This window comes from uncultured Modestobacter sp. (assembly GCF_947486615.1).
Classification (GTDB): Bacteria; Actinomycetota; Actinomycetes; order Mycobacteriales; family Geodermatophilaceae; genus Modestobacter.
Genome location: NZ_CANKUD010000004.1, coordinates 281,605 through 394,321 on the forward strand (window position 1 = coordinate 281,605; position 112,717 = coordinate 394,321).

General features: G+C 74.1%; 108 protein-coding genes, 1 tRNA gene, 1 other RNA gene and 1 pseudogene (2 of these 111 running past the window's edge). 58 read left to right on the plus strand and 53 right to left on the minus strand.

The features are described from left to right. Window positions 1-174 carry the 3' end of an amidohydrolase family protein gene (locus Q1A09_RS10050; protein WP_299954216.1) on the plus strand. It extends 717 nt beyond the left edge of the window, so 174 of the gene's 891 nt are visible here — the last part of the coding sequence; its start codon lies off the left edge, out of view; it ends in the stop codon at window positions 172-174. Between the two features lie 10 nt (window positions 175-184). Further along, window positions 185-1,180 carry a GNAT family N-acetyltransferase gene (locus tag Q1A09_RS10055; RefSeq protein WP_299954219.1) on the plus strand — a complete coding sequence of 332 codons (996 nt, stop codon included), beginning with the start codon at window positions 185-187 and terminating at the stop codon, window positions 1,178-1,180. A gap of 72 nt (window positions 1,181-1,252) precedes the next feature. Here the strand turns inward: Q1A09_RS10055 and Q1A09_RS10060 are convergent, their stop codons facing one another. Both Q1A09_RS10060 and Q1A09_RS10065 read right to left on the minus strand, forming a co-directional pair. Beyond that, window positions 1,253-2,806, minus strand: coding sequence for an MFS transporter (locus tag Q1A09_RS10060; RefSeq protein WP_299954222.1), 1,554 nt, complete (start codon window positions 2,804-2,806; stop codon window positions 1,253-1,255). A 201-nt stretch (window positions 2,807-3,007) separates the two neighbouring features. Beyond that, on the minus strand, window positions 3,008-3,646 hold the full coding sequence (locus tag Q1A09_RS10065) for a TetR family transcriptional regulator (RefSeq protein WP_299954225.1): 639 nt from the start codon (window positions 3,644-3,646) through the stop codon (window positions 3,008-3,010). Between the two features lie 174 nt (window positions 3,647-3,820). Between Q1A09_RS10065 and Q1A09_RS10070 the strand changes: the two genes are divergently transcribed. The 4 genes from Q1A09_RS10070 to corA all read left to right on the plus strand — a co-directional run bounded on the left by Q1A09_RS10070 (window position 3,821) and on the right by corA (window position 7,608). Further along, window positions 3,821-4,702 carry a hypothetical protein gene (locus tag Q1A09_RS10070; protein WP_299954228.1) on the plus strand — a complete coding sequence of 294 codons (882 nt, stop codon included), beginning with the start codon at window positions 3,821-3,823 and terminating at the stop codon, window positions 4,700-4,702. A 67-nt stretch (window positions 4,703-4,769) separates the two neighbouring features. Beyond that, the gene (locus Q1A09_RS10075; protein WP_299954231.1) at window positions 4,770-5,648 is read left to right on the plus strand and encodes an SCO6745 family protein; all 879 of its coding nucleotides are present in this window, start codon (window positions 4,770-4,772) and stop codon (window positions 5,646-5,648) included. Continuing rightward, a complete protein-coding gene (locus Q1A09_RS10080) occupies window positions 5,645-6,214 on the plus strand; it encodes a carboxymuconolactone decarboxylase family protein (RefSeq protein ID WP_299954234.1) in 570 nt (189 codons plus the stop codon). Before Q1A09_RS10075 ends, Q1A09_RS10080 begins: the two co-directional genes overlap by 4 nt. Window positions 6,215-6,477: 263 nt before the next feature. Then, window positions 6,478-7,608, plus strand: coding sequence for a magnesium/cobalt transporter CorA (gene corA, locus Q1A09_RS10085; RefSeq protein WP_299954245.1), 1,131 nt, complete (start codon window positions 6,478-6,480; stop codon window positions 7,606-7,608). 36 nt (window positions 7,609-7,644) lie between these two features. Here the strand turns inward: corA and Q1A09_RS10090 are convergent, their stop codons facing one another. The 5 genes from Q1A09_RS10090 to Q1A09_RS10110 are packed head-to-tail and all read right to left on the minus strand — an operon-like array spanning window position 7,645 to window position 14,075. Further along, window positions 7,645-8,133, minus strand: coding sequence for a (2Fe-2S)-binding protein (locus Q1A09_RS10090; protein WP_299954248.1), 489 nt, complete (start codon window positions 8,131-8,133; stop codon window positions 7,645-7,647). Then, window positions 8,130-9,005: a xanthine dehydrogenase family protein subunit M gene (locus Q1A09_RS10095; protein ID WP_299954251.1), complete on the minus strand. Its 876-nt coding sequence runs from the start codon at window positions 9,003-9,005 to the stop codon at window positions 8,130-8,132. The genes Q1A09_RS10090 and Q1A09_RS10095 overlap by 4 nt, the downstream gene beginning before the upstream one ends. After that, window positions 9,002-11,380, minus strand: a complete 2,379-nt coding sequence (locus tag Q1A09_RS10100) for a xanthine dehydrogenase family protein molybdopterin-binding subunit (protein ID WP_299954253.1) — start codon at window positions 11,378-11,380, stop codon at window positions 9,002-9,004. The genes Q1A09_RS10095 and Q1A09_RS10100 overlap by 4 nt, the downstream gene beginning before the upstream one ends. Continuing rightward, a complete protein-coding gene (locus Q1A09_RS10105; RefSeq protein ID WP_299954255.1) occupies window positions 11,377-12,264 on the minus strand; it encodes a dioxygenase in 888 nt (295 codons plus the stop codon). The genes Q1A09_RS10100 and Q1A09_RS10105 overlap by 4 nt, the downstream gene beginning before the upstream one ends. Beyond that, window positions 12,261-14,075: a CocE/NonD family hydrolase gene (locus tag Q1A09_RS10110; RefSeq protein ID WP_299954257.1), complete on the minus strand. Its 1,815-nt coding sequence runs from the start codon at window positions 14,073-14,075 to the stop codon at window positions 12,261-12,263. The genes Q1A09_RS10105 and Q1A09_RS10110 overlap by 4 nt, the downstream gene beginning before the upstream one ends. 242 nt (window positions 14,076-14,317) lie before the next feature. On the opposite strand from Q1A09_RS10110, the gene Q1A09_RS10115 reads away from it, so the two are divergent. Next, window positions 14,318-14,869, plus strand: coding sequence for a cupin domain-containing protein (locus tag Q1A09_RS10115; protein ID WP_299954258.1), 552 nt, complete (start codon window positions 14,318-14,320; stop codon window positions 14,867-14,869). A gap of 12 nt (window positions 14,870-14,881) precedes the next feature. Here Q1A09_RS10115 and Q1A09_RS10120 read toward each other — a convergent pair whose 3' ends face one another. Next, entirely contained in the window at window positions 14,882-15,898 is a 1,017-nt protein-coding gene (locus Q1A09_RS10120; protein WP_299954261.1) for an AraC family transcriptional regulator, read from the minus strand. A gap of 216 nt (window positions 15,899-16,114) precedes the next feature. Between Q1A09_RS10120 and Q1A09_RS10125 the strand changes: the two genes are divergently transcribed. The 11 genes from Q1A09_RS10125 to Q1A09_RS10175 all read left to right on the plus strand — a co-directional run bounded on the left by Q1A09_RS10125 (window position 16,115) and on the right by Q1A09_RS10175 (window position 26,962). Beyond that, the gene (locus Q1A09_RS10125) at window positions 16,115-17,182 is read left to right on the plus strand and encodes a maleylacetate reductase (RefSeq protein ID WP_299954264.1); all 1,068 of its coding nucleotides are present in this window, start codon (window positions 16,115-16,117) and stop codon (window positions 17,180-17,182) included. 148 nt (window positions 17,183-17,330) lie between these two features. Further along, entirely contained in the window at window positions 17,331-18,404 is a 1,074-nt protein-coding gene (locus tag Q1A09_RS10130; RefSeq protein WP_299954266.1) for an ABC transporter permease, read from the plus strand. 63 nt (window positions 18,405-18,467) lie between these two features. Further along, window positions 18,468-19,574, plus strand: a complete 1,107-nt coding sequence (locus tag Q1A09_RS10135) for a substrate-binding domain-containing protein (RefSeq protein WP_299954269.1) — start codon at window positions 18,468-18,470, stop codon at window positions 19,572-19,574. 4 nt (window positions 19,575-19,578) lie between these two features. Next, window positions 19,579-21,132 (plus strand): sugar ABC transporter ATP-binding protein, encoded by a 1,554-nt coding sequence (locus tag Q1A09_RS10140; RefSeq protein ID WP_299954271.1) that lies wholly within the window; start codon window positions 19,579-19,581, stop codon window positions 21,130-21,132. A 21-nt stretch (window positions 21,133-21,153) separates the two neighbouring features. After that, window positions 21,154-21,528, plus strand: a transfer-messenger RNA (tmRNA) gene (ssrA, locus tag Q1A09_RS10145). Between the two features lie 226 nt (window positions 21,529-21,754). After that, a complete protein-coding gene (locus Q1A09_RS10150) occupies window positions 21,755-23,356 on the plus strand; it encodes a sodium-dependent transporter (RefSeq protein WP_299954273.1) in 1,602 nt (533 codons plus the stop codon). Then, a complete protein-coding gene (locus Q1A09_RS10155) occupies window positions 23,353-23,487 on the plus strand; it encodes a methionine/alanine import family NSS transporter small subunit (RefSeq protein ID WP_299954275.1) in 135 nt (44 codons plus the stop codon). Before Q1A09_RS10150 ends, Q1A09_RS10155 begins: the two co-directional genes overlap by 4 nt. Window positions 23,488-23,558: 71 nt before the next feature. Continuing rightward, window positions 23,559-24,497 (plus strand): Rieske 2Fe-2S domain-containing protein, encoded by a 939-nt coding sequence (locus Q1A09_RS10160; RefSeq protein ID WP_299954277.1) that lies wholly within the window; start codon window positions 23,559-23,561, stop codon window positions 24,495-24,497. Continuing rightward, on the plus strand, window positions 24,494-24,976 hold the full coding sequence (locus Q1A09_RS10165; RefSeq protein ID WP_299954279.1) for a hemerythrin domain-containing protein: 483 nt from the start codon (window positions 24,494-24,496) through the stop codon (window positions 24,974-24,976). Before Q1A09_RS10160 ends, Q1A09_RS10165 begins: the two co-directional genes overlap by 4 nt. Before the next feature lie 124 nt (window positions 24,977-25,100). After that, window positions 25,101-26,315 (plus strand): sensor histidine kinase, encoded by a 1,215-nt coding sequence (locus Q1A09_RS10170; RefSeq protein ID WP_299954282.1) that lies wholly within the window; start codon window positions 25,101-25,103, stop codon window positions 26,313-26,315. Further along, window positions 26,303-26,962, plus strand: coding sequence for a response regulator transcription factor (locus tag Q1A09_RS10175; RefSeq protein ID WP_299954284.1), 660 nt, complete (start codon window positions 26,303-26,305; stop codon window positions 26,960-26,962). Before Q1A09_RS10170 ends, Q1A09_RS10175 begins: the two co-directional genes overlap by 13 nt. A gap of 48 nt (window positions 26,963-27,010) precedes the next feature. On the opposite strand, the gene Q1A09_RS10180 is transcribed toward Q1A09_RS10175, so the two are convergent. Then, window positions 27,011-28,225, minus strand: coding sequence for a serine hydrolase (locus tag Q1A09_RS10180; protein ID WP_299954286.1), 1,215 nt, complete (start codon window positions 28,223-28,225; stop codon window positions 27,011-27,013). Between the two features lie 221 nt (window positions 28,226-28,446). Between Q1A09_RS10180 and Q1A09_RS10185 the strand changes: the two genes are divergently transcribed. Together Q1A09_RS10185 and Q1A09_RS10190 are read left to right on the plus strand one after the other, a co-directional pair. Next, complete coding sequence (locus Q1A09_RS10185; RefSeq protein ID WP_299954287.1) at window positions 28,447-29,322, plus strand: alpha/beta fold hydrolase; 876 nt, start codon at window positions 28,447-28,449, stop codon at window positions 29,320-29,322. 71 nt (window positions 29,323-29,393) lie between these two features. Continuing rightward, the gene (locus Q1A09_RS10190; RefSeq protein ID WP_299954288.1) at window positions 29,394-30,395 is read left to right on the plus strand and encodes an aldo/keto reductase family protein; all 1,002 of its coding nucleotides are present in this window, start codon (window positions 29,394-29,396) and stop codon (window positions 30,393-30,395) included. Between the two features lie 51 nt (window positions 30,396-30,446). Here Q1A09_RS10190 and Q1A09_RS10195 read toward each other — a convergent pair whose 3' ends face one another. The 3 genes from Q1A09_RS10195 to Q1A09_RS10205 all read right to left on the minus strand — a co-directional run bounded on the left by Q1A09_RS10195 (window position 30,447) and on the right by Q1A09_RS10205 (window position 34,096). Beyond that, the gene (locus Q1A09_RS10195) at window positions 30,447-31,001 is read right to left on the minus strand and encodes a superoxide dismutase family protein (RefSeq protein WP_299954290.1); all 555 of its coding nucleotides are present in this window, start codon (window positions 30,999-31,001) and stop codon (window positions 30,447-30,449) included. Window positions 31,002-31,120: 119 nt separating this feature from the next. Then, window positions 31,121-32,620: an MGH1-like glycoside hydrolase domain-containing protein gene (locus Q1A09_RS10200; RefSeq protein WP_299954292.1), complete on the minus strand. Its 1,500-nt coding sequence runs from the start codon at window positions 32,618-32,620 to the stop codon at window positions 31,121-31,123. Window positions 32,621-32,731: 111 nt separating this feature from the next. After that, window positions 32,732-34,096, minus strand: a complete 1,365-nt coding sequence (locus Q1A09_RS10205; RefSeq protein ID WP_299954294.1) for an APC family permease — start codon at window positions 34,094-34,096, stop codon at window positions 32,732-32,734. 176 nt (window positions 34,097-34,272) lie between these two features. On the opposite strand from Q1A09_RS10205, the gene Q1A09_RS10210 reads away from it, so the two are divergent. Genes Q1A09_RS10210 through Q1A09_RS10220 form a run of 3 tightly spaced genes read left to right on the plus strand, consistent with a single transcriptional unit; the run spans window position 34,273 to window position 35,929 of the window. Beyond that, the gene (locus tag Q1A09_RS10210) at window positions 34,273-35,562 is read left to right on the plus strand and encodes an EAL domain-containing protein (RefSeq protein WP_299954296.1); all 1,290 of its coding nucleotides are present in this window, start codon (window positions 34,273-34,275) and stop codon (window positions 35,560-35,562) included. Further along, window positions 35,559-35,756, plus strand: coding sequence for a DUF1059 domain-containing protein (locus Q1A09_RS10215; RefSeq protein ID WP_299954299.1), 198 nt, complete (start codon window positions 35,559-35,561; stop codon window positions 35,754-35,756). Before Q1A09_RS10210 ends, Q1A09_RS10215 begins: the two co-directional genes overlap by 4 nt. After that, window positions 35,753-35,929 carry a DUF1059 domain-containing protein gene (locus Q1A09_RS10220; protein WP_299954301.1) on the plus strand — a complete coding sequence of 59 codons (177 nt, stop codon included), beginning with the start codon at window positions 35,753-35,755 and terminating at the stop codon, window positions 35,927-35,929. Before Q1A09_RS10215 ends, Q1A09_RS10220 begins: the two co-directional genes overlap by 4 nt. 29 nt (window positions 35,930-35,958) lie before the next feature. Here the strand turns inward: Q1A09_RS10220 and Q1A09_RS10225 are convergent, their stop codons facing one another. Together Q1A09_RS10225 and Q1A09_RS10230 are read right to left on the minus strand one after the other, a co-directional pair. After that, window positions 35,959-36,987, minus strand: a complete 1,029-nt coding sequence (locus Q1A09_RS10225; protein ID WP_299954304.1) for a TrkA family potassium uptake protein — start codon at window positions 36,985-36,987, stop codon at window positions 35,959-35,961. Window positions 36,988-37,060: 73 nt separating this feature from the next. Further along, window positions 37,061-37,555, minus strand: a complete 495-nt coding sequence (locus tag Q1A09_RS10230) for a MarR family winged helix-turn-helix transcriptional regulator (RefSeq protein WP_299954307.1) — start codon at window positions 37,553-37,555, stop codon at window positions 37,061-37,063. A gap of 66 nt (window positions 37,556-37,621) precedes the next feature. Here Q1A09_RS10230 and Q1A09_RS10235 point away from each other — a divergent pair, with 66 nt between their 5' ends. After that, window positions 37,622-39,703 (plus strand): MMPL family transporter, encoded by a 2,082-nt coding sequence (locus Q1A09_RS10235; protein ID WP_299954310.1) that lies wholly within the window; start codon window positions 37,622-37,624, stop codon window positions 39,701-39,703. On the opposite strand, the gene Q1A09_RS10240 is transcribed toward Q1A09_RS10235, so the two are convergent. Next, window positions 39,651-41,402: a class I adenylate-forming enzyme family protein gene (locus Q1A09_RS10240; protein ID WP_299954312.1), complete on the minus strand. Its 1,752-nt coding sequence runs from the start codon at window positions 41,400-41,402 to the stop codon at window positions 39,651-39,653. The genes Q1A09_RS10235 and Q1A09_RS10240 overlap by 53 nt on opposite strands. A gap of 93 nt (window positions 41,403-41,495) precedes the next feature. Between Q1A09_RS10240 and Q1A09_RS10245 the strand changes: the two genes are divergently transcribed. From Q1A09_RS10245 to Q1A09_RS10255, 3 genes are all read left to right on the plus strand, one after another. After that, on the plus strand, window positions 41,496-42,347 hold the full coding sequence (locus Q1A09_RS10245; RefSeq protein ID WP_299954314.1) for a patatin-like phospholipase family protein: 852 nt from the start codon (window positions 41,496-41,498) through the stop codon (window positions 42,345-42,347). Window positions 42,348-42,413: 66 nt separating this feature from the next. Beyond that, entirely contained in the window at window positions 42,414-43,178 is a 765-nt protein-coding gene (locus tag Q1A09_RS10250; RefSeq protein ID WP_299954317.1) for a crotonase/enoyl-CoA hydratase family protein, read from the plus strand. Between the two features lie 203 nt (window positions 43,179-43,381). After that, complete coding sequence (locus tag Q1A09_RS10255; RefSeq protein WP_299954319.1) at window positions 43,382-44,539, plus strand: glycerophosphodiester phosphodiesterase; 1,158 nt, start codon at window positions 43,382-43,384, stop codon at window positions 44,537-44,539. A gap of 93 nt (window positions 44,540-44,632) precedes the next feature. On the opposite strand, the gene Q1A09_RS10260 is transcribed toward Q1A09_RS10255, so the two are convergent. Together Q1A09_RS10260 and Q1A09_RS10265 are read right to left on the minus strand one after the other, a co-directional pair. Continuing rightward, window positions 44,633-45,505, minus strand: coding sequence for an endonuclease domain-containing protein (locus Q1A09_RS10260; protein ID WP_299954321.1), 873 nt, complete (start codon window positions 45,503-45,505; stop codon window positions 44,633-44,635). Window positions 45,506-45,615: 110 nt separating this feature from the next. Beyond that, window positions 45,616-46,128 (minus strand): MarR family winged helix-turn-helix transcriptional regulator, encoded by a 513-nt coding sequence (locus tag Q1A09_RS10265; protein WP_299954323.1) that lies wholly within the window; start codon window positions 46,126-46,128, stop codon window positions 45,616-45,618. 90 nt (window positions 46,129-46,218) lie between these two features. On the opposite strand from Q1A09_RS10265, the gene Q1A09_RS10270 reads away from it, so the two are divergent. From Q1A09_RS10270 to Q1A09_RS10300, 7 genes are all read left to right on the plus strand, one after another. Beyond that, window positions 46,219-46,776: a YceI family protein gene (locus tag Q1A09_RS10270; protein ID WP_299954326.1), complete on the plus strand. Its 558-nt coding sequence runs from the start codon at window positions 46,219-46,221 to the stop codon at window positions 46,774-46,776. A 155-nt stretch (window positions 46,777-46,931) separates the two neighbouring features. Next, window positions 46,932-47,408, plus strand: coding sequence for a MauE/DoxX family redox-associated membrane protein (locus Q1A09_RS10275; protein ID WP_299954328.1), 477 nt, complete (start codon window positions 46,932-46,934; stop codon window positions 47,406-47,408). After that, the gene (locus Q1A09_RS10280; protein WP_299954331.1) at window positions 47,398-48,168 is read left to right on the plus strand and encodes a thioredoxin domain-containing protein; all 771 of its coding nucleotides are present in this window, start codon (window positions 47,398-47,400) and stop codon (window positions 48,166-48,168) included. The genes Q1A09_RS10275 and Q1A09_RS10280 overlap by 11 nt, the downstream gene beginning before the upstream one ends. A 42-nt stretch (window positions 48,169-48,210) precedes the next feature. After that, on the plus strand, window positions 48,211-49,527 hold the full coding sequence (locus Q1A09_RS10285; RefSeq protein ID WP_299954333.1) for a DUF4232 domain-containing protein: 1,317 nt from the start codon (window positions 48,211-48,213) through the stop codon (window positions 49,525-49,527). A gap of 94 nt (window positions 49,528-49,621) precedes the next feature. Then, window positions 49,622-49,936 carry a hypothetical protein gene (locus Q1A09_RS10290; protein ID WP_299954335.1) on the plus strand — a complete coding sequence of 105 codons (315 nt, stop codon included), beginning with the start codon at window positions 49,622-49,624 and terminating at the stop codon, window positions 49,934-49,936. A 199-nt stretch (window positions 49,937-50,135) separates the two neighbouring features. Continuing rightward, window positions 50,136-52,025, plus strand: a complete 1,890-nt coding sequence (gene typA, locus Q1A09_RS10295; protein WP_299954336.1) for a translational GTPase TypA — start codon at window positions 50,136-50,138, stop codon at window positions 52,023-52,025. Window positions 52,026-52,398: 373 nt separating this feature from the next. Then, window positions 52,399-52,875: a DUF5994 family protein gene (locus Q1A09_RS10300; protein WP_299954338.1), complete on the plus strand. Its 477-nt coding sequence runs from the start codon at window positions 52,399-52,401 to the stop codon at window positions 52,873-52,875. Window positions 52,876-52,890: 15 nt separating this feature from the next. On the opposite strand, the gene Q1A09_RS10305 is transcribed toward Q1A09_RS10300, so the two are convergent. Then, window positions 52,891-53,457, minus strand: a complete 567-nt coding sequence (locus Q1A09_RS10305; RefSeq protein WP_299954339.1) for a hypothetical protein — start codon at window positions 53,455-53,457, stop codon at window positions 52,891-52,893. Window positions 53,458-53,565: 108 nt separating this feature from the next. Here Q1A09_RS10305 and Q1A09_RS10310 point away from each other — a divergent pair, with 108 nt between their 5' ends. Further along, the gene (locus tag Q1A09_RS10310; RefSeq protein ID WP_299954341.1) at window positions 53,566-54,540 is read left to right on the plus strand and encodes an NAD-dependent epimerase/dehydratase family protein; all 975 of its coding nucleotides are present in this window, start codon (window positions 53,566-53,568) and stop codon (window positions 54,538-54,540) included. Between the two features lie 58 nt (window positions 54,541-54,598). On the opposite strand, the gene Q1A09_RS10315 is transcribed toward Q1A09_RS10310, so the two are convergent. The 5 genes from Q1A09_RS10315 to Q1A09_RS10330 all read right to left on the minus strand — a co-directional run bounded on the left by Q1A09_RS10315 (window position 54,599) and on the right by Q1A09_RS10330 (window position 59,223). Next, the gene (locus tag Q1A09_RS10315) at window positions 54,599-55,231 is read right to left on the minus strand and encodes a bifunctional 2-polyprenyl-6-hydroxyphenol methylase/3-demethylubiquinol 3-O-methyltransferase UbiG (protein ID WP_299954343.1); all 633 of its coding nucleotides are present in this window, start codon (window positions 55,229-55,231) and stop codon (window positions 54,599-54,601) included. A gap of 9 nt (window positions 55,232-55,240) precedes the next feature. Then, the gene (locus Q1A09_RS10320) at window positions 55,241-56,272 is read right to left on the minus strand and encodes an NAD(P)/FAD-dependent oxidoreductase (RefSeq protein WP_299954345.1); all 1,032 of its coding nucleotides are present in this window, start codon (window positions 56,270-56,272) and stop codon (window positions 55,241-55,243) included. Between the two features lie 229 nt (window positions 56,273-56,501). Further along, entirely contained in the window at window positions 56,502-57,539 is a 1,038-nt protein-coding gene (locus tag Q1A09_RS10325) for a sulfite exporter TauE/SafE family protein (RefSeq protein ID WP_299954346.1), read from the minus strand. 84 nt (window positions 57,540-57,623) lie between these two features. Next, complete coding sequence (locus tag Q1A09_RS22595) at window positions 57,624-57,731, minus strand: putative leader peptide (RefSeq protein WP_366139770.1); 108 nt, start codon at window positions 57,729-57,731, stop codon at window positions 57,624-57,626. A 58-nt stretch (window positions 57,732-57,789) separates the two neighbouring features. After that, on the minus strand, window positions 57,790-59,223 hold the full coding sequence (locus Q1A09_RS10330; protein ID WP_299954348.1) for an MFS transporter: 1,434 nt from the start codon (window positions 59,221-59,223) through the stop codon (window positions 57,790-57,792). A gap of 306 nt (window positions 59,224-59,529) precedes the next feature. Here Q1A09_RS10330 and Q1A09_RS10335 point away from each other — a divergent pair, with 306 nt between their 5' ends. The 5 genes from Q1A09_RS10335 to Q1A09_RS10355 all read left to right on the plus strand — a co-directional run bounded on the left by Q1A09_RS10335 (window position 59,530) and on the right by Q1A09_RS10355 (window position 65,218). Then, window positions 59,530-61,320, plus strand: a complete 1,791-nt coding sequence (locus Q1A09_RS10335) for a copper resistance protein CopC (RefSeq protein ID WP_299954350.1) — start codon at window positions 59,530-59,532, stop codon at window positions 61,318-61,320. 30 nt (window positions 61,321-61,350) lie between these two features. Continuing rightward, complete coding sequence (locus tag Q1A09_RS10340) at window positions 61,351-62,112, plus strand: YcnI family protein (protein WP_299954352.1); 762 nt, start codon at window positions 61,351-61,353, stop codon at window positions 62,110-62,112. Then, window positions 62,109-62,780 (plus strand): SCO family protein, encoded by a 672-nt coding sequence (locus Q1A09_RS10345; protein WP_299954353.1) that lies wholly within the window; start codon window positions 62,109-62,111, stop codon window positions 62,778-62,780. The genes Q1A09_RS10340 and Q1A09_RS10345 overlap by 4 nt, the downstream gene beginning before the upstream one ends. Beyond that, on the plus strand, window positions 62,777-63,850 hold the full coding sequence (locus Q1A09_RS10350) for a hypothetical protein (RefSeq protein WP_299954355.1): 1,074 nt from the start codon (window positions 62,777-62,779) through the stop codon (window positions 63,848-63,850). Before Q1A09_RS10345 ends, Q1A09_RS10350 begins: the two co-directional genes overlap by 4 nt. Before the next feature lie 642 nt (window positions 63,851-64,492). Next, the gene (locus tag Q1A09_RS10355) at window positions 64,493-65,218 is read left to right on the plus strand and encodes a M23 family metallopeptidase (protein ID WP_299954357.1); all 726 of its coding nucleotides are present in this window, start codon (window positions 64,493-64,495) and stop codon (window positions 65,216-65,218) included. 60 nt (window positions 65,219-65,278) lie between these two features. Here the strand turns inward: Q1A09_RS10355 and Q1A09_RS10360 are convergent, their stop codons facing one another. The 6 genes from Q1A09_RS10360 to Q1A09_RS10385 form a co-directional block, all read right to left on the minus strand. After that, the gene (locus Q1A09_RS10360) at window positions 65,279-65,878 is read right to left on the minus strand and encodes a hypothetical protein (RefSeq protein ID WP_299954359.1); all 600 of its coding nucleotides are present in this window, start codon (window positions 65,876-65,878) and stop codon (window positions 65,279-65,281) included. A 141-nt stretch (window positions 65,879-66,019) separates the two neighbouring features. After that, complete coding sequence (locus tag Q1A09_RS10365; protein WP_299954361.1) at window positions 66,020-66,502, minus strand: hypothetical protein; 483 nt, start codon at window positions 66,500-66,502, stop codon at window positions 66,020-66,022. Further along, window positions 66,499-66,771 (minus strand): helix-turn-helix transcriptional regulator, encoded by a 273-nt coding sequence (locus Q1A09_RS10370; protein ID WP_299954363.1) that lies wholly within the window; start codon window positions 66,769-66,771, stop codon window positions 66,499-66,501. Before Q1A09_RS10370 ends, Q1A09_RS10365 begins: the two co-directional genes overlap by 4 nt. A gap of 274 nt (window positions 66,772-67,045) precedes the next feature. Then, complete coding sequence (locus tag Q1A09_RS10375; RefSeq protein WP_299954365.1) at window positions 67,046-67,711, minus strand: response regulator; 666 nt, start codon at window positions 67,709-67,711, stop codon at window positions 67,046-67,048. 5 nt (window positions 67,712-67,716) lie between these two features. Continuing rightward, a complete protein-coding gene (locus tag Q1A09_RS10380) occupies window positions 67,717-70,239 on the minus strand; it encodes an ATP-binding protein (protein WP_299954368.1) in 2,523 nt (840 codons plus the stop codon). 97 nt (window positions 70,240-70,336) lie between these two features. Beyond that, window positions 70,337-70,957 (minus strand): hypothetical protein, encoded by a 621-nt coding sequence (locus tag Q1A09_RS10385; protein ID WP_299954370.1) that lies wholly within the window; start codon window positions 70,955-70,957, stop codon window positions 70,337-70,339. Between the two features lie 233 nt (window positions 70,958-71,190). Between Q1A09_RS10385 and Q1A09_RS10390 the strand changes: the two genes are divergently transcribed. From Q1A09_RS10390 to kdpC, 6 genes are all read left to right on the plus strand, one after another. Continuing rightward, complete coding sequence (locus Q1A09_RS10390; RefSeq protein WP_299954372.1) at window positions 71,191-71,625, plus strand: helix-turn-helix domain-containing protein; 435 nt, start codon at window positions 71,191-71,193, stop codon at window positions 71,623-71,625. A 10-nt stretch (window positions 71,626-71,635) separates the two neighbouring features. After that, a complete protein-coding gene (locus Q1A09_RS10395) occupies window positions 71,636-72,055 on the plus strand; it encodes a VOC family protein (protein WP_299954375.1) in 420 nt (139 codons plus the stop codon). A 335-nt stretch (window positions 72,056-72,390) separates the two neighbouring features. Continuing rightward, on the plus strand, window positions 72,391-72,471 hold the full coding sequence (gene kdpF / locus Q1A09_RS22600; RefSeq protein WP_366139772.1) for a K(+)-transporting ATPase subunit F: 81 nt from the start codon (window positions 72,391-72,393) through the stop codon (window positions 72,469-72,471). Further along, window positions 72,471-74,183 carry a potassium-transporting ATPase subunit KdpA gene (gene kdpA, locus Q1A09_RS10400; RefSeq protein WP_299954378.1) on the plus strand — a complete coding sequence of 571 codons (1,713 nt, stop codon included), beginning with the start codon at window positions 72,471-72,473 and terminating at the stop codon, window positions 74,181-74,183. The genes kdpF and kdpA overlap by 1 nt, the downstream gene beginning before the upstream one ends. 34 nt (window positions 74,184-74,217) lie before the next feature. Next, entirely contained in the window at window positions 74,218-76,269 is a 2,052-nt protein-coding gene (gene kdpB, locus Q1A09_RS10405; RefSeq protein WP_299954380.1) for a potassium-transporting ATPase subunit KdpB, read from the plus strand. Next, window positions 76,269-76,868 carry a potassium-transporting ATPase subunit KdpC gene (gene kdpC, locus Q1A09_RS10410; protein ID WP_299954382.1) on the plus strand — a complete coding sequence of 200 codons (600 nt, stop codon included), beginning with the start codon at window positions 76,269-76,271 and terminating at the stop codon, window positions 76,866-76,868. The genes kdpB and kdpC overlap by 1 nt, the downstream gene beginning before the upstream one ends. A 46-nt stretch (window positions 76,869-76,914) precedes the next feature. On the opposite strand, the gene Q1A09_RS10415 is transcribed toward kdpC, so the two are convergent. After that, window positions 76,915-77,985 carry a glycerophosphodiester phosphodiesterase family protein gene (locus tag Q1A09_RS10415; RefSeq protein ID WP_299954384.1) on the minus strand — a complete coding sequence of 357 codons (1,071 nt, stop codon included), beginning with the start codon at window positions 77,983-77,985 and terminating at the stop codon, window positions 76,915-76,917. Between the two features lie 218 nt (window positions 77,986-78,203). On the opposite strand from Q1A09_RS10415, the gene Q1A09_RS10420 reads away from it, so the two are divergent. Further along, window positions 78,204-78,276, plus strand: a tRNA-Ala gene (locus Q1A09_RS10420). Here the strand turns inward: Q1A09_RS10420 and Q1A09_RS10425 are convergent. Next, window positions 78,268-78,654 (minus strand): hypothetical protein, encoded by a 387-nt coding sequence (locus Q1A09_RS10425; protein WP_299954386.1) that lies wholly within the window; start codon window positions 78,652-78,654, stop codon window positions 78,268-78,270. The genes Q1A09_RS10420 and Q1A09_RS10425 overlap by 9 nt on opposite strands. Window positions 78,655-78,743: 89 nt before the next feature. Here Q1A09_RS10425 and Q1A09_RS10430 point away from each other — a divergent pair, with 89 nt between their 5' ends. Both Q1A09_RS10430 and Q1A09_RS10435 read left to right on the plus strand, forming a co-directional pair. Beyond that, window positions 78,744-79,037 carry a hypothetical protein gene (locus Q1A09_RS10430; RefSeq protein WP_299954388.1) on the plus strand — a complete coding sequence of 98 codons (294 nt, stop codon included), beginning with the start codon at window positions 78,744-78,746 and terminating at the stop codon, window positions 79,035-79,037. A 607-nt stretch (window positions 79,038-79,644) separates the two neighbouring features. After that, window positions 79,645-79,887 carry a hypothetical protein gene (locus Q1A09_RS10435; protein ID WP_299954389.1) on the plus strand — a complete coding sequence of 81 codons (243 nt, stop codon included), beginning with the start codon at window positions 79,645-79,647 and terminating at the stop codon, window positions 79,885-79,887. Here the strand turns inward: Q1A09_RS10435 and Q1A09_RS10440 are convergent. From Q1A09_RS10440 to Q1A09_RS10465, 6 genes are all read right to left on the minus strand, one after another. Next, a complete protein-coding gene (locus Q1A09_RS10440; RefSeq protein WP_299954391.1) occupies window positions 79,882-80,889 on the minus strand; it encodes a hypothetical protein in 1,008 nt (335 codons plus the stop codon). The genes Q1A09_RS10435 and Q1A09_RS10440 overlap by 6 nt on opposite strands. Before the next feature lie 45 nt (window positions 80,890-80,934). Further along, a complete protein-coding gene (locus Q1A09_RS10445; protein ID WP_299954393.1) occupies window positions 80,935-81,495 on the minus strand; it encodes a hypothetical protein in 561 nt (186 codons plus the stop codon). Then, window positions 81,467-81,832: a hypothetical protein gene (locus Q1A09_RS10450; protein WP_299954395.1), complete on the minus strand. Its 366-nt coding sequence runs from the start codon at window positions 81,830-81,832 to the stop codon at window positions 81,467-81,469. The genes Q1A09_RS10445 and Q1A09_RS10450 overlap by 29 nt, the downstream gene beginning before the upstream one ends. A 261-nt stretch (window positions 81,833-82,093) precedes the next feature. Beyond that, window positions 82,094-82,423, minus strand: a complete 330-nt coding sequence (locus Q1A09_RS10455) for a hypothetical protein (protein WP_299954397.1) — start codon at window positions 82,421-82,423, stop codon at window positions 82,094-82,096. A gap of 114 nt (window positions 82,424-82,537) precedes the next feature. After that, complete coding sequence (locus tag Q1A09_RS10460; RefSeq protein ID WP_299954399.1) at window positions 82,538-82,744, minus strand: hypothetical protein; 207 nt, start codon at window positions 82,742-82,744, stop codon at window positions 82,538-82,540. Window positions 82,745-83,377: 633 nt separating this feature from the next. After that, window positions 83,378-84,136, minus strand: a complete 759-nt coding sequence (locus tag Q1A09_RS10465) for a hypothetical protein (RefSeq protein ID WP_299954401.1) — start codon at window positions 84,134-84,136, stop codon at window positions 83,378-83,380. 345 nt (window positions 84,137-84,481) lie between these two features. Here Q1A09_RS10465 and Q1A09_RS10470 point away from each other — a divergent pair, with 345 nt between their 5' ends. Genes Q1A09_RS10470 through Q1A09_RS10480 form a run of 3 tightly spaced genes read left to right on the plus strand, consistent with a single transcriptional unit; the run spans window position 84,482 to window position 88,487 of the window. After that, a complete protein-coding gene (locus tag Q1A09_RS10470) occupies window positions 84,482-86,665 on the plus strand; it encodes an MMPL family transporter (RefSeq protein ID WP_299954403.1) in 2,184 nt (727 codons plus the stop codon). Further along, a complete protein-coding gene (locus tag Q1A09_RS10475) occupies window positions 86,665-87,828 on the plus strand; it encodes a sensor histidine kinase (protein WP_299954406.1) in 1,164 nt (387 codons plus the stop codon). Before Q1A09_RS10470 ends, Q1A09_RS10475 begins: the two co-directional genes overlap by 1 nt. Further along, a complete protein-coding gene (locus Q1A09_RS10480) occupies window positions 87,825-88,487 on the plus strand; it encodes a response regulator transcription factor (RefSeq protein ID WP_299954409.1) in 663 nt (220 codons plus the stop codon). Before Q1A09_RS10475 ends, Q1A09_RS10480 begins: the two co-directional genes overlap by 4 nt. A 33-nt stretch (window positions 88,488-88,520) precedes the next feature. Here Q1A09_RS10480 and Q1A09_RS10485 read toward each other — a convergent pair whose 3' ends face one another. Continuing rightward, window positions 88,521-89,912, minus strand: a complete 1,392-nt coding sequence (locus Q1A09_RS10485; protein ID WP_299954411.1) for an RNB domain-containing ribonuclease — start codon at window positions 89,910-89,912, stop codon at window positions 88,521-88,523. Between the two features lie 396 nt (window positions 89,913-90,308). Between Q1A09_RS10485 and Q1A09_RS10490 the strand changes: the two genes are divergently transcribed. Together Q1A09_RS10490 and Q1A09_RS10495 are read left to right on the plus strand one after the other, a co-directional pair. Then, on the plus strand, window positions 90,309-91,511 hold the full coding sequence (locus Q1A09_RS10490; RefSeq protein ID WP_299954413.1) for an HNH endonuclease signature motif containing protein: 1,203 nt from the start codon (window positions 90,309-90,311) through the stop codon (window positions 91,509-91,511). 297 nt (window positions 91,512-91,808) lie between these two features. Further along, a complete protein-coding gene (locus Q1A09_RS10495; RefSeq protein ID WP_299954415.1) occupies window positions 91,809-93,467 on the plus strand; it encodes a M48 family metalloprotease in 1,659 nt (552 codons plus the stop codon). Window positions 93,468-93,564: 97 nt separating this feature from the next. Here the strand turns inward: Q1A09_RS10495 and Q1A09_RS10500 are convergent, their stop codons facing one another. The 4 genes from Q1A09_RS10500 to Q1A09_RS10515 all read right to left on the minus strand — a co-directional run bounded on the left by Q1A09_RS10500 (window position 93,565) and on the right by Q1A09_RS10515 (window position 98,152). Further along, on the minus strand, window positions 93,565-94,269 hold the full coding sequence (locus tag Q1A09_RS10500; protein ID WP_299954417.1) for an NRDE family protein: 705 nt from the start codon (window positions 94,267-94,269) through the stop codon (window positions 93,565-93,567). Window positions 94,270-94,518: 249 nt separating this feature from the next. Further along, window positions 94,519-96,780, minus strand: a complete 2,262-nt coding sequence (katG, locus tag Q1A09_RS10505) for a catalase/peroxidase HPI (protein WP_299954420.1) — start codon at window positions 96,778-96,780, stop codon at window positions 94,519-94,521. Next, on the minus strand, window positions 96,777-97,253 hold the full coding sequence (locus tag Q1A09_RS10510; protein WP_299954422.1) for a Fur family transcriptional regulator: 477 nt from the start codon (window positions 97,251-97,253) through the stop codon (window positions 96,777-96,779). Before Q1A09_RS10510 ends, katG begins: the two co-directional genes overlap by 4 nt. Before the next feature lie 32 nt (window positions 97,254-97,285). Further along, entirely contained in the window at window positions 97,286-98,152 is an 867-nt protein-coding gene (locus Q1A09_RS10515) for a helix-turn-helix domain-containing protein (protein ID WP_299954425.1), read from the minus strand. A 101-nt stretch (window positions 98,153-98,253) separates the two neighbouring features. Between Q1A09_RS10515 and Q1A09_RS10520 the strand changes: the two genes are divergently transcribed. After that, a complete protein-coding gene (locus tag Q1A09_RS10520) occupies window positions 98,254-99,678 on the plus strand; it encodes an MFS transporter (RefSeq protein ID WP_299954429.1) in 1,425 nt (474 codons plus the stop codon). Between the two features lie 240 nt (window positions 99,679-99,918). Here the strand turns inward: Q1A09_RS10520 and Q1A09_RS22605 are convergent, their stop codons facing one another. Further along, the gene (locus Q1A09_RS22605; protein WP_366139773.1) at window positions 99,919-100,263 is read right to left on the minus strand and encodes a DUF6596 domain-containing protein; all 345 of its coding nucleotides are present in this window, start codon (window positions 100,261-100,263) and stop codon (window positions 99,919-99,921) included. Between Q1A09_RS22605 and Q1A09_RS22610 the strand changes: the two genes are divergently transcribed. Next, window positions 100,168-100,464 (plus strand): hypothetical protein, encoded by a 297-nt coding sequence (locus Q1A09_RS22610; protein ID WP_366139774.1) that lies wholly within the window; start codon window positions 100,168-100,170, stop codon window positions 100,462-100,464. The genes Q1A09_RS22605 and Q1A09_RS22610 overlap by 96 nt on opposite strands. A gap of 145 nt (window positions 100,465-100,609) precedes the next feature. Here the strand turns inward: Q1A09_RS22610 and Q1A09_RS22615 are convergent. Further along, a pseudogene (locus Q1A09_RS22615) lies at window positions 100,610-100,864 on the minus strand (sigma factor); the annotation flags it as partial. Continuing rightward, window positions 100,813-101,220, minus strand: coding sequence for a YciI family protein (locus tag Q1A09_RS10530; RefSeq protein WP_299954431.1), 408 nt, complete (start codon window positions 101,218-101,220; stop codon window positions 100,813-100,815). The gene Q1A09_RS10530 and the pseudogene Q1A09_RS22615, both read right to left, overlap by 52 nt. Before the next feature lie 462 nt (window positions 101,221-101,682). Between Q1A09_RS10530 and Q1A09_RS10535 the strand changes: the two genes are divergently transcribed. Both Q1A09_RS10535 and Q1A09_RS10540 read left to right on the plus strand, forming a co-directional pair. Next, the gene (locus tag Q1A09_RS10535; protein WP_299954433.1) at window positions 101,683-102,660 is read left to right on the plus strand and encodes a universal stress protein; all 978 of its coding nucleotides are present in this window, start codon (window positions 101,683-101,685) and stop codon (window positions 102,658-102,660) included. 77 nt (window positions 102,661-102,737) lie between these two features. Further along, entirely contained in the window at window positions 102,738-103,409 is a 672-nt protein-coding gene (locus Q1A09_RS10540; RefSeq protein WP_299954435.1) for a response regulator transcription factor, read from the plus strand. A gap of 21 nt (window positions 103,410-103,430) precedes the next feature. Here Q1A09_RS10540 and Q1A09_RS10545 read toward each other — a convergent pair whose 3' ends face one another. The 8 genes from Q1A09_RS10545 to Q1A09_RS10580 form a co-directional block, all read right to left on the minus strand. Then, window positions 103,431-105,179 carry a GAF domain-containing sensor histidine kinase gene (locus Q1A09_RS10545; protein ID WP_299954437.1) on the minus strand — a complete coding sequence of 583 codons (1,749 nt, stop codon included), beginning with the start codon at window positions 105,177-105,179 and terminating at the stop codon, window positions 103,431-103,433. Window positions 105,180-105,233: 54 nt separating this feature from the next. Continuing rightward, window positions 105,234-105,707 (minus strand): pyridoxamine 5'-phosphate oxidase family protein, encoded by a 474-nt coding sequence (locus Q1A09_RS10550; RefSeq protein ID WP_299954438.1) that lies wholly within the window; start codon window positions 105,705-105,707, stop codon window positions 105,234-105,236. Window positions 105,708-105,804: 97 nt separating this feature from the next. After that, on the minus strand, window positions 105,805-107,058 hold the full coding sequence (locus Q1A09_RS10555; RefSeq protein WP_299954440.1) for a globin domain-containing protein: 1,254 nt from the start codon (window positions 107,056-107,058) through the stop codon (window positions 105,805-105,807). Window positions 107,059-107,097: 39 nt separating this feature from the next. Next, a complete protein-coding gene (locus Q1A09_RS10560; RefSeq protein WP_299954442.1) occupies window positions 107,098-108,378 on the minus strand; it encodes a nitrate/nitrite transporter in 1,281 nt (426 codons plus the stop codon). A 169-nt stretch (window positions 108,379-108,547) separates the two neighbouring features. After that, complete coding sequence (gene narI / locus Q1A09_RS10565; RefSeq protein WP_299954443.1) at window positions 108,548-109,288, minus strand: respiratory nitrate reductase subunit gamma; 741 nt, start codon at window positions 109,286-109,288, stop codon at window positions 108,548-108,550. Beyond that, window positions 109,285-110,001 carry a nitrate reductase molybdenum cofactor assembly chaperone gene (gene narJ, locus Q1A09_RS10570; RefSeq protein WP_299954445.1) on the minus strand — a complete coding sequence of 239 codons (717 nt, stop codon included), beginning with the start codon at window positions 109,999-110,001 and terminating at the stop codon, window positions 109,285-109,287. The genes narI and narJ overlap by 4 nt, the downstream gene beginning before the upstream one ends. After that, window positions 109,998-111,725, minus strand: a complete 1,728-nt coding sequence (gene narH / locus Q1A09_RS10575; protein ID WP_299954447.1) for a nitrate reductase subunit beta — start codon at window positions 111,723-111,725, stop codon at window positions 109,998-110,000. The genes narJ and narH overlap by 4 nt, the downstream gene beginning before the upstream one ends. Further along, on the minus strand, window positions 111,725-112,717 hold the 3' portion of the coding sequence (locus Q1A09_RS10580) for a nitrate reductase subunit alpha (RefSeq protein WP_299954449.1). The gene runs 2,721 nt beyond the window's last position; only the last 993 of its 3,714 coding nucleotides appear in the window; its start codon lies off the right edge, out of view; the stop codon is at window positions 111,725-111,727. Before Q1A09_RS10580 ends, narH begins: the two co-directional genes overlap by 1 nt.

Consider the following 112,717-nt stretch of genomic DNA (forward strand, 5'->3'; position numbering starts at 1 on the left):
TTGCCGCGGCTGGGCGCGCTGCGGGACAAGGTGCTGCTGGGCAGCGACTTCCCTGCCATCCCGTACCCCTACGCCCACCAGCTGGCCGCGCTGCACCGGCTGGAGCTGGGGGAGGAATGGCTGCGGGCGGTGCTGTGGGGCAACGGTGCCCGGCTGTTCGGGGTCACCCCCTAGCCTGGATCTTGTGAACTCCGCTCCGCTCGCCCTGCCCGAGGGGCTCACCGCCCGCCCGATCCGCCCGGACGACGTCGTCGCCGTGGCCGAGCTGCTCACCGCCGCCGAGGCGGTCGACGACACCGGCGCGCACGAGTCACCGGAGGACCTGACCGGCTTCTGGGTCAACGAGCTGGTCGACCTGGAGCGGGACAGCCGGCTGGTCACCACCGCGGACGGCGCGGTGGTGGGCTGGGCCACGGCGATCGCGCCGCCCACCTTCCGGGACGCCTACGGGGTGCACCTGGAGGGCCGGGTGCACCCGGAGTGGCGCGGCCGTGGCATCGGCCGGGCGCTGCTGGCCTGGCAGCTGGCGCGGGGCGAGGAGCTGCACGCCGAGCGCCACCCGGAGGCGCCGGCCCGGCTGACGGTCACCGCCTACACCTCGATGGCCGACCTGACCGCGCTGCTCCGCCGGGCCGGCCTGGTGGAGGCGCGGTTCTTCTCGCACATGGAGCGCCCGCTCACCGACCTGCCCGAGCCGCGCACCGTGCCGGGGGTGGAGCTGGTGCCGTTCACCTGGGAGCGGGACGACGAGGTGCGCCGCGCGCACAACGCCGCGTTCACCGAGCACTACGGCTCCAGCGAGCGGGACACGACGTCCTGGCAGGTGATGTTCACCGGGCAGCGCGGCTTCCGCCCCGACCTGTCGGTGCTCGCCGTCGAGGACGACGCGGTGATCGCCTACGTGCTGGCCTACGTGTACGAGGCGAACACCGCCGCGACCGGGCACCGGGAGAGCTACTTCGGCCAGATCGGGGTGCTGCCGACCGCCCGCGGCCGCGGGTTGTCGAAGGCGGCGATCGTGCAGGCGCTCCGGGTGGCTGCCGAGCACGACTGCGCGACCGCCGGTCTGCAGGTGGACAGCGAGAACGTCACCGGTGCGCTGGGGCTCTACGAGAGCCTGGGGTTCACCACCAGCCGGACCGAGGTCTCCTGGTCCCGGCACCTCGCGCCGCTGCGCTGACGTCCCCGGACGCACGACGGCGCCGGTGGCCCGAGGAGGGCCACCGGCGCCGTCGCGCACGGAGCGTTGCGGTCAGACCGCCATCGCGGCCTCGGCGGGCAGGTCGTCCTTCTTCGCCCGGATCAGCACGACGGCGATCGCCAGGGCGACGGCCAGGAACACCGCGGCCCAGATGAAGGCCACGTGGTACCCGTGCACGAACGCCGCGCCCGGGGCCGAGCCCGGGTTGTCGGCGAGGTAGCCGGTGACGGCCGAGGCGTAGAAGGTGTTCAGCAGGGCCAGGCCCAGTGAGCCACCGACCTGCTGGCTGGTGTTCAGCACCGCCGAGGCGATGCCGGCGTCGTGGCTCTCCACGCCGACCAGCGCGGTGCTGGACGCCGGGACGAAGACCGCCGCCATGCCGAGGCTGATCGCCAGCTCGGCGGGCAGCACCTCGGTGACGTAGGAGCTGGACTCACCGATCCCGGTCAGCCAGAGCATGCCGACCGCGGCCAGCAGCAGACCGCCGATGATCAGCGGCCGCGGCCCGACCCGGGGGAGCACCTGGGAGACGATGCCGGCGCCCAGGATGATCCCGCCGCTGAAGGGCAGGAAGGCGAACCCGGACTCCAGCGGGCTGTAGCCCAGGGTCTGCTGGAAGTAGAAGGTCAGGAACAGGAAGATCGCGAAGATCCCGGCGCCGACCAGCAGGAAGACCAGGTACGACCCGCCGCGGTTGCGGTCGAGCACCACGCGCAGCGGCAGCAGCGGGTGGCTGGCGCGCCGCTCGTAGAGCACGAACGACACCAGCAGGACGGCGGCGGCGGCGAGCAGGGTCAGGGTGACCGGATCGGTCCAGCCCACGCCCTCCTCGGCGGCCTTGCTGAAGCCGTAGACCAGGCTGACCAGCCCGGCGGTGGACAGCAGGACGCCGGGGACGTCGTAGCGGCGGTCGCCCTCGGCCCGGCTCTCCTTCACCAGGCCGATCGCGAAGACGGCGGTGACCAGGGCGATCGGCACGTTGACGCCCAGCGTCCAGCGCCACGAGGCGTACTCGGTGAGCACGCCGCCGAGGATCAGGCCGATGGCGGCGCCACCGCCGGAGATGGCCCCGAAGACACCGAAGGCGCGGGCCCGCTCCTTGGGGTCGGTGAAGGTGACGGCCAGCAGCGACAGCGCGGCCGGGGCGAGCAGCGCGGCGAACCCGCCCTGCAGGGCGCGGGCGGCGAACAGCAGCTCCTGGTTGGGGGCAAGGCCACCCAGTGCGGATGCCCCGGCGAAACCGGCCAGGCCGATCAGGAAGGCGCGCTTGCGGCCGATGAAGTCGGCGATCCGCCCGCCCAGCAGCAGCAGGCCGCCGAAGGCCAGCGTGTAGGCGGTGACGACCCACTGGATGTTCGCCGCGGTGATGCCGAGGTCGATCCCGGCGTCGGGGAGCGCGATGTTCACGATCGAGGCGTCCAGCACGACCATCAGCTGGGCGACGGCGATCACGGCGAGGGCGAGCCAGCGCCGGGGGTCGGGGCCGACGTCCGGCGGGGTCGACGGCACGACGGAGGTGATGGGAGCGGCGGGGGCCGCGGCCGCCGGTGGGGGCAGGTCGGGGACGCCGGCCCCCGGCGGGGTCAGGGTGCTGTCTGCGGGCATGGCGGAGCCGTCCTTCCTGCGCAGTGCGCAGTGGGAGAGGAGTGGAGAGCGCAGAGGGGGAGGGGAGAGGGGAGGAACGGCGCGACCGGCAGCGGTGCGCGGTCGTGTCGACGTCATGACGAGTCGGTCCGCACGGCCGTGCGGTCACGGTCGTGTCGGGGCGGTCGGGTGGCCGGCGTCAGTGCCGGCCGGGAGAGCGGGTCAGCTCACGGGGTGGGCGAGTCCTGCGCCGGCCCAGCGCAGGCAGGTCCGCACCAGCTCCAGGAGCTCGTCGAGGGAGTCATCGGGGTCCCAGACCTCGACCGCGGTCATGAACGCGGCCAGGGCGGTGTTGAAGACCAGGGCGGTCCGGAGCTCGTCGTCGTCGGTCAGGCGGCGGCCGATCCAGGCGCGGAGGTCGGGCGCGAAGCTGTCACAGCTGCCGCGCGCGGAGTTCGCCAGGCCCGGACAGTCCGCGACCACCCGCTTCTGCACGGGCAGCCACTCGGACAGCAGTCGGGCCACGTCGACGAACAGGTCGGTCAGCGCCTCCCACAGGGGGCGGTCGTCGTCGTCGACGTCGTCCTCGAGGAGCGTGCGCCACCGCTGCAGGTCCAGCGGGTCGAACTCGAAGGCGACGGCTTCCTTGCTGGGGAAGTAGCTGAAGAAGGTGGTGCGTGAGACGCCGGCTTCGGCGGCGATGTCCTCCACGCTGACGGCGTCGAACCCGCGCTCGCTGATCAGGCGCAGCGCGGTGGAACGGATGGTGCGCCAGGCGGCGAGCTTCTTGCGCTCCCGCAGCCCCATGACGACGTCGACGGGGCAGTGAGGTGCGCTCGCTGCCTTGCTCGACCTGGCCATGGGGAGAACCTAGACCGAAAGCTGAACTGAGTACAAGTTCTTACTGCGTACGGTTTTGTCCGGTCGCCCGAGTGGGTGAACGGAGGGCCAGCGACCGGTGTCATCGGCTCCTCGTCGGACGACACACCGCGCCGTCCGGCCGCCGGAGGGCGCCGCACGCGTACCGTGGCGGTGATGCTGAGCACACGGCGGGCGGCTATGACGGTGGCGGCCACGGTGGCCGTGCTCGCCGTCGCGCCGCCGGCCAGCGCCGCCGAGGAGACCGGACCCTCCACCGTGGGCTACGACGTCTCCTACCCGCAGTGCGGCACCGAGCTGCCCGACGACGCCGCCTACGCCGTCATCGGGGTCAACGGCGGCATCGCCACCACCGAGAACCCCTGCCTGGCCGATCAGTGGGAGTGGGCGCACGGCTCCTCCGGTGCGGTCTCGGCCCAGCCGGTCGCACAGCTGTACGTGAACACCGCCAACCCGGGCGAGGTGCGCGCGCAGGTGAGCACCTGGCCGCGCACCGGGGTCAACCGGTACGGCGTGTGCGACGGGGGCAACACCGCTGCCTGCTCCTACGAGTACGGCGTCGACCGGGCGGAGGACGACGTTCGGATGGTGCTGGACATCCTCGGCGACCTCCCTGGCGACGCGGCGGTCACCGAGGCCGACCTCGAGGGCCTGCGCTGGTGGCTCGACGTCGAGACGATGAACACCTGGCAGACCGACGGCGTGCAGGCCCGGCGCAACAACCGGGCCACCCTCGAGGGCATGGCCGACCACCTCACTTCGGTCGGCGGCTGGGTCGGGCTCTACTCGACCGGATACCAGTGGGGCGAGATCGTCGGCGACGTGCCGCGGTGGAGCAGCCTGTACGAGCTCGACAGCTGGCTGGCCGGCGCGCAGAGCTGGGCCGGCGCGGTGCACAACTGCCGGGACGAGCCACTGGTCGAGGGCGGCCAGGTGGTGCTCAGCCAGTACGTCGTCGACGACCTGGACCACGACCACTCGTGCGCGCTGCCCCAGGACGACGGCGCAGCGCCGTGGACCCCGGGGGCGCCGCGCTGAGTGGCCGGGGTGGCCGGCCTGGCGAGGGTGGCCGGCCTGGCCAGGGTGCCTGGCTAGGGTGCGCGGCATGGTCAGCGCCGATCACCCCGCCCCGTCCGCTCCCGACCTCCGGCTGGTCAGCCGCGCGCACCGGCGGCTGGAGCCGCTGCACTCGCACGTCTACTTTGCCCCGGAGACCGACGAGCAGCTCACCGCGATCGGCATCCGGCCCGGCCGGATGGTCTACTTCGCCGGCCGCGCGGCGGCGATGGGCGCGGTGGGCCCCGGCGTGGTGACCGCCACCTTCGCCAACTTCGCCCCCTCGATCGTGGCCCGGCACCTGCCGCGCGCCTGGACGCTGGCCTCGCCCGAGCAGGTGCTCACCGCCCGCACCGTGGCGGCCCGCGCCTCCCTCACCCGGCTGCTGGGCGGGGTCGAGGGGCCGGAGCTCACCGAGCTCGCCGAGCTGCTGCGGGAGGCGTGCACCGCGCTCACCCCCGAGGGCCGCCCGCTCTACGCCGCGCACGCCGACCTGCCCTGGCCCGACGAGCCGGTGCTGCAGGTCTGGCACGCGGTCACCCTGCTGCGCGAGCACCGCGGCGACGGCCACGTGCTCAGCGTGGTGCGGCACGGGCTGACCGGGCTGGAGGCGCTGGTCACCCACACGCTCACCGGCCGGGGCTTCACCGCGCAGTCGGCCCAGCTGACCCGCGGCTGGTCGGACGAGGAGTGGGCGGCGGCGCTGGCCGGGCTCACCGACCGCGGGCTGGTCGCCGACGGTGCGCTCACCGCGGCCGGCGGGCAGCTGCGCACCGCACTGGAGCAGGAGACCGACGCGCTCTCCGCGGCACCCTTCGTGCACCTGGGCACGGTGCGCACCGAGCGGGTCGCCGAGCTCGGCGGTGCGCTGACCGGGCGGCTGCTGGCCGCCGGCGCGTTCCCGGCCGGCGTCCTCGCCCGGGCGTGACCGGCGCCGGCGCGGGTCACGAGGCCGTGCCGTCGCCGGCCCGGCTGCCGGACGCCGACGGGAGCGGGCCGGCCGCTGACGTGCTGCGTGCCCGGCGCGGGGGAGAGCTCTCGGCGCTGGACCGGCTGCTGCTGCACAGCCCGGCGGTCGCGCAGGGGTGGAGCGCGCTGCTGGGTGCGCTGCGCAACGCCACCACCCTGGCCCCGGACCTCACCGAGCTGGTGGTGCTGCGGGTCGCGGTGCTCAACGACGCGCCATTCGAGTGGGCCGCGCACGAGCCGGCCGCCCGCCGGGCCGGGGTGACGGACGAGCAGCTGGCCGCGCTCCGGATGCCCGACGGCGTGCCGGACGCCGCCTTCTCGCCGGTCCAGTCGGCCGTGCTGCGGTTCACCGACGCGTCCAGCCGGCAGGTCGCCGTCCCCGACGAGGTGTTCGCGCAGGTGCGCGCGCACCTGGACGACCGCCAGGTGGTGGAGCTGGCCGTCACCGTCGGCGGCTACGCGATGGTCTCCCGGTTCCTGGTCGCGCTGGAGGTGCCACCGCCGGCCGGTGAGGTCGCCGGCTGACCGGCACCAGCTGTTCACCACCCGGTCGGGGCGGCTGGTGTGCCGACCCCCGCTCGGGCGTGTCACGATGTTCGACGGCCTGCGGAGTGCCGCGGGCCGTCGACGGACGGCGGGAGGTGACCGGGCAGATGCGCAGCGAGCCCCCCAGTCACAGTCCCGAGGTCCCCTCCCGCTGACGCCCCCGGTCCGCCCCTGACCCGGGCGGGCGCGGCGTGCGGGGACCTCTCCGGTGTCCCCAGCCCTGCTGTCCCCGGGAGTCCGTCGTGTCCGACCGTCGCCGTACCGCCCTGTCCACCCTCACCCGCCGTCCGCGTCCGGTGGTGGCCCGCGCGCCCGAGCAGGCGCCGGCAGAGGTCGTGCCGGTCCGCCAGTCGCGGATGGTGGACAACGCCGTCTACGCCGCCGGGCGGCGGATCGCCACCCCGGCGTCGGCCGCGGAGAGCCACGAGTGGCTGACCGAGGGCTTCGACGACCGGATGGTGTGGCTGGGGCTGTACCGCCCCGAGCCCGCCGAGCTCGGTGAGCTGGCCGAGCAGTACGGCCTGCCCGAGCTGGCGGTCGAGGACGCCATCCACGCCCACCAGCGGCCGAAGTTCGAGCGCTACGGCGACACGCTGTTCGTCGTCCTCAAGGCCGCCCGCTACCTGGACGCGGCCGAGGAGGTGGAGTTCGGCGAGCTGCACCTGTTCCTGGGCGAGGACTTCGCCATCACCGTGCGGCACAGCGAGTCCCCGGACCTGTCCCGGGTGCGCCGCCGGCTGGAGAGCTCCCCGGAGCTGCTGGCCCGCGGCAGCGAGGCGGTGCTCTACGCGATCCTGGACGCCGTCGTCGACGGGTACGCACCCGTCGTCGCCGGGCTGGACAAGGACATCGACGAGATCGAGGTCGAGGTCTTCCGCGGCGACCCACAGGTGTCCCGGCGCATCTACGAGCTGTCCCAGGAGGTCGTGGACTTCCAGCGGGCGGTGCAGCCGCTCAGCGGGATCCTGGCCGCGATCACCGCCGGGTTCGAGAAGTACGGCGTGGACGAGGAGCTGCGCAGCCACCTGCGCGACGTCGCCGACCACGTCACCTCGGTCACCGAGCGGGTGGAGGGCTTCCGGCTGCAGCTGCGCGACATCCTCACCGTGAACGCCACGCTGGTCGCCCAGCGGCAGAACGAGGAGATCCGCGAGCTCACCGTGACCAGCCTGGCGCAGGGCGAGGAGGTCAAGAAGATCTCCGCCTGGGCCGCCATCCTGTTCGCGCCGTCGCTGGTGGGCGGCGTGTACGGGATGAACTTCGACTCCATGCCCGAGACCGAGTGGCAGTACGGCTACCCGATGGCGCTGGTGCTGATGTTCTGCGTCAGCGCGGTGCTCTACGTCGTCTTCAAGCGCCGCGACTGGATCTGAGGGAGGGTCCCGTCCCTCGCGGGCTCGGGACGAGCCTCAGGACGGGGCCGCCGGCCGGGCGCAGCTGCGGATGGCGGCGACGATGCTGTCGTAGCCGGTGCACCGGCACAGGTTGCCGCTGATCGCCTCGCGGATCTGGGCGTCCGTCGGGGAGGGGATCCGGTCCAGCAGGTCCTCCCCGGCCAGCAGCATGCCGGACAGGCAGAAGCCGCACTGGAAGGCGTTGAGGTCCCAGAAGGCCTGCTGCAGCGGGGTCAGCCGGTCGCCGTCGGCCATCGAGGCGATGGTGCGCACGTCGCTGCCGTCCTCGGCGACGGCCAGCCGGAGGCAGGACTTGGCGATCGCGCCCTCGACCCGCACGGTGCACGCCCCGCAGTCGCCGGTGCGGCAGCCCGCCTTGGGGGCCGTCGCGCCGAAGTCCTCGCGCAGCGCGTCCAGCAGCAGCGAGCGGGGGTCGACGGCGGCGACCCGCTCCTGCCCGTCGACGGTGAGCCGGAGCTCCACCCGTCCTCCGTCCCCGGTCATCGGCTCTCCTCCCGTGCGTCGGACAGTGCGCTGGACAGGGCGGCGCTCAGGGCGCGGCGGGCCACCGGCCCGGCGACGGCCGCCCGGTAGGACGGCGGCGCCAGCACGTCGCCCCACGGCTGGACGACGGCGGCGGCCGCGGTGTCGGCGGCGGCCCGGACGGCGTCGGTGTCGAGCACCTGCCCGGTCAGCGCGGAGAGGTCCACCGGGACGGGGACGGCGGACACCGCGCCGAGCACCAGGGTCGCCGCCGTGCACGCCCCCGCCGCGTCCAGTCGCACCAGCGCGGCCGCGGTCGCGATCGGCCAGGAGCTCCACCCCCGCTTGAGCTTCACGTAGCCGTGCCCGGTACCGGCCGCCGACGGCACGTCGAAGCCGGCCAGCACCTCGCCCGGGCCCAGTGCGGAGCGCATGGCGCCGGCGAAGAGCTCGGCCACCGGCAGCTCCCGCTCGCCGGCCGGGCCGGCGATCCGGGCCACGGCGGCGCTGGCCACCAGTGCTGCCGGCACGTCGGACTGCGGGCGCGCGGCCACGGCCGACCCGCCGACGGTCGCCTGGTTGCGCAGCGCCCAGCCGCCGGTGATCTGGTCGGCCATCGTGCGCAGCAGCGGGGCGTGCGCCGCCACCGCGTCGCTGTCGAGCAGCTCGGCGTAGGTGCACATCGCGCCGATCCGCAGGCCGCCGCCGGTCGCGGTGACCCCGCCCAGCCCGGCGCGCCGCAGGTCGACCAGCTGGGCCGGTGCCGACTCGCCCCGGCCCATCTCCGGCAGCACCCAGGTGCCGCCGGCCAGCACCCGGCCGCCCTCGGCCAGCGCGGCCACGCAGCCGGCGAGGTCGGTCGGCGCCACGTAGCCGAACCGCTCGGGGATCACGGCTGCTCCAGCAGGGCGGCCAGGATGCGCGGCGGGCTCACCGGCGTCGACTCCAGCGCCACGCCACGCGGGGCGAGGGCGTCGTTGACCGCGTTGACCACCGCGGCCTGCGCTCCGGAGAAGCCGGACTCCCCGACGCCCTTCGCGCCCAGCGGGGTGCCCGGTGCCGGGGTGCACAGGTGCTCGAGCTCGACCGGCGGGAGGTCGATCGCCCGGGGCAGCAGGTAGGTCTTGAAGGCGGTCGTCAGCGGGGTGCCGTCGGCGTCGAAGACCAGCTCCTCGCCCAGTGCCGCGCCGATGCCCATCGCCACGCCCCCGGTGACCTGGCCGTCGACGAACAGCGGGTTGACCACCGTGCCGCAGTCGTGGGTGACCACGTGGCGCAGCAGCGACACCCCGCCGGTCTCAGGGTCGACCTCGAGCACGCTGGCATGCACCGCGTAGGGGTAGGTCGTGTAGGTCTGCATCCGGCCCAGCTCGTCGGGCTGCTGCCGCACGTTGCCCGGGCGGTAGGTGCGGGTCGACTCCAGGCGCGGCTCGACGTCGAGCGCGAGCCGGTAGCTCAGGGTGTGCACGGCGCCGGCGACCGCCTCGACCGGCACGGCACGTTCGGGGTCGGTGGCGGGCGCGATGAGGCCCCCGGCCAGCACCAGCTCATCCTCCGGCTGCAGCTGGAGCATCGCCCGCGCCGTGGCGCGCAGCGTGGCCGCGACGTCACGGGCGGCGAGCACGGCCGCGTTGCCGCCGGTGATGATCGACCGGCTGGAGATGTTGCCGAAGCCGTACGGGCACAGGTCGGTGTCGCCCTGGACGACGGTGATCGAGGCCATCGGCACGCCGAGCTCGTCCGCGACCAGCTGGGCGATCGAGGTGTCGTTGCCGGTGCCCGGGGAGGTGACCCCGGTCAGCACCGTGACCCGCCCGGTGGGCGACATCCGCACCGTCGAGGTGTCGTAGGCGGCCACCATCGCCCCCGGGATGTCCGCGCTCTCCGGCATCAGCTCGAACGCCAGCCCGACGCCCAGCAGCCGGCCGGCCCCGCGGGCGGCCTCCTGCTCGGCCCGGACGGCGGGGAGGTCCAGTCGCCTCAGCGTCAGGTCCAAGGCGGTGGCGTAGTCCCCGCTGTCCAGTTCCAGACCGCTGGTGTGCAGCCAGGGGAAGGCGTCCGGCGGGACGAAGTTGCGCCGGCGCACCGTGGCCGGGTCCAGGCCCAGCACCCCGGCGATGCGGTCCATGACCCGCTCCAGCAGCAGCGTCGCGCCGTCCTTGCCGAACGGCTTGGTGCCCACCCACGGCGCCTTGTTGGTGGCCACCACGGTGTAGCGCACGTGGCAGGAGGGCAGCACGTAGCCCAGCCCGGTGGACAGCGCGCCCACGTGCGCCATGCCCCAGCCGTGCGTGGGGGCGGCGGCCCCGTGGTCGGAGATGGCGTGTACGTCCAGGGCGCGCAGCCGGCCGTCGGCGTCGAAGGCGACCCGGTAGCGGAGCACCTGCTCCCGGGTGCCGGCCAGCATCGTGGCCGCCCGCTCCTCCACCCACCGGACCGGCCGACCCAGCAGCCGGGCCAGCAGCGGGACGATGAAGTCCTCCCGGTTGCCGTACATCTTCAGCCCGAAGGAGCCGCCCAGCTTGGGGGCGATCACCCGCACCTGCTCCTCCGGCATGCGCAGCGTGGTGGCCAGCAGGGTGCGCAGCACGTGCGGGTTCTGCGTGGTGGCGTGCACGGTGAGCCGCTCGGTGCCCGGGTCCCAGTCCGCCAGGTAGCTGCGGGTCTCCATCGGCGCCGCGGTGCCCCGGTGGGTGCGCAGCTCCCCGTCGAGCAGGTGGGCCGCGCCGGCCGACGCCGCGCCGAAGTCGTCCGGGCCGACCTCCCGCTCGATGATCACGTTGTCACCCCACTCGGGGTAGAGCAGCGGGGAGCCCGGCAGCAGCGCCGACCCGGCGTCCAGCACGACCGGCAGCCGTTCCCAGCTGATCTCCACCCGGGCGGCCGCGGCGGCGGCGTCGGCCGGGGTGGTCGCGACGACCGCGGCGACCGGCTCGCCGGCGTACCGGACCGTGCCGGTGGCCAGCGGCCGGACGGCGGCGTGGTGCCCACCGAGGTGGCCGGCGTCCAGGCCGTGCGGGATCTCGGTGCAGTGCGCGACCAGGTCATCCCCGGTGACGACGGCCAGCACGCCGGGCATCGCCCGTGCCGCGGCGGTGTCGATCGCGCCGATCCGGGCGTGCGCGTGCGGAGAGCGGACCAGGGCGGCGTGCGCCGCGCCGGGCCGCGGTACGTCGGCGGTGTAGCCGGCCCGGCCGGTGACGAAGGTGTCGCCGTCGTGCCGGCGCACCGGGGTGCCGGTGAGCCGGCCGGGCGCGAGGGCGGTCACGGTCCGGTCCGCTGCGGCTCGACCACCAGGTCGATGACCGCGTGCCGGAACGGGTTCGCGACGCCGAACCGGTGCGCCGCCGTCTCGTCGTCCACCGGGGCGAAGTCGCGCACCAGGCTGCGCTTCACCGCGAACACGGCGTCGGCGTCCAGGTACGGGCTGCCGGCCACGAAGATGTGCGTGGTCACCGGCACGTACCCGGGGGCGTCGGCGATGAAGTGGATGTGCGCCGGCCGGAAGGGCAGCCGCCGGGTGGCGGTCAGCAGCGCACCGACCGGGCCGTCGGTGGGGATCGGGTAGTGCGCCGGGACGACGGTGCGGAACCAGAACCGGCCGTCGGCGTCGGTGGTGAACAGCCCCCGGCCGTTGCCGGCCGGCTGCACACCGGGCTGCTGGACGTCGTAGAAGCCGTCCTCGTCGGCCTGCCACACGTCGACGCTCGCCCCGGCGACGGGAGCGCCGGAGACCGACAGCACCCGGCCGGTGACCACGCACGGCTCGGCGCCGCCCACCTCGTCGATCGAGTCGCCGTTGCTGCGCGCGGGCGAGGTGGTCATGTGGAAGGGCCCGAGGACGGTCGCCTCGGTGGCGCCGCCGGCCTTGCGGTGGTTGAGGTTCTCCACCAGCGAGGAGATGCCCAGCACGTCGGAGAGCAGCACGAACTCCTGGCGCACGTCGTCGCACATCTGGCCGGTGCGGGTCAGGAAGTCCACCGCACGCTCCCACTCGGCGATCGTCGGCTCCACCTCGCGCACCGCCCCGTGCAGGCCGCGGACGACGGCGCACAGCAGTTCCCGCAGCCGGGGGTCCGGCGTGCCGTCGAAGCTGGTGACGACCGCGGCGGTGACGGTCTCCTCGGTGATGTCCTCCGGCACGGTGGTCACCGGGCCTCCTCCCGGGCGGGTGCGGCGTCCAGCGGGACCACCGGCAGCAGCACCGCGGAGGGGTGCGCCGTGTCGTGGAAGACGGTGTGCAGCGTCGTCCTGGAGCTGGTCACGTGGTAGGGCACGTACTCGGCGTTGGTGGCCCCGGCCACCCCGGTCGGGGTGTCCATGCTGCTGATCTCCACGCAGATCCGGTGGCCCTTCTCGAACAGGTTCGCCGTGGCCAGCACCTCGATCTCGTACTCGACCACCTCGCCGGGCGTCACCGGCTCGGCGGCGGCGCGGGTGAGGCGGTGGAACGGCTTCCACTCGGTGCTGCGCTCGGGGTCCAGCGCCCGGTTGCTGGCCCGCAGCCACCCGCGGGTGAGCTCGCGCTCGGGCAGGTCGGGGTGCAGCTCGCGCTCGCCCTCGCGCACGGTCATCACGTGCGGGTCGGGACCGATGTCCTTGAGGGACACCATCCACACCGTGTCGGCCTGGTCGATGGCGGCGAACAGCCGCACCTTCGCCGGGCCGGCGATCAGCATCGGCTCGGCCAGCGGCTCGCTGACGTAGCGCAGCGACTGCACCCTCCGGGTGTGCGTCAGCGGCATCTGCACGAAGGAGTCCGGCGGTACGACGTCGTCGACCGAGCCGGGCACCCACGGCTCGGGCCGCAGCCGCTCCCAGCTGTTGAGGTGGAACGGCGTCCACACCGTCTCCGGCAGCGGCCAGTCGGTGCCGGTGCGCCAGGTGTTCGCCCCGGCCACCCAGTAGCGCACCGGCGGCTCGTCGAGGACGCCGGTGTCCAGGCCCTTCAGCCAGTGGTCGTACCAGCGCAGGATCTCCGAGTGCAGCCCGTGGAAGGGGCGCTCCAGGTGCGCCGGGCCCAGGAACAGCAGCTTCTTGTCCTGGCTGGCGATGTGCCGCCAGTAGCTCTGCGCCCCCTGCAGGTGCGTCTTGTAGGTGTAGGCGTACCAACCGGAGCCGGTGTAGACCGGGATGTCGATGTCGGCGAGGGAGGCCTCGCTGCGCTCCAGCACGCCCTCGGCCTCGAACGGGTCGATCAGGGTGCTGAAGTAGGCCGGCATGTGCTGGCCCTTCATCGACAGCACGTTGAACAGGTGCGGGTGGATCCGGTAGTCGGGGTTGGCCATCGCCTCCCGCCAGAACGCCTCGCGCTCCGGGGTCAGCTCGCCCGGGGCGCCACGGTCCTGGTGGAACGTGCCGAAGTGGCCGACCAGGTAGCGGAACAGGTGGACGACGCCGCCGGGGTACTCCTCGCGGAAACCGCCCAGCTCGCCGTAGGCGCCGCGCGGGTCGAACGGGAAGACCGCCTTCAGGTGCGGCGGCTTCTGCCGGGCCACGTGCACCTGCTCGGCGCCGAAGCCGGAGATGCCGACCATCCCGACGTTGCCGTCGCACCACGGCTGCTCGGCGATCCACTCGATGAGGTCGTAGGAGTCGAACTCCCGCGAGCCACCGCTGCCGGACTTGCCCACGCCGCGGGGCATGCCGATCACGTGCACGTAGCCCCGCGAGGTGAGCAAGCGCGTGTCGCCGGCCTCCATCGGCCCGCTCCACAGCGGCGACCAGGCCGGCTGCGGGGGGATCGCCTCGGCCATCTCCGGCCCCTGGATGTCCTTGTTGTAGATCGCGAAGGCCAGCAGCACGGGCAGCGGTTCGTCGGTCTCCGGGCGGTAGACGTCCACGCAGAGCTCGACGCCGTCCCGCATGGGCACCCGGACGTCGCGGTCGGCCACCAGGCCGGAGTGGCTCGGCGCCCGGTCGTAGCCCGGGGGCACGTGCTCGGGTGAGGAGAGTGCGGGCATGCGGAGGCACGGCCTTTCTCGAGGCGGAGCCCGGCGTGTTCCGGTGCCAGGACGGAGCCGGGCCAAGGTAGCTCCGGGGCAGCGCCACGGCTGTCCCGCGAGCGCGGCCAGTAGCCGCTATCCGCGACGGATCGGTCGCGCTCGGGCCGGCGGGTGGTCGGCGCTGCCCGAGACGCCTCGCTCGCACCTACTGTCCGGCAGCAGCGCCCGGCGCCTGCCGGGCCGAGACCCGAGGAGGCGGCATGGCCGACTACGACCCCTTCGTCAGCGACGTGGCGCCCGCCGCGTCGACCCGCAAGGTCCGCCGGCTCGTCACCGGCCTGGACGCCGAGGGCCGCTCGACCATCGTGCTGGACGACACCGGCCGGCACGCTGCTGCCGGGCACGGGGTGCCGACCTACGTGGCCACCCAGCTGTGGCGCACCGAGTCGACCCCGGCGGACAACACCGGCGCCGTCCGCGACCCCTACGACACCGACGAGCGGCTGAGCGTCGGGCCGCCCGCGGCGGGCAGCATCTTCCGCACCCTGGAGCTGCCGCCGGACCGGGACTGGCGGTTCGACGAGCAGGGGGAGGAGGTCCGCCCGCTCGCCTTCCACACCACCCGGTCGATCGACTACGCGATCGTGCTCAGCGGTGAGGTGTGGGCGGTGCTGGACGCGACCGAGGTGCGGATGACCGCCGGCGACGTGCTCGTCCAGCGGGGCACGTCGCACGCCTGGTCCAACCGGTCGGACGAGCCGTGCCTGCTGGCCTTCGTGCTCATCGGCGGCAACCTGCCCGAGGGGGGCTGACCACCGCGACGGTCAGCCGCGCGTCGGGGACTCCGCGGCGGTCGCCGACGGGAGCTCGCCGAAGCGGGCCCGGTAGGCGGCGGAGAAGCGGCCGAGGTGGGTGAGGCCGCAGGCCTGGGCGGCCTCGGTGACGCTGAGGCCGTCCTCGGTCAGCCGGGCCCGCGCCGCATCGAGCCGGACGTCGCGCAGGTAGCCCATCGGCGACACGTCGAGGTGGGCGGAGAAGGCCTCCTGCAGCCGGCGCACGCTCGAGCCGGTGGCCCGGGCGATGTCGGTGACGGTCAGCGGTTCCGCGAAGTGCTCGTGGACGAACTCCTGGGCGCGGCGCACGGTGCGCGGCCGCAGCGGTGCGCCCCGGGCCGACAGCGCCTCGGTCCAGCTGTGCTGGTGCCCGGTCAGCAGACCGGCGACCAGGCTGCGCACGTGGCTGTGCCGGACGGCCGGTGAGTCGAAGAGGCCGGGGCGGTCGAGCTCGGCGAGCAGGAAGTGCACCATGGCCAGCCACGACCTCCCGGCCTCGCTGTGCAGGTCGAGCACCGGTGCGAACCGGACCGGGCCGGTCACCGGCCGGCCGAGGAGGGCGCTGAGCTCGCGCTCGACCAGCCCGGTGCTCAGCTTCAGGCCGATCAGCCCGCTGTCGGCCCGGGCGCGCAGCTCGTGCCGCTGCCCGGCCGTGTGCACCGCGGCGGTGTCGGGACCGACGTGCACCTCCGTGTTGCCGGCCACCGCGACGACGGAGCCGGAGAGGGCGAGGTTCACGTGGTAGCCGGTCGACTCACGGTCGGGCACCACCCGGACGTCACCACCGGGGTGGATGTAGCCGAGCGTGAAGTCCTCGGTGTGCACGGCGCGCAGCACCGAGGGGCCGCCGAACACCCGGCCCACCCGCGGCGCCACCTCGGCCGGGTAGTAGACGTCGTTGAGGCGGGTCGTGAACTCGGCGACGTCGGAGGACCGGCACAGCGCGAAGCGGTGCAGCGGTGGTGGCACGGACGTCGCGGGACGTCCGGCGAGGTGGGGGGCGAGCACGGCCCGAGCGTAGAGGTCCGGCGTGGCCCACGTCACTGAGGTGACGTGCGCTGCACCGGTGCCCCGGTGCCGTGTCCGCGATGCGCGGCTGGTGTCCCGCAGGCGCGGCTAAGTGGCGCGGAGGCGTGCTCCGGCGGTCCAGCACCTTCTCCGGCCGGGCCACGGGGGTGACCCTGTGCCGGACGACGACGTGGTCCGACCGGCGGGAGGTGCGCAGTGCAGGGAGACCGGTTCGAGCTCGACGGCCTGCCCACCCGGGTGGTCTTCGGCGCGGGACGCCGGGCCGACGTGCCCGCCGAGGTGACCCGGCTGGACGGTCGCCGGGTGCTGCTGGTGACCGGCCGGTCCCAGGCGGCCGTGGTCGCCGAGCTCCGCGGCGCGCTCGGCGACCGGTGCGCCGGCGTCCTGGACGGCGCGGTGGAGCACGTGCCCGTGGCGCTGGCCGAGCAGGCCCGGCGCGCAGCGGACGACCTCGCGGCCGACGTGCTGGTCGCCGTGGGGGGCGGGTCGGCCATCGGGCTGGCGAAGGCAGTCGCGCTGACCAGCGGCCGGCCGCTGCTGGTCGTCCCCACCACCTACGCCGGTTCGGAGATGACGGCGATCTGGGGGACGACGGACGGCGGCCGGAAGACCACCGGGCGGGACGACCGGGTGCGCCCCCGGGTCGTGGTCTACGACCCGGAGCTGACCCTGGACCTGCCCGCGGCGACCTCGGCCGCCAGCGGGATGAACGCCGCGGCCCACTGCGTCGAGGCGCTGTGGCTGCCCGCCACCAACGCCCTGGTCGACGCGGTGGCCGAGGAGGGCCTGCGCCAGCTGGGCGAGGCACTGCCCGCGCTGGCCCGCGACCGGCACGACCGGGGCGCCCGGGGGACGGCGCTGCGCGGCGCCTGGCTCGGCGGGACGGCGCTGGCGCTGGCCGGCACCGGCCTGCACCACAAGATCTGCCACGAGCTGGGCGGGCTGGGCCTCCCGCACGCCCCCGTCCACGCCGCCGTGCTGCCGGCGGTCGCCGCGCTGCTGGCCGATGCGGCGCCCGCGGCGGTCGACCGGGTCGCCCGCGCGCTGGGCGGTGGCGACGGGCCTGCCGCGCTGCGCCGGCTCGCCCGGCAGGCCGGCGCGCCGACCTCGCTGGCCGCGCTCGGGCTGCGCGAGTCCGAGGTGGACGAGGTCGCCGAACGGGTGGCCGCGGCCGGACCGGCCGCACCGCGGCCGGTCAGCGCGGTCGACGTCCGCCGGGTGCTGCTGGACGCCCTCGCCGGGGACGAGGCGGTCCCGGCGTGACCCAGCTCCCGAGCCGGCGCTCCCGACCGCACCGCCGACCCCGGTGCGGCTCCCGACCAGAGACGAGGACCAGCATGACCGGAGCCGAGCCCCGCACGTCCACGCCCGACCGGGGACGCGCGGTGCCAGCCGCCGGGGTGGTGCGGGCATGAGCAGCACCCCCACGGCCCCCACCACCTCACCGGAGGGACCGCCGCGGCCGGCTCCCGACGGGCCGCCCCGGTCGGCAGGAGGAACGGTGCAGCGCGCCGGGCGCCTGGTGCTGGGGCAGGACTTCCTCGGGGTCCTGGTCGCGACCGTCGCACTCGTGCTGCTGATCGGTGCCAACTACCCGCGCTTCCTGCAGCCCGACCAGCTGGCGTCGATCCTGAACAACGCGGCCTACATCGGCATCCTGGCCTGTGGCCTGGCCTTCCTGCTGGCGATGCGGGAGCTGGACCTCTCGGTCGGCTCGGTCTACGCGCTCACCGCACTGGCCTGCGCCATGCTGGTCCAGGAGGGCCTGGACCCGTGGCTGGCCGCGCTGCTCGCCATCGTCGTCGGTGGCGTCCTCGGCCTGGTGAACGCGCTGCTGATCCAGTACGTCGGGTTGCCCTCGATCGTCGCCACGCTGGCCACGCTGGCCATGTACCGGGGCCTGACCCTCGCGCTCAGCGAGGGCACCCAGGTGGTCGGGCCGCCGATCGACTCGTCGTTCTCCCAGGTGATCAGCGCCGACGTGCTCGGCATCCCGGTGCCCGGGCTGACGCTGATCGTGGTCGCCGCGGTGCTGACCGTCGTGCTGCGTGCCACGCCGTTCGGCTACCGGGTGCGCTCGATCGGGTCCAACCCGGAGGCGGCCGCGTTCAGCGGCATCCCGGTGGGCCGGGTGCGCACCCAGGCGTTCGTGCTGACCGGTGCGCTCGGCGGCCTCGCCGGCGTGCTCACCATCGGCTACCTCGGCGCCGCGGACCCGAACACCGGCACCGGCTACGAGCTGCAGGCCATCGCCGCCGCGGTGATCGGCGGCACCTCGCTGGCGGGGGGCCGCGCCACCATCGTCGGCGCCGCGCTCGGCGCCGTCCTGCTCGGGGTGGTGGCCAGCGGGCTCGCCTACTTCAGCGTGCCGATCAACTGGAACCAGTTCGCCCTCGGCGCGGTGATCCTCGGCGCGGTCTCGCTGGACAGCTTCGTGCGCCGCCGGCGGCGGCGGGCCCGTGCGGCCGCCGGCCCCCGCCTCTGACGCCCGGCACCACCCATCCCTGTTCGTCCCGCTGTACCCGTGCCACCCACCTGGAGGAAGACCGTGCGAACACGATCAACGTCGACCGTGCCCACCGGCCGGGCAGCCCGCGGCCTCGCTGCCGCCGGACTGCTGCTGCTCGTCACCGCCTGCGGCAGCGACAGCGGCGGGGGAGGCGGACAGGCAGCCGGCGAGGGCCGGGACGCCGAGGACATCAACATCGCCTTCATCGGCGCCGACGGGAGCCAGAACTTCGTCCGCGAGATGATGGCCGGCGCCGAGGCCGCGGGGGAGGAGTTCGGCGTCGACGTGCAGGTCGTCGCGCCGACCAGCCTCGACGGGCCGGCCCAGGTGCGGCTGTTCGAGGACGCCGTGCGCACCGCCACCGACGGCATCGCGATCGAGTCGCTGACCCCCGACCTGCTCGTCCGTGCCCAGTCGCGGGCGACCGACCAGGGCATCCCGGTCGTCTCCGTCGACACGCCCCCGCTGGAGGGCTCCGGCGTCACCGCCTACATCGGCAACGACAACACCGAGGCCGGCAGCCTGCTCGCCGACGAGGCCATCCGGCTGCTCCAGGAGGCGGGCACGACCGAGGGGACGGCGGTCGTCGCCAGCACGATCCCCGGCATCCCGACCCTGGACGACCGGGCCGAGGGCATGGCGGCCGCCTTCGCCGAGGACCTGCCCGGCTTCGAGGTCGTCGGCCCGGTGGCCAGTGCCCCCGACCCGACGGGCAACTTCAGCGCCTGGAGCAACCTGATCGCGGCCAACCGGGACGCCACGGTGTTCCTGGACTCCGGTGACGCGGCGCTGGCCTCGCTGGCGCAGCTGAACCGCGAGGCCGGCGGCACGTACCTCACCGGGGCCTTCGACCTCAACCAGGTCGGCCTGCAGGCGGTCGCCGACGGCACCAACTTCGCCACCGTCGACCCGCAGCACTTCCTCAAGGGCTACCTGTCCACCCGCCTGCTGATCGAGGCGGCGATGGGGGAGCGGGAGCTGTTCGAGGGCTGGTGGGTCAGCGAGGCCGCGCTCGTCACCCAGGACACCGTGGCCGACACCCAGGCCCGTCAGGAGTCCGAGGAGGCCAAGCTCGACTACTACCGCGACGTCGCCGAGGAGGAGCTGGCCGACCCGCCGCTGCGCGACTTCCCCGGCGAGGGCTGAGCCGGTGCTCGAGGCGCAGGGCATCCGCAAGTCCTACGGCGGCATCACCGCGCTGGCCGGGGTCGACTTCGCCGTCCGGACCGGCACCGTGCACGCGCTGCTGGGAGAGAACGGCGCCGGCAAGTCGACCCTGGTGAAGGTGCTGGTCGGCGCCCTGGCGCCGGACGCGGGTGCGCTGCGCCTCGACGGCCGGGAACTACGGGCGCACACCACGGCCGAGGCGGTGGACCGCGGGATCGCCGTGGTGTCCCAGGAGCTCAACCTCTTCCCCGACCTGGACGTGCTGGCCAACCTGTTCCCGATGCGGGAGCCCCGCCGGGCCGGTCTGGTCGCCCGGCGCGCGATGGCCGGGCGGGCCCGTCCGGTGCTCGACGAGCTCGGCCTCGACCTCGATCTCGACCAGCCGGTCGAGCAGCTGCCGCTGGACCAGCGGCAGCTGCTCGAGATCGCCCGCGCGCTCTGCACCGACCCGCGGGTGCTCGTGCTGGACGAGCCGACCTCGGCCCTGCACGCGGAGGCGGTCGACCGGCTGCACGAGGTGGTGCGCCGGCTCAGCCGTCGCGACGTCGGCATCGTCTACGTCTCCCACCACCTGGAGGACGTGCTCGCGGTCTGCGACACGGTGACGGTGCTGCGGGACGGCGAGGTGGCCGTCTCCGCCGTCCCGGCGGCGACGCTCACCGTGGACCGGATCGTGGCGCACATGCTCGGGGACAAGGTGGCCGCGGTGATGGCGGCGCGCAGCAACGAGGTCGCCACCACCGTCGAGCCGGGCACCCCGGCGCTGCGCTTCGAGCAGGTCACGGTGGGCACCGAGCTGCAGGAGGTCGACCTCGCGATCCCCGCCGGACGGGTGCTGGGCGTGGCCGGGGTCGACGGGGCGGGTCACCGGACGCTGCTCAGCGTCGCGGCCGGCGTGCTGCGACCGGACGCCGGCCGGGTCGTGCTGCCCGACGGGGCGCCGCTGGGTCGCGGTCTGCGCGCCGCCATCCAGCAGGGTGTGGCCGTCGTCTCCGGTGACCGCAAACGGTTCGGGGTCATGCTGGACAAGCCGATCTGGGACAACATCGGCCAGGTCAGCGCCGTGGGGCTGCGGCGGGACGGGATGGTGGTGCGGGCCGGGCGGCTGCGCGAGCGGGCCCGCGCGCACGTGGGCAGCCTCGGCATCAAGACCCCGTCGGTCGACCAGGAGGTCGGCATGCTGTCCGGGGGCAACCAGCAGAAGGTCGTCTTCGCGAAGTGGTTCGAGTCCTCGCCGGCGGTGCTGCTGCTGGACGACCCGACGCGGGGCATCGACGTCGGCGCCAAGGCGGAGATCTACAACCTGCTGCAGGAGCAGTCCCGCCGGGGCGTGGTGCAGGTCGTGGCGTCCTCGGACCCGCGTGAGCTGGCCGCGATCTGCGACGAGGTGGCGGTGTTCTACGACGGCCGGGTCTGCGCGCGGCTCTCCGGTGAGCGCCTGGACGCGCACACCATCCTCGAGGTGATGAACACCGGACGGGCGCCCGAACACGCGGTCGGTGTCGCCGGGGAACATCCCGGTGGCGCGCCCCGTTAGACTGCACGCACAACTACACAGGGGGGCGATTGGTCTCGACTGCGGTCGTCTGACCAGGGGAAGCGAGCCGAGGAAGGCAACGATGATCTCGTTAACCATGCGTTGCAAAAACACAAGCGCCGATTCCAATCAGCGCGACTTCGCTCTCGCTGCCTGACGGCAGCTAGGCGAGTCTGTCAGCCCGGGTTCGTCATCGGCCCGGATCCTGGCATCAGCTAGATGACTCACCGCACGCATCGGTCGCGGTTGCGTGTGGGACACCAAACAGCGACTGGGCCCGTCATCCTGACTCGTTCGTGAGATCAGGAGGGCCGAGCAGAGGCAGAGCGAACTGCGCTCGGAGAAGCCCTGGTGATGCGTCGCAGGACGCGGGTTCGATTCCCGCCGCCTCCACCGCGGGGTGCGCCACGAGCGGTTGGGTCCGGTGGACCAGCTGGTCGGCACACCCGAAGGTGAAGCCCCCGTTCCACCACGAAGGGCCCGGTCAGCTGACCGGGCCCTTCGTGCGTTCCCGCGGCGGCACGGTCGGCCGGGTCAGGGGGTGCGAGTGCTGGCATCCTCTCCTCGACGGCAGGACGCCGACCGGTGCGCCGGTCCGGTGGTCCACGACGCGGGAGGTCGCATGAGCAGGACGGCGGACGGCGCCACGGCGCAGCCCGACCAGGAGCGACGGCGGGGCGGGTTCAGCTCCCGGCGGGTGTTCATCCTGGCGGCGATCGGGTCGGCGGTGGGGCTGGGCAACATCTGGCGCTTCCCCTACGTGGCCTACGAGAACGGCGGAGGCGCCTTCGTGCTGCCCTACCTCATCGCGCTGCTGACCGCCGGCATCCCGTTCCTGCTGCTGGACTACGCGATCGGCCACCGCAACCGCGGGTCGGCGCCGCTGTCCTTCGCCCGGCTGCGCCGCGGCGCCGAGGGGCTCGGCTGGTGGCAGGTCGGCATCTGCTTCGTCATCGCGATCTACTACGCCGCGGTCATCGCCTGGGCGCTGCGCTACACGTTCTTCTCCCTCGACGAGGCCTGGGGCGCCGACCCCGAGGGCTTCTTCTTCGGTGAGTTCCTGCAGGCCGGCGACGTGCAGGTCACCGCGGACGTCGTCCCGGGCGTGCTCGTGCCGCTCGCGCTGGTGTGGCTGGCCGTGCTGGCGATCATGGCCCTGGGTGTGCAGCGCGGGATCGGGGCGACCTCGCTGGTCTTCATCCCGGTGCTGGTGCTGGCCTTCGCCGCCCTCGTGGTGCAGGCGCTGCTGCTGCCCGGCGCCGGGGCCGGCCTCGACGCGCTGTTCACCCCCGACTGGTCGGCGCTCACCTCGGCGTCGGTCTGGGCCGCCGCGTTCGGCCAGATCTTCTTCTCGCTGTCGATCGGCTTCGGCATCATGATCACCTACGCCTCCTACGTGGGCCGGCGGGAGGACATGGTCGGCTCCGGCCTGGTCGTCGGCTTCGCGAACTCCGGCTTCGAGCTGCTCGCCGGCATCGGGGTCTTCGCCGCGCTGGGCTTCATGGCCCAGGCCAACGGGGTGGCCGTCGACGAGGTGGCCGGCGACGGGATCGGGCTGGCCTTCGTCGCCTTCCCGGCGATCATCAGCGAGGCCCCGGCCGGCGCCCTGCTCGGCGTGCTGTTCTTCGGCTGCCTGGTGCTCGCGGGCATCACCTCGCTGGTCAGCGTGATCGAGGTGGTCATCTCCGCGGTCCGCGACAAGCTCGACACCGGCCGGCTCACCGCGACCCTGCTGGTCGGCGTCCCCGCCGCGGTGCTCAGCCTGGTGCTGTTCAGCACGACCAGCGGCATCTACGTGCTCGACGTCGTCGACCACTTCGTGAACCAGTACGGCATCCTCGTCGTCGCGCTGGTGAGCATGCTGGCCGTCGCGTGGGCGCTGCGGGCCCTGACCGGCCTCGGCGACCACCTCAACGTGCACGGCCGCCCGAGGGTCGGCACCGGCTGGCGGCTGCTGACCAGCGTGGTGGCCCCGGCGGCGCTGGCCGTCGTCCTCGTGCTGGCGCTGCGGGAGGACATCGCCGCGGCCTACGAGGACTACCCGACCTGGCTGCTGCTCGTCTTCGGGTGGGCCCTGGTCGTGGCGCTGCCGCTGGTCGGCTTCCTGGTCGCCCGGCTGCCGTGGCGCGCCGGCACGCACCTGGACGGGCCACCGCCCGGCGCCGACCCGGCGATGCCGGCGGACGCGGCCGGCGCCGGCCACCACGAGGGAGGACCCCGGTGAACACGTCCGCGATCGTGATGATGGTGGTGGCGATGGTGGTGATCTGGGGCGGTCTCGCCCTGGCCATCGCCAGCCTGGTGCGGCACGGCGCCGTCGAGGACCGCACCGAGAACGTCCACCGGGACCTCTGAACCCGCCGGTCGGGGACGCCGTTTCGACCTCGAGCCCCGGGGCACCGGGAGTCCATGACCGGACCCGCCCGATGAGCGTGCGCAGCCGGCTGGAACGCACCCTGGGGGCCGTCGAGCGGCTCCAGGTGCTCGACGGCCCCGGCTACCAGCTCGAGCACGGCGTCGCCCTGACCTACCTGCTCACCGGCCGGTTCGCCCGGCCGCTGCAGGACCTGCTGCACGGGGTGTGGCTGGGCCACCCGCTGCACCCCGCGCTGGTCACCGTCCCGGTGGGGTCGTGGACGGCGGCGCTGGTGCTCGACGGCCTGGACGTGACCGGTCGCGGTGGCCCGGGCACCGGCGCGGCGGCCCGGACGGCGGTCGGCGTCGGCGTGGCCGGGGCGGTGGCGTCCGCGGCGAGCGGCCTGACCGACTGGCAGCACGCGCACGACGGGGCCCGCCGGGTCGGGCTGGTGCACGCCGGGCTGAACAGCACCGCGCTCGCGCTCTACGCCTGGTCCTTCGCCGACCGGGGACGGCGCCGGCCGGGGCGGGCCCGGGTCACCGCGGCGGCCGGGTTCGCGCTGACGCTGGCCAGCAGCTGGCTGGGTGGGGCGCTGTCCTACCGGCACGGGCTGGGCACCGACCACGCCGACCGCAGCCCGGAGCCGCGCCGGTTCACCCCCGTGCTGGCCGAGTCCGAGCTCGTCGACGGCGAGGCGGTCGGGGCGACCGTGGACGGCGTCCCGGTGGTGCTGGTCGCGCAGGACGGCGAGGTGCACGCCGTGGGCGGCACCTGCCCGCACCAGGGGGCGCCGCTGGGGGAGGGGTGGCTGCACCGCGGCGAGCTGGTCTGCCCGTGGCACGGGTCGCGGTTCGACCTGGCCACCGGGGAGCCGACGCAGGGCCCGTCCACGGCGCCCTTGCCGTGCTTCGACGTGCGGCGGCAGGACGGCCGGGTCGAGGTGCGCCGGCGGGGGAACTGGCGGGGACCCACCGCCACCACGACGGTCGAGGAGGCGTCCCGATGAAGGCCGACCAGGTGCTGATCGCCCACCACGACGTGTTGCGGGGGCTGCTGCGGCAGCTCACCGAGACGACCGACGACCAGACCGCGGAGCGCAGCCGGCTGCGCGACGAGCTGCTGCGCGAGCTGGAGGTGCACACCCAGATCGAGGACGAGCTGTTCTACCCCGCCGTCCGGGACGTGTCGCCGCTGCTCTCCCTGGCGCACGCCGAGCACCGGCAGATCGACGACCAGCTGGCCACCGTGATGCGGACGGCCGTGGACGACCCGGAGTTCGGCACGGAGGTGCGGATGCTGTCCGCGACGCTGCACCACCACACCTTCGAGGAGGAGGAGCGGATGTTCCCCCAGTCGCACGCGCTGGGCGACGAGCGGCTCGAGCAGCTCGGCCGGCAGCTGCAGGAGCGGCAGGAGGAGCTGTACCGCTCCGGTGCGATGCGGCTGATCGTGCGGCTCAAGCGGATGACGTTGCGGCTCGTCTGACCCCCTGGGGGTACAGCAGGCTGTACTCCTGGGCCGGTTCGCTGTCCCCGGCCGGTCGCGGGCCCTACCGTCGGCAGCCGTGAGGACGACGGGGCAGCGGGGGAGGGCCGGTGAGCGGGGGGCCGTGGCCCGCACCGCGGCCGGGGTCCTCGCCGCGCTCGAGCAGCTGCCGGGTGCGCTGGGCACCGGCCTGCTCGCCCTCGGCGCCCTGCTGTTCCTGCTCGTCGCCGCGGCCACCAGCCTGCTCGGCGTCGGGCTGCTCGTGCTGCCGACCGCGCTGCGCGGCGTGCGCGCGGTGGCCGAGCGGGAACGCGGCCGGCTGGGCCGCTGGGGGCCGGAGCTGGTGGGCCCCGGTCCGCTCCCCGAGCCGCTGCGCGAGGCCCTGGCCGACCCGGCGCTGCGCCGGGAGGCGCGCTGGCTGGCCGGGCACGCGACCGTCGGACTGCTGCTCTCCGCCCTCGGCGTGCTGCTGCCGTTGTACGCCTTCCGCGACCTCAGCTTCCCGCTGTGGTGGTGGGCCGTCCCCCGCGAGGCCGCCACCGACTCGCTGGCCTTCTGGTACGTCGACGACTGGGGCGGGGTCGGGCTCGTCGTCCTGCTCGGGCTGCTCTGGACGGCGCTCGGCGCGCTGCTCATCCGGCCGATCGCCCGGTACCTGGCCGCCCGCGGCCGGCGGCTGCTGGACACCGCCCCCTCGGACCTGTCGCTGCGGGTCACCCAGCTCACCGCCACCCGCGCCGCGGCGCTGGACGCGCACGCCACCGAGCTGCGCCGGATCGAGCGTTCGCTGCACGACGGCACGCAGAACCGGCTGGTCGCGGTGACCGTGCTGCTCGGCGCGGCCCGCCGGGCGGTGCCCCGCGACCCGGCCGCGGCCGAGGAGATCCTGGAGAAGGCCCAGCTCGCCGCGGAGGAGGCGCTGGCCGAGCTGCGCTCGGTGGCCCGCGGCATCCTGCCCCCGGTGCTCGCCGACCGCGGCCTGGCCGGGGCGCTCAGCGGGCTGGCCGCCACCTCGGCGGTGCCCTGCCGGGTGGACGTCGACGTCCCGGTGCGCTGCGCGGCCTCGGTGGAGGCCACCGCCTACTTCCTGGTCGCCGAGGCGCTCACCAACACCGCCCGGCACAGCGGCGCTGGCCGGGCCGACGTGACCGTGCAGGCCCGCGACGGGCGGCTGTGCGTCACCGTGACCGACGACGGCACCGGGGGTGCGGTCGAGGGCCGCGGCTCCGGGCTGGTCGGCATCCGCCGCCGGGTCGAGGCGCACGACGGCACGCTCACCCTGACCAGCCCACCCGGTGGCCCGACCACCCTGACCGCGGAGCTGCCGTGCGGATCATGATCGCCGAGGACGACGCCCTGCTGCGGGAGGGCCTGGCGCTGCTGCTGCGGGCCGAGCAGCTCGACGTCGTCGCCACCGCCGGCGACCCGGCGGAGTTCCTGACCGCGCTGGACGAGCACGAGCCCGACGTGGCGATCGTCGACGTCCGGATGCCGCCTACGCACACCGACGAGGGCATCGTCGCCGCGGTCGAGGCCCGGCGGCGGCAGCCGGAGCTGGCGGTGCTCGTGCTGTCGGCCTACGTCGAGCAGTCCTTCGCCACCGAGCTGCTCGCCGGGGGCGCCGCGGGGCTGGGCTACCTGCTCAAGGAGCGGGTCGGCCGGGTCACGGAGTTCCTCGGCGCGCTGCACCGGGTGGCCGACGGCGGGACGGCGATCGACCCGGAGGTGGTCGCCCAGCTGTTCGCCCGCACCCGCACCGACACCCGGCTGGAGCGGCTCAGCCCGCGGGAGCGGGAGGTGCTGGCGCTGATGGCCGAGGGCCTGGGCAACACCGCGATCGGCGAGCGACTGGTGGTCACCGACGGGGCGGTGCACAAGCACATCCGCAGCATCTTCGCCAAGCTCGACCTCGCCCCCGACGACAGCGCCGACCGCCGGGTCACCGCCGTCCTCCGCTACCTGGACGACGTCCGCCGCCGGACGTGACGCTGCCCCGACCCCGCGTCAGCAGGGCCGGGGCAGCGGGGTCCTTCCTCAGTCGCAGATGGCGGCGTCGACGGTGGCCTCGACGTTCGCAGCGGCCTCGTCCTCGGTGGGCAGGGCGGTGACCGCGACCATCGCGCCGCGCCCGTCCTCGGTCACCGCGCCGCGGGTCTCGTAGCCGGGGATGTCACCGCCGTGGGTCCAGGCGGTGCCGCCGCAGGTGAGCGTGAAGGTCTGCAGCCCCAGGCCGTAGGACTCGATGCCGTTCAGCGAGGACGTGGGTGCGGGGACGGTGGTCTGCATCTCGGCGAGCATCTCCGGGCTCAGCAGCTCCCCGTCGACCAGCGCGGTGAAGAACTCCAGCAGGTCCGACGGGGTGGCGACCAGCTGACCGGCGGCCCAGCCGAACGCCGGGTCCTGCACGTCGACGTCCACGTACTCGGCGCCCGGGGCGGACGCGTAGTAGCCGTGCGGGTGGTCGCCGCGCAGCTCCTGCTCGCCCTCGTGCGGCCAGTAGGTGTCCTCCAGGCCCAGCGGCTCGATCACCCGGGTGGTGATCTCCTCACCGACCGGTCGGCCGGTGACCTCCTGGACCAGCAGCCCGGCCAGCACGTAGTTGGTGTTGCTGTACGCCCAGTCGGTGCCGGGGGCGAAGTTCGCCGGCCGGGCCAGGGCGATGTCCAGCAGCTGGTGCGGCTCGACGTAGCGGTGCTGCACCGCCAGGTAGTCGGCCACCACGACGTCGGCGTACTCCGGCAGCCCGCTGGTGTGCTGCAGCAGGTGGCGCACGGTGATCGCGTTCGGGTCGATCCCCTCGCCGCGCACCAGGCCGGGCAGGTAGCTCTCGATGGGGGCGTCCAGGTCGACCAGGCCCTCCTCGACCAGCTGCAGGACGACGGTCGCCACGAAGGTCTTGGTGTTGCTGGCGATCCGCACCTCGCCGTCGACCGGCACCGGCTCGCCGGTCGCCAGGTCGCCGACCCCGGCGGTGAGGTCGTGCACCCGCCCGTCGGCGCCACGGACGGCGGCCAGCGCGGCGGGGAAGCCGTCCTCGGCGACCAGCGCGTCGAGCTCGTCCTGCACCGCATGCGCCGGACGGGGACCGCCGCCGGCCTCGGCGGCGTCGGGGCTGAGCAGGCCGGTGGTGCCGACGGTGGTCACCGCGGCGGCGGCGACCAGCAGCGTCGCCCAGGTGCGGCGGGGGATCGAGGCGGTCGAACGGGCGGGCGCGGTCTCGGGGTGCACTGTCTCGGGGGGAACGGACACGGGGAGCTCCTCAGGCCAGGCGGTCGTTCGGACCACCCCAGCCTCATCCGGCCCGGCTGCCGGACCGATCCTGCAGGCAGGCCGATCGGTGGTGGCGCAGGCTGTACTCACCGGATCGGAAAGCGCTCGCGTCCGCGGCCCGGGGCGGGCACTGTCGGCGCATGCCGACCGAACGCATGCCGACCGAACGCATGCCGACCGAACGCATGCCGACCGAACGCATGCCGACCGAACGCATGCTGACCGTCGTGCCCGGTGTCGAGCTGTGGGTCGAGGAGCGCGGCGCACCCGGCGCCACCGCCGTCCTGCTGGTGATGGGGGCGGCCTCCAGCGGTCTGGTCTGGCCCGAACCGCTGGTGGACCGGTTGGCGCGCGACCACCGGGTCGTCCGCTACGACCACCGCGACACCGGCCGGTCGACCGCGGCCTTCGAGGACGCCCCGTACGCCCTCCGGGACCTGGCCACCGACGCGGTCGCCGTCCTCGACGCGCTGGACGTCGACCGGGCCCACGTGGTCGGGATGTCGATGGGTGGCCTGCTGGTGCAGCTGCTGCTGCTCGACCACCCGGACCGGCTGCGCAGCGCCACCCTCTTCTGCACCGGCGCGCTCGCCGGCGCCGGCGGGGAGCCGCCGCCCGGACCGTCGGAGGCACTGCTGGCCTGGTGGGCGACCATGGCCGAGCCCCGGGACGAGGCGGCCGAGCTCGACTGGCGGGTGGCGCACTGGCAGCTGCTGCACGGCAGTGGGCTGCCGGTCGACCCGGCGGAGTGGCGGGAGACCGAGGAGCGGGTGCGCGCGCACTCCGGGGGCTTCCGGTCAGCGCTCGCCCACGCGTCGGCCGACCCGGGCGGGCTCGACCGTGGTGCCGAGCTGTCCGGGGTCGCCGTCCCCACCCTCGTGGTCGAGGCACCGGCGGACCCGGCCTACCCGCCGCCGAGCGCGCAGCACCTCGCCGCGGCCATCGGGACGGGCTCCGGGGGTGCGCCGGCGCGGCTGGTGACGGTGCCGGGGATGGGGCACGCGCTGCCGGCGGGCGTCCTGGGCCCGTTCGGGGACGTGGTCGCCGGGCACCTGGCGGCGGTCGACGCCGGCTGACCGGGGCGGCGCCGGGCAGGCGGTACCTCCCCGCAGGCGTGGGAGCGCTCACCGGACGGTAGGAACACCCCATGGAGTTCCGACACCTCGGCCGCAGCGGCCTCAAGATCAGCGAGATCACCTACGGCAACTGGATCACCCACGGCGGGCAGGTGGAGGCCGAGGCCGCCACCGCGTGCGTGCGTGCCGCGCTGGACGCCGGCATCACCACCTTCGACACCGCCGACGTCTACGCCGAGGGGCGGGCCGAGACGGTGCTGGGCAAGGCGCTGGCCGGCGAGCGGCGCAGCGGCATCGAGATCTTCAGCAAGGTCTACTGGCCGACCGGTCCGGGCGCGAACGACCGAGGCCTGTCCCGCAAGCACGTGCTGGAGTCGATCGACGGCTCGCTGACGCGGCTGGGCACCGACTACCTCGACCTCTACCAGGCGCACCGGTTCGACTACGAGACGCCGCTGGAGGAGACGATGCAGGCCTTCGCCGACGTCGTCCGCAGCGGGAAGGCGCTCTACATCGGCGTCTCGGAGTGGCGGGCGGAGGAGATCCGCGCCGGCAAGGCGCTGGCCGACGAGCTGAAGGTCCCGCTGGTGTCCAACCAGCCGCAGTACTCCGCGCTGCACCGGGTGCCCGAGGCCGAGGTCATCCCGACCTCCCGTGAGCTGGGCATCAGCCAGATCGTGTTCTCGCCCATCGCCCAGGGCGTGCTCACCGGCAAGTACCAGCCCGGTGCCGAGCCGCCGGCCGGCTCGCGGGCCACCGATCAGAAGGGCGGCGGGGCGGGCATGATCGCCCGCTGGATGGACGACGACGTCCTCGCCCGGGTGCAGGAGCTCAAGCCGATCGCCGATGACCTGGGGCTGTCCATGGCGACCCTGGCGGTGGCCTGGGTGCTGCAGGAGGAGAACGTCGCCGCGGCGATCATCGGCGCCAGCCGGCCCGAGCAGGTGACCGACAACGTCAAGGCCTCCGGCGTCCGGCTCGACGCCGACGTCAAGCGCCGGATCGACGAGGTGCTCGCCCCGGTGGCCAACACCGACCCGGCCCTGACCAAGAGCCCGAACCCGCGCCCCTGAACGGCCGGGCCGGGGTGGGTGGCCCACCGGCCGCCCACCCCGGCCGTGCGGTCAGCCGGTGACGGCGGCGCAGGCGATGCCGGTGACCTCGTCGGCGCCGGCCTCGGCGGTCGCCGACGGGTCGGCCGAGAGGGCGCTGACGATGAGGGTCGTGCCGTCCTCGTCGAGCAGCTCGGCCAGCTCGATGTCCACGGCCGAGCTGAGCTCACCGACCCCGTCCTCGGTGACCACGAGTTCGGGCAGGTCCGTGTCGGGCAGCGGGTCGCCGAGCCCGGTCCAGGTGCCGATGTCGGTCGGGTCGGCGGAGGTGGCAGGCGCCTCGCAGGAGGCCGTGCCGTACAGCTCGAGCGGGTGGTCGCCCGGCGGCAGGCCGTTGGCCCGCACGGCGACCTCGGCCCCGGTCCCGGTGTCGGTGAAGGTCACGTTGCCCACCCGGGTGCCCTCCGGGTCGAGCAGGTCGGCGGTCTCCTCGACCGGCACCTCCGGCTGCTCGGTGATCTCGGGCTCGTCCGCGGTGAAGTTGCCGCCCGCGCCGGTCGGGTTGTCCCCGCAGGCGGCGAGCGCGAGCAGGAGGGCGGCGGCGGGCAGGACGGCGGAACGCTTCACGTGGGTGCTCCTCGGCGGGTGATGTCCGGTCCGCCGTGGGGTGCCCGGGTGGCCGCCCGGCGACACGTCGACCGCCGGGTGTCACCAACACGTCATCCCCGCAGGCCGCGAGGGCGCGGTCAGGGGATGCGGTTCTCCGGCAGGGTGGCCGGCCCGCGGCTGGGCGGAGGGCGGCGCCCGGACGCGGAGTGCCGCTGCACCTGCGCCGGGGTGATCCGCGGCAGCTCGCTGGTGAGCCAGCGCACCGGCCGCCGCTGCGCGGGCCGCCGGGCGGCGAGGAAGTCCAGCGCGATCGCCGCCGTCCAGGACTGGTCCCGGCTGCCGAGGGTCTCCCCGGTCACCGGCTGGTAGTACTCGGCGAAGTCGCAGTCGATCAGCTGCGAGAGCCCGGCCAGCCGCAGCTGGTTGGCCGCCTCCGGCTCGCCCGACCGGTTCAGCGCCCAGGCCATCAGCCAGTTCAGCACCGGCCACTGCGGACCGCGCCAGTAGGTCTGCTCCCGGAACCCCGGCGAGGCGGGGGAGACCGAGGGGACGACGGGCCAGCGCAGCCGCGAGTGCCCGCACCACCGCGGGCCGAGCAGCAGGTCGCGCTGCCGGCGGGTGAGGGCCTCGTCGCCGCCGCACAGCAGCGGGGCGAACCCGGCGGCGCTCTCCACGTCCAGCCACCGGCCGGTGCGCAGGTCCAGGTCGCGGGCCAGGCCGGTCTCGGGGTTCACCGAGCGCAGCACGCCGGTGCGGAACCGGCGCGCGATGGCCCGGGACTGCTCGACGCCCCCGGCGGTGCCCCCGCCGATGCCCAGCTCCTCGCCCATGTCGGCGAGCAGGTCGCTGGCCGCGGCCAGCAGCGCGGAGACCAGCACGTCGCCCACCACGAAGTCGCCGCTGGCCCGGTAGGCGGCGTCGTCGTAGCGAGCCCGGACCTTCTGCTCCAGCAGCCACAGGTAGCGGGCGTACTCGGCGTCGGTGGGCCGTTGCGAGGGGTCGGCGACGTGGGCCAGGTCGGCGCGGACGAACGGGGGCATGTCCGGTTGCGGGTGCACGTTGGCGTAGGGCTCGTCCCAGCGCGGAGAGTCGTCCATCCCCGACTCCCAGCCGTGGTGGATCTCCACCAGGCCGTAGGAGTACGGGTCGCGGGCGGTCGCCAGGTAGGAGTGCCAGGCCAGCCACTGGTCGAAGGTCTCCCGCACGAACTCCTCGGCCAGCTCCTGGTCGGCGCCGCCCTTGCGGCGGGCGTCGTGCAGGATCCGGGACAGCGCGATGACGTGGATCGGCGGCTGGCAGATGCCCGACGTGGCCACCCCGGCCGGGCGGGCCGCGGCCACCTGGGTGCGCCACCGCTCCGGGCCGGGGAAGTAGTCGCTGGGGGAGTGGAACAGGATGTGCGGGATCATCCCGGTCGCCCACTGCCCGGACAGCAGGCTGCGCAGCTCGGCCAGTGCGCGGGGCACCGACACGGTCGCGATGCCGAGCGCGACGAAGCCGGCGTCCCAGCTCCACATGTGCGGGTAGAGCGTGGGCGAGGCGACGGTGAACGCGCCCCGGTCGTTGGCCCGCAGGACGTAGCCGGCACGGCCGGACATCAGCCCGATCTCCACCGCACTCGGTTGGGACACGGTCATCTGCAGGTCCGTTCCTCTCGCCGGTCGTCGGCATCCTCACCCGGGACCCGGGGGTGACGGGTGCGAGTTCACCAGAACGTCACGCACCGGGGGTCGACCCGCTCCCGAGTGTCACCCCCGTACGGCCGGCTCGCTCTCCCGGGTGCGCGCCCCACCCCACCACGGGGCCTGGGCGAGCAGGTACAGCACCACCCCGACGGCCAGCATCAGCCCGGCCCGCAGCCAGGTGGTGGCCTCCTGCTGCCACAGCAGCAGCAGGCAGGAGCCGATGGCGAGCACCGGCAGCACCACGGGCGCGGTGAAGTGCTCCTCGGCCACCCGGTCGCGGCGCAGCACGAGCACCGCGACGTTGGTGCTGAGGAAAACCAGCAGGAGCAGCAGGACGACGATGTTGGCCAGCGCGCCGAGGTCGCCGATCAGGGTGAGCGCCATGGCCACCGCGGTGGTCACCGCGATCGCCACCCACGGCGTCCGCCGGCCCGGCAGCACCCGGCCCAGCACCGGCGGCAGCAGCCGCTGCTCGGCCAGGCCGAACACCATCCGGCTGGCCATGATCATCGTCAGCAGCGCGCCGTTGGCCACGGCGACCAGCGCGATGGCGCTGAAGAGCTGGTCGGGGACGCCGATCCCGGTCGCCTGCACCACCGCCAGCAGCGGGCCGGAGGAGGCGGCCAGCTCGTCGGCGGGCAGCACGATCGAGGCCGCCAGCCCGACGAGCACGTAGACCACGCCGGCGGTCAGCAGCGCACCGAACAGCGCCCGCGGGTAGACCCGGCGCACGTCGCGCACCTCCTCGGCGACGTTGGCCGAGGTCTCGAAGCCGACGAAGGAGTAGTAGGCCAGGATCGCCGCGGCCAGCACCGCCGAGCCCGCCGAGACGCCCTCCGGGAACTCGACCACCCGGCCGGGGTCGCCGTCGCCGCGGCCGAACACGATCGCCCCGAGCACGACGACCAGCACCAGACCGGACACCTCGACCACGGTCATCGCCACGTTGGCCCGCACCGACTCCTGGATGCCCCGGGCGTTCAGCAGCGCGACCAGCAGGAGGAAGACGAGGGCAGCGGGCACGGCCGGGACGTCGAGGAACACGCCGAGGTAGTCGCCGGCGAAGGCCAGCGACAGGCCCGCGGCGCTGGTGACGCCCGCGGCGAGCATGCAGTAGCCGACCAGGAACGACACCACCGGACGGCGGAAGGCACGCTCGGCGAAGACCGCCGAGCCACCGGCCCGCGGGTACTTGGTGACCAGCTCGGCGTAGGAGGCCGCGGTGAGCATCGCCAGCCCGAGGGCGACCAGCAGCGGCACCCACAGCGCCCCGCCGACCTCACCGGCGATCTCCCCGACCAGCGCGTAGATGCCCGCGCCCAGCACGTCGCCCAGGATGAACAGGTAGAGCAGCTTGCCGCTCACCGCCCGGCGCAGTGCGGTGTCCTCGCCCGCGGGGGCGCTGGTCTGCTGTTCGTGCTGGTCCACCGGCCGAGTCTCAGGTGGGGTCCCCGGGGCGGCAACCGCAGCGGCGTACGTGCCCCTCCCGGGTGACCCGCTCAACCGATCACCTCCCGCTGCCGATCATCGCTGGGCAGGGTGAGCACGACGGCCACGCGTCCACGGACGGGCGTGGTGGCCGCCGAGGACAGGGAGGGGCGGACGTGGTGGCAGGAGCCGGCGACGTCGTCGGGGGAGGATCGGCGCAGGTGCCGGACGGCGGGTGGGCCGCCGCGCTCGACGCCGTCCTCGCCGACCCTGCCCAGCCGCGGCTGGTGTTCCAGCCGATCGTCGACCTGCGCCGCGGGGTGGTGGCCGGGTACGAGGCGCTGTCGCGGTTCGACGGGCCCCCCGGGTGCGGCCCGGACCGGTGGTTCGCCATGGCCGACACGCTGGGCCTGGGCGCCCGGCTGGAGGCCCGCGTGGTCGCCGCCGCGCTGGTCGCCCGCGCCGAGCTGCCCCAGCACCGCTTCCTCAGCGTCAACGTCAGCCCGCACCTGCTCACCGAGCCCGAGCTGGCCGGCGTCCTGCTGGCCGCCGACGACCTCACCGGTCTCGTGCTCGAGCTCACCGAACACGTGGCCGTGGAGGACGCCGGGCCGCTGATCGCCCTGCTCGACCGGCTGCGCAGCGTCGGGGCGGCCGTCGCCCTGGACGACGCGGGCTCGGGCTACTCCGGGCTGCAGCAGCTGGCCCGGCTGCGCCCGGACTTCGTGAAGCTGGACCGCGCGCTGGTCGACCACGCCGACCGGGACGAGGCGAAGCTGGCCCTGGCCGAGCTGCTGGGCACCTACGCCGGCCGGCTGGACGCCTGGCTGCTGGTGGAGGGCATCGAGCGGGTGGAGGAGCTGGAGGCCTTCGTCCGGCTCGGCGTCCCGCTGGCCCAGGGGTACCTGCTGGCCGAGCCCGGGCCGGGCTGGCCCGCCCTGCGCCCCGGGGTCTCCGCGCAGCTGCAGGCGATGGCCGCCCGCAGCGCCGCCGCCGACCAGGTGGCCGCCCTGGTCGAGGTCGCACCCACGGTGCGCTCCGGCGACCCGGCCGGCGACCCCGCGGCGCTGACCGCGGCCGCCCGCCTGCTCGCCGCCGACCCGGGCCTGGACCTGGTGGTCGCGGTGGACGACCTGGGCTGCCCGGTGTACCTGGTGCGCCCCGGCCAGCGCGACACCGAGGCCGGCACCGACGTGCAGCTGGTGCCGGTGAGCCTGCGGGTGCGGCCCGCCGCGCAGCTGGTCGAGGTGATCACCCGGGCGATGACCCGGGTCGCGGCCCGCCGGTTCGACCCGGTGCTGTGCGTCGACGAGACCGGCCGGCTGCTCGGTCTCGTCCGTCCCGAGCGGATGACCCTCCGCCTGGCCGAGCTCTACAGCGGCGCGGGCACCGAGCTCGTGACCTCCCACGCCACCCCCGGTCCGGCTCCCGCCGAGCCGGCACTCACCCCAGGAGCGCCCCGATGAAGCAGTTCGACTGTGCCGACCTCGTCCCTGGCTGCGTCGGCAGTTTCCGCGCCGCCACCGCCGACGAGATCATCGCCCTCGGCCGGGTGCACGCCGCGATCCACCACGACCTGCACGGCGAGGACTACACCCCCGAGATCGAGGCGGCCGTCCGGTCGCTGATCCGGGACGTCACCCCGGTGGCCGCGGCGTGAAGCAGTTCGACTGCGCCGACGTCGTCCCCGGGTGCGGAGCGGGCTTCCGCGCCCCGACCGTCGCCGAGCTGCTCGCGCACGGCCGGCTGCACGCCGCGCACGCGCACGGCAAGGCCGAGCCGGACATGCCCGCGGTGGACGTCGCGGTGTCCGCGGCCATCCGGGACGCCTGAGCGCGCTCCCGCCCGGTCGACCGGCCGGCTCAGCCGTGGTCGACGGAGGAGCGGTGCGCCTTGACGACGACGAGCACGTCCTCGCTCTGCAGCGTGCCGATGAGCGGGTCGTCGAAGCGCAGCGTGCGCCCGCCGCGGGCCACGGAGAGCACCACGTCGCGCAGCTGACGCGGCCCCAGCCCCACCTCCGACGGGGTGACCGTGCGCTGCTGCAGGTCCAGGCCCCGCCCGCTGGTCAGCAGGTCCTCCACGACGGCCACGACGCCGGGCTGGTCGGTGGACAGGCCCAGCAGCCGCCCGGACGTCGCCGAGGAGGTGATCACCGAGTCGGCGCCGGACTGGCGGAGCAGGCTGGCGTTCTCCTCCTCGCGCACGCTGGCGGTGATCGGCACCGTCGGGTTGAGCTGGCGCACGGTGAGGGTGATCAGCACCGAGGCGTCGTCCCGGTCGGCGGCGACGATCACGGCCCGGGCCTTCTCCACCGAGGTGCGGCGGAGGACGTCGGTGCGCCCTGCGTCGCCGAGCACGCCGGTGAAGCCGGCCGAGGTGGCCTCCTCGATGGCCCGCGGGTCGGGGTCGACGACGAGGATGTGCTCGGCGTCGGTACCGGTGCTGAGCAGGGCGCGGATCGCGCTGCGGCCCTTGGTGCCGTAGCCGCACACGACGACGTGCTGGCGCACGCGAGACCTCCAGCGTCGGATCCGGAACTCCTCCCGGGAGCGCGCGGTCAGCGCCTCCAGGGTCGTCCCGATGAGGATGAGCAGGAAGGTGACCCGCAGGGGCGTGATCACCAGGATGTTGACCAGTCGCGCCCCCGGTTCCACCGGCACGATGTCGCCGTAGCCGGTGGTGGAGAGGGTGACGGTGGCGTAGTACGTGGCGTCCAGCAGGCTGATCTCACCGCCACCGTTGGCGTCCCGGTAGCCGTCCCGGTCGAGGTAGACGATCAGCACGGTGGCGATGAGCACCACGGCGGCGATCACGACCCGCCGCCAGACCTGGCGGGCGGGGGACTCCTCGGTGTGCGGCAGGTGGACGCCGCTGTGGTCGTCGTTCATCGGCCCGGCCGGTCTCCCGTCACCGGCGGGACGATAGCCGCCCGACCGCGGCGGGGCGGGGCCGACCGGCCGCTCATCCGCCCTCGGGGGGTGTGGCCAGGGTGCGCAGCACCCGGTCGAGCAGCGCGTGCAGGGTGGCGCCCTCCTCGGCGGTCAGCCCGATCGCCTCCGGCCGGCCGAGCTCGGCCAGCACCGGGCCGGCCGCCTCCAGGGCCTGCCGGCCGGCGGCGGTGAGCCGGACGTCGACGCGCTGGCCGCGGCGGGCGCCGGCCGGCCGGTCGACCCAGCCGGCGTCGGCGAGGCCGTGCAGCAGGGCGGACATGCTCTGCGGGGTCATCGCCAGCCGGCGGGCCAGCTCGGCGGAGGTGAGGGCCGGCTCCCGGGCCAGGTGCACCAGGACGAAGAAGGTGTGCGGGCGCAGCCCCACGGTGGCCAGCCGGCGGGCGAAGGCGGCGTTCATCTCCGCGCCGGCCCGGGCCAGGGCGTAGGCGGTGATCCCGGTCGGGCCCGCGGCCAGCCAGCCGGGCAGCGGCGGTTCCTGCCCGCCTCCGTCCGTTGGGTGCTCCACGGAGGGACACCGTAGGGTGCCGGAGAAGCATCAGTCTCCTGATGCCCGCGCTGGAGGGGGACGGACGTGGGGCGGCTGACCGACTGGGTGCTCGCGCACCGCCGGCTGGTGGTGCTGGGCTGGCTGGCGGTCGCCGTCGTGGGTGGCGTGCTGGCGCCTACCACCATCGACCGGCTGGGCTTCGACTTCTCCACCCCCGGCCAGCCCGCCTACGAGGCGAACCAGGCGATCGTCGAGGCAGTCGGTACGGGCGGGGGCGTCGACCCGCTGGTGGTCACCGTCGCGCTGCCCGAGGGTGCCACCGTCGCGGAGGCCCGGCCCGAGCTCACCGCCGCCTTCGAGCGGCTGCGCCAGCCGGGCTGGCGGGTTGCCACACCGTTCGACGACACCCCCGGCGCCGACGTGCTGGCCGCCGACGGCACCGCGGTCGCGCTGGTCTGGCCACCGGCCGTCGAGGGCCCCGCGCCCTACGCCGCCGCGTTGCCCCAGCTGGAGGGGGCGCTGCAGGGGGTGACCGTGGCCGGGGCCGAGCCGGTGGTGACCGGCACCCCGGTGCTCGCCGAGGGTGGCGGCGACGAGCGGCCGATCATCGTGGAGATCGCCCTCGGGGCCGGCGGGGCGATCGTCGTCCTGGCGCTGGTGTTCGGCTCGCTGCTCGCGCTGGTGCCGCTGCTGGTCGCCGCCGTCGCGATCACCACCACGTTCCTGCTCGTGCTCGCGCTGACCACGGTCACCGACGTCAGCTTCATCGTGCAGTACCTGGTCGGGCTGATCGGGCTGGGCGTGGCCATCGACTACTCGCTGCTGGTGGTGATGCGCTGGCGCGAGGAGCGCGCCGCCGGCGCCGATGACCTGACCGCGGTGCGCACCGCGATGACCACCGCCGGCCGTGCCGTGGTGTTCAGCGGGGTCACCGTGGCGATCTCGCTGCTGTCGCTGGTGGTGCTGCCGCTGCCGTTCCTGCGCACGGTCGGGTTCGGCGGGCTGTTCATCCCGCTGGTCAGCGTGCTCGTCGCCCTCACCCTGCTGCCGGTGCTGCTGGCCTCGGCCGGGCGACGCCTCGAGTGGCCCCGCCGCCGTCCGCGCGGTGCGGAGAGCCGCACCTGGCACCGGATCGGGACGACGGTGGTGCGGCACCGCTGGATCTCCGCACTGCTGGCGACCGGGGTGCTCCTGCTGCTCGCCTCGCCGGTGCTGGGCATCCGGCTGGGCAGTCCCGAGGTGTCGGCGACCGCCACCGGCTCGTCCCCGGCGGCGACCGCGTTCCAGCGGCTCACCGCGGACGGCCTGCCCGCTGGGCTGGCCCGCCCGGTCGAGGTGCTCACCGACGACCGGGCCGCCGCCGTCGAGCAGCTCGCGGCGGTCGAGGGGGTGGCCGGGGTGCTGGCGCCCGCGGGTGAGGCGTGGCAGGGCGGCGGCGCCGGGGTGGTGGACGTCGTCCTGGCCGAGGACCCGTCGTCCACCGCCGGGCGGGAGGCGCTCACCGCGGTGCGCGAGGCCGCCGACGGGCTGGACGGCGCCCGGGTCGGCGGCACGGCTGCCGGCGACGCGGACTCGGTGCAGGCGATCTACGGCAACGCGTGGTGGGTGCTGCCGCTGGTCGTCGTCATCACCTTCGCGCTGCTCGCCCCGGCCCTGCGGTCGATCTGGCTGCCGGTGAAGGCGCTGCTGCTCAACGTGGTCTCCATCGCTGCCGCCTACGGGATGACCGTGTGGATCTGGCAGGAGGGGCACCTGACCGACCTGCTGTTCGGCGCCACCGCCACCGGCACGCTCACCTTCTGGGTGCCGGTGGCCGCCTTCTCGTTCCTGTTCGGGCTGTCGATGGACTACGAGGTGTTCATCCTGTCCCGCATCCGGGAGGGCAGGGACGCCGGCATGACCACCGACGAGGCGACCGTGCACGGCGTCGGGTACACCGGCCGGCTGGTCACCTCCGCGGCGCTGATCCTCTTCCTCGCCTTCGTGGCGCTCTCCACCGTGCCGGTGGTCGACGTGAAGATCTTCGCCACCACGCTGGCGCTGGGCATCCTGCTGGACGCCACCGTCGTGCGCGGGGTGCTCACCCCGGCGCTGGTCGCGCTGTTCGGTGACGTCAACTGGTGGTGGCCGCGCCGGCTCGTTCGCGGGCGCTCAACTCCCGCTTGAGCACCTTGCCGGCCGGCGACACCGGCAGGGCGTCGACGAAGACGACGTCCCGCAGCCGCTGGTACGGGGCGACCTGCTGGTTGACCCCGGCCATGACGGTCTCGGCGGTCAGCGCGGCGCCGGCGTCGTCGGCCCGGCGCACCACGTAGGCCACCGGCAGCTCGCCGGCCTCCGGGTCGGGCCGGCCGACCACCGCCGCAGCCGCCACCCCGGCGGTGCCGAACAGCAGCTCCTCCAGCTCGCGGGGGAACACGTTGTAGCCCTTGTAGAGCAGCATGTCCTTGGTGCGGTCGACGATCGCCAGGTAGCCGTCGGCGTCGAGCACCCCGATGTCCCCGGTGGAGAACCAGCCGTCGGGGTCGATGGCCTCCGCGGTGGCGTCCGGCCGTCCGGCGTAGCCGCGCATCACCTGCGGCCCGCGGATGCAGACCTCGCCGCGCTCGCCGGCCGGCAGCGGGTCACCCCCGCCGAGTGGCCGGATGGACACCTCCGTGTCCGGCAGCGGGACGCCCACCGTGCCCGGCTTGCGCAGCCCGGAGGTGTGCGGCGGGTTGCCGGTGGCCTGCATGGTCACCTCGGTCAGCCCGTAGCCCTCGGCGATCACCGCGCCGGGCGCCAGCGCCCGCATCCGCTCGATCAGCGGCACCGGCAGCGGGGCGGCACCGCTGGCGAAGCCGCGCACGCTGGACAGGTCGGCCTCGGCGATGCCGGGCACCTGCAGCAGCGCGACGAAGACCGGCGGGGCGCCGCCGATGCTGGTCACCCGGTACCGGACGGCGTCGGCCAGGTAGTGCGCCGGGTCGAACCGGTCGTGCACGACCACGGTCGCGCCGGCCATCACCTGGCCGTTGAGGTAGCCGATCACGCCCATGGCGTGGAACCACGGGGTCAGGTTGATCAGCGTGGCGGTGCCCAGCCGGGTGGGGTGCTCGGCGGCGCTGCCCACCTGGTCGAGGGTGACATCGCCGTCGTCGTCGAGCACCGGCACCGAGCCGGAGCTGAAGCACGCCGCCTGCAGCACGTTGGTGACCACCGCCCGGTGCGGCAGCTCGACGCCCTTGCTCACCCCGGTGGTGCCGCCGGTGTAGGCGAGGTGGGCCAGGTCCTGCGCCGGGTCCACGTCGGCGTCCCGGTGTGCGTCGGCGGGGTCGGCGGCCAGCAGGTCGGCGAGCGAGACGGCGCCGGGCAGGTCGGTCAGGTCGACCGGGGCGGCCGGGTCGGAGACCTGCTGCGGACCGGTGACCACCACGGTCTGCACACCCGTGGCCGGCAGCGCCACCCGGACGGCGGGCAGCACCGGCTCCCAGGTGACCAGCGCGCGGGCGCCGGCGTCGGCGAGCTGGTGCGCCAGCGCGGCCGGGGGCAGCAGCGGGTTGGTGGGGGAGAAGGTCGCCCCGGTCAGCAGCACGCCGTAGTAGACGGCCGGGTACTGCAGGCAGTTGGGCAGGTGCACGGCGACCACGTCGCCCCGGCCGATGCCACGCGCGGCGAGCCCGCCGGCGACCGCGTGCGCCCGGCGGCCCAGCTCGGTGAAGGAGAGCTCCACGTCGTGGTGCACGAAGGCGGTGCGGTCCCCCCAGCGGCGCACCGCCGCGCGCAGCACCGACCCGACCCGCACGTCCGGGTAGCTCAGCGAGCGCGGCAGCGCCGGCGGCCAGCTCGACGGCCGGGTGGTGCTGGGGGTCTGCGTCGCGGTCATCGTCGTCCTCCCCGTCGGCGTCGTTGCCGAGCCCCCAGCGTGGCCTACGTCACCCCCTGCGTCGAGTGACCGGGCGTGCGTCAGGATGGCCGGATGAGCCCCCAGCGCACGGCCCTGGTCCTCGGCGGCGGCGGCATCACCGGCATCGCCTGGGAGATCGGGCTCATCGCCGGTCTGGCCGAGGCCGGCATCGACCTGACCAGCGCCGACCTCGTCGTCGGCACCTCGGCCGGGTCGGTGGTCGGCGCCCAGCTGCGCAGCGGCACGGACGTCGAGCAGCTCTACGCCCGGCAGCTCGAGCCCGCCGGGGCCGAGCGCGTCGCCCGGCTGGGCCGCAGCACGCTGGCCCGCTACGGGCTGGCGATGCTGCTCGCCCGCCGGGACGACGCCGCCTTCCGCCGCCGCATCGGCGAGCTGGCCCGCCGCGCGGCCGACAGCGGCAAGACCCCTCCCGAGGACGAGCGCCGGGCCGCCATCGCCTCCCGGCTGCCCGACGCGCAGTGGTCTCCCCGGCCGCTGAAGATCACCGCCGTGGACGCCGAGAGCGGGGAGTTCACCACCTTCACCCGGTCCTCCGGCGTCGACCTGGTGGCCGCGGTGGGCGCCAGCTGCGCCGTCCCCGGGGTCTACCCGCCGGTGACCATCGACGGGCACCGGTACATGGACGGCGGCATGCGCTCCCCGGCCAACGCAGACCTGGCCGCCGACGCCGACCGGATCGTGGTCATCGCCCCGCTGCCCCGCGGGATGGGGCCGATGACCAGCGTCGACGCCCAGGTCACCGGGCTGGTCAGCCGGGTCGCCGTCGTCTCACCGGACCAGGCGAGCCAGCGCGCGATCGGCAAGAACGTGCTCGACCCGGCCGCCCGCGAGCCCTCCGCCCGGGCCGGGCGGGCACAGGCGGCGAGCGTGGCCGCCCGGGTCGCCGAGGTCTGGCAGGGCTGAGCCGCTGGGCTCTGCGCCGTCCGGGCGCGCAGGGCACCGCACCACTCGACGGAGAGGGGACCTGCGATGACCGCACCCGTGCTGACCGAGGTGGCCGACGGGGTGGGGGTGCTCACCCTCAACCGCCCCGAGGCGAAGAACGCCGTCGACCTGGCGACGACGCAGGCGCTGGCCGCCGCCGTGGACTCCCTCGATGCCCGGGACGACGTGGCCGTGCTGGTGCTCACCGGCGCCGGGGGCACCTTCTGCGCCGGGATGGACCTCAAGGCCTTCTCCCGCGGTGAGCGCCCGCGGATCGAGGGCCGCGGGTTCGCCGGCCTCACCGAGGCGCCGCCGGTCAAGCCGCTGATCGCCGCGGTGGAGGGCTGGGCGCTGGCCGGGGGCTGCGAGCTCGCGCTGACCGCCGACCTGGTGGTGGCCGCCCGCGACGCCCGGTTCGGCCTCCCCGAGGTCAAGCGCGGGCTGTTCGCCGCCGGCGGCGGGGTGCTGCGGCTGGCCAAGGCGCTGCCCTACCAGCGGGCGATGGAGATGGCGCTGACCGGCGACCCGCTCACCGCCGAGGAGGCGCACCGGTTCGGCCTGGTCAACACCCTCACCGAGCCCGGCGGCGCGCTGGCCGGGGCGCGCGAGCTGGCCGCCCGGATCGCGGTCAACGGACCGCTCGGGGTGCGGGCCAGCAAGCAGCTGATCGCCGGCTCCGTCGGCTGGACCGACCGGGCCGCACTGGCCGCCCAGCAGGAACTGGCCGACCGGGTCTTCGGCTCGGCCGACGCCCAGGAGGGCGCCCGCGCCTTCGCCGAGAAGCGCCCCCCGGTCTGGCGCGGCGAGTGACAGCTCAGCGGGCTCTCTCCGCGTCGGGAGCCCGCTGAGCTGTCACTCGGTGGCCGTCCCGCGCGGCCGGCGCGACGCGCCGGGGACCGCCGTCGGCTTCACCCGTTGTTCGCCGGGCCTTGCCTGTGCGCCGGCTGAGGCCGCAGTGTGCTGGGTGGGCGGGCCGTCGGCGAGGGTCGCCGTCCGAGCCCGGAGGGGAACCGATGAGCCGTACGTCCCGGCTGTCCGCTGCTGCGCTGACCGCCCTGCTCGCCGTCCTGCTGTCGCTGGTCCTCGCCCCGACGTCCTCGGCGACGCCGCCGCGCGGCGGCGGGGGGCACGACGGCGCCGACGCCGAGGACCTGCTGGTCATCGGCCACCGCGGGGCCTCCGGCTACCGCCCGGAGCACACCCTGGCCTCCTACGAGCTGGCGGCCCGGATGGGCGCCGACTACGTCGAGTGCGACGTGGTCAGCACCGCCGACCACGTGCTGGTCTGCCGGCACGAGAACGAGATCTCCGGTACCACCGACGTCGCCGACCACCCCGAGTTCGCCGACCGGCGCACGACGAAGACCGTGGACGGCGTCGAGCTGACCGGCTGGTTCACCGAGGACTTCACCCTCGCCGAGCTGAAGACGCTGCGGGCGGTCGAGCGGCTGCCGGAGCTGCGCGAGGAGAACACCCTCTACGACGGGCTGTTCGCCGTCCCGACCCTGGACGAGTTCCTGGAGCTGCGCACCGACCTCAGCCGGGAGCTGCGCCGCGACGTGGGGGCCTACATCGAGACCAAGCACCCCACCTACTTCGACGGTGTCGGGCTCTCGCTGGAGGAGCCGCTGCTGGCCGACCTGCGCGAGGCGCGGCTGGACCGGCGCAACTCGCCGGTGTTCCTGCAGTCCTTCGAGACGGCGAACCTGCGCGAGCTGGACGCCGCCCGGGTGCGGGTGCCGCTGGTTCAGCTGCTGTCGGCCAGCGGTGCCCCGGCCGACCTGGTCGCCGCCGGTGACCCGCGCACCTACGCCGACCTCTCCACCGCGGCCGGCCTGGCCGGGATCGCCGAGTACGCCGACGGGGTGGGCCCGGAGAAGGCGCAGGTCATCCCGCTCGCGGCCGACGGCACGCTGGGCGAGCCGACGTCCTTCGTGGCCGACGCCCACGCGGTCGACCTGCTGGTGCACCCGTACACGTTCCGCAACGAGAACGCCTTCCTGCCCGCCGACCTAGACGAGGGCACCGACCCGGCGGCCTACGGGCGGGCGATCGAGGAGCAGCTGGCCTTCTGGGCGGCCGGCGTGGACGGCATCTTCACCGACAACCCCGACACCGGCGTCCTCACCCGCGACCTCTTCCTGGACCCGGCCCTGGCCCCCGCCGCCTGACACCGGACGGGGGTGGGACGCCGTCCCGCCCCCGTCCCGTACCGCGAGTGGCAGCTCAGCGGGGTCTCGCGCTCCGGTGAGCCCGCTGAGCTGTCACTCGCTGAGGGCGGCAGCGATGCGCGCCAGCAGGTCAGCGGGGGAGTGGAGGTCGGCGGCGGTCACGAAGAGCACCCGCCAGCCCGCCGCCTGCAGTGCCTCGATGCGCCGCCGGTCCGCAGCGATCCGGGTGGTGTGCCACGCGCCCTCGTACTCCAGCGCAATGCGCCGCTCGGGCCAGGCGAAGTCGACGCGCGCCAGGAACACCCCGTCGCGCCGGACCGCGTGCTGGGCCACCGCCGGTGGCAGTGACGAGCGGGAGAGCAGCAACCGGAGCCGGGTCTCCGGGGGCGAGGCGGCCAGCCCATCGGCGAGAGCGCACGCCGCCCGGGCCCGGCGGCTGCCGCGGCCGGTCAGCTCGGCGGCCGTGAGCTGCAGCGTGGTCAGCGTGGTGAGCCGGGCGGCCACGAACCGGTCCAGCAGGACGACGCCATCGTCCGGGGGGAGCCGCCCGGCGAGCTCCAGCGCCGTCGTCTCCGGGGCGGTCGCGCGGACTCCCTCGACGGGGCGCACCTGATCAACAGGGAGTGCGCGCCGGCGCACCACCACGCCGGCAGCCGCGCCGCGGGGTGTCCCCGGTGCGACCGTGACCTCCACGTCGTCCTCCGGGCGGGTGAGGTCGGTCAGCCCCCACAGTGCGGCGGCGCTGGCGCCGGAGACGACACCGTGCGGGAGCAGCAGCCGCCCGACGGCCCGGGCGCGCACCGTGTGGGTCACATCGAGGGCGGCGTCGGCGTAGACGTCGGGGAAGAGCCGGACCCACGCGGGCCCGCGCAGGCAGTCGGGGGTCAGCAGGCCGCCGCGGACGGCGGACGTGCCGCGGAAGACGCGACCGCGCAGCTGCGCCGGGCGGTGGACGGGGCGGGGCACCGCCGCACCCTGCCGCAGCGGGGCAGGTCGCCGCTGGCGCCGTCCACAGCCGGTGAGTGACAGCTCAGCGGGCTCTCCGGCTGTGGTGAGCCCGCTGAGCTGTCACTCGATCACTGGTCGTTGAGGTGGCGGAGGAGGGTCTCGCCGATGTCCTGCATGGCGGCGACCTGCGCCGGGCTGAGCTGGTCGAACAGGTGGGTGCGCACGCTCGCCACGTGCACCGGTGCGGCGCCCTCCAAGGCGGCGAACCCCTCGTCGGTGAGGACGGCGAGCTGGCCGCGGCCGTCCTCGGCGCAGACCTGCCGGCGTACCCAGCCGCGCTCCTCGAGCCGGGAGACGGCGTGCGAGAGCCGGCTGCGGGAGGACAGGCACCGCTCGGCGAGCTCGCTCATCCGCAGCTGCCGGCCCTCGGTCTCCGACAGCTGCACGAGGATCTCGTAGTACGCGTGCGAGATGCCGGTCTGCCGGGTCAGCTCGCGGTCCAGCCGGTCGTCCAGCAGCATCCAGCTGTAGAGCCAGGCACGCCAGGCATGCTGTTCGGCAGCGTCCAGCCAGCGCGGCTCGGCAGCCGCCGGGGTGTCGCCGCCCGCCGTCGGTGCGGCGGACGACACGTCACTCGTCATGTGGACGAGGGTACTGGCGGAATACTCAAGTCTTCAACTACGCTACGGTCCGACGCAGGCAGTCAAACGCTCAACCACTTGGAGTCCGCCATGGCCAGCACCACCCAGATCCCCGGTTACGTCGTCGGCACGTGGGACATCGACGCGTCGCACTCGACCGTCGGCTTCTCCGTCCGCCACATGATGGTCAGCAAGGTGCGCGGCTACTTCCGTGAGTTCTCCGGAGAGATCGTCACCGCCGCCGACCCGTCGCTGTCCACCGTGCACGCCAAGATCGACATGGACTCGATCGACACGCGCCAGGAGCAGCGGGACGCGCACATCAAGTCGGCCGACTTCTTCGACGTCGGCAACCACACCGTGATGGAGTTCCGCTCCACCGGTGTGCGCAACAAGGGCGAGGACTGGGTCGTCGAGGGCGACCTGACGATCAAGGGCATCACCAAGCCGGTCACCCTGGCCCTGGAGCTCAACGGCTTCGGCCCGGACGCCTACGGCGGCACGCGCGCCGGCTTCTCCGGCAAGACCTCCATCTCCCGCAAGGAGTACGGCGTCGACATCGACATGCCGATGGACGGCGGCGGCGTCGTCGTCGGCGACAAGATCGACGTCGAGCTCGAGATCGAGGCCGTGCTCCGCGCCTCCTGATGACGCAGCCCGCCCTCCTCGGGGCGGGCACGTCTCGCGACTGACTCGAGGGCCCCGGCGCACCGCGCCGGGGCCCTCGGTGCGTCCGGGAACTGCCAGCGAACTCACAGCCGGCGTGCGGGAACCACAGCGCCGCCGCGCAGGACAGTGACGGCGTGCAGACCATCCGCCCGTGGGCCGCGACCGCCGCCCGGCTGCTGCTCGGCGTCGTGTTCATCGTCGCCGGCGCGCTCAAGCTCCCCGACCCGGCGGCCGCCGAGCGGGCGGTGCGCGCCTACCGGCTGCTGCCCGAGGCGCTGGTCAGCCCGGTCGCCTTCGGCCTCCCGGTGCTGGAGATCGCCGTCGGCCTCGCCCTGCTCGCCGGGGTGTTCGTCCGGACGGCGGCGATCGCCTCGGCGGTGCTGATGGTGGTGTTCCTCGTCGGCGTGGGCTCGGCCTGGGCCCGCGGGCTGCAGATCGACTGCGGCTGCTTCGGCGGCGGCGGGGAGGTCGCCGCCGAGGACACCGGATACCCCGGCGAGATCGCCCGGGACACCGCACTGCTGCTGGTCGCCCTGGCCCTGGCCTGGTGGCCCTCCTCCCGGCTGGCGCTGGGTTCCCCCGAACGAACGGAGCACGTCGATGTCCGGTGAGTCCAAGCGCGCGGCCGCCCGCCAGCGGATCGCGGAGAAGCGCGCCGCCGAGACGGCCGCCCGGGCGGCCGCCGAGCGCCGCCGCCGGACCGTGCTCGGCGGGGTCGTCGCCGCCGCGGTGCTGGTCATCGCCCTGGTGGTCGTCTTCGTCGTCCAGTCCTCCCGGACGTCGACCGACGCCGACGCCGCCGCCCCGGCCGGCACCGTCGCGGACGGGACGGCGTTCCCGGTCGGCCAGGCCGACGCCCCGGTCACGGTGAGCGTGTACGCGGACTTCCAGTGCCCGGTCTGCCAGCGCTTCGAGGAGATCAACGGGGACACCCTGGAGCAGCTGGTCGCCGACGGGCAGATCACCCTCGAGTACCGCCCGATCGCGATCCTGGACCGCTTCTCCACCACCGACTACTCCACCCGCGCGCTCAACGCGGCCGCCGTCGTGGCCGACAAGGCCGGGATCGACGCGTTCGTGCAGTTCTCCGACCTGCTGTTCGCGAACCAGCCGGAGGAGGGCGGCGAGGGTCTGTCCGACGACCAGCTGATCGAGTACGCCGCCCAGGCCGGCGCCACCGGGGAGGCTGTGGAGCAGGGGATCACCGACCTGCGGTTCGAGGACTGGGTCGCGGACGTCACCGAGGCGTCGAGCCAGGCCGACGTGAACGCCACCCCGACCGTCCTGGTCGACGGCGAGCCGCTGGACAACACCACCCAGCTGACCCCGGAGGGCATCACCGCCGCCGTCGAGGCCGCCGCCCAGGGCTGACGTCCCCCCGCGGGCGCGGCCGGTCGGGCAGGCTCACCGGCCGTGACCGACGAGCCGCCCCGCTGGGCCCGCCACCTGGGCGTCGCACTGCTGGTCGTCGGCCTCCTGCTGGCGACGTCCGCCGGTCTGTCGGCCGGGCAGTACACCCCGAGCTGGTTCGACCCGGACGACCCGCTGGGGTGCGCGACCGGCGCGGGTGGGTGCGGTCCGGACGGTCCCGAGGCGGCGCTGCAGGGACTGTGGTGGTGGGCCGGCGCAGGTGTGTTCCTCGCCGTGGTGGGCGTCGCGCTGGTGGTCCGGACGCTGGACGGCACGCCGCGCGGCGCCCCGGACCGCCGGCTGCCCGCGGTGGTGCACGCACTCGGCGCAGCAGCGCTGGTCCCGCTGCTGCTGGTCGCGCTCGTCCTGCCCGCCTTCCTCCTGCTCCTCGCCGCCGGCTCGGCACACGTGCTGGTGGGGATGCTGCTGGCCGGCTGGCTGCTGGAGTCGACCGTCCTCCACCTGCTCGACGGGGCGATCGGGGAGGTCGGCACGTCCTCCCGTGGGAGGGCGGCGGCCGCGCTGGCGGCCAGCGGCCTCGCCGTCGGCGTCACCGCCGCAGAGCTGGTGCGCGACCCGGTCCGGTTCGACCGGTCGCTGCTGCTCGGGCACATGGCGGCCGTCGCGCTGGCGGTGCTGCTCGTCCGCTTCCTCGCCGCGCCGGGAGCTGCCGGCGCACGGGCCCGGGGCGTGGGTGCCGGTGCAGCCGCGGCTCTGGCGGTGGTCGCGCTCGTCCTCGTCCCGATCTCCGACGACCGGGCGGTGGAGCGCGGGCAGCCGGTCGCGATCGCCCCGACGCCCGCGCCGACGCCCGCGCCGGAGCCGAGCCCGGCACCGGTCCCGCCCGCCCCGACGCCGGAACCGACACCGGAGCCGGTGGTGGCCGACCAGCCCTGCGCGCAGTCCGACCTCACCTTCCGGGTCGGCGGGTTCGACGCGGCGATGGGCGCGCGGGCGGCCGCGCTGGAGGCGACCAACACCGGGCCGACGTCCTGCTGGCTGGAGGGGGTGCCGGTCGTCGTGCTGCTGCAGGACGGCCGGCCGCTCGCCCTGCAGGTGGGGCCGGGGGAGACCCCGGAGGGGACGCCCGCCGAGGCGCAGCGGGTCGGCGTCGCTCCCGGCGGTTCCGCCGTCGCGCTGCTCACCTGGCGCAGCTACGGCGGCTGGGCCGACCTGGCGACCCCGCAGGCGGTGACCGTCGCGCTGGACGCCTCGACCACGCTGGTCGCCGCCGAGCTGGAGGGTGGGGGAGCGGCCCCGTTCGACATCGCCGACGGCGGCGCGTGGGGGATCGCCCCGTGGGCCCCGCCCTGGAGCTGACCGCCCTGGAGCTGACCGGCTGGAGCTGACCGTCCCGACGCCGGCCCGGCGCGCTGGGACACTGGGTGCCATGTCGTCCTCCACCCTCGCCCGCGTGCAGACCCGTCTCCCGTCGGCCGTCCCGGTGGCCGTGGGGCTGGCCGCCGGCTTCGGCATCGCCCAGGGCACCGGTGTGCGCGCCCTCGGTGGGATCGTGTTCGCCGCCGGCGGCCTGGCGGCGGGCTGGCTCTGGTACCGCCGGCGCGGCCTGGCCGTGGCCGCCGGGCTCGCGGTCGCCTACGTCGCCGCGTTCGTGCTCGCCCACGTGCTGGCCATCGGCGTCGGCTGGCCGGCCTGGCTGGCCGTCGGGCTGGTGACGGTGCTGGCCGCGGCGCTGTCCTGGGTGGTGGCCGACCGCGGGTCGGTCTGAGTCCTCGGTCCAGTGTCTCGTCCCGAGCCTGCGGGGGATGAGGGGCCCGAGGTCCCCCCAGAGTGGGGGACCGGTCACAGCCGGCCGGTCGGGGGCCCGCCGTCCCCTACCATGGGAAGGTCTCGGCCGCCTGGGCCGTTACGACTGTCGCGCGCCGTAGCGCGCAGACCCCCCACGCGATCCCGAGGTGCCTCTCCGCATGCCCACCCGCAACGACCTGCGCAACGTGGCGATCATCGCCCACGTCGACCACGGCAAGACGACCCTGGTCGACGCCCTGCTCCGGCAGGCCGGTGCCCTGGGCCGCGCCAAGGGCGAGGGAACCGACAACGACTCCACGCAGGACCGGGTCATGGACTCGATGGACCTGGAGCGCGAGCGCGGGATCACCATCCTCGCCAAGAACACCGCGATCCACCTGCACGACGACGACGGCAACCCCGTGGTCGTCAACATCGTCGACACCCCCGGCCACGCCGACTTCGGTGGCGAGGTGGAGCGCGCGCTGTCGATGGTGGACGGCGTGGTGCTGCTCGTCGACGCCTCCGAGGGCCCGCTGCCGCAGACCCGCTTCGTGCTGCGCAAGGCACTGGGCAAGGGGATGCCGGTCATCCTCGCGGTCAACAAGACCGACCGCGGTGACGCCCGCATCGAGGAGGTCGTCGACGAGACCTACGAGCTGTTCATGGAGCTGCTCGAGGACGCCGGCCTGCCCGCGGAGACGCTCGAGTTCCCGATCGTCTACTGCAACGGCCGCACCGGCCAGGCCTCGCTGAACAAGCCGGAGAACGGCACCGTCCCGGACAGCCCCGACCTCGGTCCGCTGGTCAAGACGCTGCTGGACACCGTCCCGGCGCCGGAGTACGACGCCGAGGAGCCGCTGCGCGCGCAGGTCACCAACCTCGACGCCTCGCCGTTCCTCGGCCGGCTCGCCCTGCTGCGCATCCACTCCGGTGAGATGAAGCGCGGTCAGCAGGTGGCCTGGTGCAAGGCCGACGGCACGATCACCCGCACCAAGATCACCGAGCTGCTGGTCACCGAGGGCCTCACCCGCACCCCGGCCGAGAGCGCCGGCCCCGGCGACCTGATCGCCATCGCCGGCATCGAGGACATCATGATCGGCGACACCCTCGCCGACCCGAACGACCCGCGCCCGCTGCCGGCGATCACCGTCGACGAGCCGTCGATCTCGATCACCATCGGCATCAACACCTCGCCGATCTCGGGCAAGAGCGGCAAGAAGCTCACCGCCCGGCTGATCAAGAACCGCCTCGACCAGGAGCTGGTCGGCAACGTCTCGGTGCGGATGCTGCCCACCGAGCGTCCGGACACCTGGGAGATGCAGGGTCGCGGCGAGCTGGCCCTGGCCATCCTCGTCGAGCAGCTGCGCCGCGAGGAGTTCGAGCTCACCGTCGGCCGCCCGCAGGTGGTCACCAAGGAGATCGACGGCAAGCTGCACGAGCCGGTCGAGCGGGTCACCATCGACACCCCGGGTGAGTACGTCGGCACCCTGACCCAGGCGCTCGCCGTCCGGCGCGGTCGGCTGGAGAACCTGGTGCACCACGACACCGGCTGGGCGCGGATGGAGTACATCGTCCCCTCGCGTGGCCTGATCGGGTTCCGCACCGAGTTCCTCACCGAGACCCGGGGCACCGGCGTGCTGAACCACAACCTCGAGGGCTACGAGCCGTGGCTGGGCGACATGCGCGCCCGTCCGACCGGCTCGCTGGTCGCCGACCGCAGCGGTGTGGCGACGACCTACTCGATGTTCTCCCTGCAGGAGCGCGGCCAGATGATGGTCGAGCCCGGCACCGAGGTGTACGAGGGCATGATCGTCGGGGAGAACTCCCGTCCCGACGACATGGACGTCAACATCACCAAGGAGAAGAAGCTCACCAACATGCGCAAGTCCACCTCCGAGGAGCTGGAGCGGCTCATCCCGCCGCGCCTGCTCAACCTGGAGCAGGCACTGGAGTTCTGTGCCGAGGACGAGTGCGTGGAGGTCACCCCGGGCGCCGTGCGCGTGCGCAAGGTGGAGCTGGACCAGACGGTCCGCGGTCGGTCCAAGAACCGGAAGCCCAAGCCGTGAGCAAGGACCCCGCTGCCCCCCACGCCTCGCAGGCTCGGCGCGGGCCCCTGCAGCGGGGCCGGGATCTGACCGCAGGTTCCTGAGCAACGTCAGCCGAATGCCGTCGTCCCTTCCGGGGGGCGGCGGCGTTCGTCGTCTCGGGACGACACGCGCACCAGGACTGCTGAGACGGGTGGGGTGCGTGTGTCATGAGTTGCCGTCCGATCACGGATCGTGATGACCGGCCGGTCGTGTCGATGAGTGGTGCGAGGCTTCCTCGTGGCGCGCCGGGGTGTCGCACCCGCGGTCGTACGTTCCGGTCCGGAGAGGTGTGCTCGGCTGGGGAAGGCCGAGGACACCTGGGGGACGGGCGCGAGAGGTGGTCGGGGAACCGATGACGGTCCAGCGAGCAGCAGGTTTCCGGAACGGGATCGACGTGCGGGTGCGGTTGCGCCCGGCGACGGCCGCGACCGACGGCACGTTCGACGGGGCGTGGTGGCCGCGCAGCCGGCTGCTGTCGGTCGAGCTGCCCGAGCTGGTCGCGGCGCTGGACAGCCTCGGCGTTCGGATCGACCGCTTCACCTACGCCGTGGGTGCCTGGGACGAGGCGCCGGCCCGCAAGGTGCTGATCGGCGGCCGGACCGTGCGCACCGGCGGGTTCGCCAGCATGGACCAGCAGCTGGTCTCGCTCACCGTCGACGACGAGCGCCGGGTGGACCTGCTGGTCGTGCCCCCGGAGGCCGACGCGCTGACCGGCGTCCGTGCGCTGCGGCTGGCCGGGCTGCGCGAGGACACCACCTCGCAGCGCGGGCTGGCCACTGCCGGCTCCCGGTCGCAGGTCGTCCCGCTCGCCGGCGTCCGCGCCGGCTGAGCGAGGGGGCCGGCGCTACGCCACCCCGCACAGGGTCTGGCCGGCCCACCGGTCCACCTGCCGCCTGCTGGTGAGCCGGACGACCACCAGGTCCGGGCGCTGCCGTCGCAGGTCGCGCACCCGTTGGGCGGACTGGTGATGGGTCTGCCAGGCCCAGCGCACGATGTGCTCCGGGTCCGTCAGCACGGTGTGCAGTGGCGGCTCGACGTTGCCGTTCCACAGCTCCGTCCGGCGCAGGCGCCGGTCCAGCGTCCGGTGCACGACCTGGCCCATCACCAGGGCGCGGCGGAGGTCCAGCCAGACCAGCAGGTCGGTGCGACCGGCCAGCAGCGGGCGCACCGGCCGGTACTGCCACTCGGTGACCCAGGCCGGCCCGGCGGCGAACTCCCGCACGTCGTCCTCGAACTCGGGGCGGGGCGCCCAGCCGGGTCCGTGGAACAGCGCGTCCAGCTCCACCCGCGGTAGCCCCAGCACCACGCCGATCCGGGTGGCCAGCGTCGTCTTGCCTGCCCCGGAAGCGCCCGCGACCAGCACCCGGGCCGGACGCCGGGGGAGGGGGTCGTCCGGTCCCAGCAGCGGCACCGCGCCACGGTAGCGGCCGGGTCGCGCCGGTCGCCGGGCTGCGCGCGCCGGTTGCGCTGGCAGCGGATCGGCTGGACGGCGGCCCGGTCGCTGCGCTGAGGTCGGGGCATGCGACTCCTGGTCCTCGGCGGTACCCGCTTCCTCGGCCGGCACGTCGTCACCGCGGCGCTGGCGCGTGGGCACGAGGTGGCGACCCTCACCCGCGGGGTGTCCGGCCCGCCGCCGGTGGGCGCGCGGGTGCTGATCGGCGACCGCGACGACCCCGCCGCGCTGCCGGCGGCGCTGGACGGCTGGTCGCCGCAGCTGGTGGTGGACACGTCGTGCCAGACCCGGTCCGCGGCGGAGCACGCGGCGGCGGCCCTCGCCGACGTCGCCGGGTACGCCTTCGTCAGCAGCCTGAACGCCTACCGGAACTGGCCGCCCGGGCCGATCGCCGGGGAGGGCGAGCCGACCTGGGACACCGACGAGGAGGCCTACGGACCGGACAAGGCGCACGCTGAGCGGGTGCTCTCCGCGGCCCTCGGCGACCGGTTCCTCACCGCGCGGGCCGGGCTGATCGTCGGCCCGCACGACCCGCTGTACCGGCTGGGCTGGTGGCTGGACCGGATCGCCGCCGGCGGTCGGGTCGTCGTCCCGGCCGACTCGCTGGACCAGCCGATCGCGCTGGTCGACGCCCGCGACCTGGCCGGCTGGCTGGTGCAGATGGCCGAGCGTGGCCAGGGCGGGCCGGTGAACGCCACCGGGCCGGCCGGCATGACGACGCTGGGCGGGCTGCTGGAGACCTGCCGCGAGGTGACCGGGAGCGACGCCGAGTGGGTGCCGCTGTCCGACGCCGAGCTGCTCGCCGCCGGCGTCCAGGAGTGGACCCACCTGCCGCTGTGGCTGGCCGCCGGGACGGCGCGCACCGCCTGGAACGTCGACACCACCCGCGCTCGGGAGCTGGGCCTGCCCTCCCGGCCGGTGCGCGACTCGGTCGCCGACACCTGGGCCTGGATGCGGACCCCCGACCGCCCGCAGCCCCCACCGGGCCGCGAGCTGCCGGGCCTCCCGCCCGAGCTGGAACGGGCGCTGCTCGCGGGTTGACCCGGTCCGGGAAGGGTGGAGCCGCCTGCGCGGGCGGCTCCACCCCTCCCCGGGTGGCTCAACCCCGGCGGCGGGCCCGCAGGATCTCGTCGGCGTGGTGGTGGCCGTCCTGGGCGCCGGCCCGCGGCCGGGACTCGGCGGTCAGCACCTCCCACTGCGCCGGGTCCAGGTCGGCGGCGACCTGGGCGGCGGTGGAGAACCGGTCCCCGCCCCACAGCGCGGCCCGTTCCTCGTCGTAGGGGTGACCGACCCAGAGCAGCGTGCCGCCGGGGGCCACGCCGGCCGCCAGTCGTGGGACGAGCTCGTGCCGCAGGGTCTCCTGAGGGTGCAGGAAGTGGGCGGTGACCAGGTCGAAGGCCTGCTCCGGCGGCGCCCACGTGCCGACGTCGCCGCGGACCCACTCCGTGCGGTCGGTCAGCCCGGCCCCGGCCGCGTGCTCGGCTGCCCGGGCGAGGGCCACCTCCGACCAGTCCAGCCCGGTCACCTGCCAGCCCCGGCCGGCGAGCCACAGGGCGTCTCCGCCCTCGCCGCAGCCGACGTCCAGGGCACGCCCCGGCGGCAGGTCGGCGGCCTCGGCCACCAGGACGGCGTTGGCCCGCCCGCTCCAGAGCGCGGCGGAGTCGCGGTAGCGCTGTTCCCAGGACGCCAGGTCGTGCCCGTCGGGCTGCGCGGTGTGCTCGTGGTCGGACACCGTTCCTCCTCAGATCCCGTGCCGGCGGTCGCCGAGCACCTGGTCGCAGAGCTCGCGCTCGCTGGCGGGGGAGAAGACCTGCCGGGCGGGAGCCGCCCGGCGGGCCGCCACGGCCAGCCGGGTGTCCTCGGCGATCAGGTCGCCGTTGATCCCGGCACCGGCCTTGAGCCCCGCGGCGGCCGCGCCGATCACCTGCGCCGTCAGGTCGGTGACGTTGCCGGCCACCCAGACCCCGGGGACGTCGGTCGAGCCGACCGGCGTCGCGGGGACGGCGCTGCCCACGACCTGACCCATGACCTCCAGCGGCTCGACCGGCAGGCCGAGTGACTCCAGGAGGGCCGACCGGGCGGTGAACCTGGGGGCGACGACCAGGGCATCGCGGGGCACCACCTGACCGGAGACCAGTCGGACGCCGGTCAGCCGGTCCCCGTCGGACTCGACGGCCGCGACCGGGCCGTCGACGACGGAGACGCCGCGGGCCGCCAGCTGCTCCCACTCCTCGTCGGTGGGCTCCACCCGGCCGTGCAGGAAGAGCGTCACGTCCTCGCTCCACTGCCGCCACATCAGCGCCTGGTGCACCGACATCGGGCCGGTCGCCAGGACGCCGATGGCCTGGTCCCGCACCTCCCAGCCGTGGCAGTACGGGCAGTGCAGGACGTGGGTGCCCCACAGCTCGCGCACGCCGGGGACGTCGGGCAGCTCGTCGACCAGCCCGGTGGTGACCAGCAGCCGCCGGCCGTGCACCGACCGCCCGTCGGCCAGCTGCACCCGGAAGCCGCCGTCGACGGCAGCAGCGGAGGCCGCCTCGCCGTCGACGAACTGCCCGCCGTAGCCGGCCACCTCGCCGCGGCCGATCGCCAGCAGCTCCCGTGGCGGGACGCCCTCCCGCCCGAGGTAGTTGTGCGCGGCGGCGGCCGGGGCGTTGCGTGGGGCGCCGCCGTCCACCACCAGGACCGACCGGCGGGCCCGGGACAGAGCCAGCGCCCCGCTCAGCCCGGCCGCCCCGCCGCCGATGACCACCACGTCGTACCGCTCGTCCACGGCTGCACTCCTCGCCATCGCCCTCGCGGCCACCGGTGGGTGCCCGCTGAGCTCGAGAGTGCGCCGGGACGTGCACGGGTGACAAGAAGAGTTGCCGATCCAGCAAAGGCCGCCGCGCGTCCGTCGTCGAGCAGGCGACCTCGGTCGCCCGAGGTGCTGTGACCGCTCCGACCAGCAGCCCTGATCCGACCCCTGGGTCCGGCGGCAGGTGGGCCGGAGGCGGTACGGGTCAGGCCCGGCGGTGGCCGGCGGCGACGCTGTCGTCGCGGGGCGGCAGCGGGGCGACGGCGTTCGGCGAAGCCACCCGCTCCTCAGCGAGCGCGTCGGCTTCGGCGGCCAGCGCCCGGGCCTCGGCGGCCAGCGCCCGGGCCTCGGCGGCCAGTGCCTCGGCCCGCTCCGCTGCCCGCTCGCGGCGGTGCTCGCGGAAGGACCAGACGACCGCGGCGGCCCAGACCAGGTAGACCACGGCCAGGACGGCGCGGCGGACCGGGTCGCTGGCGCCGACCCAGTCGCTGCCGAGCAGGCTGGTGGTGTTGGTCGCCACGATCATGCCCCCGACCCCGGCACCGAGCAGGCGCGGCGGGACGAAGCGCACCAGCCACGCGGCCAGCGGTGCGGCGACCAGGCCACCGGCGAGCAGGCCGAGCACCCAGACCAGCTCGATCCCCTGGCTGCCGAGCGCGAACAGGAAGCCCAGGCTGGCGGCGAGGGACACCAGGAACTCGGAGGTGTCGATGGAGCCGATCGTCTTGCGCGGCTCCATCCGGCCGCTGGCCAGGATCGCCGGGGTGCTGACCGGCCCCCAGCCGCCGCCACCGGTCGCGTCGATGAAGCCGGCGGTCAGGCCGAGCGGGGCCAGGAACCGGGCGCGCATCGGCTTGCCGAGCTGGCGCTTGTCGAGGCCGCGCAGGGTGAACCGGACCAGCAGGTAGAGGCCCAGGCCCAGCAGGATCAGCGACATCGCCGGGCCGGCGATCGCGGTGGAGACGTTCGACAGCACGGTGGCCCCGACGAAGGCGCCGACCGCCCCGGGGACGCCGATCTTCGCGACGACCTTCCAGTCGACGTTGCCGAACTTCCAGTGCGACAGGCCCGAGGCAAGGTTCGTGCCGATCTCGGCGAGGTGCACGGTGGCCGAGGCGGCGGCCGGGTTGGTGCCGATGGCCAGCAGCAGGGTCGTCGAGGTGACGCCGTAGCCCATGCCGAGGCTGCCGTCGACGAGCTGGGCGCCCAGGCCGGCGAGGGCGAGCAGGATCAGGGTCTTCACGAGGGAGGTGCTCCGGGGTCGTGGCGCCGCGCGCGAGGGCGCGTCAGGCGGGCTGGACGAGGGGCGCCGCGAACGGCGCGCGGGTCAGCGGCCCGGACAGGTTGCGGTGGCGACCCGGAGCAGGTCGACGTGCAGACGGCTCACCAGCAGCTCGCCCGGAGAGGCGGGCGCGAGGAGGGCCGTCGTCGTCACGACGGCATGTCTACCACTTTGGTAGGGATTGTGTGGAATGGCCTCCCACGCAGTGGGATCAGTCGTGCAGCACGTCGTTCCGGATCGTCGCCCAGGCGGTTCCGGCGCCGGCGACCATCAGCCCGGCGCAGATCAGCAGGGCGCGCTGGTAGCCGGCGCTGAAGTCGGTCGCGCCGAGCTCCCCACCGGCCGACAGCCCCACCGCCACCGGGAGCGCGGCGACCGCCAGCAGGCCCGCGGCGCGGGCCACCGCGTTGTTCACCCCGCTCGCCACGCCGGCCAGGTGGTCGGGGGCGGCGGCCAGCACGGTGGCGGTCAGCGGGGCCACCAGCAGCGCCATCCCCAGCCCGAAGAGCACCGAGCCCGGGAACACCGCCGACCAGTAGCCGCTGCCGGCGTCCACGGCCGACAGCCAGGCCAGCCCGGTGGCGGCCACCAGCGGGCCCACGGTCATCGGCAGCCGAGGGCCGATCCGCTGGGCCAGCGCGCCGGCCCGGGCGGAGAGGAGGGTGAGCAGGATGCTCGGCGGCAGGCTGGCCGCGCCGGCGAGGGTGGCGCCGTAGCCGAGCACCGTCTGCAGCTGCAGCACCAGGAAGAAGGAGAAACCGCCCAGCGCGCCGTAGACGGCCAGGGTGCTCAGGTTGGCGCCGGTGAACTGGCGGTCGGCGAAGACGCCCAGCGGCAGCATCGGGGCGGCGGCCCGCCGCTCCCGGACGACGAACGCCGCCGCCGCGGCCACGCCGATCGCCGCCGACGTCCACACCGCCGCGGTGCCCGGGTCGTCCCCGGCCGCGATCAGTGCGTACGTCACCCCACCCAGCGCGACGGCGCCGGTGATCGAGCCCAGCACGTCGAACCGACCGTGCGCGTCCGGGTCCCGGCTCTCCGGCACGTGCCGGACGGCGACGACGGCCACCGCGGCGGCCAGCGGCACGTTCACCCCGAACACCCAGCGCCAGCTCACCGCGTCCACCAGGAAGCCGCCGACGAAGGGCCCGACCAGGCCGGCGATGCCGCCGAGGGCGGACCACAGCCCGATGGCCCGGGCGCGGTCCTGCGGGCGGAAGGAGGCCTGCAGGATGGCCAGGCTGCCCGGGGTGAGCAACGCGCCACCCACGCCCTGCAGCGCCCGGGCGGCCACCAGCTGCGCGGTGTCCTGCGCCAGGCCGCACAGCAGGGACGCCAGGGCGAACCAGACCACACCGATGACGAACACCCGGCGGCGTCCGTAGCGGTCACCGAGCGCACCGCCCAGCAGGATCAGCGCGGCCAGGGTGAGCGTGTAGCCGTTGACGGTCCACTGCAGCGCGGCGAGCGAGGCCCCCAGCTCGGCCCCGATCGTCGGCAGGGCCACGTTGACCGCGGTCGCGTCGAGGAATGCGACGCCGGAGGCCAGCACCGTGGCCAGCACCACCCATCGTCCGCGCGCGGTGCCCAGTTCGACGGCGTCGTCGGCGGGCACGGCCGCCGCGGGCGGTGGGGGTGACGACACGCCCTCTTCCTAGCCCACCGGTGCATGCGTGACCACGGCCCCCTCGCCGGCACCGGTCCGGCGGCGGGCCGGACGACCACTCTGGTGGCCGCGATCCCGCAGCGCGCCGGCGCTCGTGGTCGGGGTGGTGGTGAGCATCACGCCCGCGGGCCAGCGTCCGCGCGGCGGCGCCCGGGCCGGGCGGCGGAACCTGGGGCGCCCTCGCCGCTCGTCCCGGCCCGTCGCGCACGCCGGGAACTGGACGGCGTCGGCGGACGACTGTTCCTGCGTGCACGTCAGACGATGCGAGCGGGGACCGGTGACCGGGTGAGGCGGCTGTTCCCCGCCGTCCTGCTGCTGTGCGCGCTGCTCGGCGCGGGCCTGGTGGTCGACGTGCTCACCGCCCGCCCGGCGTCGGCGCACGCGACGGTCACGACGACCACCCCGGCGGACGGCGCCCGGCTGGACGAGGTGCCGGCCGAGGTGACCATCTCGTTCAACGAGTCGGTGTCGCTGGGCGCCGGCTACGCCCGGGTGCTGGACGGCGCGGGCGAGCGGGTCGACACCGGCGCCGCGGAGGTGCGCGACGGAACGGTCACCGTGCCGTTGCGCGACGACCTGCCCGCCGCCGGCTACGTGGTCACCTACCGGGTCGTGTCCGCCGACTCCCACCCGGTCTCCGGGGCCTTCTCCTTCGTGATCGGGGACGCCGATGCGGTCGACGCCGGGTCGGTGGACGTCGCCGACGACGTCGACCCGGTGATCGGCACGGCCCTGCCCGCGGCCCGCTGGCTGGGCTACCTCGGGCTGGCGCTGGGGCTCGGGGTGCCGCTGACGCTGGCCACCTGCTGGCCCGGGGGCTGGCGGCTGCCGCTGCTGCGCCGGGCCACGCTGGGCGGGCTGGCCGCGGTCGTGGTCGGCGCCGCGCTGTCGGTGCTGCTGCAGGGGCCCTACGCGGCCGCGGCCGGGATCGGCGCGCTGCTGGACGGCCAGCTGCTCGGCTCCACCCTGGGCAGCACGTACGGCCGCACGCTGCTGCTGCGCGCGGCACTGGCGGCGGTGCTCGGCGTCGTCCTGGCGCTCGGCTGGCGCCGGTCGCGCGCCCCGGGCGTCCCCGTGCTGGCCACCGCCGGCGTGCTCGGGGCCGGTCTGGTGGTCGCCGTCGCGGCCGTCGGGCACCCGGTGGCCGGCGCGACGCCGGTGCTCGCCGTCGCCGTCGCTGCCGTGCACGTGGCGGCGATGAGCGGCTGGCTGGGCGGGCTGGCCGCGCTCTTCGGCGGCGCGCTGCGCGGCGGCACCCCGGCCGCGGAGCTGGTCGCCGCGCTGCCGCGCTGGTCGAAGCTGGCGGCCGGGCTGATCGGCGCCCTGGTGGTCACCGGGGTGCTGCAGTCGGTGCGCGAGGTGGGCTCGTTCGCCGGCCTGGTGCAGACCGGCTACGGCTGGGTGCTGCTGGCCAAGCTCGCCGTGGTGCTCGTCGTGTTCGTCGCCGCGCTGGTCAGCCGCGACTGGGTGCAGCAGCGGCTGGGCGCCCGCAGCCGCCCCGGCCGGCGGGTGGTCGCCCAGGCCTTCGCCGCCGGCGCGGACGCCCCGGTCGATGAGCCCGCGAGGGCGGAGGCTCCGGTCGAGCAGCCCGTGGGGGCGGACGCCCCGGTCGAGGAGCCCGCGCACCTGGGGGTGCTGCGCCGCTCGGTGCTGGTCGAGCTGGCCGGGGCGGTGGTGGTGCTGGCGCTGTCGGCGGTGCTGGTGAGCCAGCCCCCGGCGACGGCCGCGCTGGCCGTCCCGGTCGAGGCGACCCTGCCGCTGCAGTCCGCGTCCGGGACGGCGGGCAACGGCACCGTGCAGGTCTCCCTGGATCCGGCGCGCCCGGGCCCCACCTCGATGCACGTCTACCTCTACGACGCCGACGGGCAGCTGACCCAGCCCCAGCAGATCTCGGTGACCCTCACCGAGCTGGCGCAGGAGATCGGCCCGCTCGACGTCGAGCTCGCCGCCGCCGGTCCCGGCCACTACGTCGCCGACCCCGTGCTGCCCACCGCGGGCAGCTGGACCCTCGCGGTCACCGTCCGGCTGGACGAGTTCACCGCCGTCACCGCCAGCACCGTCTTCCCGGTGCGCTGAACCCCTGAGAAACCCGAACGAGGAGATCCGTTGTCCCTGCACCTGTCCCGTCCCGTCCGTCGTCCGGCCGTCGTCCTGCTGTCCGGGGCGGTCGCGCTGACCGGACTGCTCGCCGTCGGCGGCGGGGTCGCCTCGGCCCACGTCACCGTCTCCTCGGCCGATGCGGCGCCGGGTGGCTACGGGAAGCTCACCTTCCGGGTGCCCAACGAGAGCGACGTGGCCAGCACGGTCGCCCTGCGGATCCAGGTGCCCACCGACACCCCGCTGACGTCGCTGCGCGCGCAGCCGGTGCCCGGCTGGACGGTGTCGCTCACCCAGGCCCAGCTCGACCCGCCGGCCGAGGTGCACGGCGAGACCGTCGACCAGGCCGTCTCGGTGGTGGAGTACCGCGCCGAGGACGGCGGCGGCATCGCCCCCGGGGAGTTCCAGGAGTTCGCGTTGTCCGGCGGGCCGTTCCCGGACACCGAGAGCCTGACGTTCAACGCCGTGCAGAGCTACAGCGACGGCTCGGAGGCGGCCTGGATCGAGCCGACCGTCGACGGGCAGGCGGAGCCCGCGTACCCGGCGCCGGTGCTCACGCTGTCCGGGGAGGGCGCCGGGACGAATGCGCACGGCAGCACGGACACCGCCGCGGGCGACACCGCGACCGACACCGCGTCGGCCGAGAGCGCGGACGACGGCACCGACGGGACCGCGGTCACCGCGCTGGTGCTCGCCGTCCTCGGCCTGCTGGCCGGGCTGGGCGGTCTGTTCCTCGGTCTGACCGCGCGCCGACGTACCGTGTCCTCGTGAGCTCTGCGACTGCTACGGCCCGGCGCGGGGTCCCCGCGCTCCTGCTCGCCGCCGGCCTGCTGCTGGCTGGTTGTGGTGGTGACGCCGAAGCGGATGCCGGCGCCGGGGGGCACGACCACTCCGGCGACGCGCCCGCCACCCTCGCCGAGGACGACGGCGGCTACGAGGGCCTGCACCTGGCCGACCCGTACCAGAAGCCGGAGTTCACCCTCACCGACAGCACCGGTGCGCCCTTCGACTTCGCCGCGCAGACCGCGGACGGGCCCACCCTGCTGTTCTTCGGCTACACCAACTGCCCGGACATCTGCCCGACCACGATGGCCGACGTGGCGCTCGCGCTGCGCAGCGTCGACCCGGCGCTCGCCGAGCAGACCAACGTGGTGTTCGTGACGACCGACCCGGCGCGGGACACCAGCGAGGTGCTGGGGGAGTACCTGGGCCGCTTCGACGCCGACCTGCCCACCTCCTTCGTCGGGCTGACCGGTGACCAGGCCCAGATCGACCAGGCGCAGCTGGCCGCCGGCGTACCGCAGGCGGAGGCGGACGGGCAGCAGCACTCGGCGATGCTCCTGCTCTACGGCACCGACGGTGAGGCCGACGTGGCCTTCAACGCGGGGAACAACGCCAAGGACATCGCCCACGACCTGGCCCTCGTCGCCGCGGAGTGACCGGCGCCCGGCTCCGGACGGCGGCCGGCCGGGCAGCGGTGGTGCTGCTCGGCCTGCTCGCCACGCTGGCCGTCGCTGCGCCGGCCTCGGCGCACGTGGGGGGCGGCGCGGCGGGCAGCGACTTCGACGCCGCGCTGCGCTCGGTCACCCCGGAGCTCCCTGGGGTCACCGTGCGGGTGCTGCAGTTCGGTGACCAGCTCGAGGTGGTCAACGACACCGGCACCGAGCTCACCGTGCCGGGCTACTCCGGGGAGCCGTACCTGCGGATCGGCCCGGACGGCGTCTGGCGCAACGCGCTGAGCCCGGCGACCTACCTGAACCTCGACCGGTACGGCCGCACCCCGATCCCGGACGACGTCGACATCGTCGCCGCCCCCGAGTGGGAGCAGGTGTCGACCGAGCCGGCGTACGCCTGGCACGACCACCGCACGCACTGGATGACCGAGGGGCAGCTGCCGCCGCTGGTGGCCGCCGCGCCGGACCGTGCGCACACGGTCAGCGAGTGGACGGTGCCGATGGCCCACGGCGGCACCGAGGTGGAGGTGGCCGGCGTGCTCACCTGGAGCCCGCCGCCCCCGGGGTGGCTGATCTGGCCGGTCTACCTCCTGCTGCTGGCCGGGACGGTGGCCGTCGGGTGGCTGGCCCGCAGCCCGCGGCCGCTGGGGGCGGTGCTGGGCCTGGCCGTGGTCGCCTCGCTGTACCACGCGCTGGCCACACCGGTGCCGCCGTCGACCGTCTCCTCGCACGCCGGGGCGATCGTCTCGGCGCTGCTGCCGGCGCTGATGGTGCTGCTGGCCGCCGGCATCGGGGGGCGCGCGGCGCTGCGGGGTCGCGGGGTGCTGGCCGGGCTGATGGCTGTCGTGGTGGGCTGGCTGCTGCTGGTGCAGGGACTGCCCGACGTCGACGTGCTCTGGACCGCGAACGCCCTGACCACCGGCCCGCAGCTGCTGGCCCGTGCGGCGGTGGCGGTGCTGGTGGCCGTCGGCCTGGGCCTGGTGATCGGCGGTCTCGGCGCGGCCCGGCGGTTCCGGGACGACGCCCGGGCGGTTCCCGCGCCGGCCGTCGGCTGACGCGCTCCCGACCGACCGACCGACTCGCTCCCGACCGTCCCGTGACCGACCGACCGAGTCGCCCCGATCGACGCGCGAGCGACCGACTCGCGACCGACCGACGGACTCGCTCCCGACCGTCCGACCGGCCGCCGGTTCGCTGTCCCCATGTCGACATGTCGACACGAGCACCGGATGAGCGGTCGGGCGGTCGGGTCGACATGTCGACACGGGACCGAACGGACTGCCGATCAAGCCCGGTTCCGCCCGTTCTCGCCCGCCTGACGAACGACTTCACGGCGTGTCTGTGCGAACACGCCGAGCAGCGAATTACAACCATGTCACTAGGTGTTTCGATGGCTGCCGAACCGATCCGGGCCGTGGGGGACGCCGGAGGTGACGAGAGGCAGGCACATGGGCTCGAGGCACGCCGGCACCACCGTCCGCACCCGCGGACGTGCGGTCGCTCCGTCCTCGAGCTCCCGGTCCACCGGGTCGCCGTCGCCGCGTCCGGTCTCCACCGGGACGCCGTCCTTCGGGTCGCTGCCGGCTAGCTCGTCCGCCGCCGGCCCGTCGTCCTCGGGGTGGCCCTCCGCCGGCTCGGCCAGTGCGTCGTCGGGGTCGCCGTCCTCGTTCTCGACGTCCTCCGGGTCGTGGCCGATCGTGCTGCCGCCCGCCCCGCGGGCCGTCGCCCGCCGTCGCCCGGCGGCGCTGCTGGCGGCGGTGGTCGTGGGCGCCGCGGTGGCGCTGATCGGGTCGCAGACCCTGCCGACCGCGGACGCCCGGGAGTCGGTCGTCGCCTCCGAGCTGCTGGGGTCGGACGCCGAGGGGCTGATGGAGACCGAGCTGAGCCCGCAGCTGGCGATCACCGAGGTCGAGGCGCGCGCCCGGCTCGCCGAGGTCGCGGCCTCCCGCGCCGCCCGGGCCGAGCGGGTCGCCCAGGAGCAGGCCGCGGCCGCCGAGGCAGCCGCGGCAGCAGCGGAGGCCGCCCGCCCGAAGGTGGTCGCGCCGGTGGAGAACGCCCGGCTGACCAGCTGCTTCTGCCAGCGCTGGGGCACCATGCACTGGGGCATCGACCTCGCCGCCCCGATGCTCACCCCCGAGTACGCGGTCGAGGACGGCGTGGTGCTGCGCGCGGGCGCGGCCAGCGGCTACGGCCTGGCGGTCTACATCCTGGGCGTGAGCGGCGACGTGACCGTCTACGGGCACATGGAGAAGATCCAGGTCGATGCCGGCGACGTGGTCAGCGCCGGTGATCAGATCGCGCTGCTGGGCAGCCGCGGCCAGTCGACCGGCCCGCACCTGCACTTCGAGGTGCACTCCGGCGGCATGGACGGCAAGCGCGTCGACCCGGTCAAGTGGCTGCGCGCCCGCGGCGTCGAGCTCTAGCGGGACGCCTCCGCCTCGCCCAGTGCGGCAACACGTGGGGGAGAGGTGGGCGGGACCGGGTCAGCGACCCGTTGCCTCGATGGTCACCTCGTGGTCTCGGAAGCGGGCCACCAGAGGCTTCGCCGGCGTGACCCCCGACGGCAGCTCCACCACCGTGACGTGCCCACTCATGTCCGCAGAGCAGGCGTCCCCGTCGGCGAACAGCGGTCCCAGGCGGATCTCGATCTCCTGCTCGGCGACCACCTCGACACCGAGCGGTCCGCTGGGACAGCTGGAACTGCCGAAGGTGACCACCGCGAGGTACTGGCCGTCGTTGACCCAGGCGATCGAGGGCTGGAAGGCCGACTCAAGGGGCGACAGGCCACCGGAGTCGGGCGCAGGCGCCGGCGAGGGCGTGTAGGTCCGCTCGTCGAACCCTTCCCCGGGCTCGGGCAGCGTGATCCGCGGCGCAGGGGACGGCGCGGGGAGCAGCTCAACGCGTGGTCCGGGGAGCGGCGTGAGCACGAATTCCCGGGCCTCGGGCGTATCAGCTCCGAGGCCGAACTCCGCGACGTAGGGCGCACTGCCCGGCCCGCCGGCGCCGCAGGAGGCCAGCGCAGGCGTGGCGGCCAGCAGCGCCGCCATCGCCAGCAGGGGCCACACCGGCCGGGGTCCGTTCACGGCTCGCATCGTGCGGCCCTACGGCCCCGGAGTCCAGCAGCTCCACCCGAAGCGTGACGCAAGGGAGACGTCGCTGCGCGCCGGCCTCACGTGCTGCCGTACTGGCGCCTCGCCGAGGGTCGCGCGGAGCGGGGGTCGTGCTCAGGCTTCCCGGGACCAGGCGGTGACCAGGGTCGGCAGCACGATCCCGACGTGGAAGGGCAGCAGGAGCGCACCCAGCAGCACGCCCCGGTCCGGTGCCGGCCAGTCGGCGATCAGCCAGACGGCGGCGGTGACCAGCTCGGCGGTCAGCAGCCCGAAGCCGATCCGGTAGGTGCGCGCGTAGGCCTCGCCGCGCAGCTGCCACTGGCGTTCGTCCAGTGCCTCCGCCGGTAGTTCCTCCACCCCGCGGGTGCTGCCCTTCAGGGCGCCCAGGCAGAGGACGAATGCCATCAGCAGGACGGCCAGGCCGACGGCGAAGACGACCGGCGCCGACTCGGCGACGGAGAAGAGGGCCGCCTCGACGACGAGCAGGCCGCACATGGCCACCACCAGCCGGCGGCGGATGCGTGGGGTGCGGATGGACTCGAAGCGCGGGTCGTCGAGGCGGGCGGCGCGACGCTGGGTGCGGGTGGGGGTGCTCATCGGGACTCCTGGGTGCCGTAGACCTGCTCGGACAGGGTGCGGAACGGGGTGAGGGAGAAGACCGCATCCATCGGGAGGCCGAAGACGGCGGCCAGTCGCAGTGCGAGGGTCGCGCTGGGGCTGTACTCGCCGCGCTCGAGGTAGCCGATCGTCTGGTAGTGCACGCCCACGGCGTCGGCCAGCTCCTGGCGGGACAGGCCGCGCTCGGTGCGCAGCAGGGCGAGCCGGTTGTAGAGCTCCGGCTCATCAGAGCGTTTGCGCGGTGGCATGTAGCAAACTTACTACGAGAGTGAGCTCACGCGCTACCCCGACAGTGGTAGCTCGTGACCTCCTGCTGGGGCCGCCCCGAGTCAGCGACGCCGCACCACCGTCGCCCCCGCGGAGCGCCGCCCCGTCCGGCCATGTTGGCGAACATGGCCGGACGGGTGCGCCCGTCGGGGCAGCGACGCCGCCCGACCGACGTCCCCGCGGAGCGCCGCCCCTCCGGCCATGTTGGCGAACATGGCCGGACGGGTGCGCCGGTCGGGGTTGCGGGGGTGGTGGTCAGGGGGTGAACCGGTAGCCCATGCCGGGCTCGGTGTGCAGATACCGGGGGTGCGCCGGGTCGGGCTCGAGCTTGCGGCGCAGCTGGGCGAGGTAGACCCGCAGGTAGTTGGTCTCGCGCTCGTAGGCCGGCCCCCACACCGACTTGAGCAGGTCGCGCTGGCCGATCAGCCGGCCCGGGGCGCGCACGAGCTCGGAGAGCAGCGCCCACTCGGTGGGGGTGAGCCGCACCGGGACGCCGTCCACGGTGACCTGGCGGGCGGCCAGGTCGACGGTGAAGTGGTCGGTCTGCACCACCGGCTCGCCCGGGAGGGGGGTGGCCCGGCGCAGCGCCACCCGGAGCCGGGCGAGCAGCTCGGGCATGTCGAAGGGCTTGGTCACGTAGTCGTCGGCGCCGGCGTCCAGCGCGCCCACCTTGTCCGAGCTGTCGCCGCGGGCGGAGAGGACCACGACCGGCCCGGTGAACCAGGGGCGCAGCCCGGCGAGCACCTCGGTGCCGTCGAGGTCGGGCAGCCCGAGGTCGAGCACGACCAGGTCGGGGTGGGCGGCGGCGGCCTCGGCGAGCGCAGTGCGCCCGTCCTCGGCGGTGACCACGTCGAAGCCGGCGGCGCGCAGGGTGATCCGCAGGGCCCGGCGCAGCTGCGGGTCGTCATCGACGACGAGCACCCGGCTCACGCCTCGGCCGCCGTCAGCCGGGGCTCGGGTGCGGCGACCGGTGCGGCCGGCAGCGAGACGACCATGGTGAGCCCGCCGCCGGGGGTCTCCTCGGCGGTGAGGGTGCCGTCCATCGCCTCGGTCAGGCCGCGCGCGACGGCCAGGCCCAGGCCGACGCCCTGCCCGGCGGGGGAGTCGCCCAGCCGCTGGAAGGGCGCGAACATCCGGGCCCGGTCGCGCTCGGGCACGCCGGGGCCGCGGTCGACCACCCGCAGCTCGACCCGGCCGTCCACCCGGCCGGCGTCGACGTGCAGCGCGCCGGTCGCGTGGCCGGCGGCGTTGAGCAGCAGGTTGGCCACCACCCGCTCCAGCAGCCCGGGGTCGGCCAGCGCCGGTGGCAGGCCGTCGGTGTCGGGGCGGGTGACCCGGCGCCGCTCGGTGGGCTCCAGCCAGGTCAGCGCCCGGCCCACCACGGCGAGGACGTCGACCGGGGTGGCGGCGGGGGTGACCACGCCGGCCTGCAGCCGGCTCATGTCCAGCAGGTTGTCGACCAGGCCGGTGAGCCGGTCGGCGGACTCGTCGACGGTGGCGATCAGCTCGGCGCGGTCGTCGTCGGTGAGCGCGAGCTCCTCGGTGCGCAGCGCGGAGGCGGCGGCCTTGATCCCGGCGAGCGGGGTGCGCAGGTCGTGGCTGACCGCGGCCAGCAGGGCGTTGCGCATGCTGTTGCCGGCGGCCAGCCGCGAGGCCTCCGCGGCCTGGGCGGCGAGCCGTCCCTGCTGCAGGGCGACGGCGGCCTGCTCGGCGAAGGACACCAGCACCTTGCGGTCACCGGCCGGCAGCGCCCGACCGCAGAGCCGGAGGGTCAGCGTGTCGGTGACGGCGACGTCGTCCACCTGCTCGTCGGGGCCGTGCTCGCCGCAGGTGCCCACGGTGTGCTCGCGGCCCTCGGTGCTCTCCACCATGGTCACCGAGCGCAGCCCGAACGCCTCCCGGATCTGCTCCAGCAGGCTGGGCAGCCCGCGGTCGCCGGCGAGCACCGAGCGGGACAGCGAGGCCAGCATCGCGGTCTCGGCGCGGGAGCGGGCCGCGGCGGTGGCCCGGCGCGCGGACCGGTCGACCACGGCGGCGACGGCGATGGCCACGACCACCCCGCCGAAGAGCGAGACGACGTCATCGACCTGGCTGACGGTCAGCCGGCCGGTGGGCGCGGTGAAGAACCAGTTGGCGACCAGCCCGCCGGCGAGGGCGGCGGTGAGCGCCGGCCACAGCCCGCCGACGATGGCGACCGCGGTGACCAGCAGGACGAAGACCAGCAGCACGCTGGCCAGTGACAGCGCCGCCTGGGCGGCGATGCAGGTGAGCGCCAGGACCGGGACGCCGATCGCGGCGACCAGCCACCCCAGCCAGCGGCGCCGGGCGGTGAGCGCCCCCTGGCTGCGCGGCAGCCGCCAGCCCTGGGAGCCGGCCGCGGAGTGGGTGACGATGTGCACGTCGATCTCGCCGGACCCGGCGATCACCCGCCCACCGATCCCGCCGCGCAGTGCCCGCGCCCAGCGCGAGCGCCGGCTGGTGCCGACGACCAGCTGGGTGGCGTCGGCGCCGCGGGCGAACTCCAGCAGCGACTCGGCGACGTCGTCCCCGACGACCTGGTGGTAGCTGCCGCCCAGGCTCTCCACCAGCGCCCGCTGGGCGCGCAGCGCACCGGAGGAGGCGCCGGCCAGGCCGTCGCCGGAGAGCACGTGCACGGCGAGCAGCACGCCGTTGCCGCTGCGCCGGGCGACCCGGGAGGCACGGCGGATCAGCGTCTCGCCCTCCGGGCCACCGGTGAGGGCGACCACCACCCGCTCGCGGGCCTCCCAGACGTGGTCGATGGCGTGCTCGGCTTTGTACGTGCGCAGCCCTTCGTCGACCCGGTCGGCCAGCCACAGCAGCGCCAGCTCGCGCAGCGCGGTGAGGTTGCCGATCCGGAACCAGTTGCCCATCGCGGCGTCGACCCGCTCGGGTGCGTAGACGTTGCCGTGCGCGAGCCGGCGGCGCAGTGCCTCCGGGCTCATGTCGACCAGCTCGATCTGGTCGGCCCGGCGCACCACCGCGTCGGGCACGGTCTCCTGCTGCGGGACGCCGGTGATCTGCTCGACGACGTCGTTGAGGCTCTCCAGGTGCTGCACGTTCACCGTGGTCAGCACGCTGATCCCGGCGTCGAGCACCTGCTCGACGTCCTGCCAGCGCTTCTCGTGCCGGCTGCCGGGCACGTTGGTGTGCGCGAGCTCGTCGATGACCACCCAGTCGGGCCGGCGGGCCAGCAGCCCCTCGACGTCGAGCTCCTCGAGGGGAACGCCGCGGTGGGTGACCCGGGCGCGGGGCAGCACCTCCAGCCCCTCCAGGGCGGCGACGGTGCGTGGCCGGCCGTGCGTCTCGACCAGCCCGACGACGACGTCGCAGCCGCGCTCGCGGCGCCGGTGGGCCTCGCCGAGCACGGCGAAGGTCTTCCCGACGCCGGGGGCGGCGCCCAGGTAGATGCGCAGCGTGCCGCGGGCCATGCCCTCATGATCGTCCTGCTCCGGCCCCGACCGGCGCCGCCGGGCGTCAGGATCGCGTCAAGACCACCCCGACGAGGTGCTGGCCCGGTCGCCGGCGTCACGGACGGGGCAGGGGCCGGAGCCGGCGGCGGACCAGCAGGGCCCCGGCCAGGACGGCGACCGCGGCGACCGGCACCCAGCCGGCGTCGTCGGCGACCTGCTGGCCGAACCGCCGGGACAGCAGGACGACGGTGGTGGCCCACCCGAGGCAGCTCGCGGCGACGACCGGTGCGACCAGCCGCAGCGGCACCCCGGCGCCACCGGCCACGCGCGGGGTGAGCGTGCGGGTGACCGCGGCCCAGTGCGCGGTGGCGAGCAGCAGCGCCGTCCGGCCGGGCGACCGGGCGGTCAGCCACGCCTGCACCTGGCGCACCGCCGGTTCGACCCGGGGGCGCAGCCGGCCCAGCGGCAGGCCGGTGTCGCGGCGGCGGGAACCGCGCAGCCAGCCGTGCAGCGCGCCCGCGGTGCTGGCCGCCGCGGCGACGGCGACGGGCAGCGCCGGGTGGGTGCCGGTCGTCGCCGACCACAGCCCGAGGACGACGAGCGTGGTCGACCCGGGCAGCAGGACGCCCGCGAGCACCCCGCTCTCCAGGGCGAGCACCAGCGCGGCGGCGCCGAGGACCAGCGCGGCCGGCCACCCGCCGACCTGGTCGAGCACGGCGTCCACCACGGGGTCCACGCCCTTCCTGACCGCCGCGGGTGCCCGAACTGATCGGCCCGGCCGGCGACCCGCCGAGATGAGCCTGTCGGCTCCCGGCCGCGGGCACATCAGGGGATCCCCGGATCCGGTCCTTGACGCCGGGGGCGCGGCGACGGCACGGTTCGCCGGGTCGGGGAGCGTGGACGGAGGGACGCCATGAGCGGCGGGTGGTGGCGTGACGCGGGCGGGCCCTGGCCTGCGCGCGGGCCCCGATGAGCCGGGCGAGCGAGGACTCGAACCTGCGGATGCTGCGGGCCCGCGACGCGATGGACCGGGCCTACGCCGAGCCGCTCGACGTCCCGACCCTGGCCCGGGTCGCGCACGTGTCGGAGGCCCACTTCATCCGCACCTTCAAGGCCACGTTCGGGGAGACCCCGCACCGGTACCTGCAGCGGCGCCGGGTGGAGCGGGCGATGACCCTGCTGCGCAGCTCCAACCGGTCGGTGACCGACATCTGCATGGACGTCGGCTTCGCCAGCCTGGGCACGTTCAGCCGGGTGTTCGCCGAGATCGTGGGGGAGCCGCCGAGCGTGTACCGGCGCCGCGGCCCGCTGGCGCCGGTGCCCTCCTGCTTCGGCATGCGCTGGCTGCGGCCGGCCGGGGAGTGCGCAGTTTCGGAGAAGCCCGGGGACGCCGTCCGCCCCTAGCGTCCTGCCCATGTTGACCTCGATCTCGATCACCTCGCTCTACGTCCTCGACCAGGACCAGGCGCTGGACTTCTACGTCGGCACGCTCGGCTTCGAGGTGCAGACCGACCAGCAGTTCGGGCCGATGCGCTTCCTGACCGTGGCGCTGCCCAGCGACCCCGGCCACGCCGTGCTGCTGGAGCTGCCCGCGCCGCCGTCGGTCAGCCCGGAGATCGCCGGCCAGGTGCGCGACCTGGTCACCAAGGGCGCCGGCGGCGGGCACCTGTTCTTCACCACCGACGACGCGCAGAAGACCCACGCCGCGCTGAAGGAGAAGGGCGTCGACCTGCCGGAGGAGCCGGTCGTGCAGCCCTACGGCATCGACTTCGGCTTCCGCGACCCGTTCGGCAACTCCGTCCGCATCGCCCAGCTGACCCCGCCGCCGTCCTGACCCCCGGAGGGCCGACGCCGGCAGTGTGCGCTGGCGGCCCGTTCTGACCGTGGAACGGGCCGCCAGCGCACATCGCTGCGGCCTCCTGTCCGGGTCGGCGTCGGCTGTCCGTCAGGGCGGCGTCAAGGTCGCCACCCGCCGCCGTCAAGGACTCGTCAAGACACCCGTCAGCACCGCTGAGCGCTCCTAGCGTCGCCGCCCGGACGTGGACGACGACCGGTCGTCCACCCGGATGCGGATGAAGGTGCTCTCGACGTGACCGACGTGGTCTACGTGCTCCTGACGCTGGTGGTCTTCGGGCTGCTCGCGCTGGCGGTGCGGGGGGTGGAACGGCTGTGACCTGGGTCGCGTTGGCCGTGGCCGCCGGGCTGGTGCTCTACCTGCTCGGCAGCCTGCTGTTCCCGGAGCGGTTCTGATGAGCAGCACCGCAGCCGGCTGGCTGCAGGTGGCGCTGCTGGTGGTCGCCCTGGTCGCCGTGCACAAGCCGCTCGGCGACTGGATGGCCCGGGTGTTCACCACCGACGCCGCCCCCGACCCCGCCCCCGAGGGGCCAAAGTCGCGACTCCTGCCCCGAGGGCACTGGCGGGTCGAACGGCTGGTCTACCGCGCCGTGGGGGTGGACGCGGACTCCGAGCAGCGGTGGCCGGTGTACCTGCGCAGCGTGCTGGCCTTCTCGCTGGTGTCGGTGCTCTTCCTGTACCTGCTGCAGCGCGTGCAGCAGTGGCTGCCGCTGGACCACGAGATGGCCGCTGTCGAGCCGGGCTCGGCCTGGAACACCGCGGTCAGCTTCGTGACCAACACGAACTGGCAGGGCTACAGCGGCGAGTCGACGATGGGCCACCTGGTGCAGATGGCCGGGCTGGCGGTGCAGAACTTCGTCTCCGCCGGGGTCGGCATCGCGGTGGCGATCGCGCTGGTGCGCGGTTTCGCCCGCAGCGGCACCGACCGGCTGGGCAACTTCTGGGTCGACCTGACCCGGGCGATCACCCGGGTGCTGCTGCCGCTGGCCACCGTGGCCGCCGTCGTCCTGGTGCTCGGTGGCGTGGTGCAGAACCTGTCGTCGGGCACCGACGCGAACACGCTGGCCGGTGCGACGCAGTTCCTGCCCGGCGGGCCGGTGGCCTCGCAGGAGGCGATCAAGGAGCTGGGCACCAACGGTGGCGGCTTCTACAACGCCAACTCCGCGCACCCGTTCGAGGGCCCGAGCGCCTGGATCTCGCTGTTCCAGGTGTTCCTGTTGCTGGTCATCCCGTTCTCGCTGCCGCGCACCTTCGGCCGGATGGTCGGTGACCGCCGGCAGGGTCTGGCGATCGTCGGCGTGATGGCCGGCCTGGCCACCGCGTCGCTGGCACTGACCAGCTGGGCGCAGGCCCGGGCCGGGGGAGCAGCACTGCAGCTCGCCGGCGCCGCGACCGAGGGCCAGGAGGTCCGCTTCGGCGGTCCGCTCTCGGCGCTCTTCGGGACGGCGACGACGCTGACCTCCACCGGCGCGGTCAACTCGATGCACGACAGCTACACGCCCACCGGCGGGATGCTGGTGCTGGCGAACATGATGCTCGGCGAGGTCGCGCCCGGCGGGGTCGGTTCCGGGCTCTACGGGATGCTCGTGCTCGCCGTCGTCGCGGTGTTCGTCGCCGGGCTGATGGTCGGGCGCACCCCGGAGTACCTGGGCAAGAAGCTCGGCCGCCGCGAGATGACGCTGGCGTCGCTGTACGTGCTGGTCACCCCGGTGCTCGTGCTCACCGGGACGGCGATCGCGGTGGTCACCGACACCGGCCTGAGCTCGCTGCTCAACAGCGGCTCGCACGGGCTCTCCGAGGTGCTCTACGCCTTCACCTCGGCGTCGAACAACAACGGCTCGGCGTTCGCCGGGCTGAGCGCGAACACGCCCTTCTACAACACCGCACTGGGCCTGGCGATGGCGTTCGGCCGCTTCCTGCCCATCGTGCTGGTGGTCGCGCTGGCCGGCCGGCTCGCGGTGCAGGGCAAGGCGCCGGTGACCGCCGGGACGCTGCCCACCCACCAGCCGCTGTTCGTCGGCCTGCTGGGCGCCGTCGTCCTGGTCGTCGTCGGCCTCACGTACTTCCCGGCGCTCGCGCTGGGCCCGCTCGCCGAGGCCCTCGCGTGACCGCCACCGTCGCCACCTCAGAAGAAGGACTGTCATGACAACGGCGCTCGATCGTCGTCCCGTCTCCACCCCCGAGCCCCGGCCCCAGCAGCGCGCGGCGATCGAGTGGGGCCCGGCCCTGGCCGGCGCCGTCCGCAAGCTCGACCCGCGTGGCCTGGTGCGCCAGCCTGTGGTGTTCGTGGTGTGGGTCGGCTCGGTGTTCTCCACCGTGCTGGCGATCACCGACCCGTCGGTGTTCGGCTGGCTGATCGCCGGTTGGCTCTGGCTGACCGTGCTGTTCGCCAACGCCGCCGAAGCCGTGGCCGAGGGGCGGGGCAAGGCGCAGGCGGACACCCTGCGCAAGGCCCGGCAGACCACCGTCGCGTACCTGCTCGACGGCGCCGAGGTGCCGGCCGCGGACCTGCGGCCGGGCATGCGGGTGGTCGTCGTCGCCGGGCAGGTGATCCCGGGGGACGGCGACGTCGTCGAGGGGATCGCCAGCGTCGACGAGTCGGCGATCACCGGGGAGTCCGCGCCGGTGATCCGCGAGTCCGGCGGTGACCGTTCCGCGGTGACCGGCGGGACGACGGTGCTGAGCGACCGGATCGTCGTGGAGATCACCAGCAAGCCGGGGGAGACCTTCGTCGACCGGATGATCGCCCTGGTCGAGGGTGCCTCCCGGCAGCGGACGCCGAACGAGATCGCGCTGAACATCCTGCTCAGCTCGCTGACCATCGTGTTCCTGATCGTGGTCATCACGCTGCAGCCGCTGGCTGTCTACTCGGGTGCGGAGCAGTCGCTGACCACGCTGATCGCGCTGGTGGTCTGCCTGATCCCGACCACGATCGGCGCGCTGCTGTCGGCGATCGGCATCGCCGGGATGGACCGGCTGGTGCAGCGCAACGTGCTGGCGATGAGCGGCCGCGCGGTCGAGGCGGCCGGTGACGTGAACACCCTGCTGCTGGACAAGACCGGCACGATCACCCTCGGCAACCGGCAGGCGTCGGAGTTCGTCGCCGTCGGCGGGTGTTCGGACGATGAGGTGGCCGACGCCGCGCAGCTGGCCTCGCTGGCCGACGAGACGCCGGAGGGGCGCAGCATCGTCGTCCTGGCGAAGGAGCGCTACGGCCTGCGCGGGCGGGATCTCGAGTCCGCCGTCTTCGTCCCCTTCACCGCGCAGACCCGGATGAGCGGGGTCGACCTGCCCGACGGGCGGCAGCTGCGCAAGGGCGCCGCGGGTGCGGTGCTGGCGTGGGTGCGGGCGCAGGACGGCCCGGTGCCGGCCGACGTCGGGGACGTCGTCGACGGCATCTCCGCCGCCGGCGGGACGCCGCTGCTGCTGGCTGTTGCGCACGGCGGGTCGGCTCGGGTGCTGGGTGTCATCCACCTCAAGGACGTCGTCAAGGAGGGGATGGCGGAGCGCTTCGCCGAGCTGCGCCGGATGGGCATCCGCACGGTGATGATCACCGGTGACAACGAGCGAACGGCGCGGGCGATCGCCACGGAGGCCGGCATCGACGACGTCCTGGCCGAGGCGACGCCGGAGGACAAGCTGGCGCTGATCCAGCGCGAGCAGTCCGGCGGCCGGCTGGTGGCGATGACCGGCGACGGGACGAACGACGCCCCCGCGCTGGCGCAGGCCGACGTCGGGGTGGCGATGAACACCGGGACGACCGCGGCCAAGGAGGCCGGCAACATGGTCGACCTGGACTCCGACCCGACGAAGCTGATCGAGATCGTGGAGATCGGCAAGCAGCTGCTGATCACCCGCGGGTCGCTGACCACGTTCTCCATCGCCAACGACCTGGCGAAGTACTTCGCGATCCTGCCGGCGATGTTCGCCGGGGTCTTCCCGGGGCTGGACGCGCTGAACGTGATGCGGCTGTCCTCGCCGGAGTCGGCGATCCTGTCGGCCGTCGTGTTCAACGCGCTGATCATCGTGGCGCTGGTGCCGCTGGCGCTGCGCGGCGTGCGGTACCGGCCGGCGTCCGCGTCGGCGATGTTGCGCCGCAACCTGCTGCTCTACGGCGTCGGCGGCGTGGTGCTGCCGTTCGTCGGGATCAAGCTCATCGACCTGCTGGTCTCTCTCATCCCCGGGATCGCGTGATGTCCGCTCTGCGTTCGGGCCGCCAGCTGGTGGCCGCCGTCCGTGCCCTGCTCGTCGCCACCGTGGTGCTCGGGCTGGCCTACCCGCTGCTGATGACCGGCGTCGCCCAGCTGATCGCGCCGGCCCGCGCCGATGGTTCGCTGGTGTCCGTCGATGGCTCCGTCGTGGGGTCGTCGCTGATCGGCCAGTCGTTCACCGACTCCGACGGCGAGCCGCTGCCGGAGTACTTCCAGACCCGCCCGTCGGCGTCTTCGTACGACGGCGCCGCGTCGGGTGGGTCGAACCTGGGGCCGAACTCCGAGGAGCTGGTCGCCGCGGTGGGGGAGCGGCGGGCTGAGGTGGCCGCCTTCACCGAGGTCTCGGAGTCCGAAGTGCCGGCCGACGCGGTGACGTCGTCGGGGTCCGGGCTGGACCCGGACATCTCCCCGGAGTACGCGGCCATCCAGGTCGAGCGGGTCGCCGAGGCGCGCGGGGTGCCGGTGGACGACGTCCAGGCGCTGGTGGACGAGCACACCGATGGGCGGGACCTCGGCTTCATCGGGGCGCCGCACGTGCGGGTGCTGGAGCTCAACCTGGCCCTCGACGAACAGCTCGGCTGAGCCAGGGGTGGCCGTCCCCGGGGCGACTCGGGGACGGCCGCTCCCGTCAGCGGGCTGGGTAGGCGCGCGGCAGCTTGTAGCCGTTGTCCGCCGCGACCTCGCGCAGCAGGTCGGGCCGGTCGGTGATCATCCCGTCGACGCCGAGGTCGATGAGGTACTGCATAGTGGCCGGGTCGTCGACGGTCCACGGGATGACGTCCATGCCCACGGCGTGCGCGTCGTCCACCATCTGCTGGGTGACGTAGGGGCGGAAGCCCGGGTCGTTGATGCTGCCGCTCTGCGGGTCGCCCTGCACGGGCGAGATGGCGTCGGCGCCGAAGGAGTGCGCCGCCGCGACCAGGTCGCCGCCGAAGTCGTCGATGTCGATCCCGCCGAGCCACGGCGAGGCGCCGGGCATGCCCGCCTGCAGAAACTGCTGCCCGTTGGTCAGCGCGACGATCGGCAGCCGCGGCTCGACCTCCCGCATGCGCATCAGCGAGCCCCAGTCGAAGGACTGGATGCTGACCTGACGGAGCAGCCGGGCCTCCCGCACCTCGCGGGCGACGACCTGCACGAACTGCTCGCGGGGTGCCGTCTGCTCCGGTGCACCCGCCTCCACCTTGGTCTCGATGTTCAGCCACACCCGGTGCGCGCGACGCTCGTTCACCAGGTCGAGCACCTCGGACAGCAACGGCATCTGCGCGCCCGGCACCGCCTGCTGCTCGGGGAACTGCGGCAGCGTCTGGCTGCCGCAGTCGAGCGTGCGCACCTGGGCCAGCGTGAGGTCCCTGATGTACCGGACGCCGGGGGCGTAGGGGAACTCCGGGTCGCCGGGGAAGGCCGGGGCGGTGTCGCGGCACTTGGCCGGGTTGATGTCCCGGTCGTGGGTGACGACGGCATGCTCGTCCTCGGTGATCTGGACGTCGAGCTCCAGCGTGCTGACGCCGAGGTCGAGCGCGCGACCGAATGCGGCCAGCGTGTTCTCGACGGTGAGGCCGATGCCCCCGCGGTGGGCCTGGACGTCGAAGAAGCGGGTGCTGCCACCGCCGGGGCGGTCGGCTGCGGTGGCCACCCCGGCGCCGGCCGGCAGCAGCGCGGCGGCGACGGTGGCGATCAGGAGGGTGCGGAGTCGGCGCATGAGGGACGCTCCTCAGGTCGGCGGACGCCGGTGAGCCCGGCGCTCCCACGGTTCGCCGGCCGTGCCGCTGCCGGGTGCCCGCCGGGGGAACGCTGCCCGGCGGCTCACCGACAGCGGGGTGTCCCCGAGGCGACACGCCACCCCCACCCCCCGGCGGAGGACCACGTGCGGGCATGTATCGTTCTCCCCGGCTCGGACACACCAGACCGGGTCGGCAAGGGGCTGTGGCGCAGCTGGTAGCGCACCACACTGGCAGTGTGGGGGTCAGGGGTTCGAGTCCCCTCAGCTCCACCCGGATAACACAGGCCGTTCCCCTTCTGGGGAACGGCCTGTGTCGTCCCTGGTTGCAGTCTGCCGCTCCTTACCTGGCAGCAGCAGGGCGCTCATCCGGTCGGCGGCTTCCGCGGGCCATTGCCGGCATGACGTGGCTGTAGAAGTCATCCTGGTGCGCATGGAGCCGAGGAGCTCCAGGAGCACCTTCGACTGCATGTTCTCGCTCAGGAGCAGGGTGGTGGCGGTTTGCCGGCCGTCGTGCAGGCGAACGTGGCGGACGCCGGCTATCTGCAGCAAGCGGGTCCAGTCGTCGTAGTCGGCCTTCTTGTCGATCGGCCGCCCGTTGGGCTGGGCGAACAGCAGGCCCTCGTCGTGCCACTCGGAGCCGGCCAGCATCCGTTCGCCGAGCTGCCGACTGTCCTTCAGATGCGCTGGATGGCTGCTGTAGGGGCGGGCCTTGCTCCGACGCCCTATCGTCAAGAATTGTGACTGCGCCGAGTAGCGATATCCACGACGGCATCTTCGACGAGATCAAGGCACGAATCAGCACTCTTCAGGCGGGAGCCCCGACCGCCGCCCCAGACGGTGGCGCGAGAAGCCAGGCCGACGTCGACGGCGAGCTAGCACAGCTAGAAGCGGATAAAACCGTTCTGCTGGCGCACTGGAGGACGCAGGACGGCGTCGTCGCGACGACCGCGCCCGTGTACGCGCGCGCCTGCGGTCAGCCGCAGCCCTGCCCCCACGTACTCGGACTCGCAGAAAAGTTTGGACTTGCCTGACAAGACCGGAAGCCATAAAGACGGCCACGGTATTCCAGTTCACTCCAACTCGTCGGCGTTGATGAGCGTCGGCAACTGCTCACTTCGCGTCGCCGGTGCTTCAAGTGCCGGGCGTGCAGAATGCGATTGATCGAGGGTGTGCAATTCTTCGACATGCCCCACGCGCACCACCACCAGTCGAGCCGCAGAACGCCGGTCAGAACGACCACCTCGTCGAGCGGCGCGTCGTCGAATGCCTAAATGCTTCACCCGGTTTCGCGAACGAACTCCGCCACTGCAATCTGCGGGTGCGGCTCGTCCCGTTCGATCACCCTCTCGGGAGCGTCCGCCGGCGCTTCGACGTGTCACCTGACAAGGTGCGCGGGCATGAGCACCACGGAGCTGGTTGTTCAGATCGCCGGCGTCAGCGTCACGACCCTGAGCGTCGTCGCGGCGCTGCTGATCGCGGTTCTCGGCAACCGCGCCGCTGATCGGCGGGCGGAGGCAGACCGCGCAGAGGCGCGGCGGGCGGCGGGCGGCGCAGCACGCGCGAGACGTCGAGATGCTAGAGCGGCTCACGCAGAGCCTCGAACGCGGCGGTTCGTCGGACCCTGTGGAGAGCAGTCGCATGGGCGTGGAGGCCGCGACGCTGCTCGTCGCGCTCGGAGAGCAACGGCTGCCTTACGCCTACGCTCTGCACGTCAAGGACTCGACCGACGCGATCCGTGGGTTCGTCAACGACCCGGCGGTGCCTGGGTGGCGTCGAGCGGCGAACGAAGTTCTGCTCAAACCACGACGCACGGTTGACGAAGAGCGAGCTGCTACCGCGCAGCGCACCGACGCGGGCAAAGTACGCCGCGCTGTCTCATGACTGGTCGATACCGAACTCGTTAATGGTGCGCCAGTGAGGATTATTGGCGAGCGGACCGCGCCGGGAGGTGACTACGGCGGGCAAGTCTGACGCGCACCGCATGGGCCGTTCGGCCCCCACCACGTCGAACTCAAGCTCAAGTCGCGCGCCCTGCGCTGCCTCGATCTGAGGCATGAGCGCAAGCGGCAGGTCGCCACTCAGCCAGGCGTGGAATGAACCTGATCCCGTGATCACCGCGCAGTCGTGTCGCATCTCCACGCCGTAGGCGCTCGCGGGGCGCTCATCATTACCTGCCCCGCGTACCTGGACTTCGAGAGGGAACTCGCTGTCGTCGGCCATGACGCGAGCGCGCATGCCGTGGGTCGGCAACGTTGCGAAACCCGTCCGGGGGAATTCGACGAAGACGCTGAAGTCGCCGCTGAAGTAGGCGCGTTCCGGTTCGGCGCTCTGTGTACGGCCGTACTCGGTGCTGGCTTCCCTGGCTGCCCGCCACTGGACGTTGATGTGAGCGCGGAGCATCGATGCTGGCGGCGTGCTGATGGTCGGCAGCAGCAGTCGGAGCAGTTCGTGTCGGTACGCCGACCGGGTGGACGTCCCGTCGCGCATCGGTACGTCGCGTCCCTGGCCGTTCTTCACGACGTACGGCACGCGGTCGGTGCCGAACGCGAAGGCGTGCACCTTCTCGGTCGGACCGATGTGCACGAGCATGTGACGCAGCATGTCGGGTGGTGTCTGATCGAACTGTCCGATCATCCCCTGCCACCAGTCGGCCGGATCGGTCGGACCGGGGTCGACTACCGCCCCGCTCCGGTCGTCGAAGCCGACGATGAGTACGACCGGCTCACCGGCCGCGCGGTTCGCGAGTCCGGCGAGCTGGCGCGCCTTATCTTTCTCCGGCCACCGCCCCTTGCACTCGACGAAGTCGTCCTCGGGAGACACGTTCGCGTTGCGGCGCGCTTCGATCGCGGCGACAACGCGGCCTTCCAGCTCGACGGCGCGCATGCGCGGCAGGGTAGTTCGTGGGACTGACAGTTGCGGCCGAGTTGATCAGCTCACCCGACGGCGCGCTTGGCGCGCTTGCTCGACGTGCGCTGCGAACTCTTCCCGCTTACCTGCGAGAAAGAGGCTCAAGTCGACCAGCTGCACCGCGCCGAAGACTGCCCACAGGAACAAGATCGAACCCAGGCTGAAGCTTGGGGCCTGGAGCCACCAAGGCGCGTCTCCGAGCGCGGGCCACACCAGCGCGACCACCAGCGTTACTGCGATCGCGGCGGCGGCCACCGCTGCCACCGCCAGGAAGGTTCGCCGAAGATCATCGGCCCCGCCGACCGTGCGACGGATGAGCTGTAGGAACTGCTGATCAACAACGAAGGCGATGAAGCTGACTGCCGCGAGGACCAGCGCGAGGATGGCCGCCGACACCGCAGTCGCCGTCAGCAAGACTGCCGGGGCCGAGCTGCTGACAGCGTCGCTCACCGTGGGGGCAACCGACGCGGCGATTCCCGCTGGCACGGCCGCGAGGAGGTCCCACGACAGCAGGATCGACCCCCAACGGGTCTCTAGGAGGGCGCGACGCTTCTTAGCGATCCCGAGGCGACTCCGCTTCATCTAGAGTCACCTCCCCTTCTTCCTCGTCGCCGAGCAGCCCCGCAAGGCCGACCCACGTCGCCTCACCGTGCTCGTCCGTCGGGACGGTGGCCGGTGTCTGCTCGACTTCAGTGCGGTACTCGACTCGCTCCCCATTCTGCCCCCGCTCACCGACAACAACGGCGCTGCCGTAGCCGCGTTCCGCGTGGTCGACCATCTGGGACACGACGACGTCGACCTCGTCGGCCGGGGCGTCATCGTCGAACGTCAGGTTCAACGTTGCCTCGTCGACGTGGAAGTCCTGGAAGAAGGATTCGAGCTTCTCCCGACCTCGCCAGTGAGGGTTCGGCGTCTCCAAGCGACCCCGTGCCTTCAGTACACGTGTGATGCCCTCGCGCCACACTCGGTACTCAGGGCGCGTAGTGCCTAGTTCGACGATCCAAGGACGTTCCGGTGCCTCGCGGTTCAGCAGAGCTTCGAGTGCGCCCCGGAACCCCGCCACCGTGACGGCGGGCGGCCTGATCTGGAAGGCGAGGCGTAGATCGCTCAGACGAACTGCGAAGGCGACCGTTTCACCGCGCGGAACCAACTCCTGCGTCCAGTCCTTCCGCTCGTCATCTCACACGGACGTCTCGCGGTCGCGCGCCTGATAGCCCAGGCGGCTGAACACGACGGGGCCTAGCGACGTGTCGCGCTGAGCGATGCGGCCGAGCCGCCAGAAACGCGCGTATCGCTCTACCTCAGCAACGCCCGACGTCAGCGCAGCCAGGAAGTCCGCGCCTACGCCTTCCGAGAAGAGCGTCGGTTGACCGGTGAAGCCGATCTGCCCACGGATGACGCGGGCCTCCTGGCGGGAGGAACCGAGGTCTTCGCTAGTCGGCTCGCCGTCGGGCCGCTCGACCTCCGACAGCGCCTCGGCGTCGGCCTGACCCGGCTGTTCCTCGGACAAGTGCTCTCCCATCCCCATGCGTGGCACTGACCGTAGTGATCACGACCACTTACGGCACGACGGCGTGCTCAAAGGGGGGAGGGCGATGGCCGGGGGAGCGGTGTCGGTCGGTGCTCACCCGGTTTCGTCAGAGTCCCAGTGCTCATCGCCCACGGCGTTGTCGGCGAACTCGCGAACGTCGGCGTTCACCTGCGCCTTATGCAGGTTGTCGAGTTGGTTGTACCGCTCTTCGAACTCTTCCTCGGTGAACGTCTCGATGTTGACTGCCAGCTCGACGACGAGGTTGTCCTGTTCGGCTTCGCTCAACGGTTCTGCGCCCATGTCGCGACCGTAGTGGGAGACCACCGGGCAGCAACCGGCCCCGCCGAGCATCGCGCTCGACGGGGCCGCTCTCGTTCCGCATTCGGAGGAGGCGGTCCCCGGGGCGGTGGTCAGGTGCTCGCGTGCTCGGCGCGGGCCGCCAGGATCAGCGCGGCCGACTCGGCGTCCTCGCCGTCCCGCGCCTCGCACCGCTGTGCCGGGGTGAGCCCTGCCCACGCCTGTGCCCCGGCGAGCCGGTAATTTTCGAACGCGGCGGCAGCGGCGAGCGGGAGGCCGGTCGCGGCTGCCCGGCGCTCGATCAGCAGCGCGTCTAGCTCGTAGTCGCGCTCATCGGTGGACGCCGACTCGCGCGGCGTTTCTCACTTCGTCGGCCGGGTCGGGTGAGGCGGGCGCAGTGCTCCGACCGGTAGGAGGACCCGCTCCGACCGCGCAGTCGATGCGGTGCTTCACGCGCCGGGCACCGCTGCCCGTCTTCGCGCGGGGCATCAGCGCTCGAGCCGGGCGCGGGCGTCCTCGACCGCCTGGAACGCGGTGGCGAGCTGGTCGGCGGACGCACCCTCGCGGCGCAGCCGACGACGCTCGGCGCGAGCCTCGCGGTACGCCTCGCCAAGTCAGTGGCTAGTTGCGGCTGGACTAATCGGATAGGCGGGTCGCCAGCGTCTCCAGCTCGTTGCCCGGGGCCAGGATCACCGGCGTCGGACGGTCTCGGTGGATCGCCCCGGACGTCGCCATCCCTAGGGGAGCGAAGTGGTCGCAGGCGTCAAGCATCGGCAGGACCAGTAGCTCCACTGCCTGACGAGCAGTGCGCAGGTACTCGACCGGGTCCTCCCCCCGATTCCCGACGCTGATGCCCCAGACGGTTTGAGCTGTCGGCTGACCGACGTTCACGTCGATGTGTCGCGCCAGAGTGTTGTTGTGGATCGTGGCGTTGCGCAGGCGGCGGACTCGCGTCAGCCACCCGATCGGGTCTTCCTCTAGTGCCGAGTTGACGGCTTCCACGATCTTGCTGGTGTCGACGCCGATCTCGGTTGCCAGCGCGAGCTTGCCCCGGGCATGCCGCCAGTTGTACTTGTGCTGCTCTATCCGCTTGGGGATGGCCTCGCCGCGGTCGCGAGCTGCCTGATCTTCGAACTCCTCCGCGGCTTCGATGACGGCTCCGACTGTGGCGTCGAAGGCGGCGCTGATAGCGGCCAGCGCGCCGTCTAGGGCCATCTCCACGCCGATGTAGCGGTCGAACCCCAAGCGCTGCCCGACTTCTTCGAGCCGGTCCACGTACCAGTCTGCCGACCGCAACTTGAAGAGGACCCACCCGCGCCAGCCGGTTGCGCCGACCCACTCCATGTACCGGGGACCGTCGGGCCAGGGAGTCGCGTTGACCACCTCGTCAGGCATGCCGACCACCCTAAACAGGGTCGTTTGGTCGCGCGTAAGGCTGAAGATGCCAGCTTGATGCACACGTTCGGCTAGATCGCAGGCAGGAGAGTTCGAAGGACTAGGGACTCTCCTCGCTTCCTGCAGCAGTGGGGTGGTCGAACAGCTTGAGCTTGCTCATGCCGAGGTCCTGGCCAACGGCACTCCGGTACCGGTGCACGGCCTCCTGCGGTAGCTCGGCGCGGGCAGCGGCGGGTCGGCTACTGAGAACGCCGTAGTCAGAGCCTGCGTCTGCACGACGACGGGACCCCTGCCTGGACGAAACGCTGCTCGGGACAACCACCACGACCACTGGGGTGTACCGACATGGCAGGTCTGCTCGATCGTCTCGGCCGCTTCTCCTTCCGTCGACGGTGGTCGGTCGCTGTGCTCTGGCTGCTCGTCCTCGCTGGGGCGGTGACGGCCGCCTTCACCTCCGAGGGCCCGGTGAACACCCGGGCGACCATCCCGGGCATCGAGTCGCAGGACGCCTTCGACCTCCTCGCGGAGCGCTTCCCGGACACCCCCTCGGACAGCGCATCGGCGACCCTCGTCTTCGTCGCCCCGGACGGCGGGTCGCTGGAGGCCCCGGAGAACCAGGCGGCCGTCGAGGCCGCGCTGGCCACCGCCGCCGACAGCCCCCAGGTGATGCGGGTGGTGCCGCCCGCGGCGGGCGCGAGCATCAGCGCCGACGGCACGACCGGCTTCGCGTCGGTGAGCTACGACGTGCCGTCGGCGGAGGTGACCGACGAGTCGCGCGCCCTGCTCGAGGACGCAGTGGAGCAGGCGCGGAACGACGGGCTGACCGCGGAGATGCGCGGCTCGGCGCTCAACAGCCCCACCGCCATGAGCGCCACCGAGCTGCTCGGCGTCGCGGTCGCGGCCGTCGTCCTGCTGATGACCTTCGGGTCGCTGGTCGCCGCGGGCCTGCCGCTGCTCACCGCGATCATCGGGGTCGCCATCTCGTTCCTCGGCGTCTGGGCCGTGGCCGGCCCGTTCGGCATGGCGATCACCAGCGGGATGCTCGCGCTCATGCTCGGGCTCGCCGTCGGCATCGACTACGCGATGTTCGTCGTCTCCCGGTACCAGGAGGAACGGCTCACCCACGACGACGCCGAGACGGCCGCCGGTCGTGCCGTCGGTACCGCCGGTTCCGCGGTCGTCTTCGCCGGGACGACCGTGGTGATCGCGCTCGCCGGGCTGGCCGTGGTCGGCATCCCGTCGCTGATGAAGATGGGGCTGGCCGCCGCCGGCGCCGTCGTCGTCGCCGTCCTGGTGGCGCTGACCCTCGTTCCGGCGCTGCTGGGCATGGCCCCGAACCGGGTCCGGTCCCGGGCGCAGCGGCGCGGCGGGCGCACCACGCCCCGCGTCCCGGTGGCCCTGACCTGGATGCGGCTGGTGCGGCGCCGTCCGCTGCTGGTCACGGTGGCCGGTGTCGCGGTGCTCGCTGCCGTCGCCGTCCCGGCGCTGTCGTTGCAGCTGGGCACCCCCGGTGACGCCTCACTGCCGACCACGGCCACCGAGCGCCGGGCCTACGACCTGCGGGCCGAGGCGTTCGGCCCCGGCTCCAACGGTCCGCTGACCGTGGTGGTCGACGCCCGCGGTGCGAGCGACCCGCAGACCGCGGTGGCGGCCGTCGCGGACGACCTCGCAGCGACCGACGGCGTGGCCTCGGTGTCGCCCCCCACGTTCAACGAGCAGGGCGACACGGCGATCCTCACCGCCGTCCCCACCACCGGGCCGACCGACGAGCGCACCGAGGCGCTGGTGGAGTCGCTGCGCGACGCGCGCCCGGCCGTGGAACGCGACCAGGGCGTGAGCTACGAGATCACCGGGACGACGGCGCTCGACATCGACATGGCGCAGAAGACCCAGTCGGCCCTGGTGCCCTACGTCGCGCTCGTCGTCGGCCTCGCGGTGCTGCTCCTGCTGGTGGTCTTCCGCTCGATCTGGGTGCCGATCAAGGCCGCGGTCGGCTTCCTGCTCTCGCTGTTCGCCTCGATCGGGGTGATCGTCGCGGTCTTCCAGTGGGGCTGGGCAGGTGATCTGCTCGGTGTCGAGCAGACTGGCCCGGTCATGAGCCTGATGCCGATTCTGCTGGTGGGGATCGTGTTCGGGCTGGCCATGGACTACGAGGTGTTCCTGGTGTCGCGGATGCGGGAGGCGCACGTGCACGGTGTGCCGGCCCGCCAGGCGGTCTCGACCGGCTTCGCTCAGAGCTCCAAGGTCGTGGTCGCCGCCGCGGTAATCATGATCGCGGTGTTCGGCGGGTTCGCCGCGGCGTCGGAACCGCTGATCAAGATGGTCGGTCTCGGGCTCGCCGCCGCGGTCTTCTTCGACGCCTTCCTCGTCCGCCTGACACTGGTGCCCGCCGTCCTGCAGCTGCTCGGTGAGCGGGCGTGGTGGCTGCCGCGCTGGCTCGACCGGCTGCTGCCGAACGTCGACGTGGAGGGTGCGTCGCTGGCCCCCGCACCGGCTCGGACGCCGGACCTGGCGCTGAGCGGCCGCTGATGAGCACCGGCCGGATCGGCGTGCGGGACGCGGTGGCCGCGCTCGTCGCGTTCCTCTTCGCCGCCCTCGGTGCCAGCATCGGCACCCAGGGGATCGTCGGTCCGGCCGTGCTCGTCCCCGGCGTGCTGCTCAGCCTGGTCGCCAGCGCCGCGCTGTTCACCGCATCCCGGTGGCCGCGCGCCGCGACGGCCGTGGCGATCTGCTGCGAGACCGCCGCGTGCGCGCTCGGCTACCTGCCGACGCCGCTGCTGCTCGCCCCGCTGATCGGCTGCCTGTACTGGCTCGCGGTCGTCGGGTCGGTGCGGGCGGTCGCCTGGTGGACCGGGGCCGCGGTGGCCGCGGTGATCCTCGGCGGCCTGATCGACACCCCCACCGGCGGCTCGCTGGTGCTGCGCACCGTCGGCGTCGCGCTGTGGCTGCTGCCGGCGGTGTTCGCCGGCCGGACGACGCAGGCCCACCGGTCCTACCTGGACGTCGTCCGGGCCCGGGCCGAGGACGCCGAGCGCAGCCGGGACGACGAGGTGCGGCACCGGGTGGGGGAGGAGCGGCTGCGCATCGCCCGCGAGCTGCACGACGTCGTCGCCCACCACCTCACCGTGGCCCACGCGCAGGCCGGCACCGCAGAACACCTGCTGGACCGGCGTCCCGAGCAGGCCCGGGAGCTGGTGGCCGGGCTCAGCGCCTCGACTGCGGCGGCGCTGCAGGAGCTCAAGGCGACGGTGGCGGTGCTGCGCACCTCCGACGACGAGGTCCCGATGGAGACCGTGCCGGCACCGGGGCTCGACCAGCTCGACGAGCTGGTCGAGCCCTGCCGGGCCGCCGGGATCGAAGTCACGGTGCTCCGCGAGGGGGCGCTGGACTGCCTGCCCCGGCTGGTCGACGTCACCGCCTATCGGGTCGTCCAGGAGGCGCTGACCAACGTCACCAAGCACGCGGTCGCGCCGTCGGTGACGATCACCGTGGAACGCACCGGGGACACCTTCTGCGTGGAGGTGGTCAACACCGGCTCCCGGCCGGGGCCGGTCGGAGCCGGGTACGGCCTGGTCGGGATGCGCGAGCGCGCGCTGGCGCTGGGCGGCACGGTGGTCGCCGGCCCGGTCGGGCCCGACCGCTACGCCGTCACGCTCGCCGTGCCGCTGACACCCTGGGAGGAAGCCCGATGATCCGGGTGCTGCTGGCCGACGACCAGGCGCTGCTGCGCTCGACGTTCCGCATGCTGATCGACTCCGAGGACGACCTGACGGTCGTCGCCGAGGCCGCCAATGGCGAAGAAGCGGTCGAGCTCGCCCGTCAGCACCGTCCGGACCTGGTGCTCATGGACATCCGGATGCCCGTCCTGGACGGGCTGGCCGCCACCCGGCAGATCTGCTCGGACGCCGACCTGGCGGGCACGCGGGTCCTGATCCTGACCACCTTCGAGTCCGACGAGCACGTGGCGCACGCTCTCCGCGCCGGGGCGAGCGGCTTCCTGGGCAAGGACGTCACCCCCGCCGAGCTGCTCGCCGGGATCCGGACGGTCGTGGACGGCGAGGCACTGCTCTCACCGGTCGCCACCCGGGTGCTGGTGAACCGCTTCCTGGCCAGCCCGGACGGCATCGGCGACCTGCCGCGCGGACTGCTCCCGAGGCTGACCGACCGGGAGCGGGAGATCACCGGGCTGGCCGCGCACGGCCTGTCGAACCAGGAGATCGCCGACCGGCTGGTGGTGAGTCCGCTGACCGTGCGCACGCACGTGCACCGGGCGATGACGAAGCTGGGCGCCCGTGACCGGGCCCAGCTGGTCGTCATCGCCTACCAGGAGGGGCTGGTCCGGGCGCCCTGACCGGCTACCGCCCGACCAGCACCGGCACCTGGGTCAGGACTGGTCGGCCGGTCGGTCTCCGGTTGCCGAGAACCGCACGGTGCGGGTGGCCGGGTCGGCCGTCACGAGGCGGACCTTCACCCGTTCGCCCGGGGTCAGTCGGCCGTCGCAGCGGGCCTGCACGGCCAGGTCGCTGAGCACCACGGTGGACCGCTTGTCGTCCGCGTCGAGGACGACGGCGTCGAACACCTCACCGACCCGGCCGGCCAGCACGGTGGCCTCGACCAGGTCGATGACGGCGCGCTCGACCTCGCGGGTGCGCCGGTCGGAGGCGGCCATCAGCCCGGGCAGCTCCGGCAGTGCGGCGCGCAGCTCGGCGGAGGGCTGCTCGCCGGCGGCCAGCGCCAGACAGACCTCGGTGCCGAACCGGTCGACCAGCCGGCGCAGCGGCGCGGTCACGTGCGCGTACGGCGCGCCGACCCCGCCGTGTCCGGGCTGGGCGGGCGGCGGGCCGTCGAACGCTGTGTAGGCGGCGCCGCGCAGCAGTGAGGCGGCGGCGTCGAGAAAGGCCGCGTGCCGGGGCCGGGACGGGTCGAGGCCGGCGATGACGTCGCCGGGACCGGCGCCGTCCGGCCAGTCGACGCCGAGCCCGGGGGCGAGCCGGCGGAGTGTGTCGACCGCACCCGGGTCGGCCGGCGGCAGCGTGCGCAGCACCCCGACCCCGCCGTCCAGCATCAGCTGGGCCGCGCACCGTCCGGTGAGCAGCGAGATCTGCGCGTTCCACCCCTCGACGTCGGACTGGCCGCGGAAGGCGATCGTCCAGCCGCCGTCGGGTCCGGGCTCCACCTCCTGGGACGGCGTGCCCAGCTCGATCGCACCCCGGTCGCGGGCACGGGCCTGCAGCAGCCGGCCGATCTCGGGCAGCAGCTCCAGCTCCGCGGGCACGTCAGCGCCCACCGACTCGTAGTCCAGCTGCGCCCGGCTGCGCACCCGGGCGCGGCGCAGGTCGACGGCGGTGACCTCACCGTCGGCGTCCAGGTCGATGGTCCACAGCGCCGCCGGGCGGAGCTGGCCGGGCAGCAGGCTGGCCGCGCCCTCGGACAGCTGCGGCGGGTGCAGCGGCGTCCGGCCGTCGGGGGAGTAGACGGTCTGGCCGCGGCGCCGGGCCTCGGCGTCGATGGCGCTGCCGAGCGGCACGAAGGCGCCGACGTCGGCGATCGCGTAGGACACTCGGTAGCCGCCCGCGGTGCGGGCCAGGTGCACGGCCTGGTCGAGGTCGCGGGCACCGGGCGGGTCGATGGTGACCAGCGGCAGGTCGGTGGCGTCGTGCTCGGGCAGCGGTGGGTCGGCGGCGACCCGGTCGGCCTCGGCCAGCACGTCGGCCGGGAACTCGTCGGGCACCCCGGCCTCGGCCCGGATCGCGGCGAAGTCGATCGGTCCGGTCACCCTCAGCACGCGAGCCACGCCGCCACCCTGGCACAGGATGCGGTCCGATCCGGCCTGATGACAGAGACCCATCTCGTGCCTGGCGCGGTGCACGGTGCCGGGCTGAGATGGCGGGCCGGGCATCGCCTTGCGAAGGGGTGTGCGGGCCGGCGATGAGGTTCGTGGTCTCGGCGGCCGGGCCCTCGGTGACCTGCGGGCTGCCCGGGCCGTCGCTGCGGCTCCACCTGCCTCGAACACCAGCGTCTGGGCGGCGCGGAGTCGACCGGGTCGGCGCGTGGTCTGTCAAGGCCTCCGGCGGATTTGTGGACAGGCCTTTGACCTGCGGATTCACCTGGCGTCAGCCCACGCGCGCCGATAGACTTCGTACACACGTTCGAACCGGTGGGAAGGTGTTCGGTGAGCGAGTTGATGTCGGCGCTGGACGCTTTCGCCACCGACGACCTGCACGGGTTGACCGATGGTGAGGTGCTGGACCGGACGGCGTCGCTGGTGGCGGCGCGGAACCGGCTGGACGCGGAGCTGACCCGCACGGCGCGGCACGCGGCGGTGACCCAGGCCGCGGAGCACGACGGCTTGAAGTCGATGCGGTCGTGGTTCATCGGGCATGCCCGCCTGTCGGCGGGGGAGGCCGATCGGATCGGGCGATCCGGGCGGGCGCTGGCGCACTTCCCAGCGTTGGCCGCCGGGTTCGCGGCAGGAGACGTGACCGCGGCGCAGTTCGACGTGGTCGCCGGCAAGGTCGGCGACCAGGAGCGGGCGCAGGCCGAGGAGCAGGGCATCGACCTGGGGGCCTTCGACGCCGCGTGGGCGACCGTTGCGCAGGAGGCACCGCACGCGTCGCTCGCGCTGGCGGTACAGCAGTTCGACGACGCCCTGGACCCTGACGGGCCGGAACCGGACCCGACCGAGGGTCGGCGGTTGACCATCGTCAAGCACGCCGACGGCAGCGTCACGGGCCGCTTCGAGCTTGATGCCGTTGGTGGGGAGAAGGTGCAGTCCGCGATCGAGTCCCACGTGCAGGCCGACCGGCCCAAGGGCGACACCCGCACCCGGTCCCAGCAGAACGCCGATGCCCTCGTGCAGGTGTGTGACAACCAGCTGGCGTCAGGCCAGCTGCCGACGTTGCGGACGGTGAAGCCGCACGTGGTGCTGCAGCTGGACCTGGAGGACGCGGTCGACCCGGCCACCGGCCCCGGCGCTGCGCGGACCGGGTTCGGTGCCAGCATCTCCGCCGCGCGGGCCCGCTGGCTGGCCTGTGACGCCGACATCTCCCGGATCGTCATGGGTCCCGACGGCGAACCGCTGGACCTGGGCCGCAGACACCGGGTGGTCACTCCCGGGCTGCGTCGGGCGGTGGTGGCGCGGGACAAGACCTGCGTGTTCGCCGGATGCGGTGCGCCGCACTGGTGGGCCGACGTCCACCACCTCGTGCACTGGCTGCACGGCGGTGAGACCAACCTGCAGAACTCCGCACTCCTGTGCGAACGCCACCACACCAAGGTCCACCACGGGTTCTCGGTCGAACGAGATCCCGGTGGTCGATGGCGGACCTGGCGCCCCGACGGCACCGAGATCCTCATCGGGCCCCTGCTGCACTGAGGTCCGCCCGGGCCCCCACTGCACTGAGGTCCCGCTGCACTGATGTCCTGCTCGAGCCCCGCTGCACTGACGTCCTGCTTGCCACCGGCATCCGGCCGCGGTTCCTCCGCGGCCGGATACCGGCGTGCGCCAGGTGCCGCCCGACCGGCGGGACCACGCGTCGTTCGTGTCACCCGCCGGGGGTTGCGGCCGGCCTCGGACCACGGCAACGTCACCCCCGGCGCGTTCCGTGATCTTGCTGCGGGGCGCAGGGAAACCACGCACCACGTCTTGTCGTCGACGCCCCGGAAGCGACCTATGACCGGCTACGTGCTCCGCCACTCCGTCCTCTCGCTCACCCTGCTCGCGGCGCTGCTCGCCGCGGGAGGTGGCGCGCTCGTGCTCCTCGGTGCCCCGCTGTGGGTGCCGGTCGTGCTGGCGGTCGTGGTCGTCAGCGCGCAGTACGCGGTCGCCCCGTACCTGATCCAGTGGCTCATCCCGGCCCGCCGGATCGCCTGGACCGGCGACCGCTACGACACCGACCACGAGGTCGGGGCGATCGTCGCCCGGCGCTGCGCGGAGGCCGGCGTCCGTCCGGTGCGGCTGGGCATCGTCGAGGACGGGACGCCGAACGCCTTCACCTTCGGCCACACCCGGGGCAACGCCCGCATCTACGTGACCAGCGGGCTGCTGGAACGCCTCGACGAACGCGAGCTGGACGCCGTCGTCAGCCACGAGGTGGGGCACGTCAAGCAGAACGACGTCCTGGCCATGGCGATCGCCAGCACCGTGCCGATCCTGCTGTACTACGTCTTCCTCTCGTTGCGCGGCAACGGCAACGCGAACACCGCCATCCCCGCGGTGGTCAGCTTCGTCGGCTACCTGCTCTCCCAGCTGGTCGTGCTCTCCCTCGGTCGCGCCCGCGAGCTCGGCGCCGACCACTACAGCTGCTCGGTCACCGGCGACGGTGACGCGCTCTGCTCAGCCCTGGTCACCATCGGCTACGGCATGGGCCAGGTGGACGCCCAGCTGGCCGCCGCCGTGCAGGAGGCCAAGGAGAGCAAGGACAAGGACCAGCAGAAGGTGCTCGCCAAGGTGGAGGGGCGGCACCAGCGGATGAAGGCGGCCGGCGTCCTCGGCATCGCCGACCAGGCGCAGGGCGCCACCGTCCTGGCCGCCCGGGAGCGCGGCCTCGACCCGCGGGAGGTGATCGGCGCGCTGCGCTGGGACACCTGCAACCCGTGGGCGCGCTGGACCCAGCTGTTCAGCACCCACCCGCTGATCGTGCGGCGCATCGGTGCCCTGGAGGACAGCGGCCTGCCCGGTGCCCCGACGCGGTGGAGCGCCCACGAGGTGGCGCGCTCCTGCGTGGGGCCGGAGGTCACCCGGGCCCGGCGCCGGTTCTGGCTGGAGCTCCCGGTGCGGTACCTGCCGCTCATCGCGGTGCTGGTCGGCGCCGTCGCCTGGGGTTCGGACAACTGGCTGCTGCTCGCCCAGGCGGCAACCGTCGGCGGCGTCGCGCTCTTCGTGCGCACCGCGTTCAGCCGGCCGCTCGCACCCAGCCGCCCCGTCTCCCGGGTGACCGAGCTGCTCACCCGGCTCGACGCCAGCCCGGTCACCGGCCTGCCCGTCGAGATCCGCGGCCGGATCGTCGGGCGCGGCACCCCCGGCTACGTGCTGAGCTCGGACCTCGTCGTCCAGGACGAGTCCGGCTTCGTGCCGGTGCTCTACCTGCAGCCCTGGCCGTTCGCCCGCAGCCTCTTCGGGCTGCTCCGGGCACCCGACCTGATCGACACCGACGTCGTCGTGCGCGGCTGGTACCGGCGCAGCCCCGCGCCCGTGCTGGAGCTGCGGGAGATGGTGCCGGCGGAGGGCAGCCGGGTGCGGGGGTTCCAGTGGATCGTCGCCTACGCCCTCGGGCTGGTGATCGCGGCCGTCGGTGGCGGCGCGTGGATGTTCCTGGCGCTCGGCGCCTGAACCAGGGGCGGGCACGGGCCGCCCCGATCGGCGCCTCGGTGTCGACGTGCGGTGGCGCGGACGGCGTCCGGCACAGCTGCAGCACGTCGGCCGTGGGTCACGGCCGACCGGTGGCAGGGCCGAACTCGGCGGTGTTCCAGGGGGCGTCGGCCCAGGGGCGGCGGCTGTGTGCCAGGCGCAGCTGCCCGGGCCGGGCGTCGATGGTCTCGGCGAACACCGTGCCGAACACCCGGCCGTCCTGCTCCCGCCGGACCACGAGGGCCGCCGGGTCGTCGGCGGGCGTCTGCCCCTGGAGCTGGGCCCGCCAGCCCGCCGGGAACTCCGCGGTCGCGAAGGTCGCCAGCCAGCGGTCGGCCTTGCGGTCCTCGGCACCGCCGGAGGTCAGCAGGTGCGTGCCCTCGGCGTGCTCGGTCACGGTGAGCCGGTCGCCGTCGAACCCCCAGGTGGTCAGCCGGTCCGGGGCGGCCAGCACGAGCAGGAAGCCGGCCATCCCGGCGAGCCGGACGTGCGCCGTCCACTCGGGCCCGTGGACGGCGCCGAGCAGCGGCAGCACCCCGCGGCTCGGTGCTCCCGGCGCGGCTGGGCGGTCGTGGTGCCGGTTCAGCACGAGGGCGGTCACCCCGGTGGTGACGGAGGTGGCGCACCAGGTGCCCCCGGCGACGCGGTCCCGCCCACCGACGAGGTCCGGGAACTCCTGCCACCACCGATCGGGGTCGTCGAAGTCCCGCGAGGTCAGCTCGTCGCGGACCGCGAGGAGCTCCACCGGTCGGCCGGCGGACCGGCGCACCACCACCGTGCACATGCGGGCATCCTGTCGCGCCGGTGGAGCTGGACCGGCCGGCGGGGTTCGGCAGCGGCCGGGACGGGCCGCTGATGCCACACCGCCGGCGCCGGTCAGCAGATGGTCGAGGAAGCCAGCCCGCGCGATCGCCGAGCTCACCTCCACGTCGACCAGCGGTTCCGGCGCGGGCACCGCCGTCCCGGGTAGGCCGGACGGGAACGCGCGACGCCCCGGCCCGCGCGAGGCGGACCGGGGCGTCGGCGAGGTGACTTACCGCAGGTCGTAGCGGTCCAGCTCCATGACCTTCACCCAGGCGGCGGCGAAGTCCTTCGCGAACTTCTCCTGCATGTCGTCGCCCGAGTAGACCTCGACGATGCCGCGGAGGATCGAGTTGGAGTTGAGCACCAGGTCGACCGCGGTGGCCGTGCGGACGACGTTCCCGTCGGCGTCCAGGCCCTCGTAGACGTCCTCGTCGGACACCGAGGTGCGCCACTGGATGCCCAGGTCCAGCAGGTTGCGGAAGAAGTCCTGGGACAGGACGCCGGGCCGGTCGGTGAACACACCGTGCTGCACGCCGCCGGTGTTGGCCCCGAGCACCCGCAGGCCACCGAGGAGCACCACCATCTCCCGCGCGGTCAGCTCGAGCATGTAGGCGCGGTCGATCAGCAGCGTCTCCGGCTCCAGCTTGCTGCCCGGCTGCAGGTAGTTGCGGAAGCCGTCGGCCCGCGGCTCCAGCCAGCGGAAGTTCTCGACGTCCGTCTGCTCCTGGCTGGCGTCGGTGCGGCCGGGGGTGAACGGCACGGTGAGCTGCACGCCGGCGTCGGCCGCGGCCTTCTCCACCGCCGCGGTGCCACCGAGCACGATCAGGTCGGCCAGCGACACCCGCGTGCCGGTCTGCTGCTCGAAGTCGCTCTTCACCTGCTCCAGCACCGGCAGCACGTCGGCCACGCCCTGGTTGGCCGCCCAGCCGATCTGCGGCTCCAGGCGCAGCCGCGCGCCGTTGGCGCCACCGCGCTTGTCGGTGCCGCGGTAGGACGCCGCCGCCGACCAGGAGGTGTGCACCAGCTGCGACACGGTCAGCCCGGAGGCCAGCAGGCGCGCCTTCAGGTCGGCGACCTCCGCCTCGCCCACGAGCTCGTGGTCGACGGCCGGCACCGGGTCCTGCCAGATGAGCTCCTCGGCCGGCACGTCCGGGCCGACGTAGCGGCTCTTCGGCCCCATGTCGCGGTGCAGCAGCTTGAACCACGCCCGGGCGTAGGCGTCCGCGAAGTACTCCGGGTCGTTGTAGAACCGCTCGGAGATCTCCTTGAACCCGGGGTCGGCCATCAGCGCGAGGTCGGGGGTCGCCATCATCGGGGCGTTCTTCTTGCCCTCGATGTGCGCGTCCGGCACGAGCTCCTGCGCCTCGGGGTTCTTCGGCTTCCACTGCTTCGCGCCGGCCGGGCTCTCGGTGAGCTCCCACTCGTAGCTGAACAGCATCTCGAAGTAGGTGTTGTCCCACGTCGTCGGCGTCGGCGTCCACGCACCCTCGAGGCCGCTGGTGATGGTGTCGGCGCCCTTGCCGGTGCCGTACTGGCTGACCCAGCCGATGCCGTTGCCGTGCACCGGGCAGCCCTCGGGCTCCGGTCCGACCAGCTCGGGGTTGCCCGCGCCGTGGGTCTTGCCGAAGGTGTGGCCGCCGGCGATCAGCGCGACGGTCTCCTCGTCGTTCATGCCCATCCGGCTGAACGTGACGCGGATGTCGTGGGCGGACGCCAGCGGGTCCGGCTTGCCCTGCGGACCCTCCGGGTTGACGTAGATCAGGCCCATGGTGACGGCGGCGAGGTGGCCGTCGTCCAGGTCCAGCGGGGCGTCGTCGGCGTAGCGCTCGTCGCCGAGCCAGGTGTCCTCGGGGCCCCAGAAGACCTCACCGGGCTGCCAGTTGTCGGCGCGGCCGAAGGCGAAGCCGAAGGTCTTCAGGCCCATGTCGTCGTGCGCGACGTTGCCGGCGAGCACCAGCAGGTCGGCCCAGGAGAGCTTCCGGCCGTACTTCTGCTTCACCGGCAGCAGCAGTCGGCGGGCCTTGTCCAGGTTGGCGTTGTCCGGCCAGCTGTTCAGCGGGGCGAAGCGCTGCCCGCCCTCGCCACCACCGCCGCGGCCGTCGGCGATGCGGTAGGTGCCCGCGGCGTGCCAGGACATCCGGATGAACAGCGGGCCGTAGTGGCCCCAGTCGGCCGGCCACCAGTCCTGCGAGGTGCGCATGACCTCGACGACGTCGCGCTTGACCGCCTCGACGTCCAGCGTGGCCACCGCGGCCTTGTAGTCGAAGTCCGCGCCGAGCGGGTCGGAGTCCTTCGAGGTCTTGTTCAGCACCTGGACGTCGACCTGGTTGGGCCACCAGTCGCGGGTGGTGCGGGGGCGCCCGTTGGTGACCGGCTCCGGCGCCTTGATCGCCGGGTTCTCGCTCTCGCTGGTGCTCTCCGACTGGGCCTTGGCGACCTCGGTCTTGTCGTAGTCGGCCGTGCTGACCTGGGACTTGTCGTACTCGGTCACGGAGTGCCTCTCTCTGCGGGACGGTCGGTGGTGGACGGAACGGCCGGTGCGGTGGCGCAGGAGGAGCACCGGCCCCAGTAGATGACCTCGGCCTCGTCGACGACGAAGCCGGGCGGGGCGTCACCGGACGGCGTCAGGCACGGCGCCGCGCCGGTGGCGCAGTCGACGTCGCTGATGGCACCGCAGGACCGGCAGACCATGTGGTGGTGGTTGTCGCCGACCCGCGCCTCGTACCGGGCGACCGACCCCTGCGGCTGGATGCGCCGCACCAGGCCGGTGTCGGTGAGCACCCGCAGCACGTCGTAGACCGCCTGGTGGGAGACCGCGTCCAGCCGGGTGCGCGCGGCGGCGATGAGCGCGTCGGTGTCCAGGTGCGGGTGGGTGTGCACGGCGGCCAGCACCGCCAGGCGCGGCTGGGTGACCCGCAGGCCGACGGCCCGCAGATCACGTTCGAGATGTGCGCGGTCGGCCACGAGGAGGACCCTGTCCCACTTCTTGGAACAGGTCAAGAAACGCTGGGTGACATCCCGGTGCGGCACGTCGTCCGGCTGTGGCGGAGCAGGTCCAGGGCCGCGGCGGACGGCGTCCCCGGCTCGGCGGTGTAGAGCAGCAGGCGGTGGCCGGCGTCGTCGGGCGGGGTGAGCACCTCGAAGGCCACCTCCAGCTCGCCGACCTCCGGATGGCGCAGCTGCTTGGTGCCCGACACACAGTTCGCCACCGGGTGCCGGGCCCACAGCCGGGCGAACTCCGCGCTCTGAACGGTCAGCTCGCCGACCAGCCGGGTCAGCTCGTCGTCCTCGGGTGACCGGCCGGCCAGCACCCGCAGCGACGACACCGCCCGCTGCGCCTCCTCGTCCCGCCGGCGGTAGAGCTCACGGGTGTGCGCGTCGAGGAACAGCAGCCGGGTCATGTTGGGGCGCTCGGCCGGGCGGTGCGGGGCGGCGAACGGCAGGTGCCCGGCGACCAGGCGGTGGCCGAGGGCGTTCCAGCCGAGCACCTCGCTGCGCCGGCCCAGCACCACCGCGGGGGTGTCCGGCATCGACTCGATCAGCCGCAGCATGCCCGGGCGGATCACGTCCGGGCGTGACCGGGGACGGTGGCGGGTGGGGGTGCGGGCCAGGGTGTGCAGGTGCGCCCGCTCGTCGGGGGTCAGCTCCAGCGCCCGGGCCAGCGACTCGAGCACCGCCTCCGACGCGTTCGCGCTGAGGCCCTGCTCCAGCCGGGCGTAGTACGTGGCGCTCACCCCGGCCAGCATCGCCAGCTCCTCGCGCCGCAGCCCGGGCACCCGCCGGGCGCCGTAGCCGCGCAGGCCGACGTCCGCCGGCTGCAGCGCCGCCCGCCGCACGCGCAGGAACTCCCCGAGCTCGGTCATGCGCTCATCCTGCCGCCGGCGTCGAGGCCCAGCCTGTCCCTGCCGGTGACAGGCAGACGGGGGTGTGGTTGCCCGGCGGCCGCGGGCGCAGCGTCGCCGGGGTGACCACCCTCGCCGCACCCGTCCGGCAGCGCGCCGCTCTCGCCGTGCTGCTCACCGCGAGTTTCACCCTCGCCGTCGACTTCTCCATCCTCAACGTCGCCCTGCCCACCATCGGCGCGGACGTTGGCATCGGCCTCGCCGACCTGCAGTGGATCGCCACCGCCTTCGCGCTCTGCGCCGCCGGGCTCACCCTGCTCATGGGTCGGGTCGCCGACCTCGCCGGACGGCGGCGGATGTTCTCCCTCGGCATGGCCCTGCTCGGCGCCGGCTCCCTGCTCGGTGGCCTGGCGACGACGCCGGCGGTGCTGCTCACCGCCCGGGTCGCCCAGGGCGTGGCGACGGCGATCGTCGTCCCGGCGGCGCTGGCCCTGCTGCTCGGCACGTTCCCCGAGGGGCCGGCGCGGGACCGGGCGCTCGGCCTGAACGGCGCGCTGATGGCCGCCGGGTTCACCACCGGCGCCGTCCTCGGTGGGCTGCTGACCGACCTGCTCAGCTGGCGGTGGGCCTTCTTCCTCAACGTGCCGGTCGCCGTGGTCGTGCTGGTCGTCGCCCCGCGGGTGCTCACCGAGCGCCGCCCCGAGCAGCGCACCCGGCTCGACGTGCCGGGTGCGGTGACCGTGACGCTCGGGCTGCTGGCGCTCGTCTTCGGCCTGACCCGCGCCGCCTCGCACGGCTGGACCGACGCGCTGACGCTGCTCTCCTTCGCCGCCGCTCTGGTGCTGCTGGTCGCGTTCGTCTCGGTCGAGCGGCGGACGGCCTTCCCGCTCGTGCCGCTGGGCGTGCTGCGCCGGCGCAGCGTCGCGGTCGGCAACGTCGCCGGGGCGCTGGCGTTCGTCACCGAGACGTCGCTGGTCTTCCTGCTGACCCTGTACCTGCAGGAGGTGCTCGGCTACAGCCCGCTCGCCGCCGGGCTCTCGTTCGCCGTGCTCGGGCTGGGCACCGTCGCCGGTGGGCTGCTCGGGCCGCGGGTGATCGGGCGGTTCGGCAACCGGACGGCGATCGTCGGCGGGTTCGTCGTCCAGGCCGTCGCGACGCTGTCGCTGGTGCTGGTCTCCGACGCCGCGGCGTCGATCTGGCTGGTGCTCGCCGCCACCTTCGTCGGCGGGGTGGCGAACCTCGTCGTCATCGTCGGGTTCATGGTCACCGCGACGTCCGGGCTGCCCGAGAGCGAGCAGGGCCTGGCCACCGGGCTGACCACGATGAGCCAGCAGATCGGCATCACTCTCGGGACGCCGGTGATGAGCGCCGTCGTGACCGCGGTGGTGCTGGGTGGCTCCGGGGTGCTCGACGGGGTGACGACGGCGATCTGGGTCAACGGCGCGCTGTGCCTGGTGGGCGCGGGGATCACGGCGGTGTTCCTCGCCGGTCGCTGGGCACCCCGCCGGGACTTCGCCCCTGGGGGGCCCGTCGGCAGCGGGAGTTGAGCCGGGCCGCCTGCCGGGTGAGGTGGTCGCGCTCGGCAGTGGTGGGTGCCTTGGCGGCGGCCTCGGCGTAGAGGTGCGCCGCCGTCGCCGGGTCGCCGTCCTTCTCGTGCAGGTACGCGGCGACCGCGCGGTGGCGGGGGAGTGCGTCGTCCAGTTCGGCGAGCGCCGTCAGGCCGGCGCGCGGACCGTCGACCTCGCCGACGGCGACCGCGCGGTTGAGCCGCACCACCGGGCTGCCGGTCAGCCGGAGCAGCTGCTCGTCGTACCACTCCACGATCTGCACCCAGTCGGTCTCCGCGGCCGTGCGCGCGTCGGCATGCAGCGCCGCGATGGCGGCCTGCGCTTGGTACTCGCCCAGCCGGTCCCGGGCCAGGGCCGCCTGCAGCAGTCGATGCCCTCGCCGATCAGCGCGGTGTCCCACCGGCTCCGGTCCTGCTCGGCGAGGGGCACCAGGCTGCCGCCGGGTGTGGTCCGGGCGGCGCGGCGGGCGTGGTGGAGCAGCATCAGCGCGAGCAGCCCTGCCACCTCGGGGTGGTCGACCGCGGCCGCCAGCTGCCGGGTGAGCCGGATGGCCTCCGCGGCCAGGTCGACATCCCCGGAGTGGCCTTCGTTGAACACCAGGTAGAGCACCCGCAACACGGTCGCGACGTCGCCGGGCTCGTCGAACCGGACGCCGGAGACGGTGCGCTTGGCCCGGCTGATCCGCTGCGCCATCGTCGGCTCGGGCACCAGGTGGGCCGCGGCGATCTGCCGGGTGGTCACGGCCGCCGACGGCGCGCAGCGTGAGCGCCACCGCGGACGCGGGCGTCAGGGACGGGTGGGCGCAGAGGAAATACAGCTGCAGCGTGTCGTCCGACGGGGGCACCGGCCCGGACGGCAGTTCGTCGGCGACGGTCTCCTCCCGGCGACGGCGGGTGGTCTCCGCCCGGGTCGCGTCGAGGAACCTGCGCCAGGCGACGGTCACCAACCAGCCTGTCGGGTCCCGCGGCGGCGTGGCCGGCCAGCTGCGCACCGCCTCGACCAGTGCCTCCTGGACGGCGTCCTCGGCCGCCGCTAAGTCGGCTCCGCGACGGACGAGGACGCCGAGCACGGTCGGCACCAGGCTGCGCACCAGGACGTCGTCCACCGGCGGGGTCACTCGGTGATGGTGGGGGGCGCGCCCAGGAACGGGCGCAGCTCGAGCCACTCGCGGATCGGCTCACCGCCCGGGCCGGGGGCCGCCGACAGCTGCCCGGCCAGCTCGACGGCGCGCTCGTGGGTGTCGACGTCGATCACCATCCAGCCGGCGACGAGGTCCTTGGTCTCGGCGAACGGGCCGTCGGTGACCGGCGGGCGGCCCTCGCCGTCGTAGCGGACCCACCGGCCCTCGGGTGCGAGCGCCTGGCCGTCGACGAACTCGCCGGTCCGCTCCAGCTCGGCCGCGAAGTCGTTCATGTACTGGACGTGGGCCGCGACCTCGTCCGGCGTCCACTGGTCCATCGGTGCGCAGTCGAGCGACTTCGACGTGCTGCGGTAGTGCTTGAGCATCAGGTACTTGGCCATCGCGGCTCTCCTCGGTGCCGGTGCGGCCCATCGTGGCCGCGAACACCCCAGGGACGGAACCACCTCCTGGTTCTCGACATCGGGTGGCGGTGGCGCTCGGGCGTTCTCCTCGGGGATGGTCCGACGACGGCCCTCGAACGGGTTGTCCAGGGCCTCCGATGATCTGCGGACAGGCGCCTGGCCTGCTGTTCCGGGGCGTCCAGAGGTCTTCCGACCGGGCAGGTCTCCCGGGACGGGAGCACCGGTCGACGGCGCCGTGCCGGTCGGTGGATGCGCCGACCGGGCTGCCGGCGCCGAAGGTGGCCATCGTGACGACCGCGTCGGTGCACTCGGTGAGGGGCCGTGGCCCGGAGGACCTTCGTCCCGTGGGCGGGGACGCACGACCCGGCGACATGGGCGGCGCTGCGCGGGAGGGTCGGGGTGGGCCCGGAAGAGGTCCGGGCCCGGAGCCGAGGAGTGGTCATGACCGAGACGGATGTCCAGCGGACCGGTGGCGCCGACGGTGGAGCCCGGCCCCGCGTCGTCGTCGGCGTGGACGGTTCGGCCGGCTCGCGTGCGGCGCTGGTGCACGCCCTCCTCACCGCGGCCCGCACCGGCGCCGAGGTCGAGGTGGTGGCGGCGTACCAGGTCGCCGCCACCTGGTGGGCCGGGCCCGAGCTGGCCGGCGTGCTGCCCACGGAGGAGGTCGCCGACGCCACCACCCAGGCGATCGGGACCTTCGTCCAGGAAGTGCGCAACGACCTGGCGGTGATCGGTGCCCAGGGTGCGGCAGATGTGCCCGTGCAGCTCACCGTCGGCGCCGGCCCGGCCGCCCAGCTGCTGGTGAGGCGCGCCGCGGGCGCCGCCGTGCTGGTGGTCGGCAACCGCGGCCGGGGTGCGGTGCGCAGCGCGCTGCTCGGCTCGGTCGCCCTGCACTGCGTGACGCACGCGCCCTGCCGGGTCGTCGTGGTGCACCGCGCCCCGGCCGACCAGGCGCGGCAGCACACCGTCGTCGTCGGTGTCGACGGCTCGGCGCCGTCCCGCGCGGCCCTCGCCGTGGCCATCGAGGAGGCTGCCCGGCTCGGGGCCGACGTCGAGGCGGTCGCCACCTTCACCCTCTCCGACCACTGGACCGACGGCCTCAGCCGGTCGCTGCCCACGGTCGCCGAGATCACCGCCGACGTGCAGAGCCGGCTCGACGGCGCGGTCGCCGACGTGCTCCGCGGCGCCGACCACCCGGGCGGGACGGCGCCCACCGTGTCGACCGTGGTGGTGGAGGGCGCGCCCTCCGACGTCCTCGTGCGGCGGGCGGCCGACGCCGAGCTGCTGGTGGTGGGCAGCCGCGGTCGCGGGCAGGTGCGCGGCCTGCTGCTGGGCTCGGTGGGCCTGCACTGCGCCATGCACGGCCCGTGCCCGGTGCTGGTCGTCCGGCCCGTCGCCGAGGTGGCCGCGGCCGGCTGAGCCGGCCGCGGCCTGCGGGGGAGCGGGCGGTCGGGTGGGCGCCGGGGAGGCCGGTCGGTGGTGCCTAAGCTGGCCCGGTGACCGCCCAGGCCGAGCAGGACACCATCCGGGTCTTCCTCCTCGACGACCACGAGATCGTCCGCCGCGGGGTGGCCGACGTGCTGGAGACCGACCCCGGCATCGTCGTGGTGGGAGAAGCGAAGAACGCCGCCGAGGCGCTGGCCCGGGTGCCGGCGCTGCGCCCGGACGTCGCGGTGCTCGACGTGCGGCTGCCCGACGGCGACGGCGTCTCGGTGTGCCGCGAGCTGCGGTCGAGCATGCCCGACCTCAAGGTCGTCATGCTCACCAGCTACAGCGACGACGAGGCGCTGTTCGAGGCGATCATGGCCGGCGCCTCGGGCTACCTGCTCAAGCAGATCCTCGGGCAGGACCTGGTCGCCGGAGTGCGCACGGTGGCCGCCGGCGGCTCGCTGCTGGACCCGACGGCCGCCGCCGCGGTGATGCAGCGGATGCGCCGTTCCGCCGAGCCCACCGGCCCGCTGGCCAAGCTCAGCGAGCAGGAGCGCACCGTGCTGGAGCTGATCGGTGAGGGGCTGACCAACCGGCAGATCGGCGAGCGGATGTTCCTCGCCGAGAAGACGATCAAGAACTACGTGTCCCACCTGCTGGCCAAGCTCGGCCTCGAACGCCGCACCCAGGCCGCCATCCTCGCCACCGAGCTGCGCGGTCCGGGCCGGCCCTCGCAGTGAGCTGAGGGCGCAGGCCCGGGCTCAGCTCTCGCTGCGGGCCGGCAGCGGGACGTGCCAGCGCAACCGGGTGCCGCCCTCGGCGACCCGCTGCGCCGAGGCGCTGCCGCCGCGGGCCAGCGCCCGCCGCTCCAGGTTGCCCAGCCCGCTGCGGGCCACCAGCGGGTCGATGCCGCACCCGTCGTCCAGCACCTCCACGACCACCTCGTCACCGACGTCCAGGGTGACGGTCACGTGCCGGGCGGCGGCGTGCCGGGCGGTGTTGGTCACCCCCTCCCGGACGACGGCCTCGACGTCGGCGGCCAGCGCACCGGTGACCAGGGCGTCGACCGCGCCGGACATCCGCACCGTGGGGTGCAGGCCGGGCTCGGCGGCGGCGGTGACGACGTCCAGCACCCGCCGGCGCAGGCTGTCCGCGGTGCTCGCGCCGTCGGTGGTGTGCAGGTCGAAGATGGTGGTCCGGATGTCCCGCACCGTCTCGTCCAGCTGGTCGACGACGCCGCGCAGCCGCTGCTGCACGACGTCGTCCCGCACCCGGGTGGCCGCCGCCTGCAGGCTCAGACCGGCGGCGAACAGCCGCTGGATGACGTGGTCGTGCAGGTCCCGGGCGATCCGGTCGCGGTCCTCGTAGACGTCCAGCCGGCGGGCCACCTGCTGGCGGGCCACCATGTCCAGCGCCAGCCCCACCTGGTCGGCGAACGCGGCGACCAGCGGTCCCAGCGCCGGGTCGAACGGCTGCGCGCCGCCGCGTCGCACGGCGACGACGATCGCCGGCCAGGCATCGGTGCGCTCCAGCGGCACCCCGATCGCCGGCCCCCACGGGGCCCGGCCGGTGGGCGCCCCCGGCAGCAGGCCGGTCAGGTCGAGGGAGGAGACCGCGCCGGCGGACAGCACCGCCCGCAGCGCCGGGGTGTCCTCCGGGGGGAGCCGGGCACCGGTGACGTCGGCCAGCTCGGGGCCGCTGCTCTGCGCCTGCACCTGGTAGGTGTCGGTGTCCGGCAGCGCGACCAGCAGCCACGTCGCGTCCGCGCCGGTCAGCGTGCGCACCCGGTCGGCCACCAGCTGCAGCGCGGTGTCCGGCGAGGCCCCGCCGAGCAGGGCGACCCGGACGTCGGCCACCGCCTCCTGCCACCGCCGCCGCACCTGGCCCTGCTCGTAGAGCCGGGCGTTGTCGATCGCGATGCCCGCGGCCCCGGCCAGCGCGACCAGCACCGCCTCGTCCTCTGCGGTGAACTCGCCGTCGCGCTTCTCGGTCAGGTAGAGGTTGCCGTAGACCTCGCCGCGCACCCGCACCGGAGCACCCAGGAACGAGCGCATCCGCGGGTGGTCCGCCGGGATGCCGACGGCGGCGGGGTGCTGGCTGAGGTCGCCGAGCCGCAGCGGCCGGGGATCGGTGATGAGCTGGCCGAGCAGCCCCTTGCCCTCCGGCGGCGGTCCGCTGAGCGCCGGGTGGCCCTCGGGCAGGCCGACGGTGATGAAGTCGCCGAGGCCGCCGCCGGGCCGCAGCACGCCGAGGGCGCCGTACCGGGCGTCGACCAGCCCGGTGGCCGCCGCCACGATCCGGCGCAGCGTGGTGTCCAGGTCCAGCCCGGCGGAGACGCTGAGGAACGCATCGAGCAGGTCCTGCACCCGGGCCTGGGTGCGGGCGACCGTGGCCAGCCGGTCCTGCACCTCGCCGATCAGCTCGGTCAGCCGCATGCCGGCCAGCGCGGGGGTGGAGGCGGGTGCGGCAGTGGCGTCGTCCGGCTCCCAGGGCGTTGCTGCGGTGCTCATCCCCGCCAGCATCCCCTGGGGCGCGGCGGAGGGATCACCCGGCGTCCGCACGGCTCAGTCCGGAACCGGCGTCGGCTCGGGCACCAGCGCCCGGACGGCGGCCGGCGCACCGGCTGCCACCCGCAACCGACGGCCGTGCACCAGCCGGATCCCGATCGCGACGTAGCAGCGCTCGCCCGCCGGTGCCCAGGCGCGCGTGCCGAGCAGGTCGAGCTCGCCGATCCCCGCCGGGTCGCTGATCAGCCGCGACGTGCCGACCACGGTGACGTGCCACCCGGTGCGGCCGAGGACGTCGTAGTCGTCCACCTCGAAGGCGACGACGGTGCCGCGGCTCGCGGCCGCCACCGTGCTGCCCTGCTGGGTGGGGACGACGATCTCGCCGCGGTCGACCGTGAAGGACACCGGCTGGATCGCCGGCAACGCCCCCTCGGTGAACGCGATCCGGCCGATCGTCGCCGTCGCCAGCAACGCCCGGCACTCGCCGTCGTCGAGCACGTCCAGCACGCGGTCCCGCTGCACCGTCAGCACGGCGACTCCTCTGTCTCGTGGCGGTTGACCCGGACCCCCGGGACGACGACCGGGCCCCTCGTCGTGCGAGGGGCCCGGCCGTCGGGTGCGGGTGCGGTCAGCGGGCGTCGGCCGGGGCGGCGACGGTCTCCGGCGCCGGCTCGCTGGCCAGGTCGGCCTGCCACAGGTCCGGGCCGAACACCTCGTACTGGATGTCCTTGGGCGGCACGCCCAGGCCGATGAGCTGGCTGCGCACGGCCTTCATGAACGGCAGCGGGCCGCACAGGTAGTACCCGGCGCCTGCCGGCAGGTCGACGCCGCTCAGGTCCATCCGCCCGGTGTGCACGGCGTCCGCGGCGAGCTCGCTGTCCCCGCCGTCCTCGTACCAGACCTGCACCCGGGCGCCGGGCAGCGCGGCCATGTCGTCCAGCAGCTGCCGGCGGAGCGCGAAGGTGGACTCCGCCGTGTCGGCGTGCAGCACGGTGATCGGCAGGTGCGAGCCCGCGGCCACCAGGTGCGAGACCATCCCGGCCGTCGGGGTGACGCCGATGCCGCCGCTGACGAACACCACCGGCCGGCCGGAGTCGTCCAGCACGACGTCGCCGAAGGGCACCGAGATGGTCAGCCGGTCACCGACGGCCACGGTGTCGTGCAGCAGGGTGGAGACCTCGCCGGCCGGCTTGCCGTTGCCGGCGACCCGCTTCACCGAGAACTGCAGGTGCTCGCCGTCGTCGGCCCGGGTGAGGCTGTACTGCCGGGGCTGGTGCACGCCGTCGGGCATGAGCGCCTGCACCGAGATGTACTGGCCCGGCAGCGAGGAGCGCACCAGCCGGTCGTCGCCCCGCTTGACCCGGAAGGTGACCACGTCCGGGGTCTCCTGCACCCGCTCGGTGACCTCCCACTCGCGCCAGACGGCGTCCGGGGTGACGGCGCGGGCGCTGTACAGGCCGCGCTCCATGTTGATCAGGGCGTTGGCCATCAGCCAGTAGACCTCGTCCCATGCCGCGGCGACCTCCGGGGTGACCGCCTCACCGAGGACGTCGACGATCGCCCAGAACAGGTTGTCGTGCACGACCTGGTACTGGTCGGGGCGCAGGCCCAGCGAGGCGTGCTTGTGCGCGATCCGGGACAGCAGCGCCTCCGGCACCTCCTCCGGGTTCTTCAGCAGCGTGCTGGCGAACACCGCCACCGAGCCGGCGAGCGCGACCTGCTGGGTGCCCTCGGCCTGGTTGCCGCGGTTGAACAGGCCGTCGAGCAGCTCGGGGTGCTCGCCGAACATGTGCGCATAGAAGCGCCGGGCGATCTCCTCGATGTTGTCGGCGACCACCGGGAGGGTGGCCTCGATGACCGGGCGCGACGTGTCGGACAGCATGGTTCTCCTTGCGTAGGGGGTTGAGCTCGTGGTCCTTGATCAGTCGGTCGGGGACTGCCCGACCGACCGCATGACGAGGGCGGTGTAGACCGCGGCGACTCCGGCGGCGACCGCCAGCAGGGCCAGCCCCGGCTTGTAGTTGCCCACCTGCCCGTAGATGAGGCCCATCAGCAGCGGCGGCACGAACCCGCCGAGGCCACCGGCGGCGCCGACGATGCCGGTCACCGACCCGACCGTGCCGGCCGGGGCGACCACGCCGACGAGGGCGAAGACCGCGCCGGACGCCGCACCGAGCGCGGCGGCCATCGCCAGGAAGGCCACCGTGCCGGTCGGGGCCAGCGGCGGCTCGAAGGCGGAGACCGCCGCGCCGACCGCGACCACCGCGAACGACGCCACCAGCACCGGCACCGGGCGCAGCTTGTCCGACAGCACCCCGCCGACCGGGCGCATCGCCACGGCGAGGACGACGAACCCGGCGGTGCGCACCGCGGCGTCCCCGGGGGTGAGGCCGAAGGCGTCCCGCAGGTAGGTGGGCAGGTAGACGCTGAAGGCGACGAAGCCGCCGAAGCCGATGGCGTAGAGGAAGGACAGCTGCAGGGTGACCGGCATCCGGGCGGTGTTCCAGGCGCGCCGGGTGGCGCTGCCGGTGGGCACGGCCCGACCGGGTGCGTCGCGCAGCGTGGCGTAGGCCAGCACGGCGTAGAGGGCGAGGACCACGGCGACGAGGGTGAAGGGGAACGACACGCCCTGGGCGTCCTTGAGCGCCACGGTGGTGAAGGCGGAGACCGCGGTGCCGCCCATGCCGATGCCGAAGACGCCGAGCGCGGTGCCCCTGCGGGCCGGCGGGAACCAGGAGTTCACCAGCGGGACGCCGATGGCGAACGTCGTGCCGCCCAGGCCGAGGACGAAGCCGCCGAGCAGCAGCAGCCCGTAGGAGTCGGTGGCCACGTGCCCGACGAACAGCACCGGCACGATGGTCAGCGCGGTCACCAGCGGGAACATCAGCCGGGCACCGAAGCGGTCGGTCAGCGCCCCGACCGGGATCCGGCCCACCGAGCCCACCACCACGGGCACGGCGACCAGCAGCGACTTCTGCAGGGCGCTGAGCCCCAGCGAGTCGCTGAAGAACGAGCCCAGCGGGCTGATCAGCGCCCAGGCCCAGAAGTTGACGCCGAAGCCCAGCGTGGCGACGGCGAGCACGGTCCACGCCTGGCGCGGGATCTCGGTGGCCGGCGCATCCGCTGCCGCGGCGGCGGGGGAGACCGAGGGGGCGATCGTTCCCCGGTCCTGGTTCGGAGCGGACGTGCCGCGATCGGTCATGTTCCCAGTAACCGCCCCGGGCGGGTGCCGGACGAAGAGACGAAGGTCCCGGGCGGGGGAGTCCGGGGGCCCGAGCACCCCGCGCCCGGGCTCGGACGCCGGAACGCCCGGCCGCCGACGCGGGTGCGTCGGCGACCCGGCGTGGGTGCTGCTCAGCCCGGGGGGCTGCTCACCGGCGGGAGACCTTCTCCTTGTCCCACCCGCGGGCGCTCGCCCGGCTGCCCAGCCGGACGTCGCGGCTCCGGTAGACGATGTAGGGCCGGGTGAAGTAGCCGAGCGGGGCGCTGAACACGTGCACCAGCCGGGTGAACGGCCAGATGGCGAACAGCAGGAACGCCGACAGCGCGTGCAGCTGGTAGCCCAGCCCCGCCTCGTCCATCAGCTCCGGCTTCGGCTGGAAGTAGAAGATGCTGCGGAACCACGGCGAGACGGTCTCCCGGTAGTCCGAGGCCTGGCCGATGATGTTGCCCAGCACCGTGTTGCTCAGCCCGAACAGGATCGTGGCGGTGAGCACCAGGTACATGAGCTTGTCGTTGCGGGTGGTCGCGGAGAACACCGGCCCGACGGTGCGCCGGCGGTACAGCAGGATGCCCAGCCCGACGATGGTGCCGAAGCCGGCCAGGGCCCCGGTGGCCACGGCGACGACGTGGTAGGCGTGTTCGGAGATGCCCACCGCCTCCGTCCAGGACGCCGGGATGCCCAGCCCCAGCACGTGGCCGGCCAGGGCGAACAGGATGCCGAAGTGGAACAGCGGGCTGCCCCAGCGCAGCAGGCGGCTCTCGTAGAGCTGGCTGGACCGCGTCGTCCAGCCGAACTTGTCGTAGCGGTAGCGCCAGTAGTGCCCCACCACGAACACCGCCAGGCTCACGTAGGGGAGGACCACCCAGAGCAGGATCTCGAGGGTGTTCATGCGGAGGCTCCTGTGGGGGTCGCGGCGCGGGGCACCGAGCTGAACTCCGGTGGGGCGAAGGGGGCGGCGCTGTAGGGGTCCAGGCCGACGTCCTCCGACGGCGGCCCCTGCTGTGCCAGCAGCAGGGCTGCCTCCCGGTCCGCGGCGGCGACCGGGGGCAGGGTCGCGCAGACCGCCTGCAGCACGTGCTCGTACGGCGAGCGGCGGTCGGCCAGGGACAGCCGGAGCAGCTCCAGCCCGGCACGGTGCTCGTGCAGCAGCCGCTCACCGCGCGCCACGTCACCGGTGGCGGTGAACTCCAGCACCACCGCGAGGTGGTCGGGCAGCTCGCCGTCGGCCAGCTCCATGCCGGCCCGGGTGTAGAGGTGCTTGAACTGCAGCAGCGCCATGCCCCGCTTGCGGGTGTCGCCGTACCGGTAGTACGTCAGGTACAGGCAGCACCGCCGGCGCAGGTCGAAGGTCTCCACGTAGTCGGTCTGCTGCTGGGCCAGCGGGGTGGTCTCCACGTGGTCCAGGAACCGGCCCAGCGGACCGGCCAGCTCGGCCGGCAGCGGGGCGACGGTGGCCCGGAGCAACCCGAGCCGGTCCAGCGGCAGCTCGTCGGGGTAGTCCAGCAGCAGCGAGGCGACCTGCCGGGCCGCGGCCACCTGGGCGGGAGTGCCGGCGCCGGTGCGCTCGCGCCGCAGTCGTCCGGCGACGTCCCGGGCGCTCACGGCTTGGGCTCCACGACGGCGGGGGAGTCCGGGCCCACACCGCCGTCGTCCGGGCCGTCCGGGCCGGCGGTCAGGTCGTCCCGCGGCGGGAACAGGCCCTCCGGCGCGCCCTTGCCGTCCCAGTTGAGCAGGTTGACCCGCTGCTCCTTGGTCGCCGGCGCGGCCGCGGTGTCGCTGCGCTGCCGGCCGGCGAGCATGTGGAAGTTCTCCACCGCGATCGGGGTGACCCCACCGGAGCTCTCCCCGAAGGGCCCCCAGCCGCCCATCCCCGGGCCGTCGTCGTAGTCCAGCGAGCAGCCGGTGTCCAGCTCCTCCTGACCCGGGCCCTGCTCGGAGTGCGCGGTCGGGATGACGTAGCGCTCGTCGTACTTGGCCACCGCCAGCAGCCGGTGCATGTCCTCGATGCCCTGACCGGTCATCCCCACCGCGGTGGCGATCGACTCGTCGGCCTCCCGGCCCAGGTTCAGGTCGCGCATGTAGGAGCGCATCGCGGCCAGCCGGCGCAGCACGCCGTCGACCCGCTGGGTGTCCCCGGCGGTGAACAGCTCGGCGAGGTACTCCACCGGGATGCGCAGCGACTCGATGGCGCCGAACAGGTTGCCGGCGGCCTCCCCGTCGTGCCCGGTCTCGGTGAGCGCGTCGACCACCGGCGACAGCGGCGGGATGTACCAGACCATCGGCATCGTCCGGTACTCCGGGTGCAGCGGCAGCGCCACCCCGTAGGTGTGGATCAGCGCGTAGATCGGCGAGCGCTGCGCGGCCTCGATCCAGTCCTCGGAGATGCCGTCGCGCCGGGCGGCGGCGATCACCTCGGGGTCGTTCGGGTCGAGCACCAGCGACCGCTGCGCCTCGTAGAGGTCCTGCGGGTCAGGGGTGGCGGCGGCCTCCAGCACCCGGTCGGCGTCGTAGAGCACGATGCCGATGTAGCGGAGCCGGCCCACGCACGTCTCCGAGCAGACGGTCGGGATGCCGACCTCCACGCGCGGGTAGCAGAAGGTGCACTTCTCGGCCTTGCCGGTGCGGTGGTTGAAGTAGATCTTCTTGTACGGGCAGCCGGTCACGCACATCCGCCAGCCACGGCAGCGGTCCTGGTCGACCAGGACGATCCCGTCCTCGGCCCGCTTGTAGATCGCCCCCGACGGGCAGGACGCCGCGCACGAGGGGTTGATGCAGTGCTCGCAGATCCGCGGCAGGTAGAACATGTAGGTCTGCTCGAACTTCTCCTTGACCTCGGCGGAGATCTTCTTCAGCACCGGGTCGTTCTCGAGCAGCTCCGGGGCACCACCGAGGTTGTCGTCCCAGTTGGCGCTCCACTCCACCTTCATCGGCTTGTCCGACAGCAGCGAGCGGGGCTGGGCGACCGGGGTGTGCTCCTGCAGCGGGGCGTTGGTCAGCGTCTCGTAGTCGTAGGTCCAGGGCTCGTAGTACTCGTTGATCGAGGGCTGCACCGGGTTGGAGAAGATGGTCATCAGCCGCTTGAGCCGGCTGCCGGTGCGCAGCTTGAGCCGCCCGTTGCGGCCCAGCTCCCAGCCGCCCTTCCACTTCTCCTGGTCCTCGTAGGTGCGCGGGTAGCCCTGGCCGGGCCGGGTCTCCACGTTGTTGAACCAGACGTACTCGACGCCGGTGCGGTTGGTCCACGCCTGCTTGCAGGTGACCGAGCAGGTGTGGCACCCGATGCACTTGTCCAGGTTCATCACCATGCCCATCTGGGCCATGACTCTCATCAGTACTGCACCTCCTGGCTGCGACGGCGGATCACGGTGGTCTCGTCCCGCTGGTTGCCGGTGGGGCCGAGGTAGTTGAAGGCGTAGGACAACTGGGAGTAGCCGCCGATCAGGTGGGTGGGCTTGAGGAACAGCCGGGTGAGCGAGTTGTGGATGCCGCCGCGCTTGCCCGAGGTCTCCGCACGGGGGACGTCGATCAGCCGCTCCTGGGCGTGGTGCATGTAGACGGTGCCCTCGGGCATCCGGGAGGAGACGATCGCGCGGGCGACGACGACGCCGTTGCGGTTGACCGCCTCGATCCAGTCGTTGTCGGCGATGCCGACCTTCGCTGCGTCCTGCGGGCTCATCCAGATCGTCGGGCCGCCGCGGGAGAGCGAGAGCATGAACAGGTTGTCCTGGTACTCCGAGTGGATCGACCACTTGCTGTGCGGGGTGAGGTACCGGACGGTCACCCCGAGCTCGCCGGTCTCACCGAGCTGCGGCTCCCCGAAGAGGGCGTGCATGTCCAGCGGCGGCCGGAAGACCGGCAGGTTCTCACCCGCCTCGGTCATCCAGTCGTGGTCCAGGAAGAAGTGCATCCGCCCGGTGAGCGTGTGCCAGGGCTTGAGCCGCTCGACGTTGATCGTGAACGGCGAGTACCGCCGTCCGCCGTGCTCGCTGCCCGACCACTCCGGTGAGGTGATCACCGGGGTGGGCCGCATCTGGGTGTCGGCGAAGGTGATCCGGCGGCCCTCGTCCTCGGCGGCCAGATCGGCCATCCGGGTGCCGGTGCGCTCCTCGGCGGCCCGGAACCCCTGCACCGCCAGCCGCCCGTTCGTCGTCCCGGACAGCGCCAGGATCGTCTCGCACCAGTGCACGTCCTTGGTGAGCACCGGCCGGCCGTCGGCGACGCCGCCCCGGGTGACCCCGTTGGTGCGGCGCAGCAGCTCGACCTCCTTGTCCGGCATGGTGGTCACGCCCTTGAGCTGCAGGCCGGCCTTCTCCACCAGCGG

Bases quoted from the DNA above. Each gene is read 5' to 3' on its own strand.
- Q1A09_RS10060 (WP_299954222.1), bottom strand. From the start codon at position 2,806: ATGCCCGCAGACAGCACCCTGACCCCGCCGGGGGCCGGCGTCCCCGAC.
- Q1A09_RS10065 (WP_299954225.1), bottom strand. From the start codon at position 3,646: ATGGCCAGGTCGAGCAAGGCAGCGAGCGCACCTCACTGCCCCGTCGAC.
- Q1A09_RS10070 (WP_299954228.1), top strand. From the start codon at position 3,821: ATGCTGAGCACACGGCGGGCGGCTATGACGGTGGCGGCCACGGTGGCC.
- Q1A09_RS10075 (WP_299954231.1), top strand. From the start codon at position 4,770: ATGGTCAGCGCCGATCACCCCGCCCCGTCCGCTCCCGACCTCCGGCTG.
- Q1A09_RS10090 (WP_299954248.1), bottom strand. From the start codon at position 8,133: ATGACCGGGGACGGAGGACGGGTGGAGCTCCGGCTCACCGTCGACGGG.
- Q1A09_RS10110 (WP_299954257.1), bottom strand. From the start codon at position 14,075: ATGCCCGCACTCTCCTCACCCGAGCACGTGCCCCCGGGCTACGACCGG.
- Q1A09_RS10115 (WP_299954258.1), top strand. From the start codon at position 14,318: ATGGCCGACTACGACCCCTTCGTCAGCGACGTGGCGCCCGCCGCGTCG.
- Q1A09_RS10130 (WP_299954266.1), top strand. From the start codon at position 17,331: ATGAGCAGCACCCCCACGGCCCCCACCACCTCACCGGAGGGACCGCCG.
- Q1A09_RS10150 (WP_299954273.1), top strand. From the start codon at position 21,755: ATGAGCAGGACGGCGGACGGCGCCACGGCGCAGCCCGACCAGGAGCGA.
- Q1A09_RS10160 (WP_299954277.1), top strand. From the start codon at position 23,559: ATGAGCGTGCGCAGCCGGCTGGAACGCACCCTGGGGGCCGTCGAGCGG.
- Q1A09_RS10165 (WP_299954279.1), top strand. From the start codon at position 24,494: ATGAAGGCCGACCAGGTGCTGATCGCCCACCACGACGTGTTGCGGGGG.
- Q1A09_RS10185 (WP_299954287.1), top strand. From the start codon at position 28,447: ATGCCGACCGAACGCATGCTGACCGTCGTGCCCGGTGTCGAGCTGTGG.
- Q1A09_RS10190 (WP_299954288.1), top strand. From the start codon at position 29,394: ATGGAGTTCCGACACCTCGGCCGCAGCGGCCTCAAGATCAGCGAGATC.
- Q1A09_RS10200 (WP_299954292.1), bottom strand. From the start codon at position 32,620: ATGACCGTGTCCCAACCGAGTGCGGTGGAGATCGGGCTGATGTCCGGC.
- Q1A09_RS10215 (WP_299954299.1), top strand. From the start codon at position 35,559: ATGAAGCAGTTCGACTGTGCCGACCTCGTCCCTGGCTGCGTCGGCAGT.
- Q1A09_RS10225 (WP_299954304.1), bottom strand. From the start codon at position 36,987: ATGAACGACGACCACAGCGGCGTCCACCTGCCGCACACCGAGGAGTCC.
- Q1A09_RS10240 (WP_299954312.1), bottom strand. From the start codon at position 41,402: ATGACCGCGACGCAGACCCCCAGCACCACCCGGCCGTCGAGCTGGCCG.
- Q1A09_RS10245 (WP_299954314.1), top strand. From the start codon at position 41,496: ATGAGCCCCCAGCGCACGGCCCTGGTCCTCGGCGGCGGCGGCATCACC.
- Q1A09_RS10250 (WP_299954317.1), top strand. From the start codon at position 42,414: ATGACCGCACCCGTGCTGACCGAGGTGGCCGACGGGGTGGGGGTGCTC.
- Q1A09_RS10255 (WP_299954319.1), top strand. From the start codon at position 43,382: ATGAGCCGTACGTCCCGGCTGTCCGCTGCTGCGCTGACCGCCCTGCTC.
- Q1A09_RS10265 (WP_299954323.1), bottom strand. From the start codon at position 46,128: ATGACGAGTGACGTGTCGTCCGCCGCACCGACGGCGGGCGGCGACACC.
- Q1A09_RS10270 (WP_299954326.1), top strand. From the start codon at position 46,219: ATGGCCAGCACCACCCAGATCCCCGGTTACGTCGTCGGCACGTGGGAC.
- Q1A09_RS10280 (WP_299954331.1), top strand. From the start codon at position 47,398: ATGTCCGGTGAGTCCAAGCGCGCGGCCGCCCGCCAGCGGATCGCGGAG.
- typA (WP_299954336.1), top strand. From the start codon at position 50,136: ATGCCCACCCGCAACGACCTGCGCAACGTGGCGATCATCGCCCACGTC.
- Q1A09_RS10300 (WP_299954338.1), top strand. From the start codon at position 52,399: ATGACGGTCCAGCGAGCAGCAGGTTTCCGGAACGGGATCGACGTGCGG.
- Q1A09_RS10310 (WP_299954341.1), top strand. From the start codon at position 53,566: ATGCGACTCCTGGTCCTCGGCGGTACCCGCTTCCTCGGCCGGCACGTC.
- Q1A09_RS10365 (WP_299954361.1), bottom strand. From the start codon at position 66,502: ATGAGCACCCCCACCCGCACCCAGCGTCGCGCCGCCCGCCTCGACGAC.
- Q1A09_RS10370 (WP_299954363.1), bottom strand. From the start codon at position 66,771: ATGCCACCGCGCAAACGCTCTGATGAGCCGGAGCTCTACAACCGGCTC.
- Q1A09_RS10380 (WP_299954368.1), bottom strand. From the start codon at position 70,239: ATGGCCCGCGGCACGCTGCGCATCTACCTGGGCGCCGCCCCCGGCGTC.
- Q1A09_RS10390 (WP_299954372.1), top strand. From the start codon at position 71,191: ATGAGCCGGGCGAGCGAGGACTCGAACCTGCGGATGCTGCGGGCCCGC.
- Q1A09_RS10395 (WP_299954375.1), top strand. From the start codon at position 71,636: ATGTTGACCTCGATCTCGATCACCTCGCTCTACGTCCTCGACCAGGAC.
- kdpA (WP_299954378.1), top strand. From the start codon at position 72,471: ATGAGCAGCACCGCAGCCGGCTGGCTGCAGGTGGCGCTGCTGGTGGTC.
- kdpB (WP_299954380.1), top strand. From the start codon at position 74,218: ATGACAACGGCGCTCGATCGTCGTCCCGTCTCCACCCCCGAGCCCCGG.
- kdpC (WP_299954382.1), top strand. From the start codon at position 76,269: ATGTCCGCTCTGCGTTCGGGCCGCCAGCTGGTGGCCGCCGTCCGTGCC.
- Q1A09_RS10415 (WP_299954384.1), bottom strand. From the start codon at position 77,985: ATGCGCCGACTCCGCACCCTCCTGATCGCCACCGTCGCCGCCGCGCTG.
- Q1A09_RS10425 (WP_299954386.1), bottom strand. From the start codon at position 78,654: ATGCTGGCCGGCTCCGAGTGGCACGACGAGGGCCTGCTGTTCGCCCAG.
- Q1A09_RS10435 (WP_299954389.1), top strand. From the start codon at position 79,645: ATGGGCGTGGAGGCCGCGACGCTGCTCGTCGCGCTCGGAGAGCAACGG.
- Q1A09_RS10440 (WP_299954391.1), bottom strand. From the start codon at position 80,889: ATGCGCGCCGTCGAGCTGGAAGGCCGCGTTGTCGCCGCGATCGAAGCG.
- Q1A09_RS10445 (WP_299954393.1), bottom strand. From the start codon at position 81,495: ATGAAGCGGAGTCGCCTCGGGATCGCTAAGAAGCGTCGCGCCCTCCTA.
- Q1A09_RS10460 (WP_299954399.1), bottom strand. From the start codon at position 82,744: ATGGGCGCAGAACCGTTGAGCGAAGCCGAACAGGACAACCTCGTCGTC.
- Q1A09_RS10465 (WP_299954401.1), bottom strand. From the start codon at position 84,136: ATGCCTGACGAGGTGGTCAACGCGACTCCCTGGCCCGACGGTCCCCGG.
- Q1A09_RS10470 (WP_299954403.1), top strand. From the start codon at position 84,482: ATGGCAGGTCTGCTCGATCGTCTCGGCCGCTTCTCCTTCCGTCGACGG.
- Q1A09_RS10475 (WP_299954406.1), top strand. From the start codon at position 86,665: ATGAGCACCGGCCGGATCGGCGTGCGGGACGCGGTGGCCGCGCTCGTC.
- Q1A09_RS10480 (WP_299954409.1), top strand. From the start codon at position 87,825: ATGATCCGGGTGCTGCTGGCCGACGACCAGGCGCTGCTGCGCTCGACG.
- Q1A09_RS10495 (WP_299954415.1), top strand. From the start codon at position 91,809: ATGACCGGCTACGTGCTCCGCCACTCCGTCCTCTCGCTCACCCTGCTC.
- Q1A09_RS10500 (WP_299954417.1), bottom strand. From the start codon at position 94,269: ATGTGCACGGTGGTGGTGCGCCGGTCCGCCGGCCGACCGGTGGAGCTC.
- Q1A09_RS10515 (WP_299954425.1), bottom strand. From the start codon at position 98,152: ATGACCGAGCTCGGGGAGTTCCTGCGCGTGCGGCGGGCGGCGCTGCAG.
- Q1A09_RS10530 (WP_299954431.1), bottom strand. From the start codon at position 101,220: ATGGCCAAGTACCTGATGCTCAAGCACTACCGCAGCACGTCGAAGTCG.
- Q1A09_RS10535 (WP_299954433.1), top strand. From the start codon at position 101,683: ATGACCGAGACGGATGTCCAGCGGACCGGTGGCGCCGACGGTGGAGCC.
- Q1A09_RS10545 (WP_299954437.1), bottom strand. From the start codon at position 105,179: ATGAGCACCGCAGCAACGCCCTGGGAGCCGGACGACGCCACTGCCGCA.
- Q1A09_RS10555 (WP_299954440.1), bottom strand. From the start codon at position 107,058: ATGCTGTCCGACACGTCGCGCCCGGTCATCGAGGCCACCCTCCCGGTG.
- Q1A09_RS10560 (WP_299954442.1), bottom strand. From the start codon at position 108,378: ATGACCGATCGCGGCACGTCCGCTCCGAACCAGGACCGGGGAACGATC.
- narI (WP_299954443.1), bottom strand. From the start codon at position 109,288: ATGAACACCCTCGAGATCCTGCTCTGGGTGGTCCTCCCCTACGTGAGC.
- narH (WP_299954447.1), bottom strand. From the start codon at position 111,725: ATGAGAGTCATGGCCCAGATGGGCATGGTGATGAACCTGGACAAGTGC.